The sequence below is a fragment of the Neisseria elongata subsp. elongata genome, from assembly GCF_900113545.1.
GTDB classification, from domain to species: Bacteria; Pseudomonadota; Gammaproteobacteria; order Burkholderiales; family Neisseriaceae; genus Neisseria; species Neisseria elongata.
Window position 1 is genome coordinate 1 of sequence record NZ_FOPS01000006.1, and the last position, 115343, is coordinate 115343.

A 115343-nucleotide genomic window follows, 5' to 3' on the forward strand; every position below is an offset into this window, starting at 1 on the left:
TTGCATGTGTAAAGCATGCCGCCAGCGTTCAATCTGAGCCAGGATCAAACTCTTATGTTCAATCTCTAACTTATAACTTCTGGTCTGCTTCAAAGAAACCGACAGAATAATGTTCAAAACATCATCTTGTCTGTCTTCTAAACAGTGTGAGGCCTAAGCACTCACACTTATCGGTAATCTGTTTGTTAAAGAGCAAAGACGATTATTATAGCACGCCGCTTCTTTTTGTCAAACTATTTCTGAAAAGAAACGGAACTCAACCGTCAAAATACGCCGCCGAAGCGGCGAAGAACCGAACTATACGCACATCCGAAAATACTGTCAAACATATATTGTAGAAAATAGAAGATTTCTTATTATATTTTTGTTTTTTAAAAAATTAAATTTGAACCCACATAGGGATTGACCTAAGGATACTTATTTCCAACTTACCTGTATGCTTTTATTTTGACTTCGGCGTACAATTCTTACTCGATTAAATTTATACCGTTATTATTGAAAGGTTGTTGTCACTTATGAACCTCCTCCCCCGTATTCTCCCTTTAGCCCGTATGCGGCGTATGCGGAAAGATGATTTTTCCCGTCGCCTGATGCGCGAAAATGCACTGTCTGCCGATGATTTGATTTATCCTGTTTTTGTTCTGGAAGGATGCAATCAGGAAGAAAATATTGCATCGATGCCCGGAGTGAAACGGCAAAGTCTGGATAAATTACTCTATACAGCCGAGGACGCTCTCAATTACGGTATTCCTATGTTGGCACTTTTCCCGGTGATAACGGAAAATAAGACCGAATTTGCAGAAGAAGCTTATAACCCCGAAGGTTTGGTACCGACTGTGGTACGCGAATTGCGTACACGTTTCCCCGAATTGGGTATTATGACTGATGTTGCATTGGATCCTTACACCATACATGGTCAAGACGGACTGACTGACGGTAACGGCTATGTTATGAATGACGAGACTATCGAGGTCTTGATTCGGCAAGCATTGTGTCATGCCGATGCCGGGGCTCAGGTAGTGGCCCCTTCCGACATGATGGACGGACGTATCGGTGCAATCCGTGAAGCCTTGGAAGACGCGGGGCATATACATACCCGAATCATGGCATATTCCGCAAAATATGCATCGGCTTTTTACGGTCCATTTCGTGATGCGGTCGGCAGTTCGGGCAATCTAGGCAAAGCGGACAAAAAAACCTATCAGATGGACCCCGCCAATACGGACGAGGCTTTGCAGGAAGTTGCTTTGGACATTCAGGAGGGAGCGGATATGGTTATGGTAAAACCCGGCCTGCCCTATCTGGATGTCGTACGCAGAGTAAAAGATACTTTCGGCGTGCCGACTTATGCTTATCAAGTTTCGGGAGAATATGCCATGTTGCAGGCAGCGATACAAAATGGCTGGCTGGACGGCAATCAGGTAATTTTGGAGAGCCTGTTGGCATTCAAACGAGCCGGGGCGGACGGTATTTTGACCTATTATGCATTGGAAGCCGCCAAACTTTTGAAAAAATAATACCGACCACTTTGAAGAATGAGCTGAGGCCGTCTGAAACTTTTCAGACGGCCTCAGTATGTTCAACTGATAAATTACTCTTTTAACTGCTTACGGTCATATACTGCTTGAGCCAGTGTTCCCGCATCAATATATTCCAGTTCCGCCCCCAGCGGCATACCGCGTGCCAAACGGCTGACTTTATAAGGCAGGTTTTTCAACAATTCGGCCAAAATGTAGGCAGTGGCATCGCCTTCGGCGGTGAAATTTGTGGCGATAATGATTTCCTCAATTTCGCTGTTTTGCAGCCTTACAACCAATTGCTCCAATGCAATATGACCCAAGTCCATATCTTGCAGCGGGCTGATATGCCCCATCAGGACAAAATATAAGCCGTCATGACAATGCGCCGCTTCCATTCCGGCAACATCGGCGGGCATATGAACTATCATCAGCCGCTTGCCGTCCCGATCCGGATTGGCGCAGATTTCGCATAATTCATTCTCGCACAAAGTATTGCAAAGCGTGCAATGCCGCACTTGTTTCAGCGCATGCTGCAAAGCCTCAACCAGTTCTTTCGCGCCTTCACGGTTGTATTGGAGAAGTTGGTAGGCCATACGCTGGGCCGATTTCGGGCCGACATTGGGCAGGATTTTCAGCGCATGTATCAATCTGGAAAATGCATCTTGCGGTTTGGACATAGTATCGTTAGAGGAAGAATTGAACAGTAAAGGCCGTCTGAAACGCCATAAAGATTTTCAGACGGCCTCAATGGCAGCAAAGGATGGTTTATCCGGCCGCCATATACTTTCACTTATGCGCCGTATACCGGATTTTTAGCGCACAGAGCCTGAGCGGCAGCGGCCACACGGCCCAGATTGGCTTCGTCATTCGGGTTGTCCAAAACATCGGCAACCAAATTGGCCAATTCGCGTGCGTCGGCTTCGCTGAACCCGCGCGTAGTGATGGCTGCCGCGCCGACGCGGATACCGCTGGTAACGAACGGTTTTTCCGGATCATTCGGGATGGCGTTTTTGTTAATGGTGATGTGCGCTTTGCCCAAGGCTTCTTCCGCCGCTTTGCCGGTAATGTTTTTGGCGCGCAAATCCACCAGGAATACGTGGCTTTCGGTGCGGCCGGAGATGATGCGCAGGCCGCGTTTGACCAGCTCTTCCGCCATCGCCGACGCGTTGATTTTGACCTGTTTGGCGTATTCTTTAAACTCGGGCTGCAATGCTTCTTTGAATGCAACGGCTTTGGCCGCAATCACGTGCATCAGCGGGCCGCCTTGCAGGCTGGGGAAAATGGCGGAATTGAGGGCTTTCTCGTGTGTGTTGTCGCGGCACATAATCACACCGCCGCGCGGGCCGCGCAGGGTTTTGTGGGTGGTAGTGGTTACAAAATCGGCAAACGGCACGGGGTTGGGATATTCGCCGCCCGCAATCAAGCCGGCATAGTGCGCCATATCGACAAACAGGTACGCGCCGACTTTATCGGCGATTTCGCGGAATTTCGCCCAGTCGATTTGCAATGCGTAGGCCGATGCCCCCGCCACAATCATTTTGGGCTTGTGTTCCAATGCCAAGCGTTCTACTTCGGCATAATCCAACACTTCGTTTTCATCCAAACCGTAAGCTACGGCGTGATAAAGTTTGCCTGAAATATTCACGCTTGCACCGTGGGTCAGGTGGCCACCGTGCGCGAGGCTCATGCCCAAAATGGTGTCGCCCGGTTTCAGCACGCTGGCGTAAACCGCTTGGTTGGCTTGGCTACCTGAATGTGGCTGCACGTTCACATATTCCGCGCCGAAGAGTTTTTTGCAGCGGTCAATCGCCAACTGTTCGGCAACGTCCACATGTTCGCAACCGCCGTAATAACGTTTGTTCGGATAACCTTCGGCATATTTGTTGGTCAATTGGCTGCCCTGTGCCTCCATTACGGCATAGCTGACGTAGTTTTCAGAGGCAATCAATTCAATGTGGTCTTGCTGACGTTCGACTTCTGCGGCAATCGCGGCAGCAAGCTCGGGGTCGTATTTTGCAATGGTTACGCTTTTTGAGAACATGGGATTTCCTTTGGACTAAAGATATGCGGAAGTGTGTGCCTGCCAGCTGCCGTTTTCAGACGGCCTCTTTCCAGACAGGACGGGCGGTCATTGTAACAGAGCCGACGTTAATATGTATCGTGATTTCACCGCCGCCTATGATGAAGGCCGTCTGAAAACCCTTGTTCCGACGATGGAAACGAAAGATGGTTTTCAGACGGCCTCTTAATAGACAGGCAAACCTTTTATTTTTTCTTCGCGTGTTTCAACGAATCGATGGCCACGGCCAAAACGATAATCGAACCTTTGATGATGTATTGCCAATAAGGGTTTACGCCGATATAGCTCAAGCCGTAGTTAATCAGGGTAAAGATAACCACGCCGATAACCACGCCGAATACCGTACCGACACCGCCGCTGAACGACACGCCGCCGATCACACAGGCTGCAATCGCGTCCATTTCATACATAAAACCCAGATTGTTAGTAGCCGAACCGATACGTCCCGCCTCCAGCAGGCCGCCGAAAGCGTAAAACACGCCGGACAGGGTGTAGATGCCAATCAGGTTTAAAGTAACGTTTACGCCGGAAACACGGGCGGCTTCCGGATTGCCGCCGATGGCAAATAGGTTTTTACCGAAACGGGTTTTGTTCCAAATCACCCACATCAATGCAATCGCAACAATGGCATAAATGGTGATGTAGGACAGACGGAATCCGCCGATATCGAAGAAACCTTGAGTGAAGGCGGAATATGCGCCGTCGAAACCGGCAATAGGTGCGGAGCCGACGTAGTCGTAATACAGAGAATTCACACCGTAGATAATCAGCATTGTGCCGAGCGTGGCGATGAACGGGGTAACGTTCATGACGGTAACGATAACGCCGTTCACCAGCCCGATGAGCGCGCCGATGGCGCACACCAGCAAAATAACCATCGGAATCGGCACAACACCCAAATCGGGGAAGACTTTATTTACATTGTCCACCGCCTGCAGCAATGTGGCAGAAATCACTGCTGCCAATCCGACTTGGCGGCCCACCGACAGATCTGTGCCTTGGGTAACGATTAGGCCGGCCACGCCCAGCGCAATGATGATGCGGACCGAAGATTGGGTTAAAACGTTACTGAAATTGGTCAGGCTTAAAAAGCTGGCATCTTTGGAGATAATCACCACCAGCAACAACAGCAGCACGAAATACAGCGCGTAGTCCTTCATAAAGTCCAAGGCTTTGTTCTGTTTGACGGCACTCATAAAATTCCTTTAAATAATCAATTTGTTTGCATTCAGCGTAATAGCTTTGAAGTTTTCAGACGGCCTTATAAATATTTGGCCGACAATTGCAGGATTTCTTCCTGATTGGTTTTCGCCGTTTCGACAATACCGGCCACCTTGCCCGCACTCATCACTAATATGCGGTCGGTAACCCCCAAAAGCTCGGGCATTTCGGAAGAAATAATGATGACCGCCTTACCTTGCGCGGCCAGTTCGCCGATTAACTGGTAAATCTCAAATTTCGCACCGATGTCGATACCGCGCGTCGGTTCGTCCAACATCAGGATTTCGGGTTTGGTTAAAAGCCAGCGGCCTAAAATCACCTTCTGCTGATTACCGCCCGACAACGATCCAATACGGGTTTTCTGGCTGGGTGTTTTCACACGCATGGAATCGATAACCCACTGAGTGTCGCTCTTCATGCTTTTATTGCTCAGCAAACCGCCTTTTTGATAGCTCTTCATATTGGAAATCAGTGAGTTGAAGCTGATATCCAGTCCGCCAAAAATACCGGTGCTGCGGCGCTCTTCCGTTACCAGGGCAAAACCGTTTTTAATCGCCTCCACCGGCGATTTGTTCTGCACCTCTTTTCCGTGCAGCAACACTTCGCCTGCCCCACGCTCGCGGATGCCGAACAGGGTTTCGACAATATCGGTACGTTTCGCACCAACCAATCCGCCGATACCCAATACTTCGCCTTTTCGCAATTCAAAGCTGACATCGCGGATGGACGGCTGGTTTTTCGCCGTCAGGTTTTTTACCTGCAACACGACTTCCCCGGGCGTATTGTTTTTTTCCGGGAAACGCTGGGTAAGGCTGCGGCCGACCATTTTTGCCACCAACTCGTCCATGGTGGTCTCTTTCACCGCTACGGTATCTATCCATTTTCCGTCGCGCAATATCGTGATTTCGTCACAAATTTTGAAGATTTCCTCCATTTTGTGCGAAATATAAATAATGCCGCAACCGCGCTGCTTCAGTTTGTCGATAATGGTAAACAGATGGCCGACTTCCTTTTCCGACAGGGAGGATGTCGGCTCATCCATAATGACGATTTTAGCGTTGTAGGAAAAAGCCTTTGCGATTTCAATCATCTGCATTTCCGACACGGTCAACTTTGCGACTTTTTCGCGCGGATCGATGTTGATGCCCAATTCGTCAAAAATCGCTTTGGTATCGGCATACATTTTTTTCTGATCGACGAACAAGCCTTTGGTCGGATACCGTCCCAACCACAGATTGTCCATTACCGAACGCTGCTTCACCAGGTTCAATTCCTGATGCACCATCGAAATACCGTTTTCCAAAGCTTCTTTCGCACTGGAAAAATCCACTTCGCGGCCGAGAAAACGGATACTGCCCGAATCTTTGGCATAGATGCCGAACAGGCATTTGAGCAGGGTGGATTTGCCTGCCCCGTTTTCCCCCATCAGCGCGTGCACCGAATGCGCCCTTACCTGCAAATTCACGCCGTCCAAGGCTTTCACGCCGGGGAAGGCTTTATGCACGTCGGTCATGGTCAGCAGCACGGAATGGTCTTGTTCCGCCGTCGAATCCTTAGCCGTCATGGTTTGTTCCTCATGATTGTCAACAAAATGGCTTCCTGAAAACAGTGTGCCACAGATTTTCAGACGGCCTTATCGTGATACGGCACCCGCCGTTTTCCGGTTGGGGCGTAATATGGAAGACCCTGTCTAAAAATAAAAAATATAAATAGCGAAGCCGGCCGGATTATATTCAATCCGGCCGGGCATCCAATCAGGCCGTCTGAAAATTATTGTTTCAGGAACTGATCCAGATTGGTTTTGTCCACGCCCACATAAGGTACGCGGATATTTCTGTTTGCATCAAGTTTGTAGGCGGAAGAAGCGGCCGGATCTTTACCTGCGGCCAAGTCTACTGCCAGAGCGTATACCGCTTTAGCCTGTGTTTCGCCGTCGTTCAATACCGAACCGGCCAGCGTATCGGCCTTAATCATTTGCAGGGCTTCAGGCAGTGCGTCTACACCGAAGGTCGGCAGGACTTTACCTTGTGCCTTCATGGCTTCTACAGCACCCATCGCCATACCGTCGTTGTTGGAAATAACCACTTCGATGTCTTTACCCGAAGTACCGGACAACCATGCCTGCATGATGTCTTTGGCTTTGGCTGCGTCCCACATGCCGGTGTCCAACTGCAGTTGTTTGGTTTTGATGCCGTCGGCGTTCAATTTTTCAACCACATATTTGGTACGCGCTTCGGCATCAGGGTGGCCCGGCTCGCCTTTCAGCAGAACGAAATCAACCACGCCGTCTTTGTTCAAGTCCCATTCCGGATGCTCTTTCCACATTTTGCCAATCAAAGATGCCTGGATTTCGCCTGACTCCTGAGGATTGGTACCGACAAAATAAGCCTTATCATAGCTTTTCAGAGCGGCTTCGCCAGGGTCTTTATTGAAGAAAATGACCGGAACGCCGGCGGCTTTTGCCTTCTCGATAATCGTGCTGCCTGCGGCAGGATCGACTAGGTTGATGGCCAAAACTTTTGCACCTTTGGCGAGCATTACATCCACTTGATCGTTTTGCGTGGATTGGTTGTTCTGCGAATCGTTCATCAACAATTCGGCATTTTTCGCCGCAGCCGCTTCGCCTTCCAATGATTTACGCATCAGCGACATGAAGTTGTCGTCATATTTATAGATGGTTACACCGATTTTAGGCGCATCGCCGGCAGGCTTTCCGCCTTCAGCTTGGGATGCGTTTTGGCTGCCGCCGTTACAGGCGGTCAAACCCAATACTGCAGCCAATGCTGCGGCGGTCAATGTTTTCTGGAAATTCATAAAAACTGTCTCCGTATTTTTTGTTGCTGCGGTGCGGTAGGCCGTCTGAAAAATCCGCCCTCCGCGTCTATGGTGCCTCTCGGCAAAACAGGCGGCAGTTTGAATTAAAATGCCTGATTTGTAAATTACCCATACGGATTTTCTGATAATTTCTGACACCTTCTAACAACAATTTATCGTCTTTTTACTAAAATTCCCGCATAAAATAAAAAATGTACCTTTTTTCGCCAATAAGGCCGTCTGAAAGATCTTTTCAGACGACCTTATTGGGGAGCATCAATCTAATCAATCAGCGCATCATGACGATGATTGCGGTAGTGTTTGTATTTCACTGCATAAGCGGCAACAGTCGGCACCAAAGCCAAAACAATCTTAAAAGTCCAAGATGCAAACCACGGCTTGTTAATCACAATTGTGTCGGCAACAGCCCCTGGCTCGACAAACTTACTCACGGCATACCAATCCAACAGCGGCCACCAACATGCAGTCAGCAACCCGAGAAACAAAGGCCAAATCAGGCGAATGCGATCCCGCTGCCATAACAAAAACAAAACTGCCGCCCAAATCAGCGTAAGCGTGCAAATCAACAAGGCAGTATGCACCGGCGCACCAAAATAAGAAGCCGCAAAATAAGTCAGCACCACCCATAAAGCGGCCAACACCGCCATAATCAATTCTTCCGGACGTTTGAACATAATAAAAATCCTTGCAGACCAATCGCTGTGAATATACCGCAAATCGACCGTTTTGGATATGGTGTAAAATCCCGCTTTTGTCATTTCTTGAGATGAAAGCATGAAACTGAAATCCTTTTTGCGTAAGGCCGAATCGGTTCTGAACCGCCTGGATGCCTGGCTGCCGCCCGAAACCCGCGAACCGGACTGGAATGCCGGCGCCTTCCGATGGCAAAAGGCCGGCAACAAAGGAATTTTGGAAAGCCTGCCCGCACCGCATACCTTCCCATTATCCCGCCTGGCAGCGGTAGACAACCAAACCGCCAAGCTGGTCCGCAACACCGAACAGTTCCTGGCAGGCCGCCCCGCCAACAATGTCCTGCTGACCGGATCGCGCGGCACCGGCAAATCGTCATTAGTCAAAGCATTGCTGCATGAATACGGCGCGAGCGGCCTGCGACTGATCGAAGTAGACAAAAGCGACCTGACCACCCTGCCCGCCCTGTTGCAACTACTGGCTTCCCGTCCGGAAAAATTTATTGTTTTTTGCGACGATTTATCTTTCGAAGACGGCGAAGACGGCTACAAGGCATTAAAGACCGCTTTGGACGGCGGCCTGTCCCAACGCTGTGCCAATGTTTTGGTGTATGCCACGTCAAACCGCCGCCACCTGATGCCTGAATATATGGATGAAAATACGGGACACACCGGCGTTCGCGGCGAAGTGCATGCCAAAGAGGCGGTGGAAGAAAAAATTTCCCTATCCGACAGATTCGGGCTGTGGCTGAGTTTTTATCCGTTTGACCAAAACGATTACCTTCAGGCAGTGGCGAACTGGTTGGAATATTACGGTGTGGATTTTGATGATACTGCACAACGGGCAGCATTGAATTGGTCTCAAATGCGAGGCGGGCGTTCCGGCCGCGTTGCCTGGCAATTTGCCTGCGACTGGGCAGGACGGCTGCCCCAAGACCGCAGTTTGAATCTGAGTTAATAAGGTTGCCGGCGTTTACGGAAAAGGCAAAAGCAGAGTTCAAGTAATGAAACGGCAAGGGGTTGTTGCGATATATAGACAATACAAAAACCGTTCGATGCTTACTTCCTTCGGGCTCCAATAGTCCCTCTCGGAACGCACGAACGGCTTAGCGGGAAATTATCCTTACTGTCTGCGCCTGCCAATAACCACCCAAAAGCATACACGGCTTTTATGCCCGTATCGGGTGCGCTACCGTGCTATTAAATGTGCTATTAAAAATGCCGACACCTCGACTTTTCATCTACGAAAGCAGCCGCTCATATTGATTTATCGAGGCACATCCATCAGGACTTGTCGGTTAGTGAAAGTCTGACCAGAATTAGATAATTTCAGGCTCTAACTCATGCAAAACCACCTGAAACTGCCCAACGGAGGATATGTTGCAGTTTGATAGAACAGGCAAACGGAAAAGCCGCAGATACACAAAACAAAGCATAATGCCGATTTACACTAAAATCCGCCATAAAAAGGCCGTCTGAAAATACCCACTGTCGCAGCAGGTATTTTCAGACGGCCTAACGTTCTTTTTTATGTGTTAGAAGGCAACATAATTGACGGGATTGACCGGCTTGCCATCTTGACGTACTTCGAAATGCAGCTTGACGCGGTCGGTATCGGTATTACCCATCCGCGCAATGGTTTGCCCGCGTTTTACCACTTCTCCTTCTTTCACCAACAAAGCCTGGTTATGGCCGTAGGCGGTCAGGTAGGTAGAATTGTGCTGGACGATAACCAAGTTGCCGTAGCCGCGCAATCCGTTGCCGGCATACACCACTTTACCGTCTGCGGCAGACACAACGGCCTGTCCGCTTGTTCCGGCAATATCGACACCCTTATTGCTGTTACTGTAATGGGCGATAATGTTACCGGCTGTAGGCCGCTGCCAAGTAATACCGGCTGCAGTGCGCACGCCTCCGGACGATCCGGCGGAAGAAACGAGCGGTGTCGGCGCGGACTGCTGTACGACACTCACCGGCGGCGTATTGACAGGTGCGCTGACCGGCGGATGGCTTGGTGCAGGCCTATGCACGACGGTTGAAGATGCCGGGGCAACATAGCCGGCCGGCTTCACGCGCAGGGTCTGGCCAACGCTGATATTGTTATCGGTCAAACCGTTCCAGGCACGCAAATTATCCTGAGTGATGTTGTAGCGTTTGGAAATATTATAGACGGTATCGCCGCGCACGACTTTGTGCGTCGCGGCATTAATGTCTACCGGCGCATATGAAGGCACATAGGTGCTTCCGGAAACCGAAGGTGAGGAAATTGTCGGCGGCGGTGTATAAACAGGGGCATTTCCGCCCATGTTTCCAACCGATGCGCTGGGTTCATAAGGCGCGGCACCGTAAGGATTGCCGCCTGTGATGCTGCTTTCGGTATTCTGCATGCCGACGCCGGTATTGGTGCCTTCCACTACAGGTGCGGCCGGCTGCTGAAGCCACGAACAAGCTCCCAACATCAAAACGGCTGCTAAGGAACCGGCTCTCAACGCAGTTTTTTTCAACATAATTTTTCTTACCTTTTGAGTTTCTTAAGTTAAGCGGACGCTATCATAATAAAACTAAGCCGCCTTCTCAAGTCCAAACCCTGCTGTATGGCCGAATATCGGGCAGTCAGACTGTAAAATCCCGTTATCCTTCACTCTGCTGCCAATAGCGCGCCGTTTCATGGAGCAGATTATAGGCTGTCAAATCAATCTGCAACGGCGTAACGGTAATAAAACCGGCGGCACATTCGGCAAAATCGGTTCCATCTTCCCGGTCTGCAGCTTCTCCTGCGGCACCAATCCAATAAACCTTTTCCCCCCTCGGGTTGTGCATCGGCACAATACTCTGTTCGTGATGACGCCTCCCCAGCCGCGTGATCCTGCATCCGCGCAAATCTTCGGCGGCAACGGCAGGGATATTGACGTTCCACAAAACCGGCTGTTGCGGTGGATTCGCCGTCAATTTTTCCAATAACTGCCATGCCGCCTTCTCGGCAGTCGGCCAATAGCGGTCGGTATGGTCGTTTAAGGAAAAGGCCACAGCGGGGAAACCGAGCAAATAGGCTTCGGTTGCTGCCGCCACCGTGCCCGAATACAGGGTATCGTCCCCCATATTCGCACCGTGATTGATGCCGGACAACACCAAGTCGGGCTTGAATTCGGGCAGTGCATGTAACGCCAAATGGATGCAGTCGGTCGGCGTGCCGCTGACATAGTAAAAGCCGTTTTCCGCCTGTCTGAGCTGCAACGGCCTGTCCAGAGTCAGCGAGTTGCTGACCCCGCTGCGGTTACGCTCCGGTGCCACAACGCGCACATTGGCAAACTCGGCCGCCACTCTGGCCAAAACGGCAATCCCTTGAGCAAGATAGCCGTCGTCGTTGCAAATCAGGATGTTCATTATTGCTCTCCGTTTTTAAATCTGTTGTTTGATGCTGATATGAAGGCCGCCTGAAACCCGAATAATGTTTTCAGACGGCCTGTTATCATGGATAAAAGCCGATTTAATACCCCGAACCGCCATACTCGCACAATATCAATTCCGCAGCCGCCAAACCGCTCTGCACTGCGGCCTCCAAGGTGGCGGGATAACGCGGATGCAGGTAATCGCCTGCGGGATAAATACCGTTTTGCTGCAACCACCGGCAATCGGGCAGCGGCCTGTTTGCATAAGAGGCGGCAGTTGCCCGTTTTTCCGTAATGACTTTTGCCGCAATCGGGGTGCCGATTTCGGGACAAATGCGGTGCAAATCCGCATCGGCACGCCGTATCCATTCTTCCGCCGACAAGCGTCCGACATGCTCGGATACGCTAATGACTGCCGCCACTTCGCGGTCGGAAGCACCTAGGCAGCCGCGTCGGAAAAACCACTGTACCGTACCTTCGGCCAAACCGGTCATTACCGACGGCAAGCGGACTGTTTCGGCATAGCGCAGGTAAACCGTTGTAATGGCATGGTACCGGATACCTTCAAAAGCCGTCTGAATATCCTCAGGTGTTTCAGACGGCATTAAAGCGGAAATATGATAAGGAGCAACCGCCGCCACCACTGCATCAAATGGTTCGCCGTTTACAGCCACACGTCCGCCCGGCAACAGGGCCAAACGGCCGACGCGCTGTTCGAAATACAGACGAACCCCGTGTCGGCGTAAAAAACGGATTGCCGGTTCGACCAATAAAGTATTCAAATCGGTTTTTGGCAACAGATAGTCAGCAGCATGTTTATCCGCCCATACGCCGTCTTCCAATACCGCCCGTAAAACACGCAGGCTGGCATCCTCAATCGGCGTATTCAATGCCCCCAACACCAGCGGCCGCCAAAATCCTGCCAATAATTTTTGCGGGCATTGTTGGGAACGCAGCCATTTGCCTACAGGAACATCTTCACCATGCCATATGCGCAGATTCCGCATCTGTTTTAACAATGCGGCCTTATCCGACCAACGGACGTTTTTTGCCCCTAACACACCCCATAAAAGATGCAGAGGCGCAGGCAGAGAGGCCGTCTGAAACTGTAATCCGTCGGCCAAATGCCATTGCAGCGGCAATCTGACACAATCATGCCGGTAATCAGCCCCGATTTTATCCATCAGATGACGGACACCGCGATAGGCGTACATCATAATATGTTGGCCGTTATCCAAAAAGCTGAAGCCCGCATTATCCGCCGCCAACGCCCGCGCCCTGCCCCCGGCCGTTTTACCGGCCTCAAACATTGTTACATCTGCTTTTCCGGCCAGATTAACCGCAGCCGACAAACCGCTCCAACCCGCACCGATAACCGCTATTTTCCGCTTCACGCTCATGGTCTGAATCCAAATAACCAAGTTTTCAATGCAATCCGTTTTTTTCTCGGCCCCGGGATTGCAATTTTGTAACGCAACACATTTCCCAAGCCGTCCCTACGGATTTCCTGCAATAAAGCATAATATATCGCCGCCATAATCAAGCCCGCTTTCTGCCTGCGGCAATCCTCATCAGGTAAAAGATCACGCGCTTCACGATAAAGATTTTGCGCCCGTGTGTATTGAAAATTCATAAATTCGATAAATTCAGCTGAAGATTCGGCGCGCAATACCGTCTGTTCTGCAATACCAAAACGTTCCAGCTCATCCTGCGGGAGGTAAATTCTGCCCATCCGCGCATCCTCGCCAACATCCCGGATAATATTGGTCAGCTGCAAAGCCAATCCTTGTTTTTCGGCATACAGTAAAGTTTGCTCATTATCAAATCCCAAAATCCGTGCAATCAACCTGCCTACCACTCCGGCTACCCGATAACAATAAACCGACAGCTCGCCAAAATCGGGATACCTTACTTGCCGAAGATCCATTTGCATGCCCTCGATAATTTCCTCCAACTCGGCTTGAGGCAGAGAAAATTCGATAACAATATGTTTTAACGTCTGATTAACCGGATGCTCCGGTAGACCGTCTGAAAATACCTTGGCCAAATCCCCCCGCCACCATTGCAAGCCCATTGCCGCCACTTGCTTATCGGCACAATCGTCCACTACATCGTCCAGTTCGCGGCAAAATGCATATAAGGCAATCAGAGCATTTTGCCTATTTCGCGGTAAAAAACGAAAACCGGAAACAAAGCTGGAACCGCTTTCGGAAACTTTGTTACGGCAATAATCAAGGGGCTGCATATTTGTTTTTGAAAAGTACCAACTAAAAAGGCGATTGTAGTGTGATTTATAAAATGAAACAAACCCGCAATACTACTTGCGGGTTTGTTTTCAATACCTTTATTTACACGGAGCAGAAGTTTGAAATGCCTTTGCTGCTGCAATATTCTCGTCACGAGTGCCATCCATACAAGAATAACTTGCGCCCTGGCTACTTACCCATGCAGTATAGCTGTACCCCGATTTTTTAGGCTCCGCATAAATCCTAATGCCAACAGGATAACCTTTATCTTTCTTTCCCTGCCTAATAAATTCAGTAGTAAAAGTATATTTTGCTTTGAGATCGCCATCAATCATGTTTGCAATCTCGGTATTTAAAGTAGCCTCGGTTTTATTTTGTAAATAAGATGGTTCTTTAACCAATTCTGTTTTGATAAGATCCGCAACGCTAGCCATCTTTGATCTTGCATTCACAAGATCACCCTTCTCGATATATTTTGTGTATGAAGGCAAAGCAATTGATGCCAGTATCGCAATAATTGCAACAGTAACCATCATTTCAACCAAGGTAAAACCAAGCTGCCTACTTGAAGCTTTCATTACGTTTTCCTTAAATATCCGCCGCAACATATGATTGCAAGGTGACAACTGTATTAGTATTCTCCCCCCACGCCCTCGCAGTAACTCGATAAACAATCTGCTCAGTACCATCCGAAATCCATTCAATTACATACTTCGGTTTTTTATTCAATACGGTATCTGCAGCATATTCTTTACCGTTTGTTTCCAGTAAACTATTACTCCCTCCCTCCCAAACGGCCTGTTTAGATTTCGATGGCAGGCACAAGCCATTATCGCAATTAGAAGTAAATTGTGCTTTTTTATCAAGATCAACTAAATCTTGATCTACAATAGCTTGCTCTCCTTGACGTAAAGCTGCCTCCGCAATCTGCATTGTCATTTTACGATCTGCATCATTACTACTCAGCCGACTTTCAGTATTGAATAGCTGTGCCGCAGCCAAAACTAAAATAGCGAGCACCAACATCATAATCATCACAATAGGAAGAGAAAATCCTTTTACATTATCTTGGCTCTTCATTAATTTGCATCCTCTTGGAAATTGCGTTCTGCACATGAGTTGCCTCCACGTATAGTTGCATTGATGTAATAAGTTTGAACATCAGATTCAGAATTATTAGCTGCTTTACCGCCCTTAACCGCTCCATCGTTACCGGAACCTCGCAATTTCATTCTTAGCAAAGCAGGGGATAAGGCCGTTTTATCACTTTCGATATCATTAACGAATTTGATTTTCGCATCATTTTGCATAGATTTACATCCTGGAGATTGAACATATCCAAACTCTAGCTTCCAAGATGTAACCCCTGCCAATAACAATTGAGGCTTACCAAGCTCTCCAGTTGTCGGATTTAACTGGAATAAATAAAGTCCTTCCTCCCCACCTGTAGGAGCACCAATCGCATATACATTAACTACCTGCCTAAATACGGATATTTCTGATTGGAGCTTAGGATTAACTTGAGTGTCATGATCAGGACTCAGATTAGGGGACAAATCTTTAACGGTTAGCTCACTACCATTCAACTCCTTAGTACTACTAGGAAATCTCTCTAATGATGAACAGGTGCTAACAATGATGGGAGCTTTAGTTTGTTTATTCAACTCCGCCAACTCACCACCTTTCTCAATCTGTACAGAAAAACTATTTGCACCACTGGACGAATACCCGCTACTTGAACCAATTCCATAAGTAAAAAGCAGAACTTTCGAACTAGACTTACTAATAGTAAATTCAGGCAGTGATAAGATGGTTCCATCCAAGTATTTAACGCCTTGATTTTGATTATTGTACTCCAAAGCTCCTAATACATTAGCAGTGCCATGATCTTTCAATTTTGTTTGATTACTCGCAGCCGTTTTTGCTAAATTGAAGCAACCAAACGAACCTGCCATTCTAGCATCACGCACAATCATATTGGTTGCATTGCGCAAATCATTTTGCACCTGTAGACGCCCCTTTGCCACCTGACTGAGTTTTTGTGTAGTGACAAAGCCTGATCCTGCTGCAATCAACACAATAATGCTCAATGCACTGGCAACAAGTAGTTCAATTAAAGTAAATCCCGTAATTTTTTTAGGTAAGACGGTATATCGATTGTTTTGCCGTTTCATAAAATTTACTCTCCGTCTCGAATATAAGTTTGATAACTAACCGTTTGCGCCTTATCTGTATTTTTATCTGACAAAGGCTGAACCAACCAAGCAATTTTTATTGCCACCTTATTACTTGCCTTATTATCACAACCCCAATCTGAAACCTCACCAGTATCCGGATCTATTGCAATAGCTGTTTTCAAACTATTAGTCTTACAAATCTTCGTTCTAACATTCATATCGCCTAGCTTGCTTGCATTTAATTCGGCATTAAATTCTTTCAACTGTTTCAAAGCAAGGTTGGTAGTATCATAGCTATCATTAGAATCTCGCTCAGCATCAGGAAGTGGATCTTTTTCAATAATATAATGGTCATATTTCCTTTTAGTCCAAACACCATCACTACCAACCAACTCCAATTGCGGATTAGCTGTCATACCCTCAATCAAATTTTGGGCAGCCTGTGCTGCAATGCTCTGTGTTTCAGCATCCCTAACACTACCTACCGAACGCAGCTGTGTTGCCAGCAATGCCAAAATACCCAAAGCCAAGACCACAACAGAAATCAAAACCTCAATTAAAGCAAAACCCTGCTGTTGGAATCCAATTCCCATATATTTATTTATTTTCATATTAACATCCACCATACTCATTACATGTTGCGCCAGTTAAATCGACATCGTACTTACAAGCCGGACGGCTATCGCCATTGGCACAAAAACTAACTTGCCCTCCTGATACCAGCAAAGTTACCGCTCTACGCTCACCCGTTTCTTTATCTTTCGCCTCATTATCGGTAAAGGTAAATTTAGTAAAACCGCCAACAGGATAACCAACGCCCATATTTCCTGAACTGTCAGCAATATATCTTTTTATTGAGCCATCTGGAAAAAATGCCAATATTTTTGCATCCTTTTCTGCCTTTATATCTTTTCCATCAAATCCCACATTTCTAATTTGATAACGAACTTTTATCTGATCTTTGGCTTTATTCATTACTACTGTACGTAAAGATTCATCCTTACTCCTTTCGTATTTTTGATCATACTCTGGTGAATCAGCCCATACAGCATATCCCGAACCTGCATAAGTACTCTTACAATACTGATCCGGCTTACCATCTGTCTTAATTTGTACTGGGCACAGATAAACTGGCTTATTTAACCTTGCTGCCTCTGCCCTAGCGAACCTGATTTGACTAGCCACTTTTTCAGCTACTGATGCAACACGCCTCTTAGCAACCCATTCTGCAAAATTTGGAATAGCAATTGCTGCCATTATGGCCATAATAGCTATTGTCACCATCAATTCAATCAGGGTAAAACCCTTTTGCCTAGATCCCATAATTCATTCCCAACTTTCAATTGTTTTCGCAGTATTTTTATTCCATTATTCTAAACGATAATGGAGCTTATATTCCAGTATTCTAGAAAATTTTAATTGATCTCTAATGGATAAACTTACTCGTCCATCATGGCCGCATCCGGCACATATGCCGCATTATCGAATTTGGTAAACTGCCCCATCCAAGTCAGATAAACCTTCCCAACCGGGCCGTTACGATGTTTGCCGATAATACATTCGGCCAAACCCTTCATTGGTGACTCAGGATTGTAGTATTCGTCTCGATACATGAACATAATCAAATCCGCATCTTGCTCAATCGCCCCCGACTCACGCAGATCCGACATCATCGGCCTCTTATCAGTTCTCTGCTCGACCGAACGGCTCAATTGCGACAATGCGATAATCGGTACTTGCAACTCTTTGGCCAAGGATTTTAATGAGCGGGAAATTTCTCCCAATGCGGCGGCACGGTTGTCCGTTTTTCCCGAACTTTCCATCAACTGCAAGTAGTCGATAACAATCAAGCCCAATTTGCCGCCAAACTGCCTTGCCAACCTACGGGCGCGGGCGCGTAATTCCAAAGCGGTCAGCCCTGCGGTTTCATCAATAAACATCGGCGCATCGGCCAGTTTGTTGACTGCCTCGTTCAAACGTCCCCAATGTTCATCCTGCAACGCACCCGTTTTCAAGATATGCTGATCCAAACGGCCGACCGAACCCAGCATACGCATCACCAACTGCGCGCCGCCCATCTCCATTGAAAACACGGCTACCGGCAATTTACTTTCCACTGCGACATGCTCGGCAATATTGATGGAAAACGCTGTTTTACCCATCGATGGCCGGCCGGCCACGATAATCAAATCTCCCGGCTGCAAACCGGATGTTTTCTTATCCAAGTCGATAAATCCGGTAGGAACCCCGGTTACTTCGTCCGGATTGTCGCGTGCATAAAGCATGTCGATGCGTTCGACAACTTCTTTCAGCAAATCCGGCAATTCCAAAAAACCCTGTTTCGACTTGGCTGTGCTTTCTGCAATTTGGAAAACTTTGTTTTCCGCTTCGTCCAGCAGCTGGGCTGCGTCTTTTCCTTGCGGATTATAGGCATTTCTAGCAATTTCCGTGCCGACTTCAGCCAATTGCCGCATCACGGACTTCTCCCGCACGATTTCGGCATAACGTCTGATATTTGCGGCAGACGGCGTATTTTGTGCCAATGTAATCAGATAATTGAAGCCGCCTACCGCTTCCAACTCGTCATTTCTCTCCAGCCACTCCTGAACCGTAATGATGTCCGCAGGGCGACTTTCGTTAATTAGTGCCGCAATTGTGCGGAAAATTACCCGATGTTCATGCCGGTAAAAGTCCTCTCTGGCAACCACGTCGGCAATGCGGTCCCACGCGCTGTTTTCCAGCAGCAATCCACCCAAAACCGACTGTTCCGCTTCGACAGAATGCGGCGGCAACGACAGGGCAGCCACTTCGTTTAAGCCGTCATCCGCATAATCGGCATATTGTTGTTCCATTTTTTTCACCAAAATAAACCGGGACGGGCATTATAACGGAAATGGTCCGGGCAAACCCGTTCCGGTTCGCTCGGACCATTTCCGTTATTTATCAGTCACCGAATTCAATTAACTCAAACTCGTCTTTACCGGCAAAACATTCCGGACACTCCCAATCGTCGGGCAAATCGGCGAATTTCGTTCCCGGGGCGATGCCGCGCTTGGGGTCGCCGAATTCTTCATCATAAATCCATTCACATAATACGCATACATATTGAGCCATTTCCCATATCCTTAATGTGACGGCGGGCAAACACAGCATCCGTCCGTTTATAGTGGAACTGCCAATCAGCCGACGCGGCCTTCGCTTTGATTACCGCATCAGCAGATGAATCGCTCCTTACATGACGAACGCACCGATTTTTGAACGTGAAAACCAGAGGAAATCCTACACTTCCCGTCCGGCAGATTAGGCCGTCTGAACAAACGCCCCATCTATCTCACCTCATCGGCCATGCGCCTGAACCAGCCCGTCCGCATACCGTTGCTGTCAAAAAAGGCCGTCTGAAACGGCCTTTTCACCTGTTCGTCGGTATTGTACCGACAGTTTGACGACGGATACAGGGTTAAATGGAAAACTCTCCCTCGCCGATAAATTCCAATTCGCTGATTTCTTTGCGCAGATGTTTGATTGCGGGCGTAACGATGGCGACAAACATGGCCTCACGCACCCTCCGTTGCACCGGGCTGCTCATCAAATAACCTGCGGCACCGGCGTGCAGTGCGGCCGACTGGGCGGCATCCAAACACAGCCAGGCGGCAGCTTCGCGCAAACGCAGGGTTTCCAACAATTCGGGTTCGTTGCGGTAGGCGGCATCTGCCAGCTCGATGGTGCGCGACAAGGCCGTCTGAAAACGGTTATTCAGCTCGTCGTAACCGTTATCAAGGAAGTCGTTGGTTTCGCTGCCTGCATTCGAAGCGGCGATTTCGGCCAGACAGCCGTCGATAATACCGGCACCGATGCCGATTTGCAGCAGGATAAAACCGGCCTTGATGGATTTGATATACGTTTCAAACTGTTCCGGCTGTGCGATAACATCTTCATTCGGCACAAAAACGTTTTCAAATTTAATGGCAAACGTGCGCGTGCCTTCCAAGCCGCAGAATTCCGGGCACGGAATCAGCGACACGCCTTCGCGGCCGCCGCCGGTGATGAACATCACATATTCTTCGCCCAACTGCGCCGTATTCGCCCAAATATGGTTGTCGCCCAAATTCGATACCCACGGCAGGATGCCGTTGACGCGGTAACCGCCCTCGACACGCTCCGCCTGCAACTGATGCTTCTCGATTCCGGCCAAATGTTTGACCGTATTCGACATTCCCGTTCCTGCCAGCACGCGTCCGTTCAACACGTCGGACAGATAACGGCGTTTCACTTCCGCGTTCGGCGTTTGGTGCAGATACCAGGCGCAGGCGGCCTGACACCAGGCGGAAAACGCAGTGGCACCGCATACTTTACCGATCTCGCGCAACACTTCGATTTGCACGGCCAGACCAAGCGCACTGCCGCCCTCTTCCGCACTGCCTGCGGCGGCAAAACCGCCTATCCCGCCCAATTCGCGTAAAAAGGCTTCGGGGTAAAGTCCCTTGCGGTCGATGTCTTCCGCCAAGGGTTTCAGTTTGGTCTGCACCAGTTCGGCAACGTGTTTCAAAAGGGTTTCGCGGGACATAATATTCTCCAGATTGTGAAGGTGGGGCGTTCGTCAGCTTGAAGGCCGTCTGAAAGTGTCCGCTTGGTGAAGCGGGAAATTTTCAGACGGCCTTTCATCATGCAAACCTGTTTTTAGGCGTAGGCTTGCAATTCGGGATTGATTTCGGTGCGCGCCAGATTGTTGGTGTAATTGCACAGGGTGGCCAAGGCTACGCCCAGTACGACCTCAACCGCCTGCTGTTGATTGTAGCCGGCATCGAAAAAGGCTTTCAGTTCTTCGTCGGACACATTGCCTTTTTGCGCCATAACTTGCTGTGTGAAGTTTGAAAGGGCGTTCAATTTGGCATCGGCAATCGGCGCTACCGCACGCACTGCCTGAATTTCTTCTTCTTTCAACAGTTTTTTCAAAGTTGCCAATTTGGTGTGTCCGGCCACGCAGAAGCCGCATTGGTTGATTTTAGCCGCCAAAATCTGCACCACTTCGCGCTCGCCTGCGGTCAGCGAAGTTTCGCCGTTGAGCTTGCCGACTTCCTGATAAAAAGCCAGGGCTTCGGGCGAATTGGCCAATACGCCGATCAGGTTCGGCAGGAAGCCGTTGTTTTTTAAAGCCGCCTCAACGCGTGGTTTTGCTTTTTCCGGTGCGCTTTCAACGGTATGGATGGTTAAACGTGCCATATCTGTATTCCTTTTTTGAGTGTGTCGTTGCAATTAAAAGACGGCGGATGATACGGCAAAGCCGAAATCGGGGAAAAGAACATTTCGTCCGCACGTTCAAACCAAAAGTTATAAAGAGGCCGTCTGAAAATGCCGGATTGCCCAACCCGCAACATTTTCAGACGGCCTCTTATATTGAAACAGCCTTTAATTCAATACTGTACCGACCATTCGGTGTTGCCGCCGGCACGCATCGGTATCAGTTTACCTTCGCCGTAGGGAATACTGTCGGGGACACGCTGCGACTGTTTGACCAGTGTGATTTGCCGCGTGTTGAACGGCAGGCCGTAGAAGCGCGCGCCGTTTTGCGAGGCAAAGGCTTCGAGTTTGTCCAACGCGCCCGCCTGTTCGAATATTTCGGCATACAGCTCGACGGCGGTTGCCGCGCTGAACATGCCCGCGCAGCCGCAGGCGTTTTCTTTGGCCGATTGGGCATGTGGGGCGGAGTCCGTACCCAAGAAGAATTTGTGCGCTTTCTCACCGGTTACGGCGGCCACCAGGGCCTGCCTGTGGCTTTCGCGTTTCAATACCGGCAGGCAGTAATGATGCGGGTGTACGCCGCCGACCAGCAAATCATTGCGGTTGAGCAGCAGGTGCTGCGGGGTAACGGTGGCGGCCACATTGTCGCCTGCTTCCAAAACAAGGCGCGCGGCTTCGGCGGTGGTGATGTGTTCGAACACGACTTTCAGATTCGGCACTTGTGCCAAAACGGGTTTCATCACGCGATCGATGAAAGCGGCTTCGCGGTCGAAGATGTCGATGTCGGAATCGGTTACTTCGCCGTGAACCAAAAAGCGCATGTCTTGCGCGGCGATTTCGTGCAACACCGGCAACAGTTTGAATAAATCGGTTACGCCGGAATCGGAATTGGTGGTGGCACCCGCCGGATAAAGTTTGAAGGCCACGATACCGGCCGCTTTGGCTTCACGCACAAGCTCGGGCGTGGCCTTGTCGGTCAGATAAAGCGTCATCAACGGCTCAAACGTGCTGCCTTCGGGCAGGGCGGCAATGATGCGCTGTTTGTAGGCCAGCGCGTCGGCCACGCTGACGACGGGCGGCTTCAAGTTGGGCATGATGACGGCGCGGCCCATTTGGCGGGCGGTAAACGGCAGTACGGCTCGGAGCGCGTCGCTGTCGCGCAAGTGAAGGTGCATATCGTCGGGCTGGATAATGGTCAGGGTTTGCATGGCTGTTCTTTTAGTGGGTTGATGGATGGTTCGGGCTGCAACGACCCGTGTGTTTTCAGACGGCCTTTCTTCTCCGTCTGATACCGCGCAATTATATAGTGAAATGCCGGAATCCCGGCAATAAGGCGGAAAGGCCGTCTGAAAGGCCTCCGCTTCCCGCGAAGCACAACCTTTCAGACGGCCTTTCCATTGAAACCGGCTTAATGGTTATCCAAATCCAAATCAGCCTTATATTCGATGCGGTGTCCCTTGTCCTCAATCGAGACATCCAATTCCTGATTGCCGCGTTTGAATTTCAAATCGGCATCGTCGTGTTTGATTTTCGATTCGACAATCTGAAAACCATGGCTGCGTGCATAGGCGATGACTTTTTCCGCCAGCGAAGGAATGGAAATGCGTTTGCCGGGCAACTCGGCTTCATATTCGAACTCCCCGCTTCCCTGATGATGGGCTTTCACTGTTCGCGCGCCGATCGGTTTGTATATTTCAGACGGCACGGGCGCGGCAAACGCGGCGGCGGAAAAAAGGGACAGGATGCCGGTCAGCAGCAAGGTCTTTGTTTTATACATATGCTCACTTCCTTTTAAGATCGGGCAGACAAACTGCCTGTTCGAAAGGCTGTCATCCTAATCGGAGCACAAACGGGCAATCAAGTGGGGAAACATGCTTTTACCAGCAGCCGACCTGCCTTGCCGTGCCTTTACACGGCTTTTCACTCGGCGATCGTGCCGCAAAACGGCGTTGCCGTTTCCGCATCAACAGGACGCTTCCTTTTGATTTGAATTGGCTGAAAAATGGGAAAGGCCGTCTGAAACAGGGTTTCAGACGGCCTTTAACCGTTGCGGAAAACTACGCTTCTTTATTTTCGGTCGCTTTTTGACGCAGGCGCAGGCTCAATTCGCGCAGTTGTTTGTCGTCCACCGCATTCGGTGCATTAGTCAGCAGACATTGGGCGCGTTGGGTTTTCGGGAAGGCAATCACGTCGCGGATGGACTCGGCGCCGGTCATCAGCGTTACCAAACGGTCAAGGCCGAATGCCAAACCGCCGTGTGGTGGCGCGCCGAATTTCAGGTTGTCCAAGAGGAAGCCGAATTTGTTTTGCTGCTCTTCAGGCGTGATTTTCAGCGCGGCGAACACTTTTTCCTGAATGTCGGCGCGGTGGATACGGATGGAGCCGCCGCCGATTTCCCAGCCGTTGAGCACCATGTCGTAGGCGCGGGCCAGGCAGTTTTCAGGGTCGGATTCCATTAGGTCTTCATGGCCGGGTTTGGGCGAGGTGAACGGATGGTGCATGGCTGCCCAGCGGTCGCCGTCTTCGTCGTATTCGAACATCGGGAAATCGACGACCCACAAAGGTTTCCATTCGTCCACGAAGTAGCCGTTTTCCGCGCCGTGTTCCAAACCGACTTTGATACGCAGTGCGCCGATGGCTTCGTTCACAACTTTGGCTTTGTCTGCGCCGAAGAAGATGATGTCACCGTTTTGCGCGCCGGTACGTTCGATGATTTCTTTCAGGGCATTTTCAGACAGGAATTTCACGATTGGAGATTGCAGACCGCTGTCTTCGCCGTTGGAAAGGTTGCCGACATCGTTCACTTTGATGTACGCCAAACCTTTCGCGCCGTAGATGCCGACAAATTTGGTGTATTCGTCGATTTCCTTGCGGCTGAATTTCGCGCCGTTCGGTACGCGCAGGGCAACCACGCGGCCGCCTTTCATGTCGGCGACGCCACGGAAGACTTTGAATTCTTCCGTTTTCATCAGGTCGGTCAGCTCGGTGAATTTCAGGCTGATGCGCATATCGGGTTTGTCGGAGCCGTAGTAGAACATGGCTTCGGCGTAAGGCATACGCGGGAAATCGCCCAAGTCCACGCCCAACGCGTCTTGGAAAACTTGTTTTGCCATGCCTTCGGTGATGTCCATGATTTCATCCTCGTTCAAGAACGAGGTTTCCAAGTCGATTTGGGTGAATTCAGGCTGGCGGTCGGCGCGCAAGTCTTCGTCGCGGAAGCACTTGGTAATTTGGTAGTAACGGTCGAAACCCGCCACCATCAACAGTTGTTTGAACAATTGCGGCGATTGCGGCAGCGCGAAAAACTCGCCCGGATGAACGCGGCTCGGCACGAGGTAGTCGCGCGCACCTTCAGGCGTGGAGCGGGTCAGCATCGGGGTTTCGATGTCGATGAAACCTTGCGCGTCCAAATAACGGCGAACGCCCATAGCGACTTGATAACGCAGGCGCAGGTTGCGCTGCATCACCGGACGGCGCAGGTCGATAACGCGGTTGGTCAGGCGCACGTTTTCGCTGATGTTTTCGTCGTCGATTTGGAACGGCGGCGTAGCGGCGGCGTTCAACACTTCGATTTCTTTGGCGAGGATTTCGATTTTGCCGGAAATCATTTTGTCGTTGGTCGTGCCTTCAGGACGGTTGCGCACGCGGCCGGTAATGCTCAAAACGTATTCGTTGCGGGCGGAATCGGCAGTGGCAAACGCTTCGGGCGTATCGGGGTCAATCACGACTTGGACAATGCCTTCGCGGTCGCGCAGGTCGATAAAAATCACACCGCCGTGGTCGCGCCGGCGGTGCACCCAGCCTTTGACGGTTACGGTTTGGTCTAAGTATTGCTCGCTGATCAGGCCGCAATAGTTGGTACGCATAAAATCACCTTTTTATGATTGTTCAATTTGAAAAGAAAGAAAAGGCCGTCTGAAAAGACACCTTAATTGTTTTGTTCCGTATCGCCGTTTTCAGATGGCCTGTATTCGGCAAAAGCTTTTGCCGGCACTTCATCGGGTATCACCATGCCCAGCGAAATCACATATTTCAATGCGTCGTCCACGCTCATGTCGAGTTCGCGCACATCGCCCTTTTTCACCATGATGTAATAGCCGCCGGTCGGATTGGGCGTGGTCGGTACATAAACGGGAATATAGCCTTCTTGTGCCGGCAGGGCGGAGGCAACGCTTTCGGCCAAAGCACCGGATACGAATCCGATCGTCCAAATATCCGGCTGCGGAAAAGGAACCAAAACCGGCGTTTTAAACGAGCGGCTGTTGTCGGAAAATAAGGATTCGGATACTTTTTTTACGCTGGAATAGATGGATTTCACCACCGGGATACGCCCCAAAAGCGAATCCCACCCCTCCAAAATCTTGCGTCCCAGCATATTGGCGGCAAACACGCCGGTAATCAATAAGACGACTACGGCCACAAGGAATCCGGTTCCCGGCAGATGGAAGCCGAGGTAGCGTTCCGGCTGCCATTGCGCCGGAATCAATGCCGCCAACTGATCGGTCGCGGAAATGATATAACCGATTACCCACACGGTAACGGCAATCGGCGTCCATACCAGAACGCCGGTAATCAGGTATTTTTTCAGCGCTTTGCCAATACCGCCTTCTTGTTTTTTGTCTGCCATGCCTTTGTTCTATGTGGAGCAGGCTGCGCATTATACGCCGCCGTTTTGAAAGAAACGAATTTTTCAGACGGCCTCCGGGTATCTTTGAAAGAGGCCGTCTGAAAGTTTTAAAAACCGTCCCAACCGTTGAACATCAAACCGAAACCGATGCCGCTTTGTTTGTGGTTATAGTCAATCAGGCTCTCGCCGTAACCGTGAAAGCCGCGCACCACTCCCTGAAGTTTGCCCTTGATGGGGAAAGTGTAGGCCGCCTCCGCCGCGCCATAGCCGCTTTTCGGGTTGTAGCGCAAAGTGGTCGAAAAATTATGCTTGTCGTTCAGGCGGTATTGCAGTTTGACGTCGCCATAACCCAAATATTTGGTTAAATCGGGGTTATCGTTATCTTCGCCTCTGCTGTCGAAAAGCCTCATCCAAACGCGCGGGATAACCGTCAGCTTGCCCCACTCCATACCGGCCATTGCGTAAACTTTATTCCAAGAGCGCGACTCCGGCCTGCTTTGCCCGTTTGACTGATGGGCAAAACCAACACCCAACATACGGAGCCTGCCGCCCCATGGCAGCTGGGCCTTCACGGGCTGGGTAATGAAGATTTCAGGCTCGTAATCCGTATTGCGGAACGGCGCGGAACGGCGGCCTTGGTTATAAATCTGCCAATCGGATTTCTGGGTATAGCCAAACCATAAGTCAGCACGGCTTTTAAACAAATCTTCGGCAATTTTGCTCTTGAAAGAAACCTGCATTTTGGTTTCTATCCGTTTTTGATCCGAAAACCGTTCCTGCGAAGCCGCGCCCCGCGTTGGCGAAGACGGCGCATAATTCGGGCTGCTGTTGTACCATACGGGCATGAGGTACATCGGGTTGTGTTCCCGTACGGTTAAAATACCGTGCGGATCGTTGGCATCCAAATCGTACATCTGACTCAAAGGCGTATAGGCGGCTGCCGCATCGGCCAATTCTTGAGACGGCTCCGCCTGCCCTTCCGGCGTATCAAACACCAACGTCGCCTCTTTATTCCCTATACTCTGACGAACGCTCTGCACAACGTCGAGCTGAGGTTTGCCGTCAGCCTCATGCTCTGAAAGCGGCTGCTCCGGCGGCAATTGTGCGGCAAAAACCTTATCGTAACAGGCCAACCTTAAGGCATTGTCTTGCAATAATGTACATTGCAACGCGGCATCGTTGGCAACTGCGGCTGCCGGCAACGCGGCTGCAACAGCAAAAAGCAAAAAACGGTATTTATACATTCATCCACTCTGTTTTTATGCAGAATTGTCCGGTGTCGCCCCAATTACGCCACCATAAAAAACAACCCCCGCCAACCGCAAGGCGGCCGTCTCGGGGGCGTTGGTCGGCAAAGGCTGTTATGCCATTGCTTTGATTTTGGCAGACAGACGGCTTTTGTGTCGTGCTGCTTTATTTTTGTGGAATACGCCTTTGTCGGCAATGCGGTCCAACACTTTTACCGCGTCGCGGAATACGGATTGTGCTGCGGCTTTATCGCCTGCTTCAACAGCTTTCAAAACTTTTTTTACGGCAGTGCGGAACGCAGTACGCAAACTGGCGTTATGCGCGCGGTTTTTCACTGCCTGACGTGCACGCTTGCGGGCTTGTGCGCTATTGGCCATATCGGATATCTCCTGAATGAATTGAATTTCGTAAACGCGGCATTTTAATAACTAAACTGCCCAGATGCAAGGTTTTTATCGTAAAGGCTTTTTCAGACGGCCTCCTTTGTGTACGGTTGGACGCAAAACCGGCAAACCCCTCACAGGAAGTTATGTTTAATATTTTGATTTTTTGTAAAAATAACATTACAATCCCCGGCATCCTGCCGAACCGAATCAGTGCATACTGAAATAAACGGCAGGAAGCTTTTTTATCAACACCAAGGAATGATAGCCATCATGAAAAAAACTTTATTGACTGCAATGATTGCACTGGCTCTTGCCGCCTGCGGCGGAAAATCCGAACAGGCCGCCGATTCACAAAACAACGGTCAAACGCCTGCAACTGCTGCCAATAGCGGCGCTACCGACGCGCTGAATATCTACAACTGGTCGAATTATGTGGATGAAGACACCGTAGACGAATTCAAGCAAGCCAACAACTTGAAACTGGTTTACGACTTATACGAAAACAACGAAACGCTGGAAGCCAAAGTGCTGACAGGGAAATCGGGCTACGACTTGGTGGTTCCCGGCATTGCCTTCCTTCCGCGCCAAATTCAGGCCGGTGCCTATCAAAAAATCAATAAAGACCTAATCCCGAATTACAAAGACATCAATCCCAAATTGCTGGAAATGCTGGCAACTGCCGACCCCGGCAACGAATATGCCGTCCCGTATTTTTCTGGTGTTAATACTGTAGCCATTACAGCCAAAGGCAAAGAGGCTTTGGGCGGCCAGTTACCCGAAAACGGCTGGGATTTGCTGTTCAAACCTGAATACACATCCAAACTGAAAGGCTGCGGCATCGCCATGTGGGACACGCCGAGCGAAGTCTTCCCCATCATCCTGAACTATCTGGGCAAGGATCCGGCAGGTAAAAATCCCGCCGATATTGAAGCCGCTGCGGAAGTGTTGAAAAAAGTGCGTCCGGACATCAAACGTTTCAGCCCGTCATTGATTGATGAACTGGCACGAGGCGACGTCTGTTTGGCTGTCGGCAACGGCGGCGACCTGAATATGGCGAAGAAACGTTCGGAAGAAGTCGGCAGCAAAGTTGGCATCGAAGTTTTGACACCGAAAGGCATGGGTTTCTGGATTGAATCTTGGCTGATTCCCGCCGATGCCAAAAACGTGGTTAACGCACACAAATACATCAATTACACCCTACAACCCGAAATCGCTGCCCGAAACGGTAATTTCGTTACCTTTGCTCCTGCAAGTTTGCCTGCAAAAAAACTGATGGATCCGAAACTGGTTGAAGTCCGTTCGATTTTCCCGAACGATCAGGATATGGCCGATGGCTTTGTGATGCCTCAAATGAGTAATGAAGCGAAAAAACAAACCGTCGATTTATGGCAAAAAATCAAATCAGGCAACTGATTTCTCTGAAAAAAGGCCGTCTGAAAACTTTCAGACGGCCTTTTTTATTTTATGGCTGGCATACAGTTTAATTCTTTTTACTATACGCCCAATCTGCAGCCTCGTTCTGCCAATCCACGGTTCCTCCGCGCAACAGCGTCTGCATCATTTCCGCAGTTTCTTCATCAAGTTGCTTGGATTTTTCCATCAATGCTTCATTGGCAAACGGCGGCACTTCGGGGTCATACAGTTCCGACAAGGCAAATAAGTGATATCGGTCTCGGGCCGCGTAAAACTCACTCAAATCCTTAGCCTGCGCCAACGGTACGCCCAAACTTTCCAAAGCAATCCGTCCGCTGCGAATCGCACCGTCAAAAGTTTCCCTGACGATAAAATCCGCTCCTGCATGATGCAGGTTGTAAGCATGTTGTTGCCCATGCGCCCTGGCAATAATGGTCAGCGTAGGATAATGCCGGCGAACGAACTTCACCACTTCTGTTGATTGGTCGTCATCTCCGATGGCAACAATCAATAATTTAGCCTTACCCAAGCCGATGGAGTTCAATAATTCCGGGCTGGTCGCATCACCGTAGTAAATTTTACAGCCATATTTGCTCAAACCTTCCACGGTTTCGGCATGAAAATCGATGACTGTGGTATGAAAGCCGCATCCTGTCAGCATGCTGTTGATTTGCCGTCCAAATCGCCCGTGCCCCAACAAAATAATCGGATTTTCCTCATGTATTTCGTCGTGCGGACGGCTCTCGTTTTCTTTGGCTATACCGCGCGGGGCAATTACCTTATCGTACAGGATGAACAATGCCGGCGTCAGCAACATAGATAATGCGACCACGAGGGAAATACGGTCAGCCAGTGCTTGCGGCAATACACGATTCTGCTGGGAAATAGACAGAAGCACAAAGCCAAACTCTCCAGCCTGAGCCAAACTCAAAGCAAACAATTTACCTGCTGTAGAAGGCAATCGGAACAGTTTGCCCAATATAAGCAACACGACTATCTTTACCACCATAGTGGCAACAGTTAAACCCAGAATCAGTAAAAACTCCCTGCCTAACAAGCCGAAATTCATACCCGCACCAACCGTAATAAAAAACAAGCCAAGCAACAAGCCTTTGAACGGCTCCAAATGGCTTTCCATTTCATGTCGGTATGAGCTGTTTGCCAATGCCACACCTGCAATAAAAGCACCCAGTGCAGGAGACAAACCGATCAACGACATCAAAGTTGCAATTCCGACCACCACAGCCAAAGTAAATAATGTAAACATTTCCCTCAGGCGGCTCTTGCTGATAAAGCGGAAAGTAATTGGAACAAGATAGCGCACACCGATGACAATGACAGCAATTGCCGCCACGCTGACCAAAGCGATTACCCAGCCCGGCTGGTCAGCCAAAAGATTGGTTTGCACATCACTATGATCCGATTTAACGACAGCCGTACCCAACAAGGGTAGTAACGCTAACATAGGAATAGCTGCCACATCCTGAAACAGCAATACGGCAAAACCGGCCTGTCCGCCCGGAGTCGGCAGCAAATTCTTCTCACTAAATGTCTGCAACACAATGGCCGTGGACGACAATGCCAAGATACAGCCGACGGCCACACCTGTCTGCCAAGTCTGCCCCAGCAACATGGCCAAGCCGGCAATGGCAGCCAAAGTCAATCCGACTTGCAACCCACCTAAACCCAATAGTTTATGCCGCAAACGCCACAGCATCTGCGGTGCCAATTCCAAACCGACCAAAAACAGCATCATTACCACGCCGAATTCCGCAACGTGCTGTATGGATTGTGCTTCTTTTCCCACCAGCCCCAATACAGGCCCGATTAAAATTCCGGCTGCCAAATAACCCAACACCGAACCCAGGCCCAATTTTTGCGAAACCAAAACGGCAGCTACGGCAAAAGCCATATAAATAAAAGTGAAAAGTAAGATTTCCGTCATATTTTTATTCTCGTATTTTCAATCACTTTTCAGATGGCCCCTCCTTATCAGGTAAGGCCGTCTGAAAAAACATTTCAAGCGCCACAAATAACTTGTTATTTTAACCTACTCAAGTCATAAGTAAGCATGACTTGTTTAAAATAATACGAAAGACCGTCTGAAAAAATTAAAGAGTTTTGCAGACGGTCTTAAATATAAGGAGCCCCAAATTGATTTACACAACATATTGAGAACAAAGCCACTCAGATTGCAAAAGTGTATCTTCTTTCAAATCCTTAAGAAGAAAATTGCCATGCCACCCTTTTATCAGAGTACAGATAATCCATTCCGCTTTTACCTTTAGTTGCAGGACGCGCAATAGGAGTAAACCTTTAATCAACATTGTTTTGCATACAACAGGTAAAACAAATAGTCGGCATTGCCATGCTATTTCATGCTGTTATCCGAATAGGAAAATTCAGTAGTATACGTAGAATAATCTATGACATCTCACAGAAGAAATTTAACACACAGACTGTTATACAGCCAAGCCAGATGGCCGCATACAATCCACAGGAAAATTTATTAAGAGTAACAAACCAACCAATGAATCTGTTCTTTTCATAGTAACTTAAATGGATTTTTTACATAAGGGTAATCTTAATTCAAAAGTGGGTATTCCCGGTTCATCTAGAACAAATCCTAATTTAATATCCTCTTGTAACACTAATAGATAGCTGTACCATTTTCTACATATTAGACTAAGTTCAAAAAATAGCCTAAAGCCTGTTATACAGGCTTTAGGCTATTCAGAATTTATTAGTAACAGATCAATATCTCAAATTGCTACCAATATTATCAACAATACGAGGAGTAATGAAAATCAAGAGTTCAGTTTTCTTATCAGATCTAGTTTTCGACTTAAACAAGTTACCAACAACCGGAATATCGCCTAATAATGGAACTTTACTTACGCCTTCTGAGTTTTCCTCTTGATAAATACCACCCAAAATTAGCGTTCCACCATCTTCTACCATAACATTGGTATTTAAACGCTGAGTATTTATACAAGGTTCGGTAGCCCTACAATCTGAATTTACTGAATCTTTATTGATCTTAATATCCATAATTATCTGGCCATCAGGAGTGATATTAGGCGTTACAGTCATACCCAATACTGCTTTCTTAAATGACGTAGATGTAGCACCACTTGAAGAAGCTTCTTGATATGGAACTTCGGTACCCGCTTCAATTATCGCCTCTTTGCGATCCTGCGTTAAAACACGAGGAGTTGAAACTATTTTCAACTTATTCTGCGCCTGTTGTGCAGACAGCTCTAACCCCAGGGCACCAGAAGATAACGCATGAACCAAAGCAATACTTGACGTAGCAGCAGCTGTAGGTAAATTCACATTAGGGTCAACAGTCCATGCTGGCAATGCTGGAATATCTTGGGATGGATTTCTACTCCAATTTGCAAGAGTTCTTTGCTTATCTACATAACTATTACGGTTAGCACCAGCATTGGCCCAGTTACTCCCCCAACTATTTTTACCATTTGAACCTGCATATCCGAATTTAACACCCAATTGACGTGAGAAGCCGTCTTCCGCCTCCACAATTCTAGCCTCAACCATCACCTGCCGTGCGGGAACATCTAATTCTGCAATTAATTTTTCAAATTTTTGCAGTACAAAGGTATTATCAGTAATAACTAACGTATTAGTAGCTGGATCAATTAATGCACTACCTCGATTACTTAAAATCGTTCTATTGATATTATTACTAGTGTTGCTACTATTATTTTCATCAAGTTTTAGTATTTTACGAAATTCTTCTACATTTTTATATTTTAGTTGGAATGTTCTAGAATATAAAGGACCCAACTCATCAATTTCTCTCTGTTGAGTTAGAATCGCTTTATCTTTAGCCAATAACTCTTCTCTAGGCGCTACATTAATAACATTACCTGTTTTTCTCATATCTAAATTACGAGCCTGCATCACTAAATCTAGTGCCTGATCCCAAGGGACATCTTTAAGAGTCAAAGTCATTTTTCCTGTAACACTATCGCTAGCTACAATATTCATACCTGATTCTTTAGCTAGAATTTGCAACACTGTACGAACATCAACATCTTGAAAGTCTAAAGAAACTTTATTACCCTTAAATGATTTATTCTGATTAGAAGGCAAACCTGAACTCTCAACTGATGATTTCTGACTTACTTCAACAATAAATCTATCATTCGTTGTTTTAATATCATGAGTCCACGAACCTTGATTCTTAATAACTATTTGCGTATCATTGCCAATTCTTTTTAAGACAACATTTCGCACGGGTGTACTAAAATCACTCACATCCAAATTACGCTGAGCTTGAACGGGAAGAGGATAATTTTTAAAGGTAATTATTAAACTACCATTATTATGTTTAATATCAGGTTTACCCTGATATTTTCTAGTCATAATCTCAACAATACCATTTGATCTTCCTGACTTTCTAAAATCAACCGTAACTGCAGCAGCTTCAGAACTTGCAATTTTACTATTTACAACTTGAGCACTTGGTGTCGTATGACTCGAAGACACCGCCTCATTAATATAAATCCAAACTTCTTTACCTTTAACCTCTGCTTTATAGTGTCCTAATCTGTTTAGACCCAACAATACACGAGCATTGTTTCCATTTTTTACTACAGCAACCTGGTTTAATAATGAATCTGAATACTCAAATGAAGATTGTGGCAATGTCACTCCAGTAGCCGGAAAATCCAAAGCAATACGAGAAGAAGGTTCATTTACCATCGAATTTGATGGTAAAACTGTGTCTTTATCAAATTTAACTTTAACAATCTTCTGATTATTTGGCAATGTAGAAACATTAATATCAGTAATATCGCCCGCAAAGACAGCCTGCACAGCCAATGCCATTCCTAAAATTGGAAAAATTTTAACATCTACTAACTTTTTCATAATACTAACCCCTTAAATTCTAATTTTTAGCCTGATCCGAATCGTTTAATATTAATTCAGTTTGACGGAAAGTCCAATTACCATAAGCATCTTCAACTAATTCCGTTATATCTATTGCATCCGCCCTTATATTTGTGATTCGCCCATAGTTTTGACCGATATAATTACCTTTCCGTACAGTATAAACATGGCCATCTACCTCAACAAAGGCTGATATTTTACCTTTTTGATTAAATGAGCCAACATATTTAATGCTGTCTAATCCAAAAGCCTCTAACACCTCTTTTGGTCTATTCAAATCTGGAGCATTAACACCATTTTGATTAGTACTCAACCTTTTACTATTAAACGCATCTAATGTTGGTTGCACAGGAGGAGTATAAGTCAACTGAGGTGCCCCTTGAGGAATATCTACAGGAGTAAACTTTCCCTCAGCCTCTTTTTTTGTTGCATTAACCCATTCGCGAAGATCACCTGGTTCCGCATCGCATGCTGTCAGTAGTAACATACTGGATAACAAACAAAGTTTTTTGACCATTTTAACATCCCCATTATCTTACTGAACTGCAGAGGCAGATGCTGCCTCAAGTTGCTTGCGCTCCGCTTCTAGATCTGCAGCAGGACGAGCTTTATATGTGTTTGCGATAGCATCTAAAGTGATTAAACCAGTTTTATCATCTTTCTTTATATTCAACTGACTCAAGGTAATTATACGGGATAACTCACCTATATCGCGCGCAAATTTAGATACTTGGTCATATTGACCACTAATTGAAAGATTATACGGAAGGCGTTGAATTGCACCATCATTCACTGGCTCAAGTGGAGACAGTCCACTTAGTTGCAAACCATTTTTTGAAGCAGCTTGATGAAGCTCCTGAATTAAATTAGGTATTTCTTTATCTGTTGGCAGCTGTTTCAATAATTGATTAAATGAGGCTCGAAGTGCCTCTAGCTCTAATTTCAAGTTATTTAAATTAGCAGCTTGTATACTTTTTTGCCGGAACGTTTCTTTTAAGCTTATTTCTTTTTCTTTAGCAACATCTAATTCGGCTAACTGATCTTTGAAAAAGAATATATACCCCAAACCTAATATACAAATAATTAACAAACAGGCCAATCCATATTTTAATGGATCATTTAATTCATGTAGATTCTTCAAGTCCAAATCTTTATTTGCCATTTCATCTTCCTCCATTTGATGCATTTTGTTCAGCAGGTATTGCTGCCGATGCACTAGATGCAGATTCTGATGATGCAGAATCAATTGCTATCCCAGCTCCAGCATCAAGAATTTTATTTTGGGGGGTAATTAAATCCGATTTAATAACAAAATCCTGGCCATTATCGGTTTTTTTGATCTCCAAAAGTTCCGGTTGCTCAAACAACATTGTAGAAGGTAATGATTTCATAAACATTGCGATTCGATTATCGCTAGAAGCTTTACCTTTTATTTCATAATTCTTTTCATTAGATGAAGATACTGAAATGAGAAAGACTCCTTCTGGTATAAGCTGATTCAATGTGTCAATTATCTGAGCACCTTCAAAACGTTTACTTTGTAACTCTTCTACTTTCTGTTTTTTAGCTAAAAAATCTTCCTTCTCTGCTTTTAAACTAGCAATTTCTGCTATTGCTGTATCCAATATTTTAATTTCACCTTCCAAGAAGGCATTCCTACTTTCTTGGGCAGAAATAGCTTGATTAATGCCTAGAAAAGCTACTACTGCTAGACCAATACCAATTATTCCTGAAGCAGCCATTAAAACATTAAACTTCTGCTTTTTCTTTTGATTTAACTCTTCCCTATATGGTAAAAGATTAATCTTAATCAAATCCATCATTCTCATAGCCCCCTTAAAGCTAAGCCAAATGCAACTGTCAGTCCAAATGCATCTTGATTTAATTCAGACACATCTACATGTTTACTATACTGCAAACAACTGATTGGATTGATGCATTCAGCAGCAGTATTTGTTTGTGAAAAAATAACTTCTGTTAGTCCAGCTTGAGTGGACGCCGCACCCGTCAAAAATATATGTTTGATATTTGAGAATTGCTCCCCAGATTGCGTCGTATAGTAAAATTGTAGAACTCTCTGAATTTCTTGAGCTATTTGAACATTAAACCTATCAGAAATTTGAATTTGATAATCTGCAGGCCTATCCCCTCCTCTTTGCATTACCTGCGCTTGCTCTTCACTAACTTGATAAGTTCTTTGGATCAATTGATTTAACTGCTCCCCTCCTAATGGTGATTCCTGTTTATATAGTATTTGACCATCTTGCATAACAAGGGAATACATTTCACTTTCTGAAATATTAACAACAACAATCTTCTCTCCTTTCAACTCAGGAGATTGATCATTTAACCAATAATTAAAGGCATTCGCTTGGGCGAAAATATCAATATCTAAAAATTTTGGAGTTAAATTAGCACTATCAAACGCTTCCAATCTAGGCTCAATATCCTCCTTTCGCGAAGCAACTAGTAAAAGCTTACTTTGAGAAAGATTACCACCATTATCTAGTATTTGATAATCATAATTAACCTCCTCCAGCGGCACCAACTGGGCAATCTCAAATTCTGCAAAATCCTCTACATCCATCTCAGTATCTTTTGCACTATACGAAACTGTTTCAATAATTGTGAACGTTTGAGGCATTGCCACAACAATATTGCGATTATTGGTATTTAATTGGGTATATGCATGTTGCAAATATGAGACGAGTTGATCGTAATCCAGTATTCGATTCCCTTTTATGATGTTTTTAGGCAAACGAACTACCGAGTACTTTTCCAACTGAACTTGATTTAAATTACGACCAGACAGATAAACCATTTTGATGGCATTCTGAGTAACATCTATACCGACTGCGCCTCGCGCAGAAAAGCCTGACGAAGCTTTACCTTTTGTATTCTTTCCATTTTTTGTTAAACGCATAACTAATTTCCCTGCCATGTAATATTGGTTACAATATCGGCTTCCGTAAGCGGTTGATACGAATGTGCAGTAATTGATTTACTGCCCTGTCTAAACGTTAAAGCCATTTTACTTTATTTAATGCCTTCTTGGGTAAATATTACTTAGTCATGATTAAAAAATTTCTCACCACGCTATTCGGTTTGCTTGTCGGACTGGTTCTTTTCGCTATTGGCCTATTGGCGATTGCTGTCTTGATTACCTACCCGAAATTACCTGCCTTAGATGCAGTTCAAAACTATCAACCTAAAATGCCGCTAACCATTTACTCTGCCGATGGAAAATTAATTGGCTCTTATGGTGAAGAACGGAGGGCATTTACCGAAATCAAAGAGTTTCCTCAAGTATTAAAAGATGCTGTGATTGCTGCGGAAGATAAACGCTTTTATCAGCATTGGGGAGTAGATGTATTTGGCGTAGGTCGTGCAATGGTAGGGAATCTACGCTCAGGCGGAGTTCGTTCCGGTGCCAGTACAATTACACAGCAGGTCGCCCGTAACTTTTACCTGACCAACGAACAAACTTTCACACGAAAATTTAACGAAGCTTTACTTGCTTACAAAATAGAACAATCTTTAACTAAAGATCAGATTTTAGAGCTTTATTTCAACCAAATTTATTTGGGGCAGCGTGCATATGGCTTTGCCGCCGCATCACAGGTTTATTTCAATAAACCTGTGCAAGAACTGAATTTAGCAGAAGCCTCAATGTTGGCAGGTTTACCCAAATTCCCTTCTGCTGCCAACCCACTAGTCAACCCGAAACGGGCGAAACAACGCCAAGAGTACATACTCGATAATATGGTTGAGCTCGGTATGATTACTCCTGCCGAAAAAAATGCGGCTTTTAATCAAGAGCTGCATTACGAACGACATGTTCAAGATATCGACCAAACTTCGTTATATGTTGCGGAAATGGCACGTCAGGAACTCTACGAGAAATATGGAGAAGATGCCTACACGCAAGGCTTTAAAGTGTATACAACGGTAGATACCGAAAGCCAACGCATTGCCACCAATGCATTACGCAAAACTTTACGCGGCTTTGATCGGGGAAGCGCTTATCGTGGTGCTGAGGGTTATTTGGAACTAGGCAAAGACAGCGATGAAGATCTTGAAGAAATAGTCGGCAAATACCTGTCTACCATGCATGCTGTCGATGGTCTGGAACCTGCCGTTATTATTGAAGCATCAAAAAACACCGGTATTGTCGCTCAAATCACAACAGGCGACCGCGTTCGTTTAACCCCCGCTCAAATGGGAAGTGCGCGCAATGCTATCCTCAATGCAAAACTCGAAGAAGCACAACTTCGCCCAGGTGCGGTTATCCGCCTGCAAAGAATCAAAGGCGGCGAATGGCGTATCGCCCAAGAACCTGCCTTGCAGGGCGCATTAGTTGCCTTGGATGTACGCACCGGCGCGGTAAAAGCTTTAGTTGGCGGTTATAACTTCCACAGCAAAAATTTCAACCGGGCCACCCAAGCCATGCGTCAACCGGGTTCTTCATTCAAACCGTTTGTATATTCGGCAGCACTGGCAAAAGGCATGACAGCTGCAACTTTAATAAATGACGAACCGCTTTCCATTCCCGGAGCAGGACGAGGAGGACGGCCTTGGACACCAAAAAATTCAGACGGCCGTTATGATGGCCCGATTACACTGCGCCATGCGTTGACCAAATCCAAAAATATGGTTTCCATCCGTATCTTGATGGCCAATGGTGTGGACTATACACAGCAATATATCCAAAAATTTGGCTTCAAACCGTCCAACCATCCTGCCAACCTTTCAATGGCACTTGGGGCAGGATCAAGCACCCCTTTACAAATGGCTGAAGCCTATGCTGTGTTTGCGAACGGCGGCTACAAAGTTTCTGCGTATGTCATCGACAAAATCTATGATTCGCAAGACCGCCTCAAAGCCCAAATGCAACCGCTTGTCGCCGGGGAGAACGCACCGCAGGTTATCGACCCGCGCAATGCCTACATCATGTATAAAATCATGCAGGATGTCGTCAAATACGGTACTGCACGAGGCGCATTGTCTCTGGGCCGCTCGGACATTGCCGGCAAAACCGGCACGACCAATGACAACAAAGACGCATGGTTTGTCGGTTTCAACCCAGACATCGTAACCGCCGTCTTCATTGGCTTCGATAAACCGCGCAGTATGGGTCGTGCTGGCTATGGCGGCACCATCGCCCTGCCTGTTTGGGTGGAATATATGCGTCACGCATTGAAAGGCAAAGAAAGCAACGGTATGAAAGTACCGACAGGCTTGGTACTGCGTGGAGGAGAATATTTCTACAAAGAACGTCAAACTACTGACCCATCGATTAGAATTGACAACACCAGCAGCCGTCCCGCCAATGAAAACACCGATACAGGTTCACCAACCCGAACCAATCAAGACAATGGCGAACAAGAGCTGAAACCCATCAACAGGGTAACGGAAGAAACCGAAGTCAAACCAATCAACCGCAAACCCGCGGCTGATAACGATTTGAACGATTTATTCTGATGTACCCAAACGGCAACGTCTCCCAAACGTTGCCGTTTCTTTATCTGCAAACACCATCATACTACATCCTTCATTAAAATAAAATATATGAAAATCATATACATATGAACCAAATAGGCCGTCTGAAAACCATTTTAACCACGACTCGCGTTTCTTAGCGGAAAAATAGCGTACACTACGCCGCTTTACACACTGGCCAAAAGCCACGCATCCACAAGGAAACCGATTAATGACCACCGGTCAAATCACCACACTCCCCGTCCCCAGCGGACACGGCAGCCTGGATCAATATATCCACACAGTAAACAGCATCCCGTTGCTCACCCCGGAAGAAGAACACAACCTGGCCGAACGCAAAATGGGAGGCGACGTAGAGGCTGCCAAACAACTGATCCTTTCGCACCTCCGCGTCGTTGTATCCATCGCCCGCGGCTACGACGGCTACGGCCTCAACCAAGCCGACCTGATACAGGAAGGCAATATCGGCCTGATGAAAGCCGTCAAACGCTACGAACCCGATCGCGGCGCACGACTGTTTTCTTTTGCCGTTCACTGGATTAAGGCCGAAATCCACGAATTCATCCTGCGCAACTGGCGTTTGGTACGCGTCGCCACCACCAAACCGCAACGCAAACTGTTCTTCAACCTGCGCAGCATGCGCAAATCCCTGTCCGCACTTTCACCGAAAGAAGCGCAGGCCATTGCCGACGACTTAGGAGTCAAACTCTCCGAAGTTTTGGAAATGGAACAACGCATGACAGGCAAAGATGTCGCCTTGCTGGCAGACAACAGCGACGATGACGACAACTTTGCCCCCATAGACTGGCTGGCAGACCACGACAACGAGCCGACGCGCCAAATCGAACGCAAAGCCCACTACACCCTGCAAACCGAAGGCCTGCAAAACGCACTGGCCAAACTCGACGACCGCAGCCGTCGCATCGTCGAGACACGCTGGCTGCAGGACGACGGCGGGCTGACTCTGCACGAACTGGCTGCCGAATACGGCGTTTCCGCCGAACGCATCCGCCAAATAGAAGCCAAAGCCATGCAAAAACTGCGTACCTTTTTGGCAGAAGAAACAAAACAGTAACACCCTGCACCCCGCATGCAGGCCGTCTGAAAACAAATATACCGCCACCGATACGGCCCATCGTCCTGCATCAGACATAAAATCCCTTTCAGACGGCCTTTTGCCTATCCGGCAAAAGTTAGGCTAAAATCGGCGTGTTTTTTCCAACCCACTACAAAGGTTTTATTATGCTGACAGGCAGCTTGGTTGCATTGATTACCCCCATGCACGAAGACGGCAGCGTCAATTTCCAACAACTCGAAACACTGATTGACTGGCACATTGCCAACGGCACCGACGGCATCGTCGCCGTCGGCACTACGGGAGAATCCGCCACCCTTTCCGTAGCAGAACACACCGCCGTTATCGAAGCAGTAGTCAAACATACCGCCAAACGCGTTCCCGTCATTGCCGGTACGGGGGGCAACAGCACTGCCGAAGCAGTCGCCCTTTCACAAGCCGCCAAACAAGCGGGTGCGGACTACACCCTGTCAGTCGTCCCCTACTACAACAAACCGTCCCAAGAAGGCATTTACCGCCATTTCAAAACCATTGCCGAATCGGTCGACATCCCGATGATTATCTACAACGTTCCCGGACGGACCGTGGTAGACATGAGCAACGAAACCATCCTGCGCCTGGCCGAAATTCCCAACATCGTCGGCGTTAAAGAAGCCAGCGGCGCCATCGGCCGCGAAATCGACTTAATCAACCATGCGCCGGAAGGCTTTGCCGTTTATTCCGGCGATGACCCCACAGGCATCGCCTTCATGCTGTGCGGCGGCCATGGAGTCATCACCGTGGCAGCCAACGTTGCCCCAAAACTCTTCGCCGACATGTGCCGTGCCGCCCTAAACGGAGAAATCGCACGCGCACGCGAACTGAACAAACAACTTACCCCGATTTACGATGTTATGTTCTGCGAACCCAGTCCTGCCGCCCCAAAATGGGCTGCAGAACAACTCGGTGTCTGCGCCGCACACGTCCGGCTGCCCATCATCCCCCTCACCGAAGGCGGGCAAGCCAAAGTACGTGCCGCACTGGCCGCAGCCAAACTGATTTAATCTCACACGGAGTCCGTATGAATCCAATCAAACCCGCCATTTTGGCTCTTTCCCTCCTCAGCCTGGCCGCATGTTCGGGCAGCAAAAAAGAACAACCCAAACTCGACTATCAATCGCAAAACCGCAAAGTCGTGAACCTCGAAGTTCCGCCCGACCTGACAAACCCCGGGCAAAACAGCCTTTACCAACTGCCTGCCGGCAGCGGTGCCGTCCGCGCCAGCGACATCAACCGCAACCGCGCAATCAACCAACATGCAGGCGGCCAGACCGTCCTCGCAGGCGTGAGCGGTGTCAAAATGGAACGGGACGGCAGCCAACGCTGGCTGACCGTATCCGGCAAAAAACCCGCCGAACTGTGGCCGCTGCTGAAAACCTTCTGGCAGGAAAGCGGCTTTACCATTGCAAGCGAAGAACCCGCCATCGGCCAAATGGAAACCGACTGGGCTGAAAACCGAGCCAAACTCTCCGGCGGCGGCCTCCGCAGCCTGCTCGAAAAAATCGGCTTGGGCGGCGTTTACTCCACCAGCGAGCGCGACAAATTCATCATCCGCATCGAACAAGCCAAAAACGGCGGCACAGACATCTTCTTCGCCCACAAAGGCATGAGCGAAACCTATACCGACCGCAGCGAAGAACGCACCATGTGGCAGCCGCGCCCGAACGATCCGAACCTGGAAGCCGCCTTTTTGGCACGCTTCATGCAATACCTGGGCGCGGACGAAAAACAAATCCAGTCCGAACTCGGCGACACTGCCGCCGCCAAACAGGCTTCCAACCTAGCCAAACTGGAAAACGGCAGCCTGCTGCTCTCCGGCGACTACTCGCGTAACTGGCGGCGCACCGCACTGGCACTCGACCGGATCGGTCTGACCGTTATCGGCCAAAATACCGAGAAACACGCCTTCCTCGTACAGCCTGCACAAGCCGAAGGTGCCGCAGTCCGAGAGAAGAAACCCGGACTCGTCGGCCGACTGTTCGGCAAAAAAGCCGCCGTACCGACCCAGCAGCCCGAATTAGTCGCCTTCCTCGAACCGGTCAAAGAAGGTGCAAGACTGCGCATCCTCAACAGGGACGGCAGCCTCTACACCGGTCCGGAAAGCAAAGAATGGCTGAACCGCCTGCATACCGAGCTGCGCTAAGGAAAGCTAAAAACCATCGGATACAGGCGTAAAACCCGCCATTCGCGAAAACCGCGATAGATATCCGCAAACGGCATAAGGCCGTCTGAAAACCGACATCGCGTTTTCAGACGGCCTTCCTCCATGGGAACTCCAAACACCACAACTGCAAAAACACCGCTATCCGCATCCTCAACCGTATTTTTGCAAATCGGAACAAAATTACCCGTTATATAAAAACACGTTAAATCCTTGCCCCACGTAGAAAATTACTTTACCCTGCACCGGCCTGGACACCTCAGGCGCATTTTAGGAAACATAACCATGAACAAAAAAATCGCAGTTCTGCTGGCCCTTGCCGCCGCAGTTGCCGCACCCGCCGCCATGGCGAAAGACATCAAAATACAGGAAAACTCTGCCGGACTGTCCGAACAACTGACCGAAAACCTGGCAGCCACCGCCGTTTCCATGGGCGTGAAAGAACCCCTGTCCATCAGAAAATCTGCCGACGGCGTAACCATCTCCGGCAGCAGCAGCACACGGTGCAACATCAAACTGAACGACGGCAAAATTGCCGGCGTCAGCTGCAAATAAGCCGCACAAACCCAACAGGCCGTCTGAAACCACTTTCAGACGGCCTGTTTGTTTTACCCCCCAAAAACAACACTTCTGCGCACCCTGCAGCAACACTTTCAGACGGCCTGCACACCATCCTGACAAAATTTAACTTTTCCTTCTCTTTGCCCCGCGTTTATGTTAAAACCGCAGCCGAAAAGAACAACCGCGTCATGACAGACCCGACACCCGCAAAAGAGAAAAACATGGAATTGAACCAACTCAAAGCCTTCGTTACCGTGGCGCACCAGGGTAACCTGACACAGGCTTCCGAACGGCTGTTTTTATCCCAACCCGCCGTTTCGGCACAAATCAAAGCCATCGAAAACGAACTGGGCACACCGCTGTTTGTCCGCAACAGCAACGGCATGACCCTGACCCGCGCAGGCGAAATCTTCCTGCCCGAGGCCGAATCCCTGCTGCAACACAAACACCGGCTGGAACACTTTGCCAAAACGCTGGCCGCCAACCACACCGAAGAAATCCGCCTCGGCCTGATTCACCCCGTGGACTCGGCCAAAGTTACCCGCCTCACCGCCCTCATCAGCCAACGCGAACCGAAAACCCGTCTGCACATCCAATACGGCATGAGCGGCGAAATCGCAGACAGGATTCAGGAACACAAACTGCACGGCGGCTTTTTCCTCGGCACCTCCAAACAAATGGGCATCCGCAGCATTTTCTTGGAAAATATCCATTATTCGCTGATTTGCCCCAAAGCCGAACGCGACGCCATCCGCCAAGGCATACCCAAAAGCCTGGAAAACCACATTTGGATCGAAATGTCCGGCGCGGCGAGCAGCAACCGACACCTGCAACAATTCTGGCGTGCCAACCGCCTCGCGCCGAAACGCCAAATCCTGTGCGACTACCCGCAGACCATCATCGACCTCGTGGCCGACGGCCTGGGCATCGCCATGGTGCCGGAAAGCAAAGCGGCGGCGGCAATCAATGCGGGCAGGCCCGTCGCCGTCATCGAAGAATACCGCCAAACCCTGCCGCTGCACTTCATCCATGCCGACGAATATGCGCAAAACCCCGGCCTGCAACTGTTAAAGCAATGTATCGGAACAGTATGGCAAATGCTGGACAACGGATACGCCGGGCCGTCTGAAAGCGAAACCGAAACGGAATAAAAACACCCTCCCCACGATACCGCCCGCTTTCAGACGGCCTCACACTTGCAAAAAGGAAAACCAATGACCTACACCGACACCCCTTGTCCCGAATACCCCGTCCCAAACGGCTACCGCTGCGGCTTCATCGCCATCGTCGGCCGTCCCAACGTCGGCAAATCCACCCTGATGAACCACCTCATCGGGCAAAAAATCAGCATCACCAGCAAAAAAGCACAAACCACGCGCCACAAAGTAACCGGCATCTACACCGACGACACCGCCCAATTCGTCTTCGTCGATACCCCCGGCTTCCAAACCGACCACCGCAACGCGCTGAACGACCGCCTCAACCAAAACGTTACCGAAGCCTTGACGGGCGTAGATGCCGTCGTCTTCGTCGTCGAAGCCATGCGCCTCACCGAAGCCGACCGCACCGTCATCAAACAACTGCCCAAACACACCCCCGTGATTCTGGCGGTCAATAAAATCGACAAAGACAAAGCAAAAGACAAATACGCCCTGCAAGCCTTTATCGACGACGTACGGCGCGAATTCGACTTTGCCGCCGCCGAGGCCGTCAGCGCGAAACACGGGCTGCGCATCGCCAACCTGCTCGAGCTGCTCAAAACCTACCTGCCCGAGAGCGTCCCCATGTATCCCGAAGACATGGTTACGGACAAATCCAGCCGCTTCCTCGCCATGGAAATCGTGCGCGAAAAACTGTTCCGCTATCTGGGTGAAGAACTGCCTTATGCCATGAACGTGGAAGTCGAACAGTTCAAAGAAGAAAACGGCATCCAACACATCTACATCGCCGTTTTGGTGGACAAAGAAAACCAAAAACCCATCGTTATCGGCAAAGGCGGCGAAAAACTGAAAAAAATCTCCACCGAAGCCCGCCTCGACATGGAAAAGCTGTTCGACTGCAAAGTATTTTTACAAGTTTGGGTCAAAGTGAAATCGGGCTGGGCAGACGACATCCGCTTCTTGAACGAACTGGGCATGTAGGCCGTCTGAAAAATCTTGGCGGCAAACCGGAGCATACCGGCATCAACCAACCCGCTATCCCTTACTTTTTTCAGACGGCCTCCCCCATCCGGAGGCCGTCTGAAAACATATCGGGCATACCCGTCCCGTCCAAATGCGGCACAAACAACCGCCGCACACATCACACAGGAGAAAAAACATGGCATTCCGTACCTTCCTTGCCTCGCGCAACATCGAATTCAGCCTGCGCCGCTACGGCATAGACGCGCTGAACTTTATGGCTCTGGGACTGTTCTCGTCGCTGATTATCGGCCTGATTTTAAAAACCGTCGGCGGCTGGCTGGACTGGCCTTGGCTGATAGAAGTGGGCAAACAGGCGCAGGGGGCTATGGGCGCGGCCATAGGCGTGGGCGTGGCCTACGCGCTGAAAGCCCCGCCGCTGGTGTTGTTTGCCAGCGTTGCCACAGGCACGGCGGGTGCGGCTTTGGGCGGACCGGTCGGCTGCTTTATCGCCGCCACCGTCGGGGCTGAGTTCGGCAAGCTGGTTTATAAATCCACGCCCGTGGACATCGTCGCCACACCTGCCGCCACCCTGATTGCCGGTTTGGCCGCCGCCCAATTCGTCGGCCCCGCGATTCAGACGGCCATGACCGAAATCGGCGCGTTGATTATGTGGGCGGTGGATTTGCAGCCGTTTTTGATGGGTATTTTGGTGTCGGTCATCATGGGTATTTTGCTGACGCTGCCGGTTTCCAGCGCGGCGGTAGCGATTGCCCTGTCGCTCAACGGCTTGGCGGCAGGCGCGGCCACAGTCGGCTGCTGCGCCCAAATGGTCGGCTTCGCGGTCATGAGTTTCCGCGACAACCGCTGGTCGGGGCTGTTGAGCCAGGGTTTGGGTACCAGTATGCTGCAAATGCCCAATATCGTGAAGAATCCGAAAGTCTGGCTGCCGCCGATTATCGCCTCCGCCATTTTAGGCCCGCTGGCGACGCTGGTCTTCCAAATGCAGAATATCCCCTCGGGCGCGGGCATGGGCACGAGCGGCCTGGTCGGACAGGTCGGCACGTTGGACGCGATGGGCGGCGCGCCTTCGGTGTGGCTGGCCATCGGCCTGCTGCATTTCGTGCTGCCCGCACTTTTGACTTGGCTGATTGCCATCCCCATGCGCCGCATCGGTTGGATTAAAGACGGCGACTTGAAGTTGGACGCGTAACAGACCGCCCAAAAAGGAAATGCGATGAAAATTTACGCCAATCTCGACGAACTGGTGCCGCATCTGGGCGAAATCGACGGCTGGCTTTATGTGGATGAAGACCGATGGGCGCAAAATCCCGCCGCCGCCGAAATCTATCTGTTTGCGGAAGAAGAGGCCGAATATTGGGACACGCACGCCGATGGCGAAGATTTTGACGATGCCCGTCCGCCCTACATCCCCGCGCAACTGGCCGACCGCCCCATCGGCATCCTGCTGGAAAGCGGCACGCTTTACGATGTGCTGTGGAACCTGGCCAAATACGTTCCCGACTACACGCCCGAACAGCTCGCACATGCAGTGTCGTTCTATCAAGAGAACGACACATTCTACGAAGCGTGCGGTTTAACCCTCGCCTTCCATGTGTGGGCCACATGGGCGGAACGTAAAGACGCATGGCGGCTGAAAGAGCGCAAAGCCGAACTCGACAAAGCCCTGAAACAGCCGCTCGGCGAAATCTGGGTAGCGTCCAACCGCCCCGTGCCCGCCGCTGAACTCGCCACCCAATACGGCGAAACGCAGTTTGCCACGCCTGAAGAAGCCGCACGATTCGCACAGGCCTGCGCCGAAAAACTGCAAGGGCGGGACATCAACGCCGTCTACCTGCTTGCCGAAACCGCCGCACCGAATGCCGCCCGAACCAATGTAAAAGATATGGTGTATCTGGGTGCTTTCGCCGTCCGCACCGGCAACGGCGGAACCACGTTTGACGCGTAACCACAAAATAAAAACCGCCCGCCATGGCGGCTTTCCTTCCGCATGGTTGGCAACCGCCCCACTTCACTTTATACTGCCCGCGCTTTTGACTCGGCCAACCGCCGCACCGGCCGGACAAACAGCGGAAATCTGCAACCGGAAAACCGAATATGCCCCTGCTGCCCGCCCTCGCCTTTGCCCGTCAACTCATCGAAGGCCGTCTGAAAAACGGCGGCCGCACCTTGGACGGCACAGCCGGAAACGGCCGCGACACCCTGTTTTTAGCGCAACTTGTGGGAGGAAACGGAAAAGTTTGGGCGTTCGACATCCAGGCGCAAGCCCTGTCCAACACCGCCGGACTATTGCGCGAAAACGGCGTTGAAGAACGAGTGGAACTGATTGCCGCCAGCCATGCCGATTTGGCCGATTACGTCCGCGAACCGCTGGATGCCGCCATGTTCAACTTCGGCTACCTGCCCGGCGGCGACAAAACCGTTACCACAACAGCCGACAGCAGCGTGCGCGCCATGCAGGCCGCCGCCGCACTGCTGGCCGAAGGCGGACTGCTGACCGCCGTCGTTTACAGCGGCCACCCGGCCGGACGCGCCGAAGCCGCCGCCATCGAACAATGGGCGGCCGCCCTGCCGCAGGAACAATATCAAGTCCTGCACTACCGCTTTACCAACCAGCGCAACCATCCGCCGCAACTGCTGGCCATAGAAAAACGTATCCGAAAACCGAACCGATAGATAAGGAAAACCGACCATGATTTACATCTGGGCAAAAAAAGGCCACTTGTTTTTTGTCGCCATGACCGTTTTATTATTCAACCTGCGCTACTGGATGCTGTTTGCCAAACCCGAAAAACCGCTGCCGGGCGTATTGAAAGTGTTGCCGCACCTCAACGACACCACACTGCTGTTCACCGGCCTGTGGATTATGACCATCGCCCACTGGACACCCTTCGGCAACGCCAACTGGCTGGGCGTGAAACTGCTCTTAGTGGTTGCCTACGTCCTCGTCGGCATGAAGGCACTGAAATCCAAGCCCCGCAGCACGCAAGCCTGGCTGTTTTACCTGCTGTCGATGGGCATCGTCGGTATCATTTACTGGCTGGCGACATACAAACCGTTCTAAGAAACAGTAAGAGTAATAACAAAAGGCCGTCTGAAAACCAAGCAAACAGGTTTTCAGACGGCCTTCTTTCATTTTCAAGCCAAGCACAAACGGCAGACAAACCCAATCCCAACTACCGATTAGCCGCACCGCCGTCGAAACGGACGGAACTACCGCTAAAGCGTCCCGGATTACCGCCGCCTCGGCCTTCTTCGCGATAATAACCGCGCGGCGGCGGATAATTCCGATAAACGCGCGGCGGCGGTGCATACCCCCGGTCGTCCGCATCCCCAATCCGCACCGACACACCGTTCCTGCCGCCTTCATAATAAAAATACGAACGCGGCGGAGGCGGAGGCGGCGGATAAAGGTCGTCATACGTGTAAATATAAATATCCCGCTGCTGCGGACGCTCCGTCGTTACCACCCCGTGTTCAAAAGCACGCGAAATGTCCTGTTGCGCCCACCCGCTTGCCGACACCAGCAACAGGGCGGATAAAATCAACCTTTTCATCTCAACCTCCTGCAAAACGGCGGATTACCGTATAGCAAATTATGCCGCAGAACAAAGTTAAACGGCACTATCAAACGTAAAACCACCGTATATTCCAAAAGTACCGCAAGCCTGCTATGCTTCCGCCCCGAACAAACCCTTACCCGATCAAAGAGGACAAACCATGAGCAATATCCCCGCCGAACTCAAATATGCCGACAGCCACGAATGGCTGCGCAAAGAAGAAGACGGCACAATGACCGTAGGCATCACCTTCCACGCCCAAGAACTACTGGGCGACATCGTCTTTGTCGAACTGCCCGAAATCGGCACCAAACTGGCGGCAAAAGACCAAGTCGGCGTAGTCGAATCGGTCAAAGCCGCCTCCGATATTTACGCCCCGCTCGCCGGAGAAATCACCGCCGTCAACGAAAACCTCGCCTCGGCACCCGAAACGGCCAACAGCGACCCGTACGGCCAAGGCTGGTTCTTCAAAATCAAACCCGACAACCCCGCCGACTACGACTCCCTGCTCGGCGCAGAACAATACGCAGCGATTGCCGGATAAACCCCATACCCCGTCTTCATGAGGCCGTCTGAAAACATCTTTCAGACGGCCTTTCCGTAGCCGCCGTTTATCCGCCCGCATAACCGCTTAAAAACATTTCAGAATCCGCCCCGCCTTCCGGCCAAACGGCCTGTTTAACCGCAAAAAGCGTATTTTTCTCACATTTTGCTGGACTTTTAACACCATCTTAGTAAAAATACGCGTTTGTTTCCGGCCTGCGGAACCATTCCGTTCCGCCATCGGGCAAACCGCCCGGACCGCGCCACCCCATACCTTACGCAGCCGCCGTCAAACGCGGATGTACAACCTTTGCAAGGAAACCGAAATGGACTTACGCAAACTGAAAAAGCTGATTGATTTGGTTGAAGAATCCGGCATTGCCGAAATCGAAGTAACCGAAGGCGAGGAAAAAGTTCGCATCACCCGCTCCACCGTGGCGCAAACCGTCTACGCGCCCGCACCCGTAGCGGCCGCACCCGCCGCACCGGCCCCGGCCGCCGCGCCCGCTCCTGCGGCAGCCGCTCCTGCCGCACGGAACCTCTCCGCCGCACAAAAATCGCCCATGGTCGGCACCTTCTACCGTGCCGCCAGCCCGAGCAGCCCCGCGTTTGTCGAAGTCGGACAAACCGTCAAAGCCGGCGACACCCTGTGCATCATCGAAGCCATGAAACTGATGAACGAAATCGAAGCCGAGAAATCCGGCGTCATCAAAGAAATCCTGGTAGAAAACGGAACACCGGTCGAATACGGCGAACCCCTGTTCATCATCGAATAACCCTTTCAGACGGCCTTCCGCACCTCGGAAAGGCCGTCTGAAAGCTTGACCGTCCTTCATTGGACAAAGGATGCCTTATGCGCCTGCTCATCGCCCTACTGCTGCCCTGGCTGCAATTCTTCACCATCGGCCGCCCCATCGCCGGCATCATCTGCCTGATACTGCAACTCACACTTATCGGCTGGCTGCCTGCCGCCATCTGGTCGGTATACGCCCTGAGCCAATACAAAACCGACCAAAAAATACGCAACGCGCTGAACAACCGACAAGTCTGACCGAAGGCCGTCTGAAAACCAAACCGAGAGGTTAATCATGTTGAAAAAAGTATTAATCGCCAACCGTGGGGAAATCGCACTCCGCGTCCTGCGCGCCTGCCGCGAAATGGGCATTGCCACCGTTGCCGTCCATTCCGAAGCCGACAAAGACAGCCTGCACGTCAAATTGGCCGACGAATCCGTCTGCATCGGCCCCGCGCCCTCGCCCCAAAGTTACCTGAACATCCCGGCCATCATCGCCGCCGCAGAAGTAACCGGTGCGGACGCCGTCCACCCCGGCTACGGCTTTTTGGCCGAAAACGCCAATTTTGCCGAACAAGTCGAACAATCCGGCTTCATCTTCATCGGCCCGCGCGCCGACACCATCCGCCTGATGGGCGACAAAGTGTCTGCCAAACAAGCCATGCAGGAAGCGGGCGTGCCATGCGTGCCCGGTTCGGACGGCGCACTGCCGGACGACCCCGAAACCATCATCAAAACCGCCGCCGAAGTCGGCTACCCCGTCATCATCAAAGCATCGGGCGGCGGCGGCGGACGCGGCATGCGCGTGGTGGAAAGAGAAGAAGACCTGATCAAATCGGTGGAAATGACCAAAGCCGAAGCCGGCGCCGCATTCGGCAACCCCATGGTTTACATGGAACGCTACCTGCAACGCCCGCGCCACGTCGAAATCCAAGTGCTGGCCGACGAACACGGCAACGCCATCTACTTGGGCGAGCGCGACTGCTCCATGCAGCGCCGCCACCAAAAAGTCATCGAAGAAGCCCCCGCGCCCGGCATTACCGCCAGAGAGCGCGAGAAAATCGGCAAAGCCTGCGTCGAAGCCTGCAAACGCATCGGCTACCGTGGTGCGGGAACATTTGAATTCCTGTATGAAGGCGGCGAATTTTTCTTTATCGAAATGAACACCCGCGTACAGGTCGAACACCCCGTTACCGAACTGATTTCCGGCGTGGACATCGTTCAGGAACAACTGCGCGTGGCTGCAGGCGAGAAATTGCAATACAAACAGAAAGACATTGTTTTGGAAGGCCATGCCTTCGAATGCCGCATCAACGCCGAAGACCCGTACAACTTCATCCCCAGCCCCGGCCTGATTGAAAGCTGCCACCTGCCCGGCGGCTTCGGCATCCGCGTGGACAGCCACATTTATCAGGGTTACCGCATCCCGCCGAACTACGACAGCCTGATCGGCAAAATCTGCGTACACGGCAAAACCCGCGAACAGGCAATGGCAAAAATGCGTGTGGCGTTAGCCGAGCTGGCCATTACCGGCATCAAAACCAATACCGACCTGCACCGCGACCTGTTCCGTGATCCGGGCTTCTCCGACGGCGGTGTCAGCATCCATTATCTGGAACAATGGCTGGAAGCGCGCAAAGCACGCGAGGAAGGCAAATAACCCGCCTGCCTGAGGTTCAACCCTGAAAAGGCCGTCTGAAAACTTTCAGACGGCCTTTTATCACAAGCACTTTTCTTGTCTTAATATTCCACAACGGCTTTTTCAATAAATGAAACCGGAAAACAGCCAAACCGCCCGCAGCGGCAGCTTATAAAATCAATCAACCCGCACAAACCCAAACATAAAGCCCAAGCATCATGAAGGCCGTCTGAAAACATCATTTTAACGGCGCGCAAACCGTTTCAGACGGCCTCTTCCGCCCTACCCTGCCTTCAAACGGTATAAAGACGTTGTTTCCCAATTTCGGGCAAATGCCAGCGGGTCGTCGGTAGAAACAGCTTTACCGTGCTGCGGGCGGATGTGCAGCGTTTCAATCAGGCTCAGTCCGGCCGTCTGAAAACAGCGCGGCAGGAAATCGGCGGCGCGCAATCCCAAATGTTCGGCCAAATCCGACATAATCAGCCAAACTTCACCGCCATCGTTCAAATGACTGCGCGCGCCGTTCAGGAAACCGCGCAGCATGGCATGGTCGGGATCATACAGCGCGGTTTCTACGGCCGACGTGGGTTTCGCAGGCAGCCAGGGCGGATTGCAGACAATCAGGTCGGCACATCCTTCCGGAAACAAGTCGGCGGCCTCGATGCCGATTTGCCGCTGCAAGCCGAGGCGGCGGATGTTGTCTCCGGCACAACTCAGGGCGCGCGGGTTGTTGTCGGTAGCGGTAATCTGCCGCAGGCCGCGTTTGGCCAGCAATGCGGCCAACACGCCCGAACCCGTTCCTATATCGAAGGCCGTCTGAAAAGACGGCGGCAGTTCCGCCCGCATCAGCAGGTCGAGATACTCGCCGCGCAAAGGGGAAAAGACACCGAAAGGCACATGTATCCGCCCGCCCAGTGCGGGAATGTCCACGCCTTTTTTATGCCACTCGTGCGCGCCGACGAATCCGAGCAATTGGTTGAGCGGCAACAGGAAAGGCGTGTCGTTTTCTTCCCCGTACACATCGGCCAGCGCGGCACGGACATCGGGCGCGCGCGGCAGTTCGAGCCGGAAACCGGCGCCGATTTCCACCGCCAGCATATTGACTGTTCGACTCTGCTGCGCCTGCCGCATCCGGTGTCGGTGGAAGCGTTCCGCAGGAGTCAGGTCGTTTTTTTCAGACGGCCTTTTCGCCCGCAGGCGTTTTTTCAGTGCGGCCAGGACTTGCTTGGCATTGTGAAAATCGCCGCGCCAAATGACGGCCGTATCCTGCCGCGCTTGATCGAGGATGGCGGCGGCTCCGGCATCATGCAGGCTGACGGCTTGTTTCGGCGGCTTCTGCGTACTCTCGTTGCGCCATTCGGCCGGGCCGCAGTCGGTGGTTATTTGTGGATACACGTTCGGAATCCTGAGAGGTGTGGAAAGGCCGTCTGAAAGCGGCCAAACGGCTTTTCAGACGGCCTCGTTGTATGAAACGGCATTCGGCACGGGCAATCAACGGTTTTTCAAACCCAGCACGTCCTGCATATCGAACAGGCCTGCCTTGCCCGCCGCCCATACCGCCGCACGCACCGCGCCGGAAGCGAAAGTCATGCGGCTGCTGGCTTTGTGGGTGATTTCCACGCGCTCGCCCTCTGCGGCAAACAATGCGGTATGGTCGCCGACGATGTCGCCGCCGCGAACGGTGGCAAAACCTATGGTTTGCGGGTCACGTTCGCCGGTGTGGCCTTCGCGGCCGTATACCGCGCACTCTTTCAAATCGCGGCCAAGCGCATCGGCAATCACTTCGCCCATCCTTAAAGCCGTACCGCTGGGGGCATCGACTTTGTGGCGGTGGTGGGCTTCGATGATTTCGATGTCGTAGCCTTCGTTCAATACGCGGGCGACGGTGTCGAGGATGTGGAAGGTCAGGTTTACGCCGACACTGAAATTGGCGGCGAATACCACGCCGATTTTTTCCGCCGCCGCTTTAATGGCGGCTTTGCCCGCATCGTCAAAACCCGTCGTGCCAATGACAATGTTTTTACCTGCTTCCACACATTTTTGCAGATGTTTGAGCGTCGGCTCGGGGCGGGTAAAGTCGATTAACACGTCGCTGGCGGCCAAAACTTTGTCCACATCGTCGGAAATCGATACGCCGGTTTTCAAACCCAGCGCATAGCCTGCATCCAAACCCAATGCGTCCGAACCGGCATGTTCCAGCGCGCCGCTCAATACCGCGCCAGGATGATTGTTTACGGCCTCGACCAATACGCGGCCCATGCGGCCGTTTGCACCGGCAATGGCAATTCTCAATTTATCCATTTCGTTTTATTCCGTAACCGCAGATTGCTGTTGGCGGGCATATTCGAGCGCGTTGCCCTCTGCCTTAACCAGGCGGTCGTTTTCAAACCAAACGGTCAGGTTGCGCGTTTCGGCTTGATTGACCACGCCGTTGCGGCTGATTTCGTAGGTGTAGTCCCAGCGGTCGCTGTGGAAAGGATCGCGCAGCAGCGGCGTACCCAGCAGCAGTTGGACCTGATCGCGGCTCATACCCTGCTGCAACGAAGAAACGGCGCGGGCATCGAGCTGGTTGCCCTGAATCACTTTCAGTTTGTAGGAAGGAAAATTAGAAATGCGCTCGGCCGAACAGGCGGAAAGCCCGATAACGGCGGCGGCAAGCAGAATGGGAAGTCTGTTCACGGACGATACCTTTTCCGAGTGTGGGGGATAATGTTGTACAGTATGCCACAGCAAAGACTCCATTTAGAAATCTTTATCATCTTTGTGTGTGCAAAACTACAAAATGTGCGTATTATAGCGGCAATTGGATAACTACGGTATGGAAAGACCATGGATCATAATGTAGCTCAACTCAGGCACAACGGCCTGAAAGTAACCGGCCCGCGTTTGAAAATCCTCGATTTGTTCGAGCGGTATCCCGATCAGCACATGAGCGCGGAAGACGTTTACCGCCTCCTGCTGGAGCACGAAATCGAAATCGGCGTTGCCACCATCTACCGCGTTTTAACCCAATTCGAACAGGCAGGCATCCTGCTGCGCCACCATTTCGAAACCGGCAAAGCCGTTTACGAACTGAATACCGGCGGCCACCACGACCACATCGTCTGCGTCAAATGCGGCGACGTAACCGAATTCCACAGCGAAGAAATCGAAAAACTGCAGGATAAAATCGCCGAAGAAAACGGCTACCGCATCGTAGATCACGCCCTGTATATGTACGGCGTTTGCGGCCCTTGCCAGAAAAAGGAAAAACGCTGATTATTCCGAACGGCCAAACCGAAAACGGGATCAGCAGACAAAAGCCGGAATCTTCCGGCTTTTTCTTTTACCCGTCACCCTTAAATATTTACCCGACACAGAGGCCGTCTGAAAACCCTGAAAGTGGTTTTCAGACGGCCTCTTCGCCCTCCCCTTCAAACAACAGCAAGGCTTCCACGCCGTTTTCGCGATTGGCGAGCATCAGGCGGCCGTGGTGCAGGCGCATGATTTCGGTGGTGAAGCTCAAGCCTAGCCCGCTGCTGCGGCTACCGTCGGCGCGGGGGAGCGAATAGAAGCGTTGGGGGATTTTGGCCAACGCGTAATCGGGAACAAGGCTGCCTTGGTTGTAAACCGCCAGTTCAGTGCGGTTTCGGCTGCGGGTGAGGCTGAGGCGGATTTCGCTGCCGGGTTCGGCAAAGTCGATGGCGTTGTAAAGCAGGTTGTCGATGGCTTGGCGCAGCAGCAGCGGGTCTCCTTGGACGGCACGGGGCGGGCAGTTGAGGGCGATGTGCAGCTGTTTGGCTTGCAGGGCGGCGCGGCTTTCTTGGGCGGCTTGGACGGCTAGATTGGCCAAATCAACGGTTTGCGTGCTTTGCAGGCTGTCGCGGTTTTCCAGACGGGCCAGTTCGAGCAGACGGGCGATGAGTTGCTTTTGTTTTTGGGTATTGCGGCGGATGCGGTCGAGCAGCTGCTGTTGGTCGGGACTGAGTGGACTGTCTTGCAGCAGTTCGAGGGCGGCCTGCTGGGCGGTGAGCGGAGTTTTGAGTTCGTGGGTGAGGCCTAAGACGTAATTTTCAATGTGTTGGCGGTGGTCGAGTTCGTCGCGCAGATGGGCGACGGCGTGGACGAGGCGGTAGAGGTAGCTGTCGCCGAATTGCGGTTGCGCGGCGGGGCGGTTGGCGGCCATGGCTTCGGCATAACTTCGGATGCGGTTGATACTGCGCGCCAGCCACCAGGCGAGCGTACCGAGCACGAGCAGGCTGGCAGTGAGCAGAAACAAGACGTGCTGCTTGGCATAGACCAGCGACCAGGCGGTGAGCAGGAGCAGGATACCGAGCAGGACGAAGAACAGGCGGATGCTGAGGTGTTTGAAATATTTAAGCATGGGTTGGCTGAATGGATAGGGTTGCACGGCCTGATATTAAGCCGGGCGGTGTTTCAATTTCGTTGCGGTTTTGCTTTCAGGTAGCCTGACAAAGCGTGTGTGATTAAGTCGGGCTGGTTTTCGCGCTTGGAGGCCGTCTGAAAAGGCGGTTAGCGATAACTGATGACTATCCCCGTACTGCCGTCTTTATTGTGGTAATACGCGCCCACATCGCCCCAGGCAAATCTGCGGCATTTGCCTGCTGCCGATGTTTCAATGGCGCAAGGGGCATCGTCCAGCTGTTTATCCAGCCATCGATCAAACTGTTTTCTGCGTTGCAATTCACGCTCTTCCGACCATGCTGCCCAGCTATTGTCTTCACCTATCGGGCAGAAGAATATGGATAAGCGCTCCAGCCGCTGCTGCTCGAACTGGGCGGTAAGGGTGTATTGTTCGGACTGTTTGGTAAATGACAAACCGAAAAATGTTATTCCCGTTTGCAGATGATTCGGGCTTGATTTTGGGAAACATGCAATCCAGTCATCAAGCGTGGTTCGTGCACTAATAATATTGCAGTCCGGCAGGATGATGCTGCCGTTTTCAGGGTTTATCTTCATCGGTTTGAATTTCCAAATGTAGTTTTCAGACGGCCTGAAACCATGTCCGTTTTATAACGCCTTTAAGCCGCACGATTTTTCATTTAACCAACAACCGTCCCTGTCTCGCCAAATTCAAAGTAGCCAGCAACAGTAACATAACCAAGCCGGATCCTGTGGTGGCGAGGAAATAACCTAAAAACAGTAAACGCTCTTCGGCGATCAAATGGAAACCGCAGCCCGTCATTGCCGCCAAACCGAATGAGAAACCCCAAAAACTGGGGCTGAATCCCTGTTCCAGCATCCAAGGCAGAAGGCGCAGTAGTAGCAGGAATTGCAGGCAGCCGTAGCCGATTAAAAGCAGCGCGAAGGCATCGATGTGCCCGCCCGATACGGCAAAATAAGTGCCGCTGCCGACAAAAGAGGGCGCAAGCTGAATGCCGACAATACCGCGCACAGGGGCGTTGACGGGTGTGCCGGTGCGCAAACGGCTCAATATGGCGGCTTCCAAGCTAAGCCATGAAAACAGTCCCGCGCCCAAAAACAGCCAGGCGTAATCCGACCAACCCAATGCCGCCATTGCGGTCGCGCTGACAAAATTGGTGGCAACAGTGGGCAGGTAAACAATCGGCGTGGTGGCATCAAGGGTATGGACGCCGCGCCACAAGCCGCCTGCGCGGTACATGGCAAATGCCAACTGTCCCGCCGTTCCCAGCAAAATCAACCCTTTTGCCAGTGGTGTTTGGTAGGGTAGTGCCGCCAAACCTGCCAGCATAGCGGTAATCGGAATCGCGCTGATGAAACAGCATTGCACCAAATCCTGCAAATCCTGCAAAAATTCGGGGCGGAAAAAACGGATTTTGATGATGTAGGCAATAACCAGCAGCAGCCAAAGCACGAAGGCGGCGGCTAACAGCGTTTCCGCAGCCCAATTCGGTAAAAGCCCGATACGCGCGCCGTAACGCCACGACAAACCGAGCGCGAAAAGCCCCAACGGCATGCTGAAATAGCTGAGGGGGATGGGAAATTTTTTGGTACTCATGACAATGTGTGTTTTAAGAAAAGGCAGGCGGCAGTATAGCCGATTCAAATCGGTAAATGCAGCTTGGGTTGAGACCTAATAAAGATGCTAAATCTGTCTGGAGTATCGGGTTTCAGCATGAGCCGTATTGGGCATTGATATTCTGATGTTTGAGTTTGTAAATGTGTTTTCAGACGACCTGAAGGCAAGCGGAAACAGACGATGAATGTCGCTTGAGCCTTCTTGATTTTCAGGTAGCCTTTTTATCATACATTTCCCGCAACACCTCCGTCAGCCAGTCGAACACCTTTAACACGCGACCCGAAGTTACTCTGCGTTGCGGGCGGTAGATGTAGAGTTGCCACGGGCGGCGCGGGACGTCGGGGAGGGGTTCTACAAGTTCGCCGTTTTGCAGGTGGATTCGGCGGCGGAGCAGAAGTGTTTTAGGGCGTTGAGTTTGTCCATTGCATATATAAAGATTATGCTGCTATGGTTTTAACAAACCAAAGTCTTTTTGTCTTATTTCATCTTCATCCCTATCAGGGAATAGGGCAGAATTTAGATAATTTTTAGCCAATCTTATAATATGATTTACTTTTTTAATATCGGTAGTCATAAACCCGATAGGCAATGTCACAGGATAAGAAGATAGTTTTGCGTGATAACAAACTACAGCAAATTTATCTTCTAGAAATAGAATTTCAGTATTTCCATCTAAAAAACCTTCACAGAATCCGTAAAGTACTTTATCTGATATTATATCTTTAAAATGATTTAGCCATTCTTGTTTTTCATGCTGATTTCGTTCGGAAGGCAAAGGTAAGTACAGGTGAAAATCATAACCATTTTTTTGTTTAGCTATTAGATTTTGAATTTTGTCATGAATTTTCCGTTGTTTTCCCCAGTAAATATCGCTTGGAGCCAACCAATAGAGTTTTTTAGGTGATTTTTTGTTTAAGTTATCTAAAATTTTATTGATTTGTTCGAACAAGGTTTCTTGATGATAAATTTGTCCTAAAAAATACAAGCCATTTTGTTGTTCATGCTCCTGATAAACTTTTAAAAATTCGTTAAAGTCTAATGTTCCGCCGAATAGCACTTTTAAAGTATCGTCATCACCAATTTCTTCTATACTGTTAAGCAGTTCACGCAAATTATCATGCTGACCAAATCGCTCCAGTTGTGCGGTAATGGCTTGCTGAATATTTTCTTGATGAGTAATTGTCGGTACATCATGACGTTCTTTGGCTTCGCCTGTTTCAGGCAGCAATTCAAATTGTTGCGTAAAACGGAAATAATCAGGCACGCCTTTGGGTTCAATAGCATCAATTTTATACAAAGAAATATCTTTCTCATCTAAATTGATGATGTCGTCTTCCATTAGCTGCCGAAAGCGATTTTGAAATGTTTTTCGTGCAATTTCGCTACTTTCTGATAACACCTTCGGTTCGACGACTAACTCAACGGCTTGCTGGCGATTTTTATCACAGTCGTTTTTTTTCAGAAAATTACTATCTAATAATTCCATACGATATTCACCACCACATTCTTTTAAAGCAGGAATATGGGGTGATTCCTGATTGTCTTGAAACAGTCTCTGCCCTTCTGTCGATAATGCAATCAAGCCGTTATCCTGCCAAATAATCCATTTATTGCTCTCCAAATCAGCAAGGGCAACTTCGGTCTCGTGTTGGGTAAATCCGAAATATTGGGCAATTTGTGCAGGTTTGCACGGTGTTACTTTCAAAAGTCGCAACAAATATTCGCGCACAAACGCCACGCCTTTATCGCTCATATAGGAAAACACAATATGAAAACGCGGAGCCTTAACCACAAAATCAATTTGATTGTAAGTTATGTTTTGTTTACTCATTTTTTCGCTCCGTTTTTTAATATTTTAATTGCGTAATCTTGCGGATTATTTTGCTTTTGTATAAAACGTAAAACTTTTGCCAATGGAGTTTTGCTGTTTTTCGGCTGCTCCCAAACGGTTTTTGCGCCAACAATCACCAGTTTATCCATTGCACGAGACAAGGCTACGTTAATACGGTTTGGCAAATGTAAAAAGCCTGTGCTGTATGTTTTGTCATAGCGTGTCAGCGACAAGATAATCACGCGGTTTTCTTTACCTTGATAACTATCTACACTATCAATTTTAACTAAGCGGTGGAAATCATCACTCCAACTGCGTTCGTTGAATTTTTTACGAATCAGTTTTTTCTGCTCGCCGTACATACAAATCACACCAACAGCCTGTTCGTTCTTTTCCAAACATTTTTGTACAACTTCGCTGTTTATAAAGGTTTCATCATTTGCTAAATCCTGTAATAAATCAATAATGGTATCGGCTTCGGCACGGTTGGATAAACTACCATTTTTGCCTTGTTCATGATACGCATTTGGTAATAAAGTTGTATCTAACCATGTTACACAGGATTTTATCTTTTCAGGTAGCCTGAAATAAATATTGGGCACATCATTGTCAGTTTTACCATTTTCCAAAACATTTTCATAAAAACATGCTGATACTAAACTGCCAATCGCAGGAGCCATGCGGTATTGTGTTTTGAGTGTGGCGCAAGTTTGCTTTCCATATTCGGATAGGAAAACGCGTTCAAAATCACTGCCTAATGCTTGATCTAATTCCTCACCGCGCTTGGAAATCCCTAATCGGCGGGCAAGTGCGTTTTTATGCTCTTCTGAATACAAAGGCGGTAATTGCTTATGGTCGCCTACAAGCAAAATACGCGTACCAGACTGCATTGCAATAGCCAATTCACTGGAAATAGAACGTGCGGCCTCGTCCACAATCACCCAATCATAAAGATTATCGGCAATGCCGATATGGCGTTGTCCGATACCTACGCAAGTGCCAATCACAAGCTGACGGGAACGAGCCAAAAATTCATCATAATTGGTGCGTTCGTTAGATAGGGCTTCCAGCATATCCTGAGTTAAATCAATCAATTTACGTGCTTGGATATTTTCAATCGGCTGAATATTATGCTTGTGATCCAATTCACTGATAAATTTTGGCAGAATTTCGTCAATTTCAAATTCACGAAGCCCCATTGCTTGAGCTTGTTCTTTAATGCTTTTTTCTAATTTTTGGTGTAAGCGTTTTTCATCTTCATCAATGTTTTCATTTTTTGATGAATTGACAATTTTTTGATAACGACGGATTTGCACGCCAATATCAAACGCTAATTCGGCACGTTTACGCAAATAGTCTTCAGGCAGCCCCATGCTGCGCCCAAGCTGGCAGATATTGCTAATCTTGTTTACATTTAACTGTGCCCGTTTTTGTCCGACTAAATTGGGTGAAAACACATCTTCCAATATTTCGGAATCGGCAATTTCACGATTACTGAACCGTACTAGTTGCAAGTCTGTTCCCAAACGCTGACAGTGTTTACGGATACGTTCGGCAGCAGTATTGACTGCTTCATGTGATTGGCTGACCAGTAGAATATTTCGAACCTTTTGCACATCAAATAAATAATGTACAAATGCAGCAATAAATTCTGTTTTCCCTGTTCCCGGCGGACCTTGTAATAAAGATAACGGTCCATTGGCAATCAAACGCTGAAAAGCAATACGTTGTGCTTTATTAAGGCTTACATTTTTTTCAGGCTGGTCATAGCGTTTAAATTCTTCATCGCTGACATGAATCTCATATTTTTCAGACGGCAAGTTGCAATATTCATCAAAATAATGCACTAGATTTTTCACCGCACTTTCACCATCTAGAATGCGTTGTAAGGCATTTTTACGGCGTGTATAAGATGCTTTATTTTGAAAGCTTTGTAAATAAACAGGCGTACCTGATTGGATGCGAACAGTATTTTTATCTTTATATTTTTTCAGATGAATTTCATTTAATGTACTTTTAACAACATCTACTGTGCCGTACACAAAGGTTTTTTCCCTATCTTCACTTTTTCCGATAGCTTCAACAATTTCATCTCGCTTAAACTGATCAATCGGATTGATTTCGCCATCATAGGGAATATAAGTTTCGCCATTTTCTGTTTTTTGCAATGCTTCGCTGGCAGTAATAGAAGGTAAAGCTTCGGTTTCAGTATCTAAAATTGCCTGCCAAAGTTTTTGAATATTAGGACGTTGCTCGATAACTGTTTCTTCTGCAATAATATCAACAGGTTCGGCTTCAAAGTTCTCGTTATTTTCAGCTTGTTCTTTTTCAGGCTGTTTGAAAAAGTGCTCTTGGACAAATTGAATAATAGAGTTCTTAAATTCTGTACTGCCCGCAATGAAATCATTAAGTTTATCTAAGTTGCTATAATTGCTATGTGTGATATTCAAACCGATTTGCAAACTACATTTGCTATCATCACGATCATTTCGACTAATATGATAGCGTTCAAATGGAGATAATCCGTGTCGGAATCGTTTCTCGGAAATGGTATAAAAAGCGGTAAATTTTCCGCCTAATCCAATAAATGTAATATCTATTTCTTCATTTGGATATTTTTGACTTTCTTTAAATTGAACAAACAATTCACCATTTTCAGGGTAAATTTCAATAGGTAAAAACGACTCACGCCCGCCTACTGTGATGTCAATCATTGGCGTAACCGGTTTGGGATTGAGAGCCTCTTTAAAACGAGCCAACGAAATAAACGCAGTTTTGCTATCTGAATACTCTTGCTGTATCACTTCAGCAACTTCAACAAAACTTTCAGACGGCCTATTCCATTCAACGCCCAATAATTCGCACGCCATTTTCATCACGGCAAAATTATCGCGTTGTTTCTCGGTAGGATGATCGAATTCCGGCGAATATTCAGTATTGAACTGGCTTTGCCCACTTGGCGAAAAATCCAATATATCCAAAACATGCAGTTGAACAGAATCATCTTCAATCGTTACCAACACATTGTCAGGTTTCAAATCGCCATGTGTGAAACCTAGACTGTGTAAATGTTCAATGCTTTGAATAAATTGATGGATAAGAGTCTGTTTTTGTTTATCCGATAAATCAAGTTTGCAAATATCTTGCCAAGTATGCCCGTCAATAAAATCACTTGCTGCAAAAAGGCAGCCTGATTTTTTGGCAATACCGAATTCTCGGATTTTCGATAAATAATCAGGCGACAAATTTGCCAGTTTTGCCATATTTTCCAACCAATTCAAAACCACTCTGGCTTTTGAATTATCGGTTTGCGGGTCTGCGTTCAGCCATGCTTTAACCAACAAACCATTGGAACGGTAAACTTCTTTCTCTCTGGTGTCTACAATAAAATCATCATCTTCACGATAAGCACGGGAATGGTTGATGTCATGTGTGAATGGCTCTAATTTTGTAAAATCAAATGAAAAATCCACCGCCTGTTCAGGTTTGGCTTGATTAAATTTATCTAAAACATCTATCGCACTTTTAAAAGGTATATCAGACAATGCCTCACGCAAAATTTCGGCATACCATGTGGTTTCATCTGCTAATTTATTTTTCATTTCATCAAGACTGACTTGTGAAATGCGCTTAGCCTGAATGATATGCCATGCCAAAACAGCCAAAGAACGTACATCATATTGGTATGGCGTGAGTTTGATGCCGTCTGAAAGTGGAAAGTGAGATTTTGCTAAATCGCCGGAGACTTCCAAAATCTCACGAATGTCGCCAACAGTTTCTTCAGATGAAAAATAAGCGGTAGCAAACCCTGATAGCGTAATTTTGTCATCTGCCGAGAGCCAAATGCTGTGATTACCCAAATCGCGATGGGCAATACCGATTTTGTGTAACTGGGCAAATTTATCCAACAATAATTGCACCAATCCCAAACGGCGTTCTGTGCTTAGATTTTCGCCATTGTATCCGCCGACAAATTGGTCAAAACGTTTTTGCTGTGGGAACAGCTCAAATAAATCAATATGTTCCGCCGTAATTTCGCCTTTTTGCGGCGTAGATTTGTAATTCAAGCAGGTGTGATACAAGTCTTTATTTTGTAATTTAATATGGTTCAATACATCGTATTCACGGCTGACTAGGCGATAACGCCCGTCAGGTGTTTGAGCTTCGGGAAAGTTGATTTTAGTGAAATTCCAACGGCGCAATAAGGCTTGGTCTTGGTGTTTTTTATTTTCGGTTTGGGCAAGATATTCTTGATAGATATGTTTGGGATGGGAAAAAATAGCAGCGTCTTCCGCATAATATCCGCCAATACTGATATTTTTAGGTTTGATGGTATTACTGCCAAAGATTTTTTTATCAAACAATTCAAAATCCTGATTTAAAGTTTTACTATCAGGATGTGGATGGAAGCGTGCGTTAAATTGTTTTTCATCTTTTAATTGCAGAAATTCAGTTAATGTTACAACGTGCGATTTTTCATTGTCTGGTAGTTGGCTAAAATCCGCATTGCCTGTCATTACAATCAAAAAATGGATCTGTGGACGAAAGCCTTTATTGGTAAATTGTTGTTTAAATTTATCCAATTTCTTTTCTAGCATATGTTGTTTGTTTCGCGTAATAAAAACCGGTGAACGACCCATATCTTTATTGTTTAAATACCATCTATCTTGACAATAAGTAATCGTTCCATTCCAATGTTTCAACTCAATAATCAACACATTGCAATGGGTAACAATAACTAAATCAAATTCACCTTCTTTACGTTCTTTCACATCAGCAAAACGAAAGCCCGAGTATCCTTTCCAAGGGAAAATGGATTTCAGGGATTTTAATCTGTCAAATCTCTGTCCTTTTACTTTCTTTTTATTTTCAGAAGCTTGAAAAGCCTGCTTGATTTTCTCAATGGCATCAACTTCGTGTTGAGTTAATCCGCCGCCCCAATCTTGTACTTCCATCATATTGACCTTCTGGTTATATTCATTGATTTAATTAAAATGGCTACTCTGTTATTGTAACAAATTTTTATTTTGAAATAGTATTAAAGTAAATATTGCTAATTTTTTAAATAGTTTTTACCTCCCATCTTCCACCGTCAGTTCTCCAATCCGTTCAAATCTCTGAGCAACAAAAACAAAGAACTGTACATCGTGCCGGGCGCGAACCACACGGATTTGTATGACAACACCCGAGGCAAGATTCCGTTTGATAAGTTTGAGCAGTTCTTTAAAGCAAATCTGCATTAAGGTCGTCTGAAAGGCCACCTGAAAGCGTAAAAGCAGCCTGCACTTTTTTATAACGAGTGCAGGCTGCTTTTTATTTTTCAGACGACCTTTTCAGATTTTGAGGTCGTCTTAAAAAGCAAACGCAGCGGCTGTTTCAAGCAGGTTTGCGGAAGGTAATGCAGTAAAAGCGGTTGTCCCACAGCAGCCGCGTTTTCTTTTCCTGAACGGTTTCGGGAATGCGGTTTTCGATTTGTGTCAGGTCGAAATCGGTGTCTTGGAAGTAGCTCCGCGTGAATAGGCTTTTTTTGTATTGTTGTTGGATGAAGTCGGTGGTTTCGTCTGCGATCATGATTTTGGTACCGGGCTTGGCAACGCGCAGCATTTCGTTGATGGCTTTTTGCTTGTCGCTGAAAAAATTGATGCCGCCCACATGGAATACGACGTCGAACATATTGTCGGCAAAGGGTAAGTCTTCGGCGTTGCAGTGTACCAAGTCCAAGCCTGCCGCTTTTTTCCGCCATACGTCGCGGCAGCGTTCCAACATGCCGAGCGACAGGTCGGCGCCGGTCAAGTCCAGCGCGGCGGGGTCGATGTTGGCGGGCAGGTGGTTCAAATCGGTACCTGTGCCGATGGAGACGTAGAGCGCGGTGCAGTCCTGCCGCCATTCCAGTTCGTTCATCAGGCTGCGCCGTGTCTCGTTGATGCTGTTGCCGTATCTGAGGCGGGCGATCCAGCGTTCGCCGAAGTCGTACCAACGGGCAAGGCGGTTGTACATTTTCATGTATTTGGCGTTGTCGCCCGTTACGCTGTCGGAATTGAGGCACAACAAGATGCCGTCTTGTTCGGGCGGAAGCTGATTTTGCAGGGCGGGTTTGAGTTTTTGGATGAGCTTGACGGAAGGCATGGCGTTACTCCTGTGAATGGTTGCGACAGCTTGAAAGGCCGTCTGAAAACCGTGCTTCAGGTTTCGTTAAAACTATACCCCAGCCCGTGATGGGTGCGGATGTGTTCGTCGGCGATGCCGGCTGTGCGCAGTTTGTGGCGCAGGGCGCGGATGTGGGTGTTGATGGTGTGGGGGTCGGAGGGGCGGTTACCGCCGAACATGGCGGTGAGCAATTCTTCGCGGCTGAACACGCGGCCGGGGCGGTGCAGCAGGGTGCGCAGCAGGCGGTATTCGCCCTGCGTGAGCGGCAGTTCGCGGCCTTGGTGGCGGATGCAGCAGGCGGGCGCGTCGTCGTGCCATACTGGTGCGGATTCGGCTTCGGAGGCGGGCCGGGTTTGTGTGCGCCGCAGTACGGCTTTGACGCGGGCGACGAGTTCGCGCGGGCTGAAGGGTTTGCCGATGTAGTCGTCTGCGCCGAGTTCGAGGCCGAGGATACGGTCGGTTTCTTCGTCTTGGGCGGTGAGCATGATGACGGGCTGGGGGTGTTGAGGGTGCAGGGTTTTGAGCAGTTCGAAGCCGTCGGTGTCGGGCAGGCCGACGTCAAGCAGGAGCAGGTCGAAGTGTTCGCGCGCGAGCAGTTGCCGTGCCTGCTCTGCGGTGGGGGCGATGCGTGCGGTGAAATGGGCGCGGGCGAGGGAGAGTTCGACCAGTTCGGCGATTTCGCGCTCGTCTTCGATGATGAGGATATGCGGGTTCATGGGATAGGGGATTAACAAGCCGTCAATACAAGGCGGCAAGCCGTAGCGAAAATAAAGTTCATCCGTTCATTGTACGCAAGAGTGGCAGGCTGCACATCATTTTCAGGCGGCAATCTTCATAAAATCTTCACAACTGCCCCACAGGAAATTGACGGCGTTTCGGCATACTGGACGCTGTCGGCAAACGGAAGTCCGTTGCCTAAAACCTTTCTATGGAGCAGAAAATGACGAAAAAATTATGGAGCGTAATCGGCCTGTGTATCGCCTTTGCCGTGGTATTGCTGTGGATTTACGGACTGGCCGAACAGCGGAGCGAATATCAGTCCAGCATACTGCTGGGGGCGGAAGGCTACCACATGGTCGTCCGCAGCGTGAAATACGGCATGGTGCTGGTGGTGTTGGTGTTTTCTTCGTTCTTTTTGAGCGAAATCCTGCAGGAATGGCGTATCCATCCCGTGCAGTATCTGCTGGTAGGCGCGGCGTTGTCGATTTTCTACCTGCTGTTGCTCTCGCTGGCGGAACACATCGGCTTTACTGCCGCTTATGCCGTCGGTGCAGCGGCGTGTATCGGCCTCTTGTTTTGGTATCTGCGCTTCGTGCTGGCCACCACGCGCGGGGTACATATGATGACGGCGTTGCTCACGGCGGCCTATGGCACGATGTTTGTGCTGGTGAAAATGCAGCAATACAACCTGCTGGCCGGCTCTTGCCTGCTGTTTGCAGCGCTGTTCGCGGTAATGTATTACACACGGGAGATCGATTGGTATGCGCTGAGTGACGAAAAATCAGACAATCACACTAATGTGATTGAAGAAAGGATGGCTGCACGTCAAAATCATGACATGCAATAAGGCTGTATAAAGGGGAGGCCATCTGAAAACTGTTTTTCAGACGGCCTCCCCTTCTTTCTTACCTAACATCCGCTTTCAACCATGCCTGACGCGAACAGGCAAATAATAGCAGGCAGCCGGCAACTGTGGAACACAGCATCAGGGAAACCATCACATACACCGTACCATTATGCAGCAACGTCGCCAGCCAACCCATGCCTGCACCAATCAGCGACGTAACCGCCATCAGCAAAGCATTCGCGCTGCCGCCGACTTCCCTGAAATAAGACATAAAGCAGGCCTGCGTGTTTGCCGTAACCAAACCCTGAGTGCCGACCGAAACCATCAGGCACAGCACCAGCAAAGGTAACGGCGGCAGCCCGCCGCAAGCCCACACCAACAACAAAGCCGCCGAGTTTGCAGCCAATTGAATAGCCAAACCCCACAACAAAATATCCTCCGCGTTGCTGCCGCTTTTCAACCGCCAGGCCGTAATACGGTTAAACGCCATCATCGTTACAATATTGCTGCCGAACACCAATGCATAAATAAACGGCGTCAAACCATACAGCTTCATATAAACAAACGAAGATTCGGTTAAGAAAACAAACATCGAACCGAAACTGAACGCCTGAAAAAACATAAAGCCCAAAGCGGGTACGGTTTGCAGTACACGACGGTAACGCCGCAGCATATCGCCGAAAAAATGCCGGTCAAGCCGCCCGTTTGCCTCCGATTTCGGCAAAAAACGCCACATCAATGCAAATACGGCCAAAGAATACAACAATAAAAAAACAAAAATCAGCCGCCATCCGCCGATACGCTGCAATCCTGACCCCAACATAGGCGCGGCCAACGGTGCAGACATCATCACGATGCCGATTAGCGCAAACATCTGCGCCGCCTGCCTGCCTTCGTAAAAATCGCGCACCACCGCCCCGGCCATCACTGCCGCCATTCCGCCGCCGAAAGCCTGCAGCAACCGCAGCACGACCAACTGCTCCATGGTTTGAAGCAAGGCCAAGGCCAGCGAAGCGGCCGCATACAGCCCCAAGCCGCCCAAAGCCACCGTACGCCTGCCTTTCACATCCGACACCGCACCGCCCAGCAGCTGGCCGAACGCCACACCGAACATAAAACTGCTCAGGCTTTTCTCAATCAACTTCACCGGCACCTGCAAATCGTCGGACAACGATAAAATCGCCGGCAAATAAGCATCGACGGATAAAGGCATAATTGCCGTCATCGTTGCCAGTAAAAAGGCCATCTGTTTATTACTTAAAGGAATTTTCCTATCCATTCACTGTTCCGCAAATACAGCCGCACACAGCGGCAAAACGGTGGAATTATAACACCCCTGCACCACCCCATACCCGATGACCTGCAGGCCCGTCTCACACCCTTTTCAGACGGCCTATCCGTTCACTGTTGTATTTTTCACTTTTTTCCGCAAAAAAACGCCTTTTCCCGTTTATTGCTTGACTACATTGCTTAACAAAGGTAAAAAGACAGTTAAGCCCGACTGGGGCAAATACTCTAAAATAATAAGACAACGTCTTACTGTTTACTGTAAACCCGTCCGGCTTGGTTTGATCAATTTTTTAGATATGGAAAGTAGTATTTATGGCAACCGGTACTGTTAAATGGTTTAACGATGCAAAAGGCTTTGGTTTTATCACTCCTGATGAAGGCGGCGATGATTTGTTCGCACATTTCTCTGCCATCAACATGGAAGGCTTCAAAACCCTGAAAGAAGGCCAAAAAGTTTCTTTTGATGTTACCAGCGGCCCCAAAGGCCTTCAGGCTGCAAACATCCAGGCGGCTTAAGCATCCAAACTAGCCGGTTTGTCCGGTTTTAACAGCATGGCGGGTTTCAGACCTGCCATTTTTTCTATCCGTCGATTCACATAACAAGGGAAAAATATGTCCGACTATCAACAAGCCCAGCAACAACTGACCGAAATGATTGATTACCTCCGCACCCACCAATCCACAGATTGCGCGGCTGCCGAACGCGAAGACGATGACTTGGTACGGCTCAGCCTACAACAACGGATTCTGACGCCGAACGACTCAACCACCATCGAACGGATTGATCAATACTACAAAAAATTCTTTGCCGACAAACAGGCGTAGGGCTTTTTCCAATTCCAAATATTGCCGGATACCCGACGGCTACCGCAAGGCGGTATACATCGCCAAACTGCAAAAGTGATACGGTAAGACCCATTGGCAAACGACTGTTGTAAAGGCATCATCACACTCTAAAAAAGCCATCACAAGGCTGTCCATTGCAGTCAAAGGCCGTCTGAAAGTTTATGCGAGTCTCTCTAACAAACTTTCAGACGGCCTTTTTTATCTATTTAAACCAAAAAGGAAGAAACCGAGGTTTCTTCCTTTTGCATTTGAAGCCGAATATTTAACCGCCGAAGTCATCCAAGAGGATGTTTTCATCTTCCACGCCCAAGTCTTTGAGCATTTTGATGACGGACTGGTTCATGATCGGAGGGCCGCACATATAGAATTCGCAGTCTTCGGGGGCTTCGTGGTTTTTCAGATGGTTTTCGTAAACCACGTTGTGGATGAAGCCTGTGTAGCCGTCCCAGTTGTCTTCAGGTAGAGGGTCGGACAAGGCGACGTGCCATGTGAAGTTCGGGAATTCTGCTGCGAGTTGGTCGAAGTCTTCGACATAGAACATTTCGCGTTTGGAACGTGCGCCGTACCAGAAGGTGATTTTGCGTTTGGAGTTCAAACGTTTCAACTGGTCGAAAATATGGGAGCGCATCGGAGCCATACCTGCACCGCCGCCGATAAATACCATTTCGGCATCGGTGTCTTTGGCGAAGAATTCGCCGAACGGGCCGGAGATGGTTACTTTATCGCCGGGTTTGAGCGACCAGATGTAAGACGACATTTGTCCCGGAGGCGCATCAGGTACGCGCGGAGGCGGCGTGGCGATACGCACGTTCAACATGATGATGCCTTTTTCTTCAGGATATGAAGCCATGGAGTAAGCGCGCAAAATCGGCTCGTCCACTTTGGAAACGTATTGCCACAGATTGTATTTGTCCCAGTCTTCGTGATATTCCTTAGGAATGTCGAAGTCTTTGTAGGCAACGGTGTGCGGCGGGGCTTCGATTTGGATGTAGCCGCCGGCACGGAAGGGGACTTCTTCGCCTTCGGGAATGGCAAGCTTGAGTTCTTTAATGAACGTGGCTTTGTTGTCGTTGGAGATGACGGTGCATTCCCATTTTTTCACGCCGAACACTTCTTCCGGTACTTCGATGTCCATGTCGGTTTTGACGTTGACCTGACAAGACAAACGGCAGCCTTCGCGTGCTTCGCGTTTGCTGATGTGGGACAACTCGGTCGGCAGAATGTCGCCGCCGCCGCTTTTCACGACAACGCGGCATTGTCCGCACGAACCGCCGCCACCGCAGGCGGAGGGAACGAAGATGCCTTGGCTGGCAAGCGCGCCCAGCAGTTTGCCGCCGGCGGGCATAGTCAGCTCTTTTTCATCATTGACTTTGATGGTGATGTCGCCTTCGCTCACCAGCTTGGATTTGGCAAACAGAATCATCAGTGCCAAAGCCAAGACGATGACGGTAAACATCACGATACCTAAAATAATTTCCATGCCGAATCCTTTCTTATAACTGGATGCCGGAGAACGACATAAACGCCATCGCCATCAGGCCGGCGGAGATGAAGGTAATGCCCAGTCCTTTGAGGCCTTTGGGAGCGTCCGAATATTTCATTTTTTCGGTAATGCCCGCCAAAGCAACAATTGCCAACATCCAGCCCAAGCCCGCGCCGAAGCCGTACACGACGGATTCGCCGAAGTTGTATTCACGTTGCGCCATAAAAGAAACGGCACCGAAAATCGCGCAGTTTACGGTAATCAGCGGCAGGTAGATACCCAGCGCGTTATAAAGGGCGGGGAAGAATTTGTCCAAGAACATTTCCAAAATCTGCACCAAAGCCGCAATCACGCCGATGAAGGTGATGAATTTCAGGAAGGTCAAATCCACGCCTTCGACAATCGCGCCGTCTTTGAGCAGCGAGTAAACGAGCTGGTTGGCAGGGACGGACAGGCCGAGTACGAAGGTAACAGCAACGCCCAAGCCGAATGCGGTGGATACTTTTTTCGATACTGCCAGAAAAGTACACATGCCCAAGAAGAAGGACAGCGCCATGTTTTCAATGAAGACGGATTTCACAAAAAGGCTTAAATAATGTTCCATGTCTTATTTCTCCGCCTGTTCGGGTTTCCATGTGCGCAAACCCCAAATCAAAAAGCCGATGATGAAGAACGCGCTCGGTGCCAGCAGGAAGAGGCCGTTGGTTTGATACCAGCCGCCATCCTGCACGGTTTGGAAAACGGTGTAGCCCAAGAGTTTGCCTGAACCGATAAGCTCACGGATGGTTGCGATGATAATCAGCATCATGCCGTAACCTGCGCCATTACCGATACCGTCCACCAAACTTTCCAGCGGCGGCTCTTTCATGGCGAAAGCTTCGGCACGACCCATCACGATACAGTTGGTAATAATCAGGCCGACGAATACGGAGAGCTGTTTGGACAATTCGTAGGCATAGGCCTGCAATAATTGGTCAACCAACGTAACCAGCGACGCGACAATCGCCATCTGCACGATAATGCGGATGCTGTTCGGAATGTAATTGCGCACCAGCGAGATGAAGAAGCTGGAAAAACCGGTTACCAAACTGACGGAAATACCCATCACGATGGCCGTCTGAAGTTTGGTGGTAACCGCCAGCGCCGAACAAATACCCAAAACCTGCAAGGCAATCGGGTTATTGTCGATAAAGGGTGAAAACATTAAATGTTTCAAGCGTTTCATATCAGCCATTATTGTGCTCCTGCTGATTTCAATTTGTTCAGGTAGGGGATATAACCGTTTTCGCCGAACCAGTAGGCAAACGAACCTTGCACGCCTTTGGAAGTCAGCGATGCACCGGAAAGGGCATCTACGCCGTGTTCTTTATCGGAACCTGCGCCTTTGCCGACATGTAGGGCAAGTTTGCCTTGTTCGTCAAAGAGTTTTTTGCCGACGAATTTTTGTTGCCACAACGGATTGCCGATTTCGCCGCCCAAGCCCGGAGTTTCGCCTTGGTCGTAGTAAGTGATGCCGTTGATGGTATTGCCGTCGGGTTGGATGGCGACGAAGCCGTACATGACCGACCACAAACCGTTGCCGTGCATAGGCAGGATGATTTGGCTGACTTTGCCGTCATCGCCTTTTACCAAATAAACTTCGGTGTATTTGGCGCGGCTCTTGATACCTGCCAAATCGTCTTCAGGTTTGATTTGGATGCTTTGCGCGGGGTCTTTGGCGGCAACGCGCGCACTGAAATCTTTCGGTGCGTCTTTCACATATTCGCCGGTCGCCAAATCGACCACGCGTTGTTCGATGCGGTCGGCAAAGGTTTTGCTGATGTCGGTATTTTTATCGAGCAAACCGGCAACGCTCAGGATGTAGCTTTGCTTATCCTGAACCTTTTGTTTTTCCTGCACTGGTTTCAAGCCGACAACTGCGCCCGCCACGATGACCGAGCAAATCAGGCTGACCGCCAACACCACGATCAGCGTACCGCTGAAGCTGTCTTTATCGAATTTCTTAGCCATTGCTGCGCGCCTTTCTGCGTTTGATGTTCGCTTGTGCGACGAAATAGTCGAAAATCGGGGCAAACAGGTTGGCAAACAGAATCGCCAACATCATGCCTTCGGGGTAAGCCGGATTGACCACGCGGATTAACACGCACATCACACCGATTAGCGCGCCGTACCACCATTTGCCGACATTAGTAAAGGAAGCAGAAACAGGGTCGGTCGCCATAAACAGCATACCGATGGCGAAGCCGCCGACGACCAGATGCCAGTACCAAGGCATGCTGAACATCGGATTGGTGTCCGAACCGATGACGTTAAACAGCGAAGACATGGCAATCATACCGATCATCACACCGGCAATAATGCGCCAAGAAGCGATGCGGGCAAACACGATAAACGCGCCGCCGATTAAAAGCGCCAAAGTGGATACTTCGCCGATAGAACCGGGCAAGTTGCCGATAAACGCATCCATCCAAGTAATAGGTTGATTGGTAACGGCGTTTTTCAGACCTTCCGAACCGTGTGCCGCCCATTGCGCCAACGCAGTTGCGCCAGAATAGCCGTCAACTGCCGTCCAAACGGTGTCGCCGGTAATATTGGCGGGATAAGCGAAGAACAAGAAGGCACGGCCTGCCAGCGCAGGGTTCATAAAGTTTTTACCCGTACCGCCGAATACCTCTTTCGCAACCACCACGCCGAAGGTAATACCCAAGGCGGCCTGCCATAGCGGCAGCGTAGGCGGAACGATTAAGGCAAACAGAATCGAAGTTACGAAGAAACCCTCGTTGATTTCGTGTTTGCGCACAGTGGCGAACAAGACTTCCCAGAAACCGCCGACGATAAATACGGTCGCATAAATCGGCAGGAAGTAAATCGCACCGAACAGCATTTTGCCCAACGCGCCCGCTTCAGACGACATATTGATACCCAAAGCGTTGGCAAGGGCGTAATGCCAGTCGTTGGCGATGCTTTGTTGCAGCAAATCAGGCGTTAACGCACCGAATGCCTGCGCGCCAACGTTGTACATACCGTAAAACATGGCGGGGAACAAAGCCAGCCACACCAAAATCATCATGCGTTTGGAGTCCAACGCGTCGCGGACGTGTGCCGCTTTGCGCGTTACCGCGCCGGATGTGTAGAAAATCGTCGCCGCAGCTTCATAGAGGGCATACCATTTTTCATGTTTGCCGCCCGGCAGGAAGTGCGGTTCGATTTTTTCCAGAAAATGTTTCAAGCCCATAATCAGCCTTCCTTCTCAATGGTTTCCAGCACCTTGCGCAACAGCGGGCCGTATTCGTATTTACCCGGGCAGACGAAGCTGCACAAAGCGAGGTCTTCTTCGTCCAATTCCAAGCAACCCAAAGCCTGCGCACTGTCGGTATCGCCGACGATTAAATCGCGCAAAAGCAAGGTAGGCAGGATGTCCAGCGGCATTACGCGCTCGTAAGTACCGATGGGAACCATGGCGCGGTCGCCGCCGTTGACGGCTGTCGTGAACTTGAAGAGTTTGTTTTTCAGGAAATGACCGAGGGTCGTACGCGTAATCGAGTATTTGTCCGGCTGCGGCGCAACCCAGCCGAACAGCTCTTTGCTGCGGCCTTCTTCGATAACGGAAATCTGATTGTGGTAGCGTCCCAAATAATCATGCGCGCCTTGTGCAATCGCGCCGTTCAATACCGAACCGGAAATCACGCGGTTGTCTGCGTCAACCAATTCACCGGCGGTAATTTGCGATACTTTTGCGCCCAACACGGTACGCAAGAGGCGCGGTTTATTAACTTGCGGACCGCCCAAAGCAACCACGCGCTCGGTATTCAGACGACCTGTTACGAACAAACGTCCGATCGCCATCACGTCTTGATAATTGATGGTCCAAACGGTTTTATTCGCGCCGACAGGCTCGATAAAATGAATGTGCGTGCCGCTCAAACCCGCGGGATGCGGGCCGCCGAATTCGTGTGTTTCAATGTTGGCGGCGTTTTCAGACGGCACGTCCGCACCGGCTGCCTTACAAACATGGATTTTGCGTTCGGTCAGACGGCTCAACACCAGCAAACCTCGTCTGAAATCCTCGGCGGCTTCTTTGATCACGACCACAGGGTCTGCCGCCAGCGGATTGGTATCTATCGCATTGACGAAAATGGCGAACGGCTCGGCATCAACGGCGGGGATTTTGCTGAACGGACGGGTACGCAACGCAGTCCACAAACCGGATTGAATCAGATTGCGGCGCACTTCTTCGCCGCTTAAGTTTGCCAACGCATCGAGCGCGTAGCGTTCGAACTCGATTTCGTCATCGCCTTCAACGGCAATCACAACCGACTGAAGCACGCGCTTTTCGCCGCGGTGAATCGCGGCGATTTTGCCGGAAGCCGGCGCAGTAAACACCACGCCCGGATTTTTCTTGTCTTCAAACAGCACTTGGCCTTTTTTGACGGCATCGCCTTCCTTGACTTTCATCGAGGGGCGCATACCGGCATATTCTTCGCCAAGCAACGCGACTTCGGTAATGGCCGGACCGTCGTAAACGGCTTGTTCCGGTCTGCCCGCAATGGGCAGGTCTAGGCCTTTTTTGATTTTAATCATAGGGATGCGTTACTTTTGGTAGGTTGGGAAAGTGGTGCGGCAAACTAGTGTGCCGCCAACGGTATTCTTCTATGAAGGTGCTCGCACGCACGGCCGCAGCTGTCGGGCCGGAAACAGGCGAAGCATAAAATGTAAAGATTCTTTACATAATAAAACGGTCAATTTTACAGGAAGCAACCTGTTTTTGCCATACTGCCGCTTGGTTTTATTGTGAGTCCTTAAAGTGTTGGAAAACGGAATACAAACAGGCCGTCTGAAAACACGGCTGTCATGCATTTAAAACAAAACCCCCAGCCGGTTTTCAGACGGCCTCCCCTTCTCCCCTCCCCTCTGCGAAACCATCGGCGCTATGTTAGAATCCGCACGAAACAAAACAACATCAGGCCGTCTGAAAACTGCGGCACAACTTTATTTAAAGGATACCGCCATGTGCCAACTTCTTGGCATGAACTGCAACACACCCACCGACATCGTCTTTTCCTTTGAAGGCTTCCGCAGGCGCGGCGGGCTGACCGACCACCACGTGGACGGTTTCGGCATCGGCTTTTTCGAACAAAAAGGCGTACGCCTGTTTCACGACGACAAACCCAGCGCGCAATCCCCGGTGGCCGACCTGATTAAGGCCTATCAAATCAAATCGGAAAACGTCATCGCCCACATCCGCAAAGCCACCAGCGGCCACACCTCTTTGGCCAACACCCACCCTTTCGTGCGCGAAATGTGGGGGCATTACTGGATGTTCGCCCACAACGGCCACCTGCAAGGCTTCCACCCGCCCGTCGGCCAATATTACCGACCCGTCGGCGACACCGATTCCGAACGCGCCTTCTGCCACATACTCGAGCAACTGCGCCAACGCTTCGACCAACGCCCCGATGACGACACCCTGTTTCAAGCCGTTGTCGGACTCGTGGCCGAAATCCGCCGCCACGGCCTGTTCAACTTCATCCTTTCAGACGGCCTCGTCATGTTTGCCCACGCCAGCACCCTACTCCACTACATCGTGCGCCAAGCCCCTTTCGGCGAAGCGCGCCTGCTGGACGACGATGTCGCCATCGACTTTTCCGCCGTTACCACCCCAAACGACCGTGTCGCCGTCATCGCCACCCTGCCGCTGACCAAAAACGAAATTTGGCACCAACTGGCCTGCGACGAACTCGTCATGTTCCGCGACGGCCTGATTGAAAAACGCGACCGTCCCGAAAACCCGCGCTACATGAGCACGGAGGAAGGTTTGGCCGCCGCCCGCGCCGCCGGTGCGGCCGTCTGAAGAAAGTATCCCTTTATGAAATGCCCCTTCTGCCAGCAACCCAACACCCTGGTTACCGATTCGCGCCTGACCGACGAAGGCAGCAGCATCCGCCGCCGCCGCCGCTGCTCCTCGTGCGACAAACGCTTCATCACCACCGAAACCCTCGACGTCCGCCTACCCGACATCATCAAAAGCAACGGCAGCCGGGTTCCCTATAACGCGCACAAACTGCGCACCAGCCTCGAGCGCGCCCTGCACAAACGCCCCTTCGGCAGCGAAGACGTGGACGACTTGGTCGCCAAAATCGAAGGCCGCCTCTACCGACTGGGCGAAAAAGAAGTCCCCTCCCGCCTCATCGGCGAAATGGCCATGCAGGCATTGCTGGACACCGACCAAGTGGCCTACGTCCGCTTTGCATCCGTTTACAAAAGTTTCAACGACGTATCCGAATTCACCCGCGCCATCGCCACCCTGCCCGCTCACACCGACGCGGACAACCCTCATGCCGACGGGTAAACATCATGAAATCCGCCTTCCGCTTCTGCCGCAGAGTCCTGGTTAACCTATTCTTCCTTCTGGTTGCCTACATAGCCGCCGTTTTCCTGCTGCCCATGATTAAAAGCGACAGGCAGGCCGACGGCGACGCCGACATCACCCTCTACCTGATTTCCAACGGCATCCACACCGACATCGTCATGCCCTCACGCAACGGCGACACCGACTGGACAGCAACCTTTCCCGCCGCCGACACCACGGGCGGCCAAAGTGCCGACTGGATTGCCGTCGGCTGGGGCGACAAAAACTTCTACCTCAACACGCCGACTTGGGCCGACCTGACCGCATCCACCGCCCTGAAAGCCGTATCGGGCCTCAGCGAATCGGCCATCCACACCACCTACTACGACAGCATGGAAAACTGCGGCCGCTGCGCCAAATTTACCGTCAGCCGCCGCCAATACCTCGAACTTGCCGCCTACATCCGCAACAGCCTGAAATGGCGCGACGGCCGTACCATCCCCGTTACCGCCGACATCCATTACGGCGAAAGCGACGCCTTCTACGAGGCGAAAGGCAGTTACAACCTCTTTTACACCTGCAACACTTGGACGAACGACGCCCTGAAAAGTGCCGGCGCGAAGGCGGCATTGTGGACGATTACCGAAGGCGGCATCTTCCGCCATTACACGCCGTAAGCCGTGCGCACTGAAAAAGGCCGTCTGAAAACCGTATTTCCGACACGGAAAACGGTTTTCAGACGGCCTCAACCTTAATGGCCGCCGATTATTTAAACCAACGCGACAACGCCGGAATCCGCGACAGCAAAGCCGTATCCAGCAGCCAAATCACGGCGATGGCGATGATGGCGGTCGGGAACAATACCGCCACAACCAAAAGCGGCACCGCCATGGCCCACCATACCGGCAGCTTGATTTTCTGCGCCGGGGGAACCAGCCCGCGCGCTTCGGACGGACGGCGTTTCCACCACATCACGCAGCCGCTGACGCAGATGAAGATGACGGCCAGGCAGAATACAACGTTCGCCAACACGCTCCACCAGCCCAGCGTTCCCATGTGCAGCGCGATGCTGACCGCCATGAATTTGCCGAAGAAGTTGTAATCGTCGTAACGGATGTCGGCCAGGATTTTTCCGCTGTACCGGTCGATGTGCACCGTGCGGTCGGCGGTCGGGCTGACCATGTCGTAGCTCATCGAATCCTGCGACAGCGTCCATACGCCCGTTTCGCCTTTGGGCAGGTTGAGCTGGTAGCGGCCTTTGAAACCGATTTCGCGGGCGAAGCGGTCAACCGTTTCCAAAGTCATCGGTTCGCTCGGACTGATGCCGTTTTCGCCCTTCGTCGTGCCGGAAACGGGCATGGGCGTGAGTTCCAGAATCCACGGTGCTTCTTTGGTTTTACCGTCGTTCAACACATCGCCGTGGGTCGGCAAGGTCGATACGGGGTTCGGCTCCACCCCCCATTTTCCGGCGGGGAACTGGCTCCAAGACTGAACCATTTTGCCGCCCCAAATGCCCGCCCAGGCAATGCCCGACAGGCAGAACAGCAATAAAATCAGGGAAACCCATGTGCCGAATGCGCCGTGTAAGTCGCGCCACCACGAGCGTCCTTTACCTGCTTTCGGCACCAGCATGGGTTTCAGACGGCCTTGTTTCGCCCACCACAGATAAATCCCCGTAATCATCATCAGGATGGTCAGCGATGCGGCGGTTTCCAACAGGTAATCGCCCGCCGTGCCGAGCATGATGTCGCCGTGGATTTCGTCCATCGTGTGATACCAACCCTTGCTGCGGGGCATAGAATTGACGACTTTCGCCGTGTAAGGATCGACGGCGACCATCGTCGCTTTGTCGTCGTTATTCACGCGGAACACGGCAACCATATCGTCGGCGCGCGGCGCGATGTATTGCACCACCGACGCGGATTTTTCATTGACGAACTGCCGCGCCGCCTCCGCCTGTGCCGACAAGGGCTGCACCTGCGCCTGCGGGGTAACGTGCAGGCGTTCGCCCTCTTTGCCGGTGATGTTGGCAAACAGCAGCATGCCCAGCCCCGTTACGGCAAGCAGGGTCAGGAAGGGGACGACCAGCAGCCCGAAATAAAAATGCCACCGCCACACGGTCAGGTAGCGGCGGTTGGCTTGTTGGCCGGTGTCGGAAGGATTTTGTGTATTCATAGTATTCACCTTTTTATTGAGCGTATTGGCAGCGGATATTGTGCAAGCCGGCAATGAAGCGGCCGACTACATCCACTGAGGCCGTCTGAAAACGGTGTTCTGTTTTCAGACGGCCTTTCCGATGGCGATACTCAGTCGAACGTGTACCTCAGCGATGTCGTGATACTGCGCGGCGTGCCATAGACATGAATATCGGGCATGGTTTTGTAATATTTGTTGAACACGTTTTCAACATCGAGTGCGACGCGGGTGCGCTTGCCGATTTTGTATTGCGCGGTCAGGTCGAGTGTGGCGTAGGCGCGCTGTGCGAGAGCCTTGCGCGCAGCCGGTTCGGTGACTTCCTCGCGGTCGTCGATGATGAAGCTCTGCCAGTTGACATTGCCGCCGACAGTCAGGCGGTCGTTGACGTCGTAGCCGGTGAAGAATTTGAACAGATGCACGGGATACGTGGTTTTAATCTGTTTGCCTTTGCTGTTTTTGGTTTTTGAACGGGCATAAGAGGCATTGAGCAGCCAACGGTCGTTCAGACGGCCGTTAATCGAAAGTTCGCCGCCGGTGTTGGAGGTATGGTCTTCGGCCTTATAGTAGCGTTCCCCGTTGGGCAGCCTGCCCGCAGGCACACCGATTTTGTCGCGTTTGTTGCGGTATACGGAAACAGCAGCGTTCAGACGGCCTTCAAACCATGAAGCTTTCAATCCGGTTTCGTAAGTTCTGCCGCGCTGCGGGGCAAGGGGGTTGCCGTTTTGGGTCAGATAGCGCACCTGCGGGCGGAAAACCGTGGTATAGCTTGCATAAGCAGTCAGGTTCGGCGTGATGTCGTAAGTCGTGCCCAAGTAGGGGATGAAGGCTTTTTCGCTGCGCCGTCCGTCGGCAAAACGGTTGCGCTCGGTGCGGTAGGCATACTTCCAGCGCATCAGGCGCATACCGCCTATCAACGACCATTTGTCGGTGAGTTTGAAGCGTGTCGAGCCGTAAACCGACAAGTGCCTGCTTTGCTGATAACCGTCTTGCAGGTAAGGCAGTTCGGGGCGGGCGATATTACCGTCGAAGCGGCGGAGGTCGGCAACCGGCACGTCTTTGTCGCCGTAATACGGGCCGTAATCCTTGCTGTTCAGATAGCTGATGCCGGTATTGAATTCGTGGCGGCGGCCGAACAATCCGTAATCGCCGTTAAGATTCAAGTTGAATTTGTGTTCGTTGGAGCGGCTCTTGTCCAAATCGACGCTGACGTAGCTGGAATAATCGGCATTGATGTCATATGTACCCGCAATGGCCGACAGATTGTCGTTTTTGCCGTAAAGATAGGCATAACCGCCGTCCAACTGCCAACCATTGTCGAATTCATGTCGCAGGCGGGTGAAAAGTTCGGCGCGGGTTTCCTTGCCGTAAGCCCAATTGGCCGACGAATTGTTGCGCGGGTTGGCCTCAAAGGGGATGAAACCGTCGGTTTCGTTGCCGGCAATCGTCAGATAACCGAAGCGCGAACTGCCGGTATTGCGGTTGACGTGGATTTCGGTGCCGAGCTGCACTTGCGTTTGCGGCTGTACGTTGTAAGACAGGATGCCATAGAGCGTATGGTTGTGGCGGCCGGTACGCGGCAGGTAGTCGCCGCCGTGGTCGCTGACGAATATGGCGCGGCCGCGCAAGGTGTTGTCGGCATTCAGCGGGCTGTTGGCATCGGCAATGAAGCGGTAATGCCGCCACGAACCTGCCGCCGCTTCCAAAACGGTAAAAGGTTTGGCCTGCGGTTTTTTGCGCTCCAAGGCAATCATGCCCGACGGTTCGCCGAAGCCGCCGTTGGTCAGGCCGCTGGAACCGCGCACCACCGCCACCTGTTCATAAAGCGCGCTGTCGAGATTGTTGGTGCTGCGGCGTATCGAATTGCTTTCATAAAGGAATTTCGCCGCGCCGTCCACGCTGACGCTGTCGATGGCCGAGCCGCGCGCCGCAAATTGGCTGTCGCCCGTGGCATTGTTGCCCATTTTGCTGTGGTACACGCCGGGTACTTGTTTCAAAACGTCTTGCAGCGTATCGAGCCGTTGGTCGTCAATCTGCTTTTCGGTGATGACGGACAGCGATTGCGGCGTTTCGCGCTGGGTCAGCCTGATGCCGGTGGCAACCGAAGAAGTGGGCACGGTGTAATTGGTTGCGGTCTGTTTGCCGATGCCGCGTACTTCAACCGAAGCCACTTCCGCATCCAACGGTTTGTCCGCACTCTGTCCGGCTGCGGCGGCATAAGCGGGGAACGCCAGCATGAGTGCTGCCGTTAGCGGTAATAGTCTGTTTGTAAAAGCATGTTCCATTGATTTATCCGATGTTTCTCGATTTGAAATAATCTTTCGGCATACCCAAATTAGCCAACAATTTGTCCGGCCTGCCGCCCCAAAAAACGCGGAATTTTCGCGACCACGCAGCCATTTAGTCAAGTTATACCATAACTTTATATGTTATTAAGTTGCAAAAACAAGACAATTCAAATCAAGCTGATTTCAGTGCCGCATCCATGCGCATCCGCCCTTCCACACAACAGTGGCCGACTGCGGAATTTGATTTTGCCGCAAAACGGAACGCCGAAAACAATCGAGGCCGTCTGAAAACCAAGCGTTCAGACGGCCTCGGATAGTTAAAGCATCCCTACACCAGCAATTCTGCCAGCATTCGTTCGTAGACTGCCGACAGTTTCGGCAGGGCGGAGAGTTCGACATTTTCGTCAATCTGATGGATGGTGGCGTTTACCGGCCCCAATTCGATGAGTTCGCGCGCAATGGCTTTGATGAAGCGGCCGTCTGAAGTGCCGCCGCTGGTGGAGAGTTCCGCGTGCACGCCGCAGATTTCGGCAACGGCGGCCTGCGCGGCTTCGGTCAGCCTGCCCGCTTCGGTCAGGAAGGGTTGGCCGGAAAGCGTCCACTGCAAATCGTAATTCAAACCGTGTTTGTCCAAAATTTCGTGCACGCGCCGTTTCAGGCCGTCTGAATCGGATTCGGTGGAGAAACGGAAATTGAATTTGACGTTCAACTCGCCGGGAATGACGTTGGTCGCGCCCGTGCCGCCGTTGATGTTGGAGATTTGAAAACCGGTCGGCGGGAAATAGGCGTTGCCCCGGTCCCATTCGGCGGCGGTCAGCTCGGCCAGCGCGGGGGCGGCTTTGTGGACGGGGTTTTCCGCCAGATGCGGGTAGGCGATGTGGCCTTGTTTGCCTTTGACGGTCAGATTGCCCGACAGCGAACCGCGCCTGCCGTTTTTAACCGTATCGCCCAAAGTATCGACGGCGGTCGGCTCGCCGACGATGCAGTAGTCTATGGTTTCGCCGCGCGCTTTCAAAACGTCCACCACTTTGGTGGTGCCGTCCAGCGCGTCGCCTTCCTCGTCCGACGTAATCAAAAGGGCGATGCTGCCCGCGTGGTCCGGGTGGGCGGCCATGAAGCGTTCGCAGGCGGTAACGAAGGCGGCGATGCTGCTTTTCATGTCCGCCGCGCCGCGTCCGTAGAGGCGGCCGTCATGCTCGGTCGGATCGAACGGCGGCGATGTCCATTTGTCTTCCGGCCCGCTGGGGACGACATCGGTATGTCCGGCGAAGCACAGCAGCGGTGCGCCGCTGCCGCGCCGCGCCCAAATGTTTTTGGTTTGGCCGAAATCCAACTGTTCGACGGTAAAGCCGATTTTTTGCAGGCGTTCGGCCAGCAGTTCCTGACAGCCTTGGTCGTCGGGGGTAACGGATGCGCGGGCGATGAGTTGTTTGGCCAAAGCCAAAGTGGCGGTTTCGGTCGTCATGTTGTTTTACCTTTGTCTTTTTATGTTTCAGGCCGTCTGAAAGTGTTTTTCAGACGGCCTCTGCGGCTTTCCCGCCTATTGGATGTAAACGAATTTCGCACGTTTGACGTTGCACAGCAGTTCGTAGGCGATGGTGCCTGCCGCGGCGGCGACTTCGTTGATGCTGACGGTGTCGCCCCACAGTTCCACTTCGCTGCCTACGCCTTCGTGGGTATCGGCCAATTCGACGGTCAGCATGTCCATCGAAACCCTGCCGAGGATGCGGCTGCGGCGGCCGTTCACGGCCACGGGCGTGCCGGTTGCCGCGCGGCGCGGATAACCGTCGGCATAGCCGCAGGCCGCCAGTCCGACGCGGGTGGAACGTTTGGTGTAGAACGATGCGCCATAGCCTATCGGTTCGTGCGGCTGCAAAACGCGTTCGGCAAACACGCGGCTCACCAGCCTCATCACGGGCTTGATGCGCGGGTCGTTTTCCAGAAACGGGTCGATGCCGTACAAGGCCAGCCCCGCCCTGCCCCAATCACGCCGCGCCTGCGGATAAGCCAGCATGGCGGCGGAATTGGCCAGGCTCTCTTCGCCCGCCAGTCCGGCGCAACCCATGTCGAAGGCTTCAAGCTGCATTTCGGTCATGCCGCGTTCTTCTTCGTCGGCACAGGCGAAGTGGCTGATTTTCACGATGTCGGAAACCTTGCCGCTTTGCGCGAGCGCGGTGTAGGCCGAAGCGTAGTTGTGCGGGAAAAAACCGGCGCGGTGCATGCCGGAATCCATTTTCAGCCACACTTTCACCGGCGTTTTCCATTCGTGTTTCAACAGGGTTTCGAGCTGCCATTGGTCGGCCACCACGGGCCACAGGCCGTATTCGTCCACGGCGGCGTATTCGGCGGCATCGAACACGCCTTCCAGCAGCACGATGGGCTGCGTGATGCCTTGTGTGCGCAGTTCGACGGCCTCTTCGAGAAAGGCGACGGCAAACCCGTCGGCCAAATCGGCCAGCGCGTGGGCGCAGCGTACCGCGCCGTGCCCGTATGCGTCCGCCTTTAAGACGGCCAGCATCTTGCCGCCGTGCAGCCGTTTCAGGGTTTGGTAGTTTTCCCGCAGGCGGTCGAGGCGGATGTCGGCGCGCAGTGGTCTCATGTTTCGTCGTCCTTTGTTGTTTCGGTGTTGGTGGAAATACAGGCCGTCTGAAAACGGTCGGCCCGTTTCAGACGGCCTGTGGATTATAGGCCTATCCGCATGCTTTTTAAACCCGCCGCCCGAGGTTTCAGCAGGCCGTCTGAAAGCCGGGCGCGCGTGAGGATAAAGTCTGCATCAAACATCATGATTGCACGATAATTTATGGCATAATCGGCCGTCCGCCTTTTCTGGGAAGAAACCATGTCCATTTCACTCGTCCAATACGGCCAATACCTGCAATATATGTTCTCATCCATACTGATGCTGCTGGTTTTCGGCACGGTTTACCTGAAAATCACGCCGGTGCGCGAACTGAAGCTGATTAAAAACGGCAACCTCGCCTGCGCCCTCTCCTTCGGCGGCGCACTGGTCGGATTCTGCCTGCCGCTGGCATCCAGCATCGCCCACAGCGTCAGCCTGCCCGACTTCGTCCTGTGGGGCGCGGCCGCCGCCGTGTTGCAGATTTTGGTGTACTTCGCCGCCACCCGCCTGATTCCGCAGGCGTCTGACGAACTGGCGGGCAACAATGTCGCCGCCGGTACCCTGTTCGGCTCGATTTCCATAGCCATCGGCCTGCTCAACGCCGCCTGTCTGTCTTAACGAAAGGACTCCTCCATGTTCAACTTTATCAAGAAGCAGTTCATCGACATCATCCAGTGGGAAAATCCCGACGAGGAAACCCTGGTATGGCGTTTTCCCATTGCCGACCAGGAAATCCAAAACGGCGCCAGCCTGACCGTGCGCGAGGCGCAGATGGCGATGTTTGTGGACGAAGGTAGAACCGCCGACGTATTCCCCGCCGGCCGCTACACGCTCAACACACAAACCCTGCCCATCCTGACCTACCTGAAAAACTGGGACAAACTCTTCCAATCCCCGTTCAAATCCGACGTTTATTTCTTCAACACCAAACAGCAGCTCGGCCGCAAATGGGGCACGGCGCAACCCGTTACCGTGCGCGATGCCGAATTCGGCGCGGTGCAACTGCGCTCCTTCGGCATGTACAGCTACCGCATCGCCGACCCGGAAAAATTCTTTAAAGAAGTCAGCGGCGTTGTGGAAAGCTACACCGGCGCACAGCTCGAACAGCAGCTGCGCAACCTCGCCGTTACCCAGCTTGCCACCGCCTTCGGCACTTCCGGCATCCCCTTCCTCGACATGGCCGCCAACCAAGTCCTGCTGTCGCAGCAACTGACCGGCCTGCTCGCGCCCGAGTTTGCCAAACTCGGCCTCACGCTGGAAAACTTCACCGTTGAAAGCATCAGCCTGCCGGAGAACATCCAAAAAGCACTCGACAAAAAAATCTCCATGGGCATCGTCGGCGACATGGGCAAATTCGCCCAATACCAAACCGCCGAGTCCATCACCATGGCGGCGCAAAACGAAGGCGGCTTGGCCGGCATCGGCGCAGGCTTGGGCGTGGGCGCAGGCATCGGGCAAACCGTGGCGGGCGCAATGGCCGGCATGATGCAGCCCGCGGCAGCAGGTGCCGCCGCAGCCGCAACGGCAACCGCCGCCCCGGCTGCCGCAGAAGACCCTCAGGCCAAACTGCAAAAACTGAAAGGCCTGCTCGACGGCGGCCTGATTTCCGCCGACGACTACGAAAAAGCCAAAGCCGAGGTATTAAAACAACTCATCAATTAAACGGCGGCAAAAGGCCGTCTGAAAAACCGTTTCCTTTTTTTCAGACGGCCTCACATCACAACAAACAAACCGCAATACGCAAACAGGGCCGGCCTTCCCCATCATTTCGGCGCATGAGGAAAAGCAGCAAAAGGCAGCCCGTTTGCCAACCGCCCTTCAGCGGTTAATACCGCCAAAATCCGTTTTCAGACGGCCTCACATTCAAAAGGCCGTCTGAAAAAAGCCGAAAGCCGACCGACAAAACAAGGAAGCCTCCGTGCCGAAACATCCGCCCACCCTGCCGCCCGAAGTCCTGACGGAAAGCAGCCGCCAAATGCTGCAACGTCTGACGCGCGAACTAGAAGCGGGCGCAGACGCATTATGGTTTGCCTGCCCGTCGCCGTACTTGGATGCCGCAAGCGGCAGGAAAGTTTCCCGCATCATGCTGGCCGCCGACGTATTGCTGCTGGCGGCATGGATGCTGCCGAAAACGCCCCAGCTGTTCGGGCTGCTGATTTTATTGTCCGTCGTAGCCACCGTATTCAGCCTATTTTGGTTCGACGGCAAAATGGCGGACGGCATCCCTTACTTGATTCCCGACTCCGGAAACCTCAGGACGGAAAACATGTATTCCTTCCGGCCTCAGGATTTCGTTCGCCTCGATTTGGCCAACGCCCGCCTGCAACGCTACCACCACAACAAAATCGGTGAAACGCTGCAACTCGACGGCCATTTCGGCCTATGGCTGCCCAAAGGCGGCTGCATCGTAATGCTGACCCACGCCTCGGCCGGCGAAAAAGGCTACCTCATGATGCCCTACGGCGCGGATTACACAGAAACCTCAGCCTTCTGCCGCCTGCTCTGCCTGCGGCTGGGCCTGCGCGACAACCTCGACGTCGGCAACACTCCGCCCGACAGCGGAAACGTCCGCCGCGACAAAAGCGCGAAAATCGCCGTTATCTGCATCATGGCACTGCTTGCCGCCGTCGGGCTGGCCGTCATCGCCGCCGGCATTTCCCACCGCCGGCAGGAAATAACCGCGCCCGACCGCGAAATCCGCATGACGCAGGCGCAACTGAACGCCCAGTACACCTGCTTCAAAAACCGCCGCACCGACAGAACCGTCGTCTGCCGCCACCGCCTGATTGCCGAGGGACGCGACGGCGAACTGCGGCAAATCGACTGCCTCGGTTTGGAAGACAGCCTGTGCGGCCGTGAACAACCGGCCCGCTTCGGCCCCGCCGACCTGCGCCTGCTGAGCCGTGCGGGCACGACTTATTTGATAGAGGCCGACTACCGCCTCCCCGAAACCGGCCGCACCGCACACTTAGACAACCGTGCCGCCCTACCCCAAACGCCGCCCGCAACGGCGGAATAACTTTTCAGACGGCCTCCTGCCGCATACAAAGAGGCCGTCTGAAAACCAAAACCTTATAATTGGCCACCCGCCCGCCTAGGAAATACCGACCATGAGCGAACCCTTCTTCCATACCGACTGCCCAAGCTGCGGCGCACCCGTACACGCCCATTCCCCCACCTCGGTTACGCTGGTCTGCGGCTACTGCAACAGCATGTTGGTACGCCAAGACGGCGGCATCATCGACAAAGGCCGCGACTCCGCCCTGTTGGAAGACTTCAGCCCGCTGCAAATCGGCACGCGCGGCCGCTACGGCACGGCCGCGTTCAACATCATCGGCCGTTTGCAGATGCACTACGACGCGGGCGTGTGGAACGAATGGCACATCCTGTTCGACGAAGGCGGCACGGGCTGGCTGTCCGAATCCGGCGACATCTATTCCCTGACCCGCCCGCAAACCGAATCCGCACTCCGACTCCCCCCCTTCGACGACATCCGCGCCGGCTTCTCCACCCTCGACTACAACGGCAAACGCTTCATGGCCGCCGACGTGCGCCGCGTCACGATGAAGCACGCCGCCGCGCAAGGCGAGCTGCCGTTTGAATTCAACCGCGACATCGAAAGCCGAACCGCAGACTGGCGTTGCGAAAACCTCTTCCTCACCACCGACTACGGCGACGACCCGCCGTCCCTCTACATCGGCAACACCGTCAAACTCGACGACCTGCAACTGGAAAACCTGCGCACCGAAGACCAAATCGCCGCCGGCGCAGGCCGTCTGAAAGGCACGCGCCAATCCGAAAACTGCCCCAACTGCGGCTCGCCCGTACACTGGGTGGACGGATTGGCCAACAACATCCTCTGCCCGAGCTGCGGCAGCGACCTAGAAGCCGTCGACGGCACAGTCGAACTCATCGAAGCCGACGCCATGCGCGCCGCCCAGCAAAAAGCACTTACCCTGCCTATCGGCAGCAGGGGCAAACTGCGCGGCCGCAACTACATCGTCATCGGCGCGGTACACAAAGAAGAACTCGACGCCCAAACGGCCTTCGACCTGATGTACGCCTTCAAACGCCCCACCGGCGTCGTCCCCGAAGGCCATTGGCGCGAATACCTGCTCTACCATCCGACCTCCGGCAGCTTCCTCTGGCTGATCGAATCCGACAGCGGCTGGGAAATCGCCCAAACCCTCCACGATTGGCCACGCCTCGACCGCCACGGCCAGCCCCAGGGCGGCGACAAACTTTATGACTACGGCAGCCGTGTCGGCTATGCTGCCGGCGCGTTCTACTGGCACGTCCGCCACCGCGACCTCACCTTTCACAGCGACTACAAAAGCGGCAAAGGCAAAATCGGCTCCGAACTGTCCGTAAACGAAATCGCCTGGAGCCGCAGCGAACCCGCAAGCAAACGCGAAATTGCCGAAGCCTTCGGCCTACCGACGGCCGCGATGAACACCCTGTCTGGCGACGACCGGCAAACCCCGTCGGGCATCGTCTGGATTACCCTCGCCCTCCTGTGCGTCCTCAACCTGCCCGCCTTCCTCTACGGCGACGGCGAATGGACAGCAATCACCGTCGGCATCGCGGGCTTTTATCTCTATAACTTCGGCATGGCATCGGAAGACGGCGCAGTTCCTTCGCTCTCGCGCTTCCTCACCGTCAGCCTGATAGTCGTCTCACTGGCCACCGGCCTGAACTATATGTTTTCCAACACCGACAGCAGCGGTTACAGCGGCTATAACAGCAGCGGCGGCTATTACGGCGGCGGCTTCTCCGGAGGCCACAAATGACCCGCAGCCTCAGCCGCCACGGCCTGCTCGACCTTTACGGCTGCAACCCCGCCCTCCTGCGCGACGAAGGCCGTCTGAAAACCATCCTTGCCGCCGCCGCCGAAGCCGCTCAGGCCACCGTGCTCGACAGCCGATTCCACACCTTCGGCGGCGCAGGCGGCGTAACCGGCGTACTGCTGTTGGCCGAATCGCACATCAGCATCCACACCTGGCCGGAATACGGCTTCGCCGCCGTCGATGTCTTCCTCTGCGGCCGGATGCCGTCTGAAAACGCCCGCCGCGTCCTCGAAGAAGCACTGGGCGCAAAACGTGCAGAATGGCGGAACATCCCGCGCGGCAATGCCGCATCCGTTGCCGGAAACCCGCTTTCAGACGGCCTCACCATCGAAAAGGCCGTCTGAAAGCGCGGCTGCGGCGAAGCTAAAACACAAGCATCCCGGCCGAAGGTGTAAAATTGTTGATAATTTTACCTTTCATGTTTATATTGCGTGCCGTCCCATTTTCCCGCCATTTCAGGAGCAGACCATGTCCGTCAAAGACGTTATCAAACTGATAGAAGAACACGAAGCCCGTTTTGTCGATTTGCGTTTTACCGACACCAAAGGCAAACAGCACCACTTCACCATTCCCGCCCGCATCGTATTGGACGACCCCGAAGAATGGTTTGAAAACGGCCAGGCGTTCGACGGCTCCTCCATCGGCGGCTGGAAAGGCATCCAGGCTTCCGACATGCAGCTGCGCCCCGACCCCGCAACCGCCTTCATCGACCCCTTCTTCGACGACGTTACCGTCGTGCTGACCTGCGACGTCATCGACCCCGCCAACGGACAAGGCTACGACCGCGACCCGCGCTCCATCGCCCGCCGCGCCGAAGCCTATCTGAAATCCTCAGGCATCGGCGACACCGCCTTCTTCGGCCCCGAACCTGAATTCTTCGTTTTCGACGGCGTCGAATTTGAAACCGACATGCACAAAACCCGCTACGAAATCACCTCCGAAAGCGGCGCATGGGCCAGCGGCCTGCATCTGGACGGCCAAAACACCGGCCACCGCGCCGGCGTGAAAGGCGGCTACGCACCCGTTGCACCGGTGGACGCAGGGCAGGATTTGCGTTCGGCCATGGTGAATATCCTGGAAGAAATCGGCATCGAAGTCGAAGTCCACCACGCCGAAGTCGGCACCGGCAGCCAAATGGAAATCGGCACCCGCTTCAACACGCTGGTGCGCCGCGCCGACCAAACGCAGGACATGAAATACGTCATCCAAAACGTTGCCCATAACTTCGGCAAAACCGCCACCTTCATGCCCAAACCCATCATGGGCGACAACGGCAGCGGCATGCACGTCCACCAATCCATCTGGAAAGACGGCCAAAACCTGTTTGCAGGCGACGGTTATGCCGGCCTGAGCGACACCGCGCTTTACTACATCGGCGGCATCATCAAACACGCCAAAGCCCTGAACGCGATTACCAATCCGTCCACCAACTCCTACAAACGCCTCGTGCCGCATTTTGAAGCACCGACCAAACTGGCCTATTCCGCCAAAAACCGCTCGGCCTCCATCCGCATCCCGTTTGTAAACAGCGTGAAAGCCCGCCGCATCGAAGCCCGCTTCCCCGACCCGACCGCCAACCCCTACCTGGCCTTTGCCGCCCTGCTGATGGCCGGTTTGGACGGCATACAACACAAAATCCATCCGGGCGACCCCGCCAGCAAAAACCTCTACGACCTGCCGCCCGAAGAAGACGCGCAAGTGCCTGCAGTCTGCGCATCGCTGGAAGAAGCACTGGCCGCCCTCAAAGCCGACCACGAATTCCTGCTGCGCGGCGGCGTATTCAGCAAAGACTGGATAGAAAGCTACATCGCCTTCAAAGAAGAAGACGTACGCCGCATCCGCATGGCGCCGCACCCCTTGGAATTCGAAATGTATTACAGCCTGTAAAACAAACGGCAGCCCGAACACACGGGCTGCCTTATTTGCAATAAGGCCGTCTGAAAAACGGTTTTCAGACGGCCTCAATAGATATAGTGAATTAAATTTAAATCAGGACAAGGCGACGAGCCGCAGACAGTACAGATAGTACGGCAAGGCGAGGCAACGCTGTACTGGTTTAAATTTAATTCACTATAAAATAGCACGGAGTCCCCATGACCACATTGGCCAACAAAAAACTCGCCGTCCTCATCGACGCCGACAACGCCCCCGCCGACATCATCGACCGCCTGCTCGAAGAAATCGCCAAATACGGCATCGCCAGCGTCAAACGCATCTACGGCGACTGGAGCCACGGCCTTTCCAAATGGAAAGCCGCCCTCCTGCCCCACGCCATCATCCCCGTCCAGCAATTCGCCTACACCAAAGGCAAAAACGCCACCGACATGGCCCTGGTCATCGACGCGATGGATTTGCTCTACAGCGGCAACTTCGACGGCTTCTGCATCGTATCCAGCGATTCCGACTTCACCCGCCTGGCCAGCCGCCTGCGCGAAAGCGGCCTGACCGTATACGGCTTCGGCGAAAAGAAAACGCCCGAAGCCTTCCGCAAAGCCTGCGACAAATTCGTCTACACCGAAATCTTCCGTCCCGAAAAACAACGCCAAGAAAAAGAGAAAAACAACGGCAAAAACAACCCTGCCGCCGAAGAATCCGCCGCCGCCCCCGACGTACTGCCCCTGCTCAAACGCGCCGTGCGCGAAAATGCCGACGACCTCGGCTGGGCCAACCTCGGCCCCATCGGCAGCTACATCAGCAAAATCAACCCCGATTTCGACTCCAGGCTTTACGGCTACGGCAAACTCTCCGACCTCATCAAATCCTTCGACATCTTCGAACACCGCACCGACAACAACCAACTCCAAGTCCGCCGCAGCAAACCTGCCGACAAACCCACGGAAAAACCGGCGGAAAGGCCGTCTGAAACCCCTGCCGCAGCCAATCAGACGGAAGAAACCGTTTCAGACGGCCACAACGCCGCACCGAAACGCAAAACGCGCAGCAAAAAATCAAACCAAGCCAAAAACGAAAACGCCGCACCCGCCCAAACGGCAGACACCGCACAACCGGCACCGGCCAAACCCGAACCCGCCGCCAAAAACAGCAAACTGCCCGTTACCCGCATCATCGCCACCGTACAGCAGGCCGTCGAAGCGGCCGCCGACGAACAAGGCTGGGCGCGGTTGGGTGACGTATCGAAACAACTGGCCGCACAAGGCACCGACCCGCAACAATACGGTTTTGAAACCATCCGCAACCTCATCCACGCCATCTACGCCGACTGGCTGGAAATCAAAAAAGCCGGCCGCGGCGAACGCCTGCGGATTAACAAACGCTTTACCGCCAAAAGCTGAACGGAAAACCACCGCCCGTTTCAAAGCAGGGTACAATCTGCCGCCAAACCGTCCCAAGAAGAGGCCGTCTGAAAACCGCAAATCGTTTTAACTTCGTTGAAGCTGCGCTTTCAGACGGCCTTCCGACCATTCCCAAACCACCTATTCCCGCCCATACGGCAATAGCGGCAAACCCAAAACGGCCACCCTGCATATACACCCCCAAAACCCGACATTCTGCATCGCGCTATTGGCATGAGGCCTGCCGACAGCAATAAAGTCGAACAGCATTCCGCCCGAAGCCGGCATTTGGACATTGCGGCTGCCGAAAAATTACCGTCAAATCCTGCCCTACTGCACGCCGGAATGACAGAACACCATCGAATGTTCCGACGAATTGGACGCGCTGTCCCAACTCGATACCGCGGTATACACACAAACCATAAACCGCCTGATCGGCGATTTGCAGCACATCTTGGCAGAACACGCGGAACAATATGAATTGCATCTAACCTTCAGTGCATCAGACAAATAAACCTGCCCAACCTTATCCCGATGCAAGCCGATCCACTATAATGGAGGCCGTCTGAAAAAACGATTGACAATAAAATCCAGCCGAAAGACCAAGCACATGACTCAAACCCCGCAAAAATACGCCCGCAGCCTGCACGCACCCATCAGCTTGGGCACAACTTCAGACGACCGCTTTATGCCCCGCGGCTACCTCGCGCATTTCGCTACTCTGCCGCAATTGGTATTGACCGAAAAGCTGGACGGGCAAAACAACTGCTTCGCCGCCCACGGTCTTTATGCCCGCAGCCATGCCGCCCCCACCCAACATCCATGGGACAAACCGCTGCTGCAACGCTGGCAGCAAATCAAAGATGACTTGGGTGACCTCGAACTTTTCGGCGAAAACATGTACGGCATCCACTCTATTGCCTATTCGCAGTTGGAAAGCTATTTTTACCTGTTTGCCGTCCGACGCGGCGGACATTGGCTGTCGTGGGAAGAAGTCAAATTCTATGCCCAGCTGTTTGACTTCCCCACCGTCCCCGAACTCCCCATCGTGCAGCCGCTTGCCGACTTCACCCAAAAATATACCGACGAAGACACCGCTTTGGAGCAATGGCTGCTCGCCAATTTAGGCGCAACATGGACAGACAGCGTGCAAACCGCAGGCAAACTCGGCGGCTACGACCCGAAAACAGGCGAAGCATGCAGCGAAGGCTTCGTCATCCGCAACGCCGCCGCCTTCGCCACCAACAACGGCAACCTGCCCGTACAGTCCAACGAGTTTGACAACCTCTTCAAACTCGTTCGCGCCAAACACGTTAAAACCGATGTGCATTGGACAAAAACTTGGAAGCCCGCCCGTCTTATCGATTATGATAAATACCATTGGCAAAGCTGGCAGTTTCAGACGGCCTGAAGTCAAACCATCCAATAATAAGAAAGACCACCATGTGGACATTCCCCCACTACACACCCGGCAAACTCCCCGACTGGCAAGCCTTGGAAGACCGCTTCAGCTGGTTTGCCGACATGAAAAACGTGCCGCAGGATCCTGAATGGCACGCGGAAGGCGATGTATTCGTCCATACCAAAATGGTGTGCGAAGCCCTGCTGCAACTGCCCGAATTCCAAGCACTCAGCGAGCAGGAGCAGCATATCTTGCTTGCCGCCGCCATGTTGCACGACGTAGAAAAACGCAGTACCACCAAGCGCGAAATCCAAGGCGGCAAAGAGCGGATTGTGTCGCCGAACCATGCCAAAAAAGGCGAATACACCGCACGCACCCTGCTTTATACCGAACTTGCGGCGCCGTTTGCCGTGCGCGAAGCGATAGCCAAACTCGTGCGTCTGCACGGGCTGCCTTTGTGGGCAATCGACAAACCGAGTCCGGAACGCGCCGCCATCGCTGCTTCTTTGCAGGTCAATACCGCCCACCTCGCCATGCTTGCCAAAGCCGACGTTCTGGGCCGCATATGCCGCGACCAACAGGATATCCTGCTGCGCATCGATTTGTTCCGCGAGTTGTGCGAAGAAAACGGCTGCTGGGGCAAAGCACGCAATTTTGCCAGCGATTACGGCCGCTATCTCTATCTCAACGGCCGCAGCGAAATGCCCGATTACCAGCCGTTTGACGACCGAACCTTTGACGTGTACGCCATGTGCGCCATAGCGGGCAGCGGCAAAGACAGTTACATCAGGCAACACCTTGCCCATCTGCCTATGCTGTCGCTGGACGACATCCGCCGCGAGCGCAAACTCGACCCCGCCGACCCGAAACACACCGCAGAAGCCGTGCGCTTGGGTAAAGAGCAGGCAAAAGAACACCTGCGCGCCCGCACGTCATTTGTCTTCAACGCCACCAACCTCAACCGCGACCTGCGCAGCAAATGGCTGCCGATGTTCGCCGACTACGGCGCGCGGGTACACCTGATTTATTTAGAAGTGCCTTACACGCAATTGCTGTCGCAAAACCGTAACCGCGAACATTCCGTGCCGAATGATGTGATACACCGCATGATCAACAAACTGGAAATCCCCGATTACAGCGAAGCGCATACGGTCGATTTTGTGGTTGAAAATTGAATATGGAGGCCGTCTGAAAAACACCTCCGCCCATCCTGATAACCGAAAACAAATAATATGCACATCACACGCAAACACCTTTTCAAATTCTTACGCCAAGCCCTTGCAATGGCGGCAACCTTCATCATCGTCAGCCTTGTCTTGGACTGGTGGCGCGCGCCAAATGTGCCGCCCGGGGCGGCCGCTTTGCCGCTGCAAACCATACAGGGGCGGCAACCCACGCTGGCCGAAGCCGGCGGAAACCGTACCGCCGTGCTGTATTTCTGGGGCTCTTGGTGCGGTATCTGCCGCCATACTTCGCCTGCGGTAGACAAACTGTCGCGCCAAGGCATTCCGGTAATCGGCGTGGCTTTGCGCTCCGGCAGCGATGAAGAAGTGGGTGCATATCTGAAAACGCACGGCTGGCAGTTTGATACAGTAAACGATGCCGACGGCGCATGGTCGGGGCAATGGCAGGTTCGGGTAACGCCGACCATCGTTTTGGTGAAAAACGGCCGCGTGCGCCACAGCACGACGGGACTGTCCGGCTATTGGGGTTTGCGCGCGCGTATCGGATTATTGGATTTGCTCGATTCTTGAGCATCAGGCAATTAAAAGAGGTCGTCTGAAACCCGATTTCAGACGACCTCTTTTGGTTTTCCGTATCCTTTTTGCCCATCATCCCCTGCAAAAACACGAAGCCGACGGCAACGTACGAACAACCGGCGCAGCAGCAAAACATCAGGCCGTCCGAACATTTTTCAGACGGCCTCTTATCCCTACTTCGGCGTATAACGTCCCGCCATCGCTTTATACACCATGTTTTCGTATTTCAGCGTTTCGTACCGCTGGTTCAACAGGTTTTGGGCGGAGCCGTATTCTGTACTCAACGCTTCCAGCCAGTATTTCAGCTCGTTTTTGCCGTGTTGGTAGCGCACTTGGTAGTAGCGGCTGTTTTTCTTGTCCAAGGCGTAACGCTGCTCTTGGTTGTTAAGCGCGGCTTGGGCGTTTTGGTAGGCGAGGTAGTTGGTGTTGACTTCGTTCAGCGCGGTGGTCAGGGCTTTTTCAAAGTCGAGTTTGGCGCTGTCGAAATTGGCTTGGGCGGTTTTGTCTTTCCACTTCATGGTCTGCCAGTTGAGGAACGGCAGGTTGATGGTGGCGGAGCCGCCCAAGAGCGGGATATTGAACGCGCTTTTGGCTTTTTCAGACGACGTACTCAAGCTCGCGCCCAAGGTAATCGAGGGATACCAACTGCGTTTTTGCGCTTCGACGGATTGGAGCGAGGATTGCAGGCGGTATTCAGCGGCGCGCAGGTCGGGGCGGTTCGCCAACACGGTAATCGGTACGTCGAGGTTCACGCCTTTGACGGACGGCAGTCGGTATTGTGCTGGGTCGGCGGCGATGGCTTCGTTGGGCTTGAGGTTGAGCAGGTTGCGTAGAACCTGTTTTTGCGTGTCGAGGCTGTTTTTCAGGGAAATCAGGTTGTTTTGCGCGCTCAAGAGCGATTGTTTCGCCTGCGTCGGCTGGCTGGAGTCGGCTCTGCCGTAGCGGAACTTGGCTTCGGCAATGCGGTTGATTTCCTGATATTGCTTGAGGGATTTTTGCGCCAATTCAATGGCTTCGTTGAGATAGGCGATGTTAAAATAGGCGTCGGCGACATTATTGATCAAAGTCAGGCGCGTATTCGCCATATCCTGCTGCGTAGCTTGGTATTCCCATACTTGCGCGTCGGCGGTGGCACTGAGTTTGCGCCACAAATCCAATTCGTAGCTCAAGCCGAGCTGGCTGCTGAAGGTGTTGCCGTGGCTGCCGGTTTTCAGGTTTTTGGATGTGGACGCACTCAACGAGCCGCTGAACGACGGCACCAAATCCGCCCCCAAAATATTCGCCTGATACAGGGCTTTATTGACGCTGATGGCCGCCTGTTTCAAATCGATATTGTTTTCCAAAGCCTGTGCCATCAGGGCGTTGAGCTGCCGGCTTTGATAGATTTCCCACCAATTGCCGTTCACGTCGTAGCGTTCGGCGGTTTCCGCCGCGCTCATGACCTGCCCCGTCGATTCGAGCGTGAGGTTTTTGTCGGTGCTGTGGACCGCGCACGCGCTTAAGGCAAGGGCGAGCGACAGGGATAATGCCGTCTGAAAAAAAGGTTTTTTCTGCATATCGTATCTTTCGGTTTAAGGTTTCAGACGACCTGAAAGGTAGCGAGGTCGTCTAAACAATCTCATCGGCTGCGTTTATTTATCGGCTAAAAACGCTTTTCGCTGTTCCGTAAAATGCCACCACGGCTTCGGTTCGTTCCCCTGCATAAAATCAACCAGCGACAGGAAAATATCGATCATGCAGGGATCGTGTCGGGTTGCGGTCAGGCTGCACAGGCGGTCGTACATTTCGTAAGCGTCCTGCCCCGCCAAATCCTGCGGCTGCGTGATGCCGAGCAAAGCCAAATCCTCCGCCACGGCTTTGCCGACATTGGGCAGGTCAGTCAATGTATTCAGCTTGCTTCGTTGTACTTTGTCGGGACTCATGTTTTAGCCTTTGGTTTTGGAGGTCGTCTGAAAACCTGAAAGCGGATGTATCAACTTGTTTTCGCGGGCAAAGCCCACGCTACTTTTGCTGCCGTCATTCCCGCCTGCACAGTAATGACGGCAAAGACATTTCTTATTTGAATTTATGTCGGATACAAGTATCCGACCGGCTTTGTTTCAGACGGCCTCTTCCCACTTAAAAAGGCCGTCTGAAACTTTAATCCTTAGACAAGGCGTCAATCGGGTTGAGTTTGGAGGCTTTGTTGGCGGGCATAAAACCGAACGCCACGCCGATAGCCGTCGAGCAGACAACCGCGCCGATGACGGAACCGATGGAAATTTCCATCGGAAACTCGGTTACGAAATGGTTGAACACAAGGCTGATGGCCGTGGACAGCCCTACTCCAACCAAGCCGCCGATGATACAGATTAAGACCGCTTCAATCAGGAATTGTTGCAGGATGTTGTTGCGCCGCGCACCGATCGCCATGCGCACGCCGATTTCTTTGGTGCGCTCGGTTACGGACACCAGCATGATGTTCATCACGCCGATACCGCCGACCACCAATGAAATCAAGGCGATGGAAGAAATCAGCAGCTTCATCGTGCCGGTGGTGGTTTCAACCATTTGCTTGATGCTGTCGCTGTTGTTCATGAAAAAGTCTTCCGTGCCGTGCCGCGTTTTGAGTAGCTCGGTCAGTCCTTTTTCGGCGACTTGGGTGTTTGCATCGTCTTTGATTTTGACGGTAATCGAGTTGGTGTGGCTCTCGCCGGTAATTTGGTGCATCACGGTCGTATAGGGCGACCAGAGCATCAATACATCAACGTTGCCGAAAGAATTTTCCTCTTTTTTCATCACGCCGATGACGGTCAGCGGGCGTTTTCTGAAGAGAATTGTTTTACCCAAAGGATCGGTGTCTTCGCCGAAAAGTTTGTTTTTGGTGTTTTGGTCGATCACGACGACTTGCGCGTCTTCTTTGACATCGCTCTCGTCAAACAGACGGCCTGATTCCAGCTTTAGCCCGCGCACGTCGAAATATTGTTCGCCCACGCCGTACAGCGAGGCGGTCAGGTCCGTGTTGCGGTAGGTCAGCGTACCGCCGGAGGTGGTTTGCGGCGTAGCGGAAGCGACATAGCTTTGTTTGGCGATAACTTTTGCGTCGTCAATGGTGAGGGTTTTAATCCTGCCGCTGCGCCTGTCGCCGAAACCGCGTCCGGGGAAGATGCTGATGGTGTTCGTCCCCATCGCGCTGATGTCTGCGAGGATTTTCTTCTCAGAGCCGTTGCCCAAAGCGACGACGGACACGACCGACGCAATGCCGATGATGATGCCGAGCATGGTCAGGAGCGAACGCATTTTGTGCGCCATAATCGCCTGCACCGACATTTTGAAGGCTTCGACGAATTGGTCGTAATAAAACAGCCACGAAGATTTTTCTTTGATGCGTTCTATTTTGCTTTCAGGGATTTCGGGATTTTTTGAAGTGTCGGAGATGATTTCGCCGTCGCGGATTTCGATGATGCGGTTGGCGATGGCGGCGATACCGGGATCGTGCGTCACCATAATCACGGTATGCCCTTCTTTATGCAGCTTTTGGATGATTTCGATTACGTTTTTGCCGCTGGCGGTATCGAGCGCGCCGGTCGGTTCGTCGGCGAAGATGATTTCGCCGCCGTTCATCAGGGCGCGGGCGATGGAGACGCGTTGCTGCTGACCGCCGGAAAGTTCGCTGGGTTTGTTGCCTTCCTTGCCTTCCAAACCCAAATCCTGCAACAGTTTTTCCGCACGATTAGAACGCTCTTTGCCGCCCATACCCATATACACGGCAGGCAGGGCAACGTTGTCCCGCGCCGTCAGCGAGCCTAACAAGTTGTAGCGTTGGAAAATAAAGCCGAAGCGTTCGCGCCGCAATGCCGCCAGTTCGTCCGGCTCCATTTTGGCGGTTTCGATGCCGTCGATTTGATACGAACCTGAAGTCGCGCTATCCAAACAGCCGAGGATGTTCATCAGCGTGGATTTGCCCGAACCGGACTGCCCGATGATGGCGACGAAATCGCCCTTCTCTATCGACAGGCTGACATCTTTCAAAACATGAACACGGTTCGCGCCGCTGCCGAAGTAGCGGTTGATGTTTTTACATTCGATTAAGCTCATAAGTGTTTCCGACCGATAATGATGTAGGGAGTGGAAAGGCCGTCTGAAAGGGGAGTTTTGCTCAGAAACAAAACTTTCAGACGACCTGTTGCCTATTTATCTCGGCGGCCCCTGCATGGCGCGTTGCGCCGCTTCAGCCTGCTCCGCCGCGCTCATTTCCGACATCACCACCTTGTCGCCTTCTTTCAAACCGCTTTTGACTTCGGTATTCATACTGTCTTTCAAACCGACCGTAATCTCGCGTTCCGAAGCTTTACCGTCCGCGCCCAAAACGCTGACAAACGATTTGCCATCGTGTTTTTTAATCGTCAGCGTCGGCACGAGCAAAACGTTTTTCACGCTGTTGATTTCAATCGTATTCTGCGTCGTCATACCGATAGAAAGTTTGCCGTCGGGATTAGGCACCAAAGCGCGGGCGTAGTAGTAAATCGCATTGGAGGTCGTGTCCGTGCTGGTGGTATAGCTGCCCAGCGACATCGTAGTCAAACCCGGATCGACGCTATCGAGCTTCGCCTTAATCGGCGTATCCGGTTCGGACAAAATCGTAAACGAAATATCCTGCCCCGCCTTCACCTTCGTAATATCGCCTTCGGCAATCTGCATTTTGTTCAACATCGTATCCAGATTCGCCAACTGGATAATCGTCGGCGTGGACTGCACCGCGTTCACGGTCTGCCCCTCTTCCACCGGAATCGCCACCACCGTACCGTCCATCGTCGCAACAATGCGGGTATAGCCCAATTCCGACTCGGCAGTATTGATGGAGATTTTGGTTTGCTTGATGGCAGCCTTCAGCTCGGCAACATTCGCCTTAGCCGCAGCCAACGCATCCTGCGCACTTTCCAAATCCTCTTTGGACGTCGCGTTTTCCTTCCATAAAGCCGCTTCACGCTTGTATTTCTTCTCCGCACTGTTCAGCGCAATTCCGGCAGAAACCAATTTCGCCTGATACGTTTCCAGCTTGGATTTTTCCGTATTCAGCGTGTTCACCTGAGTGGTCGAATTGATTTCCGCAATCAAATCGCCCTTTTTAACCTGCTGCCCGAGCTTGACGTACAGCTTCTTAATCTGCCCCGAAGCCTGCGCGCCCACCGACACCAAGTTCGACGGCGAAATCTCGCCCGTAGCCGATACCGTCTGGCTAATGTCGCCGCGTTTGACCGTTTCCGTGATGTAAGAAGTTTGAGGTTCGGGTTGGAAATAAGACCATACGCTATAGGCTGCAACCAATGCGACTGCCGGAATCGCAATCCATTTCACAGTTTTTTTCATCATTGACAACTGCTTTCTTCCAAATTCGGTTTAGATTCAAGAAAAACGGCAGAAAGTGTACTTTAAAGCCGGGAGGCAGCCAAGCAGCCAAACCACGCAAGAACCCTATTACCTCATTGTCTCAAAAGTATTTTTACTTTTTTTGATTTACACGAAGCCGAATAACTTTACATATAACACAATGATACCGCTTACATAGCGCATCCATATGCCGGCCGATAGATACGATGCTTAAGGCATTTCCGTTGTTTCACTGCAACGGAAACGGATTTTCCAATACGCCGATTATCACTCAAAAAAACCGCCTGTCATCTACTTACCCGCTCCAGCCCTAAACTAAACGGAAGTTCGCTATAATTACGCAGTTGCACTGCAACAGGTCAGCCTAATACATCACATTAAACGGCGGCTTTCACATTACAGGTTGAAACATGATGAACAAACATTCTCTACATGGCTTTACTTTGATTGAGGCAATGATTGCCGTTGCCATTGTGGCTATTCTTGCTGCAATCGCTTTTCCCTCTTATGACAGGTTCGTCCGCAGCTCCCGTTTGGAAAATGCCCGTGCCGATTTGTTGAACAATGCACAGCGATTAGAGCGCTATTATGCTCAAAATCGTAAATTTACCGACTTTGACAATTTGAAAAACGACAACCGTTTTTTCACCATTGAGGGCTCTTACGAAGCCAACCATTTTACTTTGACAGCCAAACCCAACAGTACCAGCAACAGCAATGAAAGCCGGTTCCTGCAGTTAGATGACAGCGGCACCGTCGTCATCTGCGAAGCTGCTGATAAATGCGTAATGTATTGATAAAATTATCCTTTACAAATCATACTAAATACAGAATACTGCCGATTCGCTTTTACTCATTTTAAAGGGGGAATAAAATGAATCGGCAGTATTCCATTTCCGGCTTCAGTTTGTATGAAATATTGTTTGCCGTTGCGGTGACGGCTGTTTTGGCTGCCATTGCCCTGCCTGCCTATCAGCGTTATGTCAAAGACGCCCGATTAAAACAGGCGGCTTCGGCCTTGCAGAACAATGCACATGCACTCGAACGCTTTTATGCCCAGCATAAAAGTTTTAAAAAGAATTCGACTACTTGGGCTGATTTGGCTGTCAAACAAAATGACTATTTCTGCTTCAGGATGCAGGGAAATGCACGCGGTGCCCTTCCGGACAACTTTACCGTCAAAGCTGTCGCCTTAAACAAAGACAGCGAACCGAGGGTATTGAAAATCAATCAGGATATGATACTGACACTCTGCGAAACCAGCACTTCTTCCTGTTCGGAAAGCAATACTTATTTCAGCAACGCCAACGGCACCGACAGCAATTGCATCATTTATGAATGAAAAACGTACGGAAAATATTAAAGAGGCCGTCTGAAACTTTATTTTCAGACGGCCTCTTGTTTATGCAGGTATATCTCAGTTTTCCGCTATGGCAAACGCCAAAACATGATTATCCTCATCGCTTAGGCTCAAATGCACGCGGCGGATGCCTTGCTCGTCCAACCAGTTTTGCAGCGGTGCGGCGTAGAAATATTCGGGCTTGCCCAACACATCGTGGCCGATGCCGATATGTTGTAGTGAGACCGCTCCCCGAATGCCGGTGCCGACCGCTTTGGCAAAAGCCTCTTTGGCGGCAAACCGTTTGGCCAAAAAAACCGACGGCCGCACGGCAGCGGAAAACTCCGTTAATTCCACCGGATGCAGGATACGTTCGGCAAACGCACGGCCGTATTTCTGATGCAGCTTTTCAATACGCTTCACATCGGTCAAATCGGTACCTATTCCGTAAATCATCTTCATCCTTTTCTGTCGTTTGCCTAGCATCCGTTATGGGCACTTCACACCGTCTGAAACCAATTTAACCGTTTCAGACGGCCTTCATCTTCAGTCTTTGGCTGTTTTATGAAATCTCTGTGACTGGCGCAGCCATTCCGGCTTGACGATGCCCTGCAGTTTATTGGCCGGCAGGGTAAAGTAGGCCGTATCCACATAGCCGCCGAGGGAATAGGGATTAAAGGCGAAATAGAGGCCGTTTTTATCCAAAGCCCAGTTAAAATCCGTTTTTTGATAATCTTGATCGAAACCGGAAGGCAGCATTTCCAAGGCTTCTTGGCGGTTTTGAGCTTTGCCTGCCGCCACATATTCATTAGCCACTCCTTCTTTTACCAAGGCAATGAATGTGGCTTTCTTGCCGGGCAGAAGGATGTCGTCCGTTGTCAGTTTTTCTACTTTGCCCCGACGCGGAACCGTGCTGAAATATTCGCCGCCATTGCCATGCGCGCCGCCGCCGTAAATCCACATATTGGTGCGTATGGTTAAGTAGTCGGGCGAATAGCCGAACAAGGTGTTGCCCGCAATGTATTCCAAACGCAGGTATTTACCCTCGTCGTCCTTGGTTTCATCTACTGTTTCTTTCAATTTTTTCCGCACATGGCTTGGCGAGAAATCTGCCAGCTCTAATTCGTCAAGACCGTCATACAACAAGCCGTCGGAGAATGCCGTCAGGGCCTGTTCGGCAAACATCAGGCGGGTTATCTCGATTTTTCCGCATTCCTGTTTTTCAGACGGCCTTGGGCAGTATTCCGCTTTAACGGTTTCGCTTTTGGTTTTCGGCGTTTGCGCCAAAGCCGGAACGGCAGCGGCCAAAAGCAGGGAAATTAGAATTTTCTGCATTTTTTCCTCACAATTAACAGCAGTTTCACTTTTCAGACGGCCTGCCTTTGAAATACGGCAGGCCATTCGTTTACTTCAACGGACGGATGCCGACGGCGTCGCGTACTTTGTCCAGCAGTTCGCGCGCTTCTTTCCGCGCTTTGGCTGCGCCTGCCTGCAGGATGTCTTCGATTTGCGAAGGGTTGGCGGTCAGCTCGTTGTAGCGTTCGCGCGGTTCTGCCAGTTCGGCGTTGATTTTGGCGGCCAAGAGTTTTTTGGCTTCGCCCCATGCCAAGCCTTCGGCAAGCATTTGTGTGAACGCTGCGGTTTCAGTCGGCGTGGAGAAGGCTTTGTAGATTTCAAACAAGGGGCTTTCGTCAGGCTGTTTCGGCTCGCCCGGCTCTTTCATGTTGGTGATGATTTTGTTGACCGATTTTTGGGTTTTCTTGTCGTTTTCCCAAAGCGGAATGGTGTTGCCGTAGGATTTGGACATTTTGCGTCCGTCCAAACCGACCAAGAGTTCGACGTTTTCGTCGATTTTCACTTCGGGCAGGGTGAAGACTTCTTTGAAGCGGTGGTTGAAGCGTCCGGCGATGTCGCGCGCCATTTCGACGTGTTGGATTTGGTCGCGGCCGACGGGCACTTCGTTGGCGTTGAACATGAGGATGTCGGCGGTCATCAGGATGGGGTAGCTGTACAGACCCATTTCTACGCCGTGGTCGGAGTCTTCCTGATTGTTTTCAGCGTTTGCCTGCACGGCGGCTTTGTAGGCATGGGCGCGGTTCATCAGGCCTTTGGCGGTGATGCAGGTCAGAATCCAGTTCAATTCCATCACTTCGGGAATGTCGCTTTGGCGGTAGAAGGTGGTGCGCTCGGGGTCGAGTCCGCAGGCCAGCCAAGTGGCGGCAACGGCTTGGGTGGATTGGTGAATCATCTCCGGCTCGTGGCATTTGATGATGCCGTGGTAGTCGGCGAGGAAGAGGAAGGATTCGGTATCGGGGTTTTGCGCCGCGCGGACGGCAGGGCGGATGGCGCCGACGTAGTTGCCCAGATGCGGGATGCCGGTGGTGGTTACGCCGGTGAGGACGCGTTTCTTGCTCATTGTGTAATCCTTCTTGCTGTGCCGCGCGGTGTGCCTTTTTTCAGACGGCCTCCCTATATATTTTGGCCGTCTGAAAAACGCTTCAGACGCACGGCTGTTCGGTAAAGCGGGGATTGTAGCAGATTCGGCCGCCTGCCCGCGCGGCATCTGTCGGTGGTTTCCTGCCGCGATTGGTATATAATCCGCCGCTTTATACAGTTTTCAGACGGCCTCCCCTGCAAAAATGCAGCCGCTGTGCGGTGTTATGTTTTTCAGACGGCCTTTCGGATGGTAAAAGATGGCTCGATCAAACCAAACCCAAATGACTCCCGAAGAATGGCGTGCCAGCACTTCGTTGTCGGGTGTGTACGCATTGCGGATGCTGGGGATGTTTCTGGTGCTGCCCGTGCTGGCATTGTATGCCGACGGCCTGCCCGGCGCGGACAACAACAAAACCCTGGTCGGCCTGGCCGTGGGCATGTACGGCCTGACGCAGGCTTTGATGCAGCTTCCGCTGGGCATCGCTTCCGACCGTTTCGGCCGGAAGAAAACCATTTATTTCGGCCTGCTGCTGTTTGCCGCCGGCAGTTTTCTTGCCGCTTCGGCCGATTCGCTGGAAATGCTCGTCATCGGCCGCGCATTGCAGGGCGCAGGGGCGGTGAGTGCCGCGGTAACCGCGCTGCTGGCCGACCTGACGCGTGAGGAAGTCCGCACCCGTTCGATGGCGATGATAGGCTTGAGCATAGGCATTACCTTCTCCGCCAGCCTGATTCTTTCTCCGATGCTGACCAGCGTCATCGGTGTGAAAGGCCTGTTTATCATGACGGGCCTGCTGACCTTGTCCAGCATGGCCGTGGTGGCGTTTTGGACACCCGACCCCGCCGTGTCCAAACTGCACGAAGACGCGCAGGCGCAGCCGTCCCGTTTCGGTGAAGTGTTTGCCGACCGCCGCCTGATGAGCCTCAATTTCGGCATCTTCGCCCTGCATTGCGGCATGATGGCTCTGTTTACCACCCTGCCCTTCATCATGGTCGATTTGGGCTTGGACAAAACCGTACATTGGAAAATTTATTTCCCCGCCACCCTGCTCGGCCTGATACTGATGGTTCCCGCGATTATCGTCGGCGAAACGCGCAACCGTCTCAAACAGGTTTTCATCTCCGGCATCGTGCTGATCCTCGCCGCCCTTACCGGCCTAATGCTGTCATTGCACTCCCTGTGGCTGATTGCCGCCTGCCTGATTGTGTACTTTATCGGTTTCAACATCTTGGAAGCCAGCCAGCCGTCCATGGTTTCCAAAATCGCCCCCGCCGATTTGAAAGGCACGGCCATGGGCGTGTACAACACCCTGCAATCGGTAGGCCTGCTCTGCGGCGGACTGATAGGCGGCACGCTCTACCAAAATTACGGCATGTACGCCGTCCTCTCGTTTACACTCGTATTGACCGCCGCCTGGCTGGTCAGCGCCATTCTCAGCCCCGCACCGAAACCGGTTAAAAACATTGCCTTTAAAATCGGCACATCTTGGCACGGAAGGCAGGAAGCCCTACACTTCGCACTCGGCAAGGTAGCCGGCGTGGAGCACATCAGCTTCAGCAGCGACGGCGAAACCGTCTACATCAAAGCCCTGCAAAAAGGTTTCGACGAAGCCGCAGCCAAAAACATCATCTCAGGAGTATAAAAAATGTCCCTAAACAAAGTCATCCTTATCGGCAACCTCGGCCGCGACCCCGAAGTGCGCTACATGCCCAACGGCGAGGCCGTCTGCAACTTTTCCATCGCCACCAGCGAAACATGGAACGACCGCCAAACCGGACAGCGCCAGGAACGCACCGAATGGCACAACATCACCCTCTACCGCCGCTTGGCCGAAGTAGCGGGACAATACCTGAGAAAAGGCAGCCAGGTTTACATCGAAGGCCGCATCCAAAGCCGCAAATACACTGGTAAAGACGGCATCGAGCGCACAGCCTACGACATCATCGGCAGCGAAATGAAAATGCTCGGCGGACGGCAAAGCAGCGGCAGCAGTGCGCCTTACGACGAAGGCTACCAGCCTGTACCGCAACAACAATATCAGCAACAGCCCTACCAAGCACAACAGCAGCCCGCCTACAACAGCGAGCCGCCCGCCGCGCCGCGCCGCCAAACTCCGGCCGCACCCGCCCAGCCTGTAGATGACATCGATGACGACATCCCGTTCTGAGTTACATATAAGAAAAATATGTAAAATATAATTCAAAAGCACCAATAGAAGCCCTTTAAAACAAGGCTTCTATTTTTTTACATTAATCTTTACAGATTGCATTGAATTCGTTAGTATTTATATATATTAATTTTGTAAATTTAAGCATAATGTATAAATTGGAGACAGTCCTTTTCCAAAATGGAGAACGTTTTCCCCTTTTGGTTAACAAGGAAACAGGGATACCTGATTTCTATTCGACGTTATGGGTTACAGTAGAACTGCGGTAACGCCTAATGACCAGCCTCCTTGTCCGAATGATACGGCAGCACCTGCGTTCCAGCCGCTGCTTTTGTTGTTGCTGCGTTCGCTGCTGCTTTGTTCGGCGGATTGGAGTGTGATGTCGTTATCGGCAATCAGGCCGGTTCCTGCTTTACCTGAAACATCCGATCCTGTGATGTTGATATTGGATTGTTTGCCTGCACCTCCGGCAATAAGGGTAGTTTTACCGCCTGCTTGAATTTGGCTGGCTTGGGCTTGATTTACTTGAACTTGGGTGGTTTGTCGGTTTTGCTGTTCGCCGTAGGTTATGGAAATGCTGACTTCTGCTGCTGCAACCGCTGCTTCTAAATACCGCTTGGGCAAGGATATACGCGGTTTTTTGTCATGTGCTTAATTCTTCTTGCTTGGTTTTTTCGGTGAGTTGATTTTCTTTTTTTACACAGGCAATAGGCACTTGGCGGTGCATGGGATTGATACCACAACCAAGTGATAGCACCAGCTGCTTCGCTTTCGTTATATGGCTCACTGGGATAGAGCTTGGGTGAGAGGATGTTTAGGGGGGAGTGGGCATAGTTTAGAGTTACGATTAGTTAAAGTAAAAAGGAAAGGTAAGTGGTTTTAAGGCAGCCTGAAACGGAGTTCAGCGAAACCAAAACCGCGTGTGCATGAATGCACATCCTACCATTTCACTTTTTTGGTTGGTTACACAGGCTATGCTGGTTAGTAGTGCCAGTTAATCTACATCTTGATAAAGTTTATCTATAAAACTATCAAAATCAGGTGCGATGGGAACTGTAATCATCTTGGTATTACCTAGTTCATCTTCGTAAAATTCATCATGATACATAAGTACGATGGATGGATTACTTGAATTTTTACGGTAATCGAAACAAATATAATCGCCATTTGCACTTATTCCAAATGCAACAACTTGGTTTCCATAGCCATATTCATCATCAATGCATGAATAGGTATAGATATTTTCATGACAGGAGGCATCTTTTTTATATCCTAAAAATAAAATATTTCTGTCATCTGTATTCTTATTATTATCAATAAAAATAAAACAATCTTCTTCGGGATATAAATAATCATGTTCACTTATCAAATATATATACAATCTAGGGAATGTTACACCTAAATTTTCTGCAAATTTTTCAATGATTGAAGCAGAAACTTTTCCTTCATCTCTCCAGATATTTAATTTTTTCATTATTCATTTCCTTGATTAACGTCCTTTTTTTAATGTATTTTGACCAGTATGTCTAACTGCATCATGTATTTCCAATGGTACTAGCTGCATGTTATTTGGTGCACTTTGTGCATTATGATGCCAAATATATCCATTAATAGTCCGTTTTCCAGCCATAATATCTTCTAACTGTGTGCTAGTAAAATTTGATTTAGGAATTACCCCCTTTTCTATTGCATCTCGCAAGCTTCTTGTAGCCGCTCTCATTTGTCTGGTAGTTGATAAAGAAGTATCTAATCGTGTGGTAAATTTCGCTACATTATCAAAAATAGGCAAACCACGGCTATCATAAGCGATATTAGCTACCAAACTTTTCCCTGAAACAGGGTCTTTATAATCTACACGAACTGATTTTCCACTTAAATTGGAGGTAACAGTTGAAGTATAATCAGATTTATTTTGATTGTTTACACTCTGTTGTGGTTTCCGAGGGACTGTTGTAGATGTAATATTTTCTGCCCCATATCTTTTTTCCAGTTCAGCTCGAATTTGTCTCGAATCATAAGGCAGATCAACTCCACTGCGGGCTTGATCTATTGCGGCCTTCATTTTTTCTGTATTTTTAGCGGCTTTGGCTGCCTGATAAGCTTTTTCGGCTTGATGGACTTTTCTGGCAGCATCTCCATAAAGTGGGATTATTCCTACAGTAGCAAAGAAATAATCGCCTTTGGTTTCTGCTTCTGCAAAACCTTTTATATCTCCGATAACTGGAATAAAGTCAATCAAAAAGTTAATAGCCTGGAGTTGTTCTGTTTGTAATTGCGAATAAGCGGCAGGATCTTCTTTCATTAAAGCCTGATCTTTTTTCCAAGCAGAATATGATATACCCACTGAATTATTCTCTACCGCATTCTGCCCAACCGCCCCTCCGGTTTGCGCGTCTACCGGCGTGCCTCCTATGGCCGCTCCTGTTAGCGATGCAATCACCCCGCTCTTTGATTTGATTTCTTCTTTGATATGCTCCGGCAACAGGTTGGCATTGAACTCGCCTGTTTGCGGATCGATTGCGGTTTTACCGTCGTTATACCGTTGGGCAAGATGTTCCGCTGCCTTTTCAGCTGCAACTGCTGCCGAGCCGCCGGCAGCAAAATTACCACCGTTGACGCGGGCGATAGTTGCACCTAAAAGGAAATGTCCGATTGCCTGAGCGGTTTCATTTTTGTTTTCACCGTGTCCAAATGTCCTGCCTATTGCTTCGGAGGCATAGGGCGCAGCGGCATTGACTGCGCTTTGCAACCCGCTGGATCGGCGGCGTTAAACAAAGGCTGAGACCTTTGCAAAATCCCCCCCAAATCCCCTAAATTCCCACCAAGACATTTAGGGGATTTCTCATGAGCACCTTCTTCCAACAAACCGCACAAGCCATGATTGCCAAACACATCGACCGCTTCCCACTATTGAAGTTGGATCAGGTGATTGATTGGCAACCGATCGAACAATACCTGAATCGTTAAAGAACCCGTTACCTTCGCGACCACCGCGGCCGTCCCGCCTATCCCCTGTTATCCATGTTCAAAGCCGTCCTGCTCGGCCAATGGCACAGCCTCTCCGATCCCGAACTCGAACACAGCCTCATCACCCGCATCGATTTCAACCTGTTTTGCCGTTTCGACGAACTGAGCATCCCCGATTACAGCACCTTATGCCGCTATCGCAACTGGCTGGCGCAAGACGACACCCTGTCCGAATTGCTGGAACTGATTAACCGACAACTGGCCGAAAAAAACCTAAAAGTAGAGAAAGCATCCGCCGCCGTCATTGATGCCACCATTATTCAGACCGCCGGCAGCAAACAGCGTCAGGCCATAGAAGTTGATGAGGAAGGACAAGTCAGTGGACAAACCACACCGAGTAAAGACAGCGATGCCCGCTGGACAAAGAAAAACGGCCTCTACAAACTCGGTTACAAACAACATACCCGTACCGATGGGGAAGGCTATATCGAGAAACTGCACATCACTCCCGCCAATACCCATGAGTGCAACCACCTGTCGCCTTTGCTGGAAGGCATTGCCGAAGGTACAACCGTCTATGCCAATAAAGGCTACGACAGTGCGGAAAACCGGCAACATCTGAAAGAGCATCAGTTGTTAGACGGCATTATGCGCAAAGCCCACCGCAACCATCCGCTGACGGAAGCGCAAACCAAACGCAACCGATATTTGTCGAAGACCCGTTATGTGATCGAACAAAGCTTCGGTACGCTGCACCGTAAATTCCGCTACGCCCGGGCAGCCTACTTCGGACTGATTAAAGTGAGTGCGCAAAGCCATCTGAAGGCGATGTGTTTGACCACCAAGTAGACCGGTCGCGAGGGTGGTGCCGGCATTAAGGGCACGGCTATGTTTACCTCCTACCCCCCAATTTTGGGCTTCGGCATCAGCTTTGCGATAGGCTTCTGAGTAGTTGATGAGAATATTTTGCCGTCCAGTTTCATCCAATTTGGTGTAGGCTTCATAGCTACCGTCATTTTGGGCTTTCAGACGGTCTTCAAACTCCGCTTCGGCTTTGGCTTTATTTTCTGCAGCAGTTTTTTGGCGATTACTGCTGAAAGTGTGCGTAGCGGATACTATATCGGAAGTTGCTTTAGCCACAATCTGTTGTTTTTCAGTAATTTTGGCTAAATCGGGTAGAGCCGCAACAGCACGGTGTGCGTTGCTGCTGTCACTGTTGATACCCAGTTCTTGCGTGGTGGTCTCTTTGCCGCCGATGTTCAGACGGCCTTCGCTCAGGGTAGCATAAGTGGTGCTGTTGTCGCCGCCTTTTTCATATTGCGGCAAGCCGGGGTTGAAGTCGGTACCATTTTTGCCTGCAGAGCGTGCAAATGCTTTACCTAAGTTTGTTTGACGGAAATCGGCGTTGTAGGGGTTCTTAGAGGGGTTGTCGCTACCGTAACTGCCGCTCAAACTGACATTGGATGCGCTATAACTGCTTTGGTTTTGAATATTTTCAAAAGTAAGACGTTTGGCAGTTAATTCATTTTGCTCCTTCGGCGCGGTAGAGGTAATGGCTCCGCCTTTTAGATGTACGCTGCCGGCCTCGATGTGGTAGCCGCCTTCTCCTGCAAAAAGTCCGGATTGGATAGCCGCACTGTCACTGCTGCCCGAAGCTTTGCTTTGGTTGAAGTTGCCCGAAGCCTCCCAGGCAGTGCCTAAGGAAACTTGTACACGTACGCCGGCGCCGGTTTGTTTGTTGTCCTGTTCGGTATGGTCTTGAACACTTTCGATGTTCAGGCGGCCTTTTACATCGGCATCAATGCGGCGGGCAGTGGCTGTAGCCCCTTTGAGAGTGGCTTGCCAATTCGATTTTATTAGCTTGGAGGGTCGTGTGATCGTGTGTTTGGGCAAGATAATGGTTTTTACCTTTGCTGCCACCCACTTCGCCGTAAACATAAACACCGGTTTGCGCGCCTACGGAGACGCCTACACCCACTGATGCACCAAGGCTGCTATTTTTTCCATCGGCGGATTGGGAAGATTGGCCAGATTCGAGTATCAAATCTTTGGCTGAATCTAAGCGGAGGGTTTCAGCAGCTTGGGCTTGGGTGTTTTGAAGGTGGATGTTACCTTCGGTAGAACGGATATTGAGGTTACCACCGGCATTCAAAACATTGGCTTGGCTTTGGTTTTGGCTTTGGTCTTGGCTGCTGTTGGCAGTTTTAAAGCCGAAACCTACTTCTGCTTTGGCTAATGCGCCGCCGCTGGTAGCGGTATTGTAGGCAGAATAAGCTTGTGCACCTGCAGCCAGTGTTTGCAGCGCCTGCGTGCGGTCGTCTGCTTTACTCTTCACCGCGCCTTCGGCAGCGTTTATCAGGTCGATCAGTGGAGAAGATACTTTGGCAAAGGTACCAATTTTAACGTCGCGCTCGGATTGGTGGCTGTTGTTGCGATTGTGGTCGGCCAGAACTTCAACGCTTTTTGCTGTAATATTGATGTCTTTGGCGGCCACCACATTAGCTACCTGCTGGGTATAGTTGCCACCAGCCTGCATATTGACGTTGCCGCCCAAGCTCCCAACTTGGGATTTAATCTGTTCAACTTGATCACTGTTACTATCTTTTCGGTTTTTCATCCACCCAGCAAAGTGTTCGGTATCGGAAATTACCGCAGTGCCGATGCCGCTGGTGATTTGACGTTCTGCTTGGATTTGATTGTTTTGGCTGGAACGGATATTGATATTGCGGCCGGCAGACAAGGTAGTATCATCTTGCGCGGCAACGCTGCTACCGAAGATGTTGATATCAGCTTTTTTCGCTTGCAATACGGCCATACCACCAGCGGACAATTGTGTGCCGATAGCTTTATCGAGATTGCCCTGTGCATTGCCACGGTCATTAAACGTCCCTGCCGGAATCAATTCTCGGTTATCTATACTGAAGCCGCTGCGCTTACGGGAACCGTGTTGATCGGCGGTGTTGCGAGCAACATCCAACGTTATACTTTCTGTTGCCGAAAGCAGGATATCGCGTTCGGCAGCCAGTTTTGTCCCTTCACTTCTGATACTACCGCCGTCGGCAACAATGTTTAGGTTGCCTTGCGCAGAAACGGCCGTTACCACTGCTTGCGTATCTTCTTGATGACGATTTTCCGTAGTCTTTTGGCGACCACCGTTGATGACGATAGGAGTAAAGGCTGCTGTGGATGCCTTTGCTCCGGCATCGGCGCGTTGCAAGGTCTCTTACCCACTATGCTATTGCTGTAGCCACTGCCTTGCATATTGCGTTTGTAATTAGCTTTGGCAGCATCAATGGGATTCAGGGTTATGCCCATGGATAGACCTGATTGTTTTTGTTCGATATGGTTGTTGTTATTTGTTTCCGTGTATCCTGTATTTAAAGCAACATCACGTCCCTGTAGGTGCATATCGCCACCTGATGCCAGTATCGCAGCTTTGGTGTTTAGGGTTCGTTCGGCAACAACTACGGTATTACCTTGTTTACTACCGACTTGGGAGGTTGTCAGGGTGGTGACAGTTTGGTCTTGGTTGGATCTTGCGGAAGCTTTAGTGTATCCGACACTTAAGACACCGTCGCGGAAGCCTCCACTCAGACCCGACTTTTTATATTCGTGTGTTTCAGCATCAAAATGGCGATTGGAAGCTGCTTCTATCTGGATATCCCTACCCGCTTTTAAGACATTGTCATTATCAGAAATAAGGTTGCTGCCGCGTACATTGATATCCTGCCCGGCTGCAACGATAATTTTGCCACCGCCGATGTTGCTGCCGACTGCTTCATCATGACTGAAGCGGTAGCGGTCGTGTGTTTTGGTACTGGAAAGGATGCCTTTGCTTTTCCCGCTTACAGCGGCGTCCAATTCGGTTATTTGGCGTCCTTCGCTGATATTGACATCACGTCCCGCGGTAAGGACGGTTTTGCCCTCTTCGGTCTCCAGTTCACCTTGACGGATTTTTAAGTCGTTGCCGGCTCTAAGTATTGCGCCGTTTTGCGTGCGGATACTGCTGCCAACTCTCAACAGTGGCAAAGCCGTTATCAACCGTACGCAGCGCATGATCATCATACAAAGAAAGATAGAGTGCCGGTACCCCCTCATTATAGGTACGTTCGGGAATCAGTTTGCCGTTTTCATCTTCAACAGCATCCACCAAGTGGTCTACCCAAATCGGATGGTCTTCGGTACAGAACAAATAGCCATATCCCACTGATGGATAATCCGTTTCTTCTCCGCCGATTTAAAAGTGGAAACCACGCGCTTGTACACATTTTCGGCATCGGGATTGTTTTCATCTCGTGATAGCACCCTATCGCCAACCTTAATTTTATTGATGGGAACCAAGCCTTTATAGGTATGCACCAATGTTCCCGCCATAAAGCAGGCATGTTGCGCCATATCTTTTTCAGACGGCCTGGTATCGGATATTTTCTGATGCAGGTCATAGAGCAATTTGTCTGTTTCTTTCGAAATCAGCATATCGATTCTCCTTTCTATTATTTTCTTGCAAAACATTTCCTAAATTACCTTTTATTTTTAGCTATTTTATTTATTTTACAGCGCATTACCTTCATTTTAGTAGTCCGGTATAGCAGCTAAAATCTAAGTCAGCGCTAAATAAGTTGAAGGAAGCATGTACAGTATAAACGGGATTTGGCGGAGTTTCAGTTACCCGCCTAATGCAATTACCGATGAAAATCCAATGCAATCATAGCTAAAAACAAACAGAAAACGAACTACCCCGAACGAATTGTAAAGACAAATTAACAAAGCAATACTGAATACAATTTATTGATTTTAAGAGATAAAAAATAAACCCTTACTATTTTTTTAGTAAGGGTTTACTGGAATCTGGCACGCCCACGGGGAATCGAACCCCGGTTACCGCCGTGAAAGGGCGATGTCCTAACCGCTAGACGATGGGCGCGGATAAAATAAATTTTCTTTGGCGCACCCGGAGCGATTCGAACGCCCGACCCTCTGGTTCGTAGCCAGATACTCTATCCAACTGAGCTACGGGTGCGAGAAAGATGCGGATTATAGGGATGCAAAACCAAGCTGTCAATATTTTCTGCTGAATATTTTTCTAAAAAAGGTTAAAATCCGCCGTTTTGCTTGAATATAAAAAGAATTTAAATGATGGATACCACGC

Annotated in this window: 105 protein-coding genes, 2 tRNA genes and 5 pseudogenes (1 of these 112 running past the window's edge); 43 read left to right on the forward strand and 69 right to left on the reverse strand. The window is 51.0% G+C overall.

Annotation, left to right across the window (positions count from 1 at the left end):
* Nucleotides 1-515 precede the first annotated feature (515 nt).
* Nucleotides 516-1517: a porphobilinogen synthase gene (gene hemB, locus BM261_RS06930; protein ID WP_074896788.1), complete on the forward strand. Its 1002-nt coding sequence runs from the start codon at nucleotides 516-518 to the stop codon at nucleotides 1515-1517.
* Nucleotides 1518-1591: 74 nt separating this feature from the next.
* Here hemB and recR read toward each other — a convergent pair whose 3' ends face one another.
* Entirely contained in the window at nucleotides 1592-2197 is a 606-nt protein-coding gene (gene recR / locus BM261_RS06935; protein ID WP_074896790.1) for a recombination mediator RecR, read from the reverse strand.
* On the opposite strand from recR, the gene BM261_RS13005 reads away from it, so the two are divergent.
* Complete coding sequence (locus BM261_RS13005) at nucleotides 2190-2336, forward strand: hypothetical protein (RefSeq protein ID WP_369668761.1); 147 nt, start codon at nucleotides 2190-2192, stop codon at nucleotides 2334-2336. The genes recR and BM261_RS13005 overlap by 8 nt on opposite strands.
* Here BM261_RS13005 and glyA read toward each other — a convergent pair.
* The 5 genes from glyA to BM261_RS06960 form a co-directional block, all read right to left on the reverse strand.
* Nucleotides 2311-3561, reverse strand: a complete 1251-nt coding sequence (gene glyA / locus BM261_RS06940) for a serine hydroxymethyltransferase (RefSeq protein WP_074896793.1) — start codon at nucleotides 3559-3561, stop codon at nucleotides 2311-2313. The genes BM261_RS13005 and glyA overlap by 26 nt on opposite strands.
* Nucleotides 3562-3785: 224 nt before the next feature.
* Nucleotides 3786-4796 (reverse strand): galactose/methyl galactoside ABC transporter permease MglC, encoded by a 1011-nt coding sequence (gene mglC, locus BM261_RS06945; protein WP_074896796.1) that lies wholly within the window; start codon nucleotides 4794-4796, stop codon nucleotides 3786-3788.
* 65 nt (nucleotides 4797-4861) lie between these two features.
* Entirely contained in the window at nucleotides 4862-6385 is a 1524-nt protein-coding gene (mglA, locus tag BM261_RS06950; protein WP_074896799.1) for a galactose/methyl galactoside ABC transporter ATP-binding protein MglA, read from the reverse strand.
* Between the two features lie 206 nt (nucleotides 6386-6591).
* Nucleotides 6592-7635, reverse strand: a complete 1044-nt coding sequence (gene mglB, locus BM261_RS06955) for a galactose/glucose ABC transporter substrate-binding protein MglB (protein WP_074896802.1) — start codon at nucleotides 7633-7635, stop codon at nucleotides 6592-6594.
* 281 nt (nucleotides 7636-7916) lie between these two features.
* Nucleotides 7917-8330, reverse strand: coding sequence for a hypothetical protein (locus BM261_RS06960; RefSeq protein WP_049249685.1), 414 nt, complete (start codon nucleotides 8328-8330; stop codon nucleotides 7917-7919).
* A gap of 100 nt (nucleotides 8331-8430) precedes the next feature.
* Here BM261_RS06960 and BM261_RS06965 point away from each other — a divergent pair, with 100 nt between their 5' ends.
* Nucleotides 8431-9303, forward strand: a complete 873-nt coding sequence (locus BM261_RS06965) for an ATP-binding protein (RefSeq protein ID WP_074896804.1) — start codon at nucleotides 8431-8433, stop codon at nucleotides 9301-9303.
* Between the two features lie 577 nt (nucleotides 9304-9880).
* On the opposite strand, the gene BM261_RS06970 is transcribed toward BM261_RS06965, so the two are convergent.
* From BM261_RS06970 to rpsT, 19 genes are all read right to left on the reverse strand, one after another.
* The gene (locus tag BM261_RS06970) at nucleotides 9881-10852 is read right to left on the reverse strand and encodes a peptidoglycan DD-metalloendopeptidase family protein (RefSeq protein WP_074896807.1); all 972 of its coding nucleotides are present in this window, start codon (nucleotides 10850-10852) and stop codon (nucleotides 9881-9883) included.
* A 124-nt stretch (nucleotides 10853-10976) separates the two neighbouring features.
* Nucleotides 10977-11729 carry a 5'/3'-nucleotidase SurE gene (gene surE, locus BM261_RS06975; protein WP_049249593.1) on the reverse strand — a complete coding sequence of 251 codons (753 nt, stop codon included), beginning with the start codon at nucleotides 11727-11729 and terminating at the stop codon, nucleotides 10977-10979.
* A gap of 103 nt (nucleotides 11730-11832) precedes the next feature.
* On the reverse strand, nucleotides 11833-13134 hold the full coding sequence (gene hpnE / locus BM261_RS06980) for a hydroxysqualene dehydroxylase HpnE (protein WP_074896810.1): 1302 nt from the start codon (nucleotides 13132-13134) through the stop codon (nucleotides 11833-11835).
* Nucleotides 13131-13979 carry a presqualene diphosphate synthase HpnD gene (gene hpnD / locus BM261_RS06985; protein ID WP_074896812.1) on the reverse strand — a complete coding sequence of 283 codons (849 nt, stop codon included), beginning with the start codon at nucleotides 13977-13979 and terminating at the stop codon, nucleotides 13131-13133. The genes hpnE and hpnD overlap by 4 nt, the downstream gene beginning before the upstream one ends.
* 99 nt (nucleotides 13980-14078) lie before the next feature.
* Nucleotides 14079-14558, reverse strand: coding sequence for a PilX family type IV pilin (locus BM261_RS06990; protein ID WP_239661751.1), 480 nt, complete (start codon nucleotides 14556-14558; stop codon nucleotides 14079-14081).
* 10 nt (nucleotides 14559-14568) lie between these two features.
* A complete protein-coding gene (locus tag BM261_RS06995; RefSeq protein WP_240317919.1) occupies nucleotides 14569-15060 on the reverse strand; it encodes a pilus assembly PilX family protein in 492 nt (163 codons plus the stop codon).
* Complete coding sequence (locus tag BM261_RS07000; RefSeq protein WP_074896818.1) at nucleotides 15060-16154, reverse strand: PilW family protein; 1095 nt, start codon at nucleotides 16152-16154, stop codon at nucleotides 15060-15062. Before BM261_RS07000 ends, BM261_RS06995 begins: the two co-directional genes overlap by 1 nt.
* Nucleotides 16155-16159: 5 nt before the next feature.
* Complete coding sequence (pilV, locus tag BM261_RS07005) at nucleotides 16160-16789, reverse strand: type IV pilus modification protein PilV (RefSeq protein WP_083426664.1); 630 nt, start codon at nucleotides 16787-16789, stop codon at nucleotides 16160-16162.
* Nucleotides 16770-17480: a pilus assembly FimT family protein gene (locus BM261_RS12890; RefSeq protein ID WP_074896824.1), complete on the reverse strand. Its 711-nt coding sequence runs from the start codon at nucleotides 17478-17480 to the stop codon at nucleotides 16770-16772. The genes pilV and BM261_RS12890 overlap by 20 nt, the downstream gene beginning before the upstream one ends.
* Nucleotides 17481-17596: 116 nt before the next feature.
* Nucleotides 17597-19009: a replicative DNA helicase gene (gene dnaB / locus BM261_RS07015; RefSeq protein WP_074896829.1), complete on the reverse strand. Its 1413-nt coding sequence runs from the start codon at nucleotides 19007-19009 to the stop codon at nucleotides 17597-17599.
* Between the two features lie 91 nt (nucleotides 19010-19100).
* Nucleotides 19101-19271, reverse strand: a complete 171-nt coding sequence (locus tag BM261_RS07020) for a rubredoxin (RefSeq protein ID WP_074896832.1) — start codon at nucleotides 19269-19271, stop codon at nucleotides 19101-19103.
* A 343-nt stretch (nucleotides 19272-19614) separates the two neighbouring features.
* The gene (locus BM261_RS07025) at nucleotides 19615-20721 is read right to left on the reverse strand and encodes an acyl-CoA dehydrogenase family protein (protein WP_074896835.1); all 1107 of its coding nucleotides are present in this window, start codon (nucleotides 20719-20721) and stop codon (nucleotides 19615-19617) included.
* Between the two features lie 113 nt (nucleotides 20722-20834).
* The gene (locus tag BM261_RS07030; protein WP_074896837.1) at nucleotides 20835-21377 is read right to left on the reverse strand and encodes a carboxymuconolactone decarboxylase family protein; all 543 of its coding nucleotides are present in this window, start codon (nucleotides 21375-21377) and stop codon (nucleotides 20835-20837) included.
* A 191-nt stretch (nucleotides 21378-21568) separates the two neighbouring features.
* A complete protein-coding gene (gene pyrC / locus BM261_RS07035; RefSeq protein WP_074896840.1) occupies nucleotides 21569-22603 on the reverse strand; it encodes a dihydroorotase in 1035 nt (344 codons plus the stop codon).
* Between the two features lie 200 nt (nucleotides 22604-22803).
* Nucleotides 22804-23172 carry a hypothetical protein gene (locus BM261_RS07040; protein ID WP_074896842.1) on the reverse strand — a complete coding sequence of 123 codons (369 nt, stop codon included), beginning with the start codon at nucleotides 23170-23172 and terminating at the stop codon, nucleotides 22804-22806.
* Nucleotides 23173-23452: 280 nt separating this feature from the next.
* Nucleotides 23453-25261 carry an aspartate--tRNA ligase gene (gene aspS, locus BM261_RS07045; RefSeq protein WP_074896845.1) on the reverse strand — a complete coding sequence of 603 codons (1809 nt, stop codon included), beginning with the start codon at nucleotides 25259-25261 and terminating at the stop codon, nucleotides 23453-23455.
* Nucleotides 25262-25323: 62 nt separating this feature from the next.
* Nucleotides 25324-26022 (reverse strand): DUF502 domain-containing protein, encoded by a 699-nt coding sequence (locus BM261_RS07050; protein WP_074896847.1) that lies wholly within the window; start codon nucleotides 26020-26022, stop codon nucleotides 25324-25326.
* A gap of 107 nt (nucleotides 26023-26129) precedes the next feature.
* Nucleotides 26130-27266: a phospholipase A gene (locus tag BM261_RS07055; RefSeq protein ID WP_074896850.1), complete on the reverse strand. Its 1137-nt coding sequence runs from the start codon at nucleotides 27264-27266 to the stop codon at nucleotides 26130-26132.
* A gap of 117 nt (nucleotides 27267-27383) precedes the next feature.
* Nucleotides 27384-27647, reverse strand: a complete 264-nt coding sequence (rpsT, locus tag BM261_RS07060) for a 30S ribosomal protein S20 (protein WP_041961506.1) — start codon at nucleotides 27645-27647, stop codon at nucleotides 27384-27386.
* A 279-nt stretch (nucleotides 27648-27926) separates the two neighbouring features.
* On the opposite strand from rpsT, the gene BM261_RS07065 reads away from it, so the two are divergent.
* Nucleotides 27927-29069, forward strand: coding sequence for an extracellular solute-binding protein (locus BM261_RS07065; RefSeq protein WP_049249695.1), 1143 nt, complete (start codon nucleotides 27927-27929; stop codon nucleotides 29067-29069).
* A gap of 67 nt (nucleotides 29070-29136) precedes the next feature.
* On the opposite strand, the gene BM261_RS07070 is transcribed toward BM261_RS07065, so the two are convergent.
* From BM261_RS07070 to pilM, 6 genes are all read right to left on the reverse strand, one after another.
* A complete protein-coding gene (locus tag BM261_RS07070; RefSeq protein WP_074896853.1) occupies nucleotides 29137-31014 on the reverse strand; it encodes a monovalent cation:proton antiporter-2 (CPA2) family protein in 1878 nt (625 codons plus the stop codon).
* 809 nt (nucleotides 31015-31823) lie between these two features.
* Nucleotides 31824-33968: a type IV pilus secretin PilQ gene (locus tag BM261_RS07075; protein WP_074896856.1), complete on the reverse strand. Its 2145-nt coding sequence runs from the start codon at nucleotides 33966-33968 to the stop codon at nucleotides 31824-31826.
* Between the two features lie 19 nt (nucleotides 33969-33987).
* Nucleotides 33988-34506: a pilus assembly protein PilP gene (locus BM261_RS07080; RefSeq protein WP_049252834.1), complete on the reverse strand. Its 519-nt coding sequence runs from the start codon at nucleotides 34504-34506 to the stop codon at nucleotides 33988-33990.
* Nucleotides 34507-34524: 18 nt separating this feature from the next.
* Nucleotides 34525-35151 carry a type IV pilus inner membrane component PilO gene (locus BM261_RS07085; protein WP_049252880.1) on the reverse strand — a complete coding sequence of 209 codons (627 nt, stop codon included), beginning with the start codon at nucleotides 35149-35151 and terminating at the stop codon, nucleotides 34525-34527.
* Nucleotide 35152: 1 nt separating this feature from the next.
* Nucleotides 35153-35812 (reverse strand): PilN domain-containing protein, encoded by a 660-nt coding sequence (locus BM261_RS07090; RefSeq protein ID WP_074896860.1) that lies wholly within the window; start codon nucleotides 35810-35812, stop codon nucleotides 35153-35155.
* A gap of 2 nt (nucleotides 35813-35814) precedes the next feature.
* Complete coding sequence (gene pilM / locus BM261_RS07095) at nucleotides 35815-36912, reverse strand: type IV pilus assembly protein PilM (protein ID WP_074897126.1); 1098 nt, start codon at nucleotides 36910-36912, stop codon at nucleotides 35815-35817.
* A gap of 149 nt (nucleotides 36913-37061) precedes the next feature.
* Between pilM and BM261_RS07100 the strand changes: the two genes are divergently transcribed.
* The 11 genes from BM261_RS07100 to BM261_RS07150 all read left to right on the forward strand — a co-directional run bounded on the left by BM261_RS07100 (nucleotide 37062) and on the right by BM261_RS07150 (nucleotide 48529).
* Complete coding sequence (locus BM261_RS07100; RefSeq protein WP_074896863.1) at nucleotides 37062-39470, forward strand: penicillin-binding protein 1A; 2409 nt, start codon at nucleotides 37062-37064, stop codon at nucleotides 39468-39470.
* 229 nt (nucleotides 39471-39699) lie between these two features.
* A complete protein-coding gene (gene rpoH, locus BM261_RS07105; protein ID WP_074896866.1) occupies nucleotides 39700-40563 on the forward strand; it encodes an RNA polymerase sigma factor RpoH in 864 nt (287 codons plus the stop codon).
* A 167-nt stretch (nucleotides 40564-40730) separates the two neighbouring features.
* Nucleotides 40731-41606, forward strand: coding sequence for a 4-hydroxy-tetrahydrodipicolinate synthase (dapA, locus tag BM261_RS07110; protein ID WP_003774159.1), 876 nt, complete (start codon nucleotides 40731-40733; stop codon nucleotides 41604-41606).
* A 17-nt stretch (nucleotides 41607-41623) separates the two neighbouring features.
* A complete protein-coding gene (gene bamC, locus BM261_RS07115) occupies nucleotides 41624-42745 on the forward strand; it encodes an outer membrane protein assembly factor BamC (protein WP_074896869.1) in 1122 nt (373 codons plus the stop codon).
* A gap of 303 nt (nucleotides 42746-43048) precedes the next feature.
* The gene (locus BM261_RS07120; protein WP_049249622.1) at nucleotides 43049-43318 is read left to right on the forward strand and encodes a hypothetical protein; all 270 of its coding nucleotides are present in this window, start codon (nucleotides 43049-43051) and stop codon (nucleotides 43316-43318) included.
* 227 nt (nucleotides 43319-43545) lie between these two features.
* Nucleotides 43546-44475, forward strand: a complete 930-nt coding sequence (locus BM261_RS07125; RefSeq protein ID WP_074896873.1) for a LysR family transcriptional regulator — start codon at nucleotides 43546-43548, stop codon at nucleotides 44473-44475.
* A gap of 63 nt (nucleotides 44476-44538) precedes the next feature.
* The gene (gene era / locus BM261_RS07130; RefSeq protein ID WP_049249625.1) at nucleotides 44539-45465 is read left to right on the forward strand and encodes a GTPase Era; all 927 of its coding nucleotides are present in this window, start codon (nucleotides 44539-44541) and stop codon (nucleotides 45463-45465) included.
* 178 nt (nucleotides 45466-45643) lie between these two features.
* Entirely contained in the window at nucleotides 45644-46657 is a 1014-nt protein-coding gene (locus BM261_RS07135) for a PTS transporter subunit IIC (protein WP_074896876.1), read from the forward strand.
* A 24-nt stretch (nucleotides 46658-46681) separates the two neighbouring features.
* Nucleotides 46682-47413 (forward strand): hypothetical protein, encoded by a 732-nt coding sequence (locus BM261_RS07140; protein ID WP_074896879.1) that lies wholly within the window; start codon nucleotides 46682-46684, stop codon nucleotides 47411-47413.
* Between the two features lie 149 nt (nucleotides 47414-47562).
* Entirely contained in the window at nucleotides 47563-48141 is a 579-nt protein-coding gene (locus BM261_RS07145) for a tRNA (mnm(5)s(2)U34)-methyltransferase (protein WP_074896882.1), read from the forward strand.
* 16 nt (nucleotides 48142-48157) lie between these two features.
* Nucleotides 48158-48529, forward strand: coding sequence for a SirB2 family protein (locus BM261_RS07150; RefSeq protein WP_041961511.1), 372 nt, complete (start codon nucleotides 48158-48160; stop codon nucleotides 48527-48529).
* Nucleotides 48530-48641: 112 nt separating this feature from the next.
* Here BM261_RS07150 and BM261_RS07155 read toward each other — a convergent pair whose 3' ends face one another.
* Nucleotides 48642-49022 carry a hypothetical protein gene (locus tag BM261_RS07155; RefSeq protein WP_074896885.1) on the reverse strand — a complete coding sequence of 127 codons (381 nt, stop codon included), beginning with the start codon at nucleotides 49020-49022 and terminating at the stop codon, nucleotides 48642-48644.
* Between the two features lie 163 nt (nucleotides 49023-49185).
* On the opposite strand from BM261_RS07155, the gene gcvH reads away from it, so the two are divergent.
* The 4 genes from gcvH (at nucleotide 49186) to accC (ending at nucleotide 52021) form a co-directional block, all read left to right on the forward strand.
* The gene (gcvH, locus tag BM261_RS07160) at nucleotides 49186-49569 is read left to right on the forward strand and encodes a glycine cleavage system protein GcvH (protein ID WP_003769977.1); all 384 of its coding nucleotides are present in this window, start codon (nucleotides 49186-49188) and stop codon (nucleotides 49567-49569) included.
* A gap of 325 nt (nucleotides 49570-49894) precedes the next feature.
* Entirely contained in the window at nucleotides 49895-50344 is a 450-nt protein-coding gene (gene accB, locus BM261_RS07165; protein WP_074897128.1) for an acetyl-CoA carboxylase biotin carboxyl carrier protein, read from the forward strand.
* A 77-nt stretch (nucleotides 50345-50421) separates the two neighbouring features.
* Nucleotides 50422-50619, forward strand: a complete 198-nt coding sequence (locus tag BM261_RS07170) for a YqaE/Pmp3 family membrane protein (RefSeq protein ID WP_040665591.1) — start codon at nucleotides 50422-50424, stop codon at nucleotides 50617-50619.
* Nucleotides 50620-50656: 37 nt separating this feature from the next.
* A complete protein-coding gene (gene accC / locus BM261_RS07175) occupies nucleotides 50657-52021 on the forward strand; it encodes an acetyl-CoA carboxylase biotin carboxylase subunit (protein ID WP_074896888.1) in 1365 nt (454 codons plus the stop codon).
* A gap of 261 nt (nucleotides 52022-52282) precedes the next feature.
* Here the strand turns inward: accC and BM261_RS07180 are convergent, their stop codons facing one another.
* The 3 genes from BM261_RS07180 to BM261_RS07190 form a co-directional block, all read right to left on the reverse strand.
* Complete coding sequence (locus BM261_RS07180) at nucleotides 52283-53395, reverse strand: methyltransferase (protein WP_074896892.1); 1113 nt, start codon at nucleotides 53393-53395, stop codon at nucleotides 52283-52285.
* A gap of 96 nt (nucleotides 53396-53491) precedes the next feature.
* Nucleotides 53492-54301, reverse strand: coding sequence for a 4-hydroxy-tetrahydrodipicolinate reductase (dapB, locus tag BM261_RS07185; RefSeq protein ID WP_074896896.1), 810 nt, complete (start codon nucleotides 54299-54301; stop codon nucleotides 53492-53494).
* A 6-nt stretch (nucleotides 54302-54307) separates the two neighbouring features.
* Nucleotides 54308-54679: an outer membrane protein assembly factor BamE gene (locus BM261_RS07190; protein WP_074897130.1), complete on the reverse strand. Its 372-nt coding sequence runs from the start codon at nucleotides 54677-54679 to the stop codon at nucleotides 54308-54310.
* A 150-nt stretch (nucleotides 54680-54829) separates the two neighbouring features.
* Between BM261_RS07190 and fur the strand changes: the two genes are divergently transcribed.
* Nucleotides 54830-55258, forward strand: a complete 429-nt coding sequence (fur, locus tag BM261_RS07195) for a ferric iron uptake transcriptional regulator (RefSeq protein WP_041961512.1) — start codon at nucleotides 54830-54832, stop codon at nucleotides 55256-55258.
* A gap of 130 nt (nucleotides 55259-55388) precedes the next feature.
* On the opposite strand, the gene BM261_RS07200 is transcribed toward fur, so the two are convergent.
* The 7 genes from BM261_RS07200 to BM261_RS07235 all read right to left on the reverse strand — a co-directional run bounded on the left by BM261_RS07200 (nucleotide 55389) and on the right by BM261_RS07235 (nucleotide 66695).
* The gene (locus BM261_RS07200; protein ID WP_074896898.1) at nucleotides 55389-56363 is read right to left on the reverse strand and encodes a histidine kinase dimerization/phospho-acceptor domain-containing protein; all 975 of its coding nucleotides are present in this window, start codon (nucleotides 56361-56363) and stop codon (nucleotides 55389-55391) included.
* Nucleotides 56364-56512: 149 nt separating this feature from the next.
* Nucleotides 56513-56818, reverse strand: coding sequence for a hypothetical protein (locus tag BM261_RS07205; RefSeq protein WP_256205707.1), 306 nt, complete (start codon nucleotides 56816-56818; stop codon nucleotides 56513-56515).
* Between the two features lie 220 nt (nucleotides 56819-57038).
* Nucleotides 57039-57980: a dicarboxylate transporter/tellurite-resistance protein TehA gene (gene tehA / locus BM261_RS07210; RefSeq protein WP_074896904.1), complete on the reverse strand. Its 942-nt coding sequence runs from the start codon at nucleotides 57978-57980 to the stop codon at nucleotides 57039-57041.
* A 466-nt stretch (nucleotides 57981-58446) separates the two neighbouring features.
* Nucleotides 58447-59832, reverse strand: a complete 1386-nt coding sequence (locus tag BM261_RS07220) for a hypothetical protein (RefSeq protein WP_074896907.1) — start codon at nucleotides 59830-59832, stop codon at nucleotides 58447-58449.
* On the reverse strand, nucleotides 59829-64790 hold the full coding sequence (locus BM261_RS07225) for an AAA domain-containing protein (RefSeq protein WP_240317921.1): 4962 nt from the start codon (nucleotides 64788-64790) through the stop codon (nucleotides 59829-59831). Before BM261_RS07225 ends, BM261_RS07220 begins: the two co-directional genes overlap by 4 nt.
* Nucleotides 64791-65208: 418 nt before the next feature.
* Nucleotides 65209-65958 carry a class I SAM-dependent methyltransferase gene (locus BM261_RS07230; RefSeq protein WP_074896925.1) on the reverse strand — a complete coding sequence of 250 codons (750 nt, stop codon included), beginning with the start codon at nucleotides 65956-65958 and terminating at the stop codon, nucleotides 65209-65211.
* Between the two features lie 56 nt (nucleotides 65959-66014).
* Complete coding sequence (locus tag BM261_RS07235; protein ID WP_074896928.1) at nucleotides 66015-66695, reverse strand: response regulator; 681 nt, start codon at nucleotides 66693-66695, stop codon at nucleotides 66015-66017.
* 224 nt (nucleotides 66696-66919) lie between these two features.
* On the opposite strand from BM261_RS07235, the gene BM261_RS07240 reads away from it, so the two are divergent.
* On the forward strand, nucleotides 66920-67546 hold the full coding sequence (locus tag BM261_RS07240; RefSeq protein WP_074897134.1) for an inner membrane CreD family protein: 627 nt from the start codon (nucleotides 66920-66922) through the stop codon (nucleotides 67544-67546).
* A 58-nt stretch (nucleotides 67547-67604) separates the two neighbouring features.
* Here BM261_RS07240 and BM261_RS07245 read toward each other — a convergent pair whose 3' ends face one another.
* Nucleotides 67605-68825, reverse strand: coding sequence for a multidrug effflux MFS transporter (locus BM261_RS07245; RefSeq protein WP_172459043.1), 1221 nt, complete (start codon nucleotides 68823-68825; stop codon nucleotides 67605-67607).
* A 323-nt stretch (nucleotides 68826-69148) separates the two neighbouring features.
* Between BM261_RS07245 and BM261_RS07250 the strand changes: the two genes are divergently transcribed.
* Together BM261_RS07250 and BM261_RS07255 are read left to right on the forward strand one after the other, a co-directional pair.
* The gene (locus BM261_RS07250) at nucleotides 69149-69352 is read left to right on the forward strand and encodes a cold-shock protein (protein WP_003770035.1); all 204 of its coding nucleotides are present in this window, start codon (nucleotides 69149-69151) and stop codon (nucleotides 69350-69352) included.
* A gap of 96 nt (nucleotides 69353-69448) precedes the next feature.
* Complete coding sequence (locus tag BM261_RS07255) at nucleotides 69449-69661, forward strand: hypothetical protein (RefSeq protein WP_003770036.1); 213 nt, start codon at nucleotides 69449-69451, stop codon at nucleotides 69659-69661.
* Between the two features lie 283 nt (nucleotides 69662-69944).
* Here the strand turns inward: BM261_RS07255 and nqrF are convergent, their stop codons facing one another.
* From nqrF to BM261_RS07285, 6 genes are read right to left on the reverse strand one after another with little or no spacing between them, the layout of a single operon-like run.
* Nucleotides 69945-71162 carry an NADH:ubiquinone reductase (Na(+)-transporting) subunit F gene (gene nqrF / locus BM261_RS07260; protein ID WP_003741084.1) on the reverse strand — a complete coding sequence of 406 codons (1218 nt, stop codon included), beginning with the start codon at nucleotides 71160-71162 and terminating at the stop codon, nucleotides 69945-69947.
* A gap of 13 nt (nucleotides 71163-71175) precedes the next feature.
* Complete coding sequence (gene nqrE / locus BM261_RS07265; protein WP_003741087.1) at nucleotides 71176-71769, reverse strand: NADH:ubiquinone reductase (Na(+)-transporting) subunit E; 594 nt, start codon at nucleotides 71767-71769, stop codon at nucleotides 71176-71178.
* 3 nt (nucleotides 71770-71772) lie between these two features.
* Nucleotides 71773-72399 (reverse strand): NADH:ubiquinone reductase (Na(+)-transporting) subunit D, encoded by a 627-nt coding sequence (locus BM261_RS07270; RefSeq protein WP_074896933.1) that lies wholly within the window; start codon nucleotides 72397-72399, stop codon nucleotides 71773-71775.
* Nucleotides 72399-73175 (reverse strand): Na(+)-translocating NADH-quinone reductase subunit C, encoded by a 777-nt coding sequence (locus BM261_RS07275; protein ID WP_074896936.1) that lies wholly within the window; start codon nucleotides 73173-73175, stop codon nucleotides 72399-72401. The genes BM261_RS07270 and BM261_RS07275 overlap by 1 nt, the downstream gene beginning before the upstream one ends.
* Entirely contained in the window at nucleotides 73168-74400 is a 1233-nt protein-coding gene (locus tag BM261_RS07280; protein ID WP_074896939.1) for an NADH:ubiquinone reductase (Na(+)-transporting) subunit B, read from the reverse strand. Before BM261_RS07280 ends, BM261_RS07275 begins: the two co-directional genes overlap by 8 nt.
* 2 nt (nucleotides 74401-74402) lie before the next feature.
* Complete coding sequence (locus tag BM261_RS07285; protein ID WP_074896942.1) at nucleotides 74403-75746, reverse strand: Na(+)-translocating NADH-quinone reductase subunit A; 1344 nt, start codon at nucleotides 75744-75746, stop codon at nucleotides 74403-74405.
* Nucleotides 75747-76173: 427 nt separating this feature from the next.
* On the opposite strand from BM261_RS07285, the gene BM261_RS07290 reads away from it, so the two are divergent.
* The 3 genes from BM261_RS07290 to BM261_RS07300 are packed head-to-tail and all read left to right on the forward strand — an operon-like array spanning nucleotide 76174 to nucleotide 78191.
* Nucleotides 76174-77016: a class II glutamine amidotransferase gene (locus tag BM261_RS07290; RefSeq protein ID WP_074896944.1), complete on the forward strand. Its 843-nt coding sequence runs from the start codon at nucleotides 76174-76176 to the stop codon at nucleotides 77014-77016.
* A gap of 15 nt (nucleotides 77017-77031) precedes the next feature.
* On the forward strand, nucleotides 77032-77514 hold the full coding sequence (gene nrdR, locus BM261_RS07295) for a transcriptional regulator NrdR (RefSeq protein WP_074896947.1): 483 nt from the start codon (nucleotides 77032-77034) through the stop codon (nucleotides 77512-77514).
* Between the two features lie 5 nt (nucleotides 77515-77519).
* A complete protein-coding gene (locus BM261_RS07300; protein ID WP_083426665.1) occupies nucleotides 77520-78191 on the forward strand; it encodes a TIGR02117 family protein in 672 nt (223 codons plus the stop codon).
* An 88-nt stretch (nucleotides 78192-78279) separates the two neighbouring features.
* Here BM261_RS07300 and BM261_RS07305 read toward each other — a convergent pair whose 3' ends face one another.
* The 4 genes from BM261_RS07305 to alr form a co-directional block, all read right to left on the reverse strand.
* Nucleotides 78280-79689, reverse strand: a complete 1410-nt coding sequence (locus BM261_RS07305) for a PepSY-associated TM helix domain-containing protein (RefSeq protein ID WP_074896952.1) — start codon at nucleotides 79687-79689, stop codon at nucleotides 78280-78282.
* Between the two features lie 131 nt (nucleotides 79690-79820).
* Nucleotides 79821-81944 carry a TonB-dependent siderophore receptor gene (locus tag BM261_RS07310; protein WP_240317922.1) on the reverse strand — a complete coding sequence of 708 codons (2124 nt, stop codon included), beginning with the start codon at nucleotides 81942-81944 and terminating at the stop codon, nucleotides 79821-79823.
* A gap of 379 nt (nucleotides 81945-82323) precedes the next feature.
* Nucleotides 82324-83460: a succinyl-diaminopimelate desuccinylase gene (gene dapE, locus BM261_RS07315; protein ID WP_074896959.1), complete on the reverse strand. Its 1137-nt coding sequence runs from the start codon at nucleotides 83458-83460 to the stop codon at nucleotides 82324-82326.
* A 75-nt stretch (nucleotides 83461-83535) separates the two neighbouring features.
* Entirely contained in the window at nucleotides 83536-84594 is a 1059-nt protein-coding gene (gene alr, locus BM261_RS07320) for an alanine racemase (protein ID WP_074896962.1), read from the reverse strand.
* A gap of 240 nt (nucleotides 84595-84834) precedes the next feature.
* Between alr and BM261_RS07325 the strand changes: the two genes are divergently transcribed.
* The 11 genes and pseudogenes from BM261_RS07325 (at nucleotide 84835) to BM261_RS07375 (ending at nucleotide 95911) form a co-directional block, all read left to right on the forward strand.
* Nucleotides 84835-85233 carry a DUF350 domain-containing protein gene (locus tag BM261_RS07325; protein ID WP_074896965.1) on the forward strand — a complete coding sequence of 133 codons (399 nt, stop codon included), beginning with the start codon at nucleotides 84835-84837 and terminating at the stop codon, nucleotides 85231-85233.
* Between the two features lie 15 nt (nucleotides 85234-85248).
* The gene (locus BM261_RS07330; protein WP_041961514.1) at nucleotides 85249-86277 is read left to right on the forward strand and encodes an SPFH domain-containing protein; all 1029 of its coding nucleotides are present in this window, start codon (nucleotides 85249-85251) and stop codon (nucleotides 86275-86277) included.
* Nucleotides 86278-86533: 256 nt separating this feature from the next.
* Nucleotides 86534-87634: a hypothetical protein gene (locus BM261_RS07335; RefSeq protein WP_074896967.1), complete on the forward strand. Its 1101-nt coding sequence runs from the start codon at nucleotides 86534-86536 to the stop codon at nucleotides 87632-87634.
* 91 nt (nucleotides 87635-87725) lie between these two features.
* Nucleotides 87726-89405, forward strand: a complete 1680-nt coding sequence (locus tag BM261_RS07340) for a DUF4178 domain-containing protein (protein WP_074896969.1) — start codon at nucleotides 87726-87728, stop codon at nucleotides 89403-89405.
* Nucleotides 89402-89806, forward strand: coding sequence for an adenosylmethionine decarboxylase (speD, locus tag BM261_RS07345; RefSeq protein ID WP_074896972.1), 405 nt, complete (start codon nucleotides 89402-89404; stop codon nucleotides 89804-89806). Before BM261_RS07340 ends, speD begins: the two co-directional genes overlap by 4 nt.
* Before the next feature lie 124 nt (nucleotides 89807-89930).
* Entirely contained in the window at nucleotides 89931-91349 is a 1419-nt protein-coding gene (gene glnA / locus BM261_RS07350) for a type I glutamate--ammonia ligase (protein WP_074896975.1), read from the forward strand.
* Nucleotides 91350-91428: 79 nt separating this feature from the next.
* Nucleotides 91429-91535: pseudogene (locus tag BM261_RS12450) on the forward strand (IS5/IS1182 family transposase); the annotation flags it as partial.
* Nucleotides 91536-91555: 20 nt separating this feature from the next.
* Entirely contained in the window at nucleotides 91556-92755 is a 1200-nt protein-coding gene (locus tag BM261_RS07355) for an NYN domain-containing protein (RefSeq protein ID WP_074896978.1), read from the forward strand.
* 610 nt (nucleotides 92756-93365) lie between these two features.
* On the forward strand, nucleotides 93366-94166 hold the full coding sequence (locus BM261_RS07365; RefSeq protein ID WP_074896982.1) for an RNA ligase family protein: 801 nt from the start codon (nucleotides 93366-93368) through the stop codon (nucleotides 94164-94166).
* 32 nt (nucleotides 94167-94198) lie between these two features.
* Nucleotides 94199-95332, forward strand: a complete 1134-nt coding sequence (locus BM261_RS07370; RefSeq protein ID WP_074896984.1) for an AAA family ATPase — start codon at nucleotides 94199-94201, stop codon at nucleotides 95330-95332.
* 57 nt (nucleotides 95333-95389) lie between these two features.
* Nucleotides 95390-95911 (forward strand): protein disulfide oxidoreductase, encoded by a 522-nt coding sequence (locus tag BM261_RS07375; RefSeq protein WP_074896987.1) that lies wholly within the window; start codon nucleotides 95390-95392, stop codon nucleotides 95909-95911.
* A 179-nt stretch (nucleotides 95912-96090) separates the two neighbouring features.
* On the opposite strand, the gene BM261_RS07380 is transcribed toward BM261_RS07375, so the two are convergent.
* From BM261_RS07380 to BM261_RS07400, 4 genes are all read right to left on the reverse strand, one after another.
* Complete coding sequence (locus tag BM261_RS07380; RefSeq protein WP_074896990.1) at nucleotides 96091-97473, reverse strand: TolC family protein; 1383 nt, start codon at nucleotides 97471-97473, stop codon at nucleotides 96091-96093.
* Between the two features lie 75 nt (nucleotides 97474-97548).
* Nucleotides 97549-97839: a helix-hairpin-helix domain-containing protein gene (locus tag BM261_RS07385; protein WP_074896993.1), complete on the reverse strand. Its 291-nt coding sequence runs from the start codon at nucleotides 97837-97839 to the stop codon at nucleotides 97549-97551.
* Between the two features lie 217 nt (nucleotides 97840-98056).
* Nucleotides 98057-99994: a MacB family efflux pump subunit gene (locus tag BM261_RS07395; RefSeq protein WP_074896997.1), complete on the reverse strand. Its 1938-nt coding sequence runs from the start codon at nucleotides 99992-99994 to the stop codon at nucleotides 98057-98059.
* Between the two features lie 96 nt (nucleotides 99995-100090).
* Nucleotides 100091-101266 (reverse strand): MacA family efflux pump subunit, encoded by a 1176-nt coding sequence (locus BM261_RS07400; protein ID WP_074897136.1) that lies wholly within the window; start codon nucleotides 101264-101266, stop codon nucleotides 100091-100093.
* A gap of 431 nt (nucleotides 101267-101697) precedes the next feature.
* Here BM261_RS07400 and BM261_RS07405 point away from each other — a divergent pair, with 431 nt between their 5' ends.
* Together BM261_RS07405 and BM261_RS07410 are read left to right on the forward strand one after the other, a co-directional pair.
* Nucleotides 101698-102084 (forward strand): type IV pilin protein, encoded by a 387-nt coding sequence (locus BM261_RS07405; RefSeq protein WP_074897000.1) that lies wholly within the window; start codon nucleotides 101698-101700, stop codon nucleotides 102082-102084.
* A gap of 77 nt (nucleotides 102085-102161) precedes the next feature.
* On the forward strand, nucleotides 102162-102629 hold the full coding sequence (locus BM261_RS07410; protein ID WP_074897003.1) for a type IV pilin protein: 468 nt from the start codon (nucleotides 102162-102164) through the stop codon (nucleotides 102627-102629).
* Nucleotides 102630-102704: 75 nt separating this feature from the next.
* Here the strand turns inward: BM261_RS07410 and acpS are convergent, their stop codons facing one another.
* The 3 genes from acpS to trpS form a co-directional block, all read right to left on the reverse strand.
* Nucleotides 102705-103082: a holo-ACP synthase gene (gene acpS, locus BM261_RS07415; RefSeq protein ID WP_074897006.1), complete on the reverse strand. Its 378-nt coding sequence runs from the start codon at nucleotides 103080-103082 to the stop codon at nucleotides 102705-102707.
* Nucleotides 103083-103172: 90 nt separating this feature from the next.
* Nucleotides 103173-103961: an RsiV family protein gene (locus BM261_RS07420; RefSeq protein WP_074897138.1), complete on the reverse strand. Its 789-nt coding sequence runs from the start codon at nucleotides 103959-103961 to the stop codon at nucleotides 103173-103175.
* A 70-nt stretch (nucleotides 103962-104031) separates the two neighbouring features.
* Nucleotides 104032-105042 carry a tryptophan--tRNA ligase gene (gene trpS / locus BM261_RS07425; protein ID WP_074897010.1) on the reverse strand — a complete coding sequence of 337 codons (1011 nt, stop codon included), beginning with the start codon at nucleotides 105040-105042 and terminating at the stop codon, nucleotides 104032-104034.
* Nucleotides 105043-105319: 277 nt separating this feature from the next.
* On the opposite strand from trpS, the gene BM261_RS07430 reads away from it, so the two are divergent.
* Entirely contained in the window at nucleotides 105320-106702 is a 1383-nt protein-coding gene (locus tag BM261_RS07430; RefSeq protein ID WP_074897013.1) for an MFS transporter, read from the forward strand.
* A 3-nt stretch (nucleotides 106703-106705) separates the two neighbouring features.
* Nucleotides 106706-107227, forward strand: a complete 522-nt coding sequence (locus tag BM261_RS07435; RefSeq protein WP_074897016.1) for a single-stranded DNA-binding protein — start codon at nucleotides 106706-106708, stop codon at nucleotides 107225-107227.
* 261 nt (nucleotides 107228-107488) lie between these two features.
* On the opposite strand, the pseudogene BM261_RS07440 reads toward BM261_RS07435, so the two are convergent.
* The 3 genes and pseudogenes from BM261_RS07440 to BM261_RS07455 all read right to left on the reverse strand — a co-directional run.
* Nucleotides 107489-107818: pseudogene (locus tag BM261_RS07440) on the reverse strand (hemagglutinin repeat-containing protein); the annotation flags it as partial.
* A gap of 403 nt (nucleotides 107819-108221) precedes the next feature.
* Nucleotides 108222-108701 (reverse strand): SMI1/KNR4 family protein, encoded by a 480-nt coding sequence (locus BM261_RS07450; protein ID WP_074897022.1) that lies wholly within the window; start codon nucleotides 108699-108701, stop codon nucleotides 108222-108224.
* 15 nt (nucleotides 108702-108716) lie between these two features.
* Nucleotides 108717-109976, reverse strand: coding sequence for an HNH endonuclease (locus BM261_RS07455; RefSeq protein WP_074897026.1), 1260 nt, complete (start codon nucleotides 109974-109976; stop codon nucleotides 108717-108719).
* A gap of 95 nt (nucleotides 109977-110071) precedes the next feature.
* Between BM261_RS07455 and BM261_RS07460 the strand changes: the two are divergent.
* Nucleotides 110072-111043 (forward strand): annotated as a pseudogene (locus BM261_RS07460) (IS5 family transposase).
* Between the two features lie 933 nt (nucleotides 111044-111976).
* On the opposite strand, the pseudogene BM261_RS12895 reads toward BM261_RS07460, so the two are convergent.
* The 6 genes and pseudogenes from BM261_RS12895 to BM261_RS07490 all read right to left on the reverse strand — a co-directional run.
* Nucleotides 111977-113297 (reverse strand): annotated as a pseudogene (locus BM261_RS12895) (hemagglutinin repeat-containing protein); the annotation flags it as partial.
* A pseudogene (locus tag BM261_RS07475) lies at nucleotides 113291-114208 on the reverse strand (hemagglutinin repeat-containing protein); the annotation flags it as partial. The pseudogenes BM261_RS12895 and BM261_RS07475, both read right to left, overlap by 7 nt.
* Nucleotides 114168-114386, reverse strand: a complete 219-nt coding sequence (locus BM261_RS12900; RefSeq protein ID WP_240317924.1) for a hypothetical protein — start codon at nucleotides 114384-114386, stop codon at nucleotides 114168-114170. The pseudogene BM261_RS07475 and the gene BM261_RS12900, both read right to left, overlap by 41 nt.
* Nucleotides 114353-114670 carry a Hint domain-containing protein gene (locus BM261_RS12760; RefSeq protein ID WP_074897038.1) on the reverse strand — a complete coding sequence of 106 codons (318 nt, stop codon included), beginning with the start codon at nucleotides 114668-114670 and terminating at the stop codon, nucleotides 114353-114355. The genes BM261_RS12900 and BM261_RS12760 overlap by 34 nt, the downstream gene beginning before the upstream one ends.
* Nucleotides 114671-115043: 373 nt before the next feature.
* A tRNA-Glu gene (locus BM261_RS07485) sits at nucleotides 115044-115118 on the reverse strand.
* 19 nt (nucleotides 115119-115137) lie between these two features.
* Nucleotides 115138-115214 (reverse strand) — tRNA-Arg (locus BM261_RS07490).
* Between the two features lie 113 nt (nucleotides 115215-115327).
* Here BM261_RS07490 and BM261_RS07495 point away from each other — a divergent pair.
* A protein-coding gene (locus BM261_RS07495) for a 3'-5' exonuclease (protein ID WP_074897040.1) crosses the window boundary here: on the forward strand, nucleotides 115328-115343 show its 5' end (the start). The gene runs 1376 nt beyond the window's last position; only the first 16 of its 1392 coding nucleotides appear in the window; it begins with the start codon at nucleotides 115328-115330; its stop codon lies off the right edge, out of view.

Excerpts from the sequence above, each read along its gene's own strand:
- hemB (WP_074896788.1), top strand. The coding sequence starts at position 516 with ATGAACCTCCTCCCCCGTATTCTCCCTTTAGCCCGTATGCGGCGTATG.
- recR (WP_074896790.1), bottom strand. The coding sequence starts at position 2,197 with ATGTCCAAACCGCAAGATGCATTTTCCAGATTGATACATGCGCTGAAA.
- glyA (WP_074896793.1), bottom strand. The coding sequence starts at position 3,561 with ATGTTCTCAAAAAGCGTAACCATTGCAAAATACGACCCCGAGCTTGCT.
- mglC (WP_074896796.1), bottom strand. The coding sequence starts at position 4,796 with ATGAGTGCCGTCAAACAGAACAAAGCCTTGGACTTTATGAAGGACTAC.
- mglA (WP_074896799.1), bottom strand. The coding sequence starts at position 6,385 with ATGACGGCTAAGGATTCGACGGCGGAACAAGACCATTCCGTGCTGCTG.
- mglB (WP_074896802.1), bottom strand. The coding sequence starts at position 7,635 with ATGAATTTCCAGAAAACATTGACCGCCGCAGCATTGGCTGCAGTATTG.
- BM261_RS06960 (WP_049249685.1), bottom strand. The coding sequence starts at position 8,330 with ATGTTCAAACGTCCGGAAGAATTGATTATGGCGGTGTTGGCCGCTTTA.
- BM261_RS06965 (WP_074896804.1), top strand. The coding sequence starts at position 8,431 with ATGAAACTGAAATCCTTTTTGCGTAAGGCCGAATCGGTTCTGAACCGC.
- BM261_RS06970 (WP_074896807.1), bottom strand. The coding sequence starts at position 10,852 with ATGTTGAAAAAAACTGCGTTGAGAGCCGGTTCCTTAGCAGCCGTTTTG.
- surE (WP_049249593.1), bottom strand. The coding sequence starts at position 11,729 with ATGAACATCCTGATTTGCAACGACGACGGCTATCTTGCTCAAGGGATT.
- hpnE (WP_074896810.1), bottom strand. The coding sequence starts at position 13,134 with ATGAGCGTGAAGCGGAAAATAGCGGTTATCGGTGCGGGTTGGAGCGGT.
- hpnD (WP_074896812.1), bottom strand. The coding sequence starts at position 13,979 with ATGCAGCCCCTTGATTATTGCCGTAACAAAGTTTCCGAAAGCGGTTCC.
- BM261_RS06990 (WP_239661751.1), bottom strand. The coding sequence starts at position 14,558 with ATGAAAGCTTCAAGTAGGCAGCTTGGTTTTACCTTGGTTGAAATGATG.
- BM261_RS06995 (WP_240317919.1), bottom strand. The coding sequence starts at position 15,060 with ATGAAGAGCCAAGATAATGTAAAAGGATTTTCTCTTCCTATTGTGATG.
- BM261_RS07000 (WP_074896818.1), bottom strand. The coding sequence starts at position 16,154 with ATGAAACGGCAAAACAATCGATATACCGTCTTACCTAAAAAAATTACG.
- pilV (WP_083426664.1), bottom strand. The coding sequence starts at position 16,789 with ATGAGTATGGTGGATGTTAATATGAAAATAAATAAATATATGGGAATT.
- BM261_RS12890 (WP_074896824.1), bottom strand. The coding sequence starts at position 17,480 with ATGGGATCTAGGCAAAAGGGTTTTACCCTGATTGAATTGATGGTGACA.
- dnaB (WP_074896829.1), bottom strand. The coding sequence starts at position 19,009 with ATGGAACAACAATATGCCGATTATGCGGATGACGGCTTAAACGAAGTG.
- BM261_RS07020 (WP_074896832.1), bottom strand. The coding sequence starts at position 19,271 with ATGGCTCAATATGTATGCGTATTATGTGAATGGATTTATGATGAAGAA.
- BM261_RS07025 (WP_074896835.1), bottom strand. The coding sequence starts at position 20,721 with ATGTCCCGCGAAACCCTTTTGAAACACGTTGCCGAACTGGTGCAGACC.
- BM261_RS07030 (WP_074896837.1), bottom strand. The coding sequence starts at position 21,377 with ATGGCACGTTTAACCATCCATACCGTTGAAAGCGCACCGGAAAAAGCA.
- pyrC (WP_074896840.1), bottom strand. The coding sequence starts at position 22,603 with ATGCAAACCCTGACCATTATCCAGCCCGACGATATGCACCTTCACTTG.
- BM261_RS07040 (WP_074896842.1), bottom strand. The coding sequence starts at position 23,172 with ATGTATAAAACAAAGACCTTGCTGCTGACCGGCATCCTGTCCCTTTTT.
- aspS (WP_074896845.1), bottom strand. The coding sequence starts at position 25,261 with ATGCGTACCAACTATTGCGGCCTGATCAGCGAGCAATACTTAGACCAA.
- BM261_RS07050 (WP_074896847.1), bottom strand. The coding sequence starts at position 26,022 with ATGGCAGACAAAAAACAAGAAGGCGGTATTGGCAAAGCGCTGAAAAAA.
- BM261_RS07055 (WP_074896850.1), bottom strand. The coding sequence starts at position 27,266 with ATGTATAAATACCGTTTTTTGCTTTTTGCTGTTGCAGCCGCGTTGCCG.
- rpsT (WP_041961506.1), bottom strand. The coding sequence starts at position 27,647 with ATGGCCAATAGCGCACAAGCCCGCAAGCGTGCACGTCAGGCAGTGAAA.
- BM261_RS07065 (WP_049249695.1), top strand. The coding sequence starts at position 27,927 with ATGAAAAAAACTTTATTGACTGCAATGATTGCACTGGCTCTTGCCGCC.
- BM261_RS07070 (WP_074896853.1), bottom strand. The coding sequence starts at position 31,014 with ATGACGGAAATCTTACTTTTCACTTTTATTTATATGGCTTTTGCCGTA.
- BM261_RS07075 (WP_074896856.1), bottom strand. The coding sequence starts at position 33,968 with ATGAAAAAGTTAGTAGATGTTAAAATTTTTCCAATTTTAGGAATGGCA.
- BM261_RS07080 (WP_049252834.1), bottom strand. The coding sequence starts at position 34,506 with ATGGTCAAAAAACTTTGTTTGTTATCCAGTATGTTACTACTGACAGCA.
- BM261_RS07085 (WP_049252880.1), bottom strand. The coding sequence starts at position 35,151 with ATGGCAAATAAAGATTTGGACTTGAAGAATCTACATGAATTAAATGAT.
- BM261_RS07090 (WP_074896860.1), bottom strand. The coding sequence starts at position 35,812 with ATGATGGATTTGATTAAGATTAATCTTTTACCATATAGGGAAGAGTTA.
- pilM (WP_074897126.1), bottom strand. The coding sequence starts at position 36,912 with ATGCGTTTAACAAAAAATGGAAAGAATACAAAAGGTAAAGCTTCGTCA.
- BM261_RS07100 (WP_074896863.1), top strand. The coding sequence starts at position 37,062 with ATGATTAAAAAATTTCTCACCACGCTATTCGGTTTGCTTGTCGGACTG.
- rpoH (WP_074896866.1), top strand. The coding sequence starts at position 39,700 with ATGACCACCGGTCAAATCACCACACTCCCCGTCCCCAGCGGACACGGC.
- dapA (WP_003774159.1), top strand. The coding sequence starts at position 40,731 with ATGCTGACAGGCAGCTTGGTTGCATTGATTACCCCCATGCACGAAGAC.
- bamC (WP_074896869.1), top strand. The coding sequence starts at position 41,624 with ATGAATCCAATCAAACCCGCCATTTTGGCTCTTTCCCTCCTCAGCCTG.
- BM261_RS07120 (WP_049249622.1), top strand. The coding sequence starts at position 43,049 with ATGAACAAAAAAATCGCAGTTCTGCTGGCCCTTGCCGCCGCAGTTGCC.
- BM261_RS07125 (WP_074896873.1), top strand. The coding sequence starts at position 43,546 with ATGGAATTGAACCAACTCAAAGCCTTCGTTACCGTGGCGCACCAGGGT.
- era (WP_049249625.1), top strand. The coding sequence starts at position 44,539 with ATGACCTACACCGACACCCCTTGTCCCGAATACCCCGTCCCAAACGGC.
- BM261_RS07135 (WP_074896876.1), top strand. The coding sequence starts at position 45,644 with ATGGCATTCCGTACCTTCCTTGCCTCGCGCAACATCGAATTCAGCCTG.
- BM261_RS07140 (WP_074896879.1), top strand. The coding sequence starts at position 46,682 with ATGAAAATTTACGCCAATCTCGACGAACTGGTGCCGCATCTGGGCGAA.
- BM261_RS07145 (WP_074896882.1), top strand. The coding sequence starts at position 47,563 with ATGCCCCTGCTGCCCGCCCTCGCCTTTGCCCGTCAACTCATCGAAGGC.
- BM261_RS07150 (WP_041961511.1), top strand. The coding sequence starts at position 48,158 with ATGATTTACATCTGGGCAAAAAAAGGCCACTTGTTTTTTGTCGCCATG.
- BM261_RS07155 (WP_074896885.1), bottom strand. The coding sequence starts at position 49,022 with ATGAAAAGGTTGATTTTATCCGCCCTGTTGCTGGTGTCGGCAAGCGGG.
- gcvH (WP_003769977.1), top strand. The coding sequence starts at position 49,186 with ATGAGCAATATCCCCGCCGAACTCAAATATGCCGACAGCCACGAATGG.
- accB (WP_074897128.1), top strand. The coding sequence starts at position 49,895 with ATGGACTTACGCAAACTGAAAAAGCTGATTGATTTGGTTGAAGAATCC.
- BM261_RS07170 (WP_040665591.1), top strand. The coding sequence starts at position 50,422 with ATGCGCCTGCTCATCGCCCTACTGCTGCCCTGGCTGCAATTCTTCACC.
- accC (WP_074896888.1), top strand. The coding sequence starts at position 50,657 with ATGTTGAAAAAAGTATTAATCGCCAACCGTGGGGAAATCGCACTCCGC.
- dapB (WP_074896896.1), bottom strand. The coding sequence starts at position 54,301 with ATGGATAAATTGAGAATTGCCATTGCCGGTGCAAACGGCCGCATGGGC.
- fur (WP_041961512.1), top strand. The coding sequence starts at position 54,830 with ATGGATCATAATGTAGCTCAACTCAGGCACAACGGCCTGAAAGTAACC.
- BM261_RS07200 (WP_074896898.1), bottom strand. The coding sequence starts at position 56,363 with ATGCTTAAATATTTCAAACACCTCAGCATCCGCCTGTTCTTCGTCCTG.
- tehA (WP_074896904.1), bottom strand. The coding sequence starts at position 57,980 with ATGAGTACCAAAAAATTTCCCATCCCCCTCAGCTATTTCAGCATGCCG.
- BM261_RS07220 (WP_074896907.1), bottom strand. The coding sequence starts at position 59,832 with ATGAGTAAACAAAACATAACTTACAATCAAATTGATTTTGTGGTTAAG.
- BM261_RS07225 (WP_240317921.1), bottom strand. The coding sequence starts at position 64,790 with ATGATGGAAGTACAAGATTGGGGCGGCGGATTAACTCAACACGAAGTT.
- BM261_RS07230 (WP_074896925.1), bottom strand. The coding sequence starts at position 65,958 with ATGCCTTCCGTCAAGCTCATCCAAAAACTCAAACCCGCCCTGCAAAAT.
- BM261_RS07235 (WP_074896928.1), bottom strand. The coding sequence starts at position 66,695 with ATGAACCCGCATATCCTCATCATCGAAGACGAGCGCGAAATCGCCGAA.
- BM261_RS07240 (WP_074897134.1), top strand. The coding sequence starts at position 66,920 with ATGACGAAAAAATTATGGAGCGTAATCGGCCTGTGTATCGCCTTTGCC.
- BM261_RS07245 (WP_172459043.1), bottom strand. The coding sequence starts at position 68,825 with ATGGATAGGAAAATTCCTTTAAGTAATAAACAGATGGCCTTTTTACTG.
- BM261_RS07250 (WP_003770035.1), top strand. The coding sequence starts at position 69,149 with ATGGCAACCGGTACTGTTAAATGGTTTAACGATGCAAAAGGCTTTGGT.
- BM261_RS07255 (WP_003770036.1), top strand. The coding sequence starts at position 69,449 with ATGTCCGACTATCAACAAGCCCAGCAACAACTGACCGAAATGATTGAT.
- nqrF (WP_003741084.1), bottom strand. The coding sequence starts at position 71,162 with ATGGAAATTATTTTAGGTATCGTGATGTTTACCGTCATCGTCTTGGCT.
- nqrE (WP_003741087.1), bottom strand. The coding sequence starts at position 71,769 with ATGGAACATTATTTAAGCCTTTTTGTGAAATCCGTCTTCATTGAAAAC.
- BM261_RS07270 (WP_074896933.1), bottom strand. The coding sequence starts at position 72,399 with ATGGCTGATATGAAACGCTTGAAACATTTAATGTTTTCACCCTTTATC.
- BM261_RS07275 (WP_074896936.1), bottom strand. The coding sequence starts at position 73,175 with ATGGCTAAGAAATTCGATAAAGACAGCTTCAGCGGTACGCTGATCGTG.
- BM261_RS07280 (WP_074896939.1), bottom strand. The coding sequence starts at position 74,400 with ATGGGCTTGAAACATTTTCTGGAAAAAATCGAACCGCACTTCCTGCCG.
- BM261_RS07285 (WP_074896942.1), bottom strand. The coding sequence starts at position 75,746 with ATGATTAAAATCAAAAAAGGCCTAGACCTGCCCATTGCGGGCAGACCG.
- BM261_RS07290 (WP_074896944.1), top strand. The coding sequence starts at position 76,174 with ATGTGCCAACTTCTTGGCATGAACTGCAACACACCCACCGACATCGTC.
- nrdR (WP_074896947.1), top strand. The coding sequence starts at position 77,032 with ATGAAATGCCCCTTCTGCCAGCAACCCAACACCCTGGTTACCGATTCG.
- BM261_RS07300 (WP_083426665.1), top strand. The coding sequence starts at position 77,520 with ATGAAATCCGCCTTCCGCTTCTGCCGCAGAGTCCTGGTTAACCTATTC.
- BM261_RS07305 (WP_074896952.1), bottom strand. The coding sequence starts at position 79,689 with ATGAATACACAAAATCCTTCCGACACCGGCCAACAAGCCAACCGCCGC.
- BM261_RS07310 (WP_240317922.1), bottom strand. The coding sequence starts at position 81,944 with ATGCTGGCGTTCCCCGCTTATGCCGCCGCAGCCGGACAGAGTGCGGAC.
- dapE (WP_074896959.1), bottom strand. The coding sequence starts at position 83,460 with ATGACGACCGAAACCGCCACTTTGGCTTTGGCCAAACAACTCATCGCC.
- alr (WP_074896962.1), bottom strand. The coding sequence starts at position 84,594 with ATGAGACCACTGCGCGCCGACATCCGCCTCGACCGCCTGCGGGAAAAC.
- BM261_RS07325 (WP_074896965.1), top strand. The coding sequence starts at position 84,835 with ATGTCCATTTCACTCGTCCAATACGGCCAATACCTGCAATATATGTTC.
- BM261_RS07330 (WP_041961514.1), top strand. The coding sequence starts at position 85,249 with ATGTTCAACTTTATCAAGAAGCAGTTCATCGACATCATCCAGTGGGAA.
- BM261_RS07340 (WP_074896969.1), top strand. The coding sequence starts at position 87,726 with ATGAGCGAACCCTTCTTCCATACCGACTGCCCAAGCTGCGGCGCACCC.
- speD (WP_074896972.1), top strand. The coding sequence starts at position 89,402 with ATGACCCGCAGCCTCAGCCGCCACGGCCTGCTCGACCTTTACGGCTGC.
- glnA (WP_074896975.1), top strand. The coding sequence starts at position 89,931 with ATGTCCGTCAAAGACGTTATCAAACTGATAGAAGAACACGAAGCCCGT.
- BM261_RS07355 (WP_074896978.1), top strand. The coding sequence starts at position 91,556 with ATGACCACATTGGCCAACAAAAAACTCGCCGTCCTCATCGACGCCGAC.
- BM261_RS07365 (WP_074896982.1), top strand. The coding sequence starts at position 93,366 with ATGACTCAAACCCCGCAAAAATACGCCCGCAGCCTGCACGCACCCATC.
- BM261_RS07370 (WP_074896984.1), top strand. The coding sequence starts at position 94,199 with ATGTGGACATTCCCCCACTACACACCCGGCAAACTCCCCGACTGGCAA.
- BM261_RS07375 (WP_074896987.1), top strand. The coding sequence starts at position 95,390 with ATGCACATCACACGCAAACACCTTTTCAAATTCTTACGCCAAGCCCTT.
- BM261_RS07380 (WP_074896990.1), bottom strand. The coding sequence starts at position 97,473 with ATGCAGAAAAAACCTTTTTTTCAGACGGCATTATCCCTGTCGCTCGCC.
- BM261_RS07385 (WP_074896993.1), bottom strand. The coding sequence starts at position 97,839 with ATGAGTCCCGACAAAGTACAACGAAGCAAGCTGAATACATTGACTGAC.
- BM261_RS07395 (WP_074896997.1), bottom strand. The coding sequence starts at position 99,994 with ATGAGCTTAATCGAATGTAAAAACATCAACCGCTACTTCGGCAGCGGC.
- BM261_RS07400 (WP_074897136.1), bottom strand. The coding sequence starts at position 101,266 with ATGAAAAAAACTGTGAAATGGATTGCGATTCCGGCAGTCGCATTGGTT.
- BM261_RS07405 (WP_074897000.1), top strand. The coding sequence starts at position 101,698 with ATGATGAACAAACATTCTCTACATGGCTTTACTTTGATTGAGGCAATG.
- BM261_RS07410 (WP_074897003.1), top strand. The coding sequence starts at position 102,162 with ATGAATCGGCAGTATTCCATTTCCGGCTTCAGTTTGTATGAAATATTG.
- acpS (WP_074897006.1), bottom strand. The coding sequence starts at position 103,082 with ATGATTTACGGAATAGGTACCGATTTGACCGATGTGAAGCGTATTGAA.
- BM261_RS07420 (WP_074897138.1), bottom strand. The coding sequence starts at position 103,961 with ATGCAGAAAATTCTAATTTCCCTGCTTTTGGCCGCTGCCGTTCCGGCT.
- trpS (WP_074897010.1), bottom strand. The coding sequence starts at position 105,042 with ATGAGCAAGAAACGCGTCCTCACCGGCGTAACCACCACCGGCATCCCG.
- BM261_RS07430 (WP_074897013.1), top strand. The coding sequence starts at position 105,320 with ATGGCTCGATCAAACCAAACCCAAATGACTCCCGAAGAATGGCGTGCC.
- BM261_RS07435 (WP_074897016.1), top strand. The coding sequence starts at position 106,706 with ATGTCCCTAAACAAAGTCATCCTTATCGGCAACCTCGGCCGCGACCCC.
- BM261_RS07450 (WP_074897022.1), bottom strand. The coding sequence starts at position 108,701 with ATGAAAAAATTAAATATCTGGAGAGATGAAGGAAAAGTTTCTGCTTCA.
- BM261_RS12760 (WP_074897038.1), bottom strand. The coding sequence starts at position 114,670 with ATGCTGATTTCGAAAGAAACAGACAAATTGCTCTATGACCTGCATCAG.